Raw genomic sequence first — 115,343 nt, forward strand, 5'->3', positions numbered from 1 at the left:
CCAAGGGCCCCCTTACCACGACGGACATGATCGTCTTTCATTCCGGGGGATACGGATTCGTGCCCTACGGCCTGAAGACGGGCCGGCTCGCCTACCAGAATCGCCGACGAATCGCGCCGTTCTACATCGACAACGCATACGGCGTACCCGACGTCGCTCAGCGAGTGCACTGGGATTCTGAATGGGCCAAAGCGATCGGAAATCCCCGCGCGTATGACTACGGGGTGCTACGTGAGTGCTGGATCCACCACTTCCTCACCGACTGGATGGGTGACCAAGGCTTTGTCGTGCGACAGCATGACGAGATTCGAAAGTTTAACTACCACGGGGATATCCAATATCTGACCGGTCGCGTGACAGGTAAGCGCGAAGATGACGGATCACAAGTGGCCGATGTGACAGTAGAAGTACACAACCAACGCGGCGAGCGGACGGCCGCAGCGGAAGCGACCATCTCATTGCCCAGTCGCAAGAGCGGTGCAGCGCTGATACCCCGCGTGCCACGCGATCTCGAGCGCGACGCGGTGAAGATGTTCGAGCACCACGCGTGCCTGCTGGACACGCCGCGTCCGAAATGAGTAGGCCAGACGACAAAAACGGTTGACGGTCCTCAGCGTCCCGACTGATAGGGCGAGCGTAAGGGCAGTAGGTGTTGGTGATGAGGTTCACCTGGTGAGCAGCAAGTGGACACAGCGCCCTGATGTGTTTGGAGGCTTCGGCCACGCTGCTACATAGTGTCTCACCGTCGATCTTGAGCCGAAGTAGTTCATCGCCAGAGAAGCCGACTCCCCGTGCACTTCGTCAGTATGCTCGGCGAAAGGGGGTGCGTGCGTGCACGTTAACGCGGTTTCGTCGAACTGCGCAGGGCTAGCAACGAGTTCGCTCGGCTTCCGTCGCTGTCGACCGCCGACGTGATCATTCCGTTGGCGCGCAACGCAGGATCTTGGCCGACGTCCCAGACGTCTTGAACCACTGGCGGTCACCCCGGGATAGCACGTCAGCCCAGTTGCACAGCGGCCGTTTGGCTATCAGTTCCGTAACGATCTCGGCTGCGGCGGAGGCATTCGAACTGAGCCATCTCGAGAACTCGCACCCCTTGAATGGGACGTGACATCAATCGGCTCCCCTTCTCTCGTTGCCGAACGTTCTCATCTCCCGGCGACGCCTGACGGTTAGCCTGTTTCCTAACGTTCGGTCTCACACTAGAGATTTGTCCATGAGCCGTCTATAGAGTTATCGGATTAGCTGAATACCCTGGACCGCCGAACCACTGCGGCGCAAGATGGGCGAGGAAGACCACGACTTCGAGAGTCCGCCGGCGCACTCCGCAGATAGTCAATTCAACCGCCATTTGTCTCGGTACGCTTATCGACGAATTCAACACGCCTAGGAGATCCATCCGATGCACGCCCTGGTTGACTCGAGTGGGATCAACTACGATCCCTACGACTTCGAAATCGACGCCGATCCGTATCCGGTCTTTCGTCAGTTGCGCGATGAGGCACCGCTATACCGAAACGACAAGTACGGCTTCTACGCCTTGAGTCGCTACGACGACGTCAAAACCGCCAGCGTCGATTGGCAGACCTACCACTCAGGCAGGGGTTCGGTGCTTGAGATCATCAAGAGCGGTGCGCCAATTCCTTCCGGCTTCATCCTCTTCGAGGATCCGCCCGCACACGATGTGCACCGCGCACTGCTGGCGAAGGTGTTCACACCTCGGCGGATCGCCGAAATTGAGCCCAAGGTGCGCAGCTTTTGCGCTACCACGCTGGACCGCCTCGGCGGCCAAATGGGGTTCGATTTCGTCGCCGACTACGGATCGAAGATCCCGATGCGCACCATCGGCATGATGCTGGGCATCCCCGACGCTGACCAGGAGCAGCATAGACACCTGGTCGATGAGAGCCTCAAACTGTATGAGGGCGACCACTTTTCCGCCCGAGGAAGCTCGGCGATGTCAGACTTGCTGGATCCCGAGCGGTTCGGAAGCTACATCGATTTTCGAGCGCAGAACCCGTCGGACGACCTGATGACGGACCTGCTGACCGCGAAATACGCCGACGCCGAAGGCAAGGAACAGCGACTCGACAAGTCCACGGTCATGACGTACGCCGGTCTACTCGCTGCGGCCGGGAACGAGACCACCGTACGACTGCTCGGATGGGCGGGAAAGGTGTTGGCCGAGAATCCGGATCAGCGTGCGGAACTCGTAGAAGATCCGGCCTTGATACCCGCAGCCATCGAGGAATTGCTGCGCTACGAGGCGCCTTCGCCGGTGCAGGCTCGCTACGTGGCCTCTGATGTCGAGGTCCACGGCCACTCCGTCCCCGCCGGCAGCGTCATGTTGTTACTCACTGCGTCGGCCAATCGCGACGAGCGGGTGTTCGTTGATCCTGAGCATTTCGACGTCCACCGCAAGTCTCGGTCACAGCTGGCATTCGGCCATGGCATCCATGTTTGCCTCGGTGCGCATCTAGCGCGGCTCGAGGCAAGGGTTGCGCTCGAAGAGGTTCTCAAGCGATTCCCGCATTGGGATATCGACTGGGACAACGCTGTTCAAGCGCATACCTCGACGGTGAGGGGCTGGGAGAAACTTCCCGTGGTCATCGGCTGAGCGCTGAATACGATGAAGATCATTGTCACGGGCGGCAGCAGCGGGCTGGGAAAGGTAATCGTGTCGGCACCTTGCCGTTGACACTCGAGTTGTTGGCTCACTACGAGTCCACTGTGCTGCAGCACGGTCATCGTTTGGGGCGCCTGGGCGGCCGACATCGAAGGTTTCACGAATCTGTACCACTGGCCTATCGACCTTGCCTCGTTGTTCGACGCATACGTCGTGGTTTTCTCGGACCTGCCGGGAATCGGGCTGAACCCGGGCCTATCCCTTTCGCGCGCACAGGCAGTGTCCGATCAGTACCTGGCGATCGTGGCCGCGAAGGTTCGCGCGGCCCACGCTATCGACATGGATCCGGTCGACGCCGCCAGCGCGATGGTGGGCATCGTGAACTGTATCGACTTCGTCGCATGTTCGGACTCGGAGACGCCAAGTCGGTCGAGCGATCACTTGCAATTGCCATGCAGCTGTTGTTGTTTCCGGAAACACCCGTAGCCGTGCTGCAAGCGCTGCCCGATGATCCGGCGCCTGATGCAATCCACGACTGCTGGGCACACTCCGAAAAGCGAACCAAGACGCCTCCCGACCCGACCGCGATGTCGCCACTCAGGCAGGACATGCTTTCGGCAGCCTCGATGCTCTTTGCAGATCGGGGCTATTACGCCGTTTCAATGGACGACATCGCGCTGGAAGCCGGGGCGAGTCGGGCCACGCTTTATCGCCATTTCAACACCAAGGTCAAGATCCTGGCCGAGTTGAGCGAATGGGCGGTGCTCGAAGGCGCTCAGGTGGCGGCCGACCTTCGTGAGGTGGCGGCGACCGGCGGCGGCTTGAAAGGCCTACACGTGTGGCTCAGCCGCTACGTGCGCATGCACCGGATCTACGGAAGCGTCATCCGTGCTTGGTTCGACGGAACCATCGCACACCAATTGCCAGAAGACATCATTGTCCAATGTATCGGCGTGTTCCACTCTGTGGCGATGGTCCTCCTCGACCGCGTCGAACTACCCACCGGCATGGACAAGGCCACAGCCGCGGCAGTGTTTCTTGCAGTGGGACGGCTAAGTGAGCATGTGGTTTCGCTGCATCCGACCGAAAGTGATTTCGACAGTGCAAGTTTGATGAGACGCGTCATCGAACGAGCACTTCTCAGTCATGACCCGCGATGGAAGGCGCCACCTCAGTATTGCTCCCACTCTCGGCAAGAAATTCCGACCGCAACCCCGGCAAGATCAAGCGCCGTCCTGTTGGAGACGACCATCAGGGTTGCCGAAACGCATGATCAGCAGCGCGACCCGAGCTAGCTGGGCCTGGGCCCGATGATCTTGTCGTCGGCCGTACCACTAGTCAGCCTTTGCCACCGGCTAAGCCGCCATCACGGTCGGGCATTGAGTACATCTTTGGAGGCCCAGGTGTAGCGGCCTGGCAACCTTCGAACCGGCACCGTCAATCCCTCAGTTGGAGCTGCAAGAACCAAGCAATGGTTGCGTCGAGCTTTGTAACCGGCAGATTCGGGCAGGCAACATCTCCCTCAACGGCGGCGCCGGGATGACTCCCCACATGGCGGTCGGCGGATACAAGCAGAGCGGCATCGACAGGGAAGGAAGGGCACGACCTCGGCGAATTCCTCCAAACGACGACGGTCACCTGGGGGATGGTCACCGGATAGGCAATGAGTGCTATGAATATCGGGAGCGATCTGATAAGCCGATTGCCCGCAGCGAGCGGGCAATCGCGACCGAGCTGGAGGACCGAATGGACCGACCCGTGGGCGAGCACAGCCACGCAGACCGATCCGACTGGACCGAGCAGGACCTACTTACGCGGCAGGAGGCATTGCCGCGCCTGCGTGAAGCCATCGCTGAAATCATCAGTGAAATGGAGTGGGTCAGCGATGAGACCGCGCGGGCCGCGCTGGCGGTCAGGTTGGCCGCGATGCGGTCCGCTGAGCGACGATTGGAAGACTCGACAGCGGCGAACGGGACGTAATTCGTCGGGACTAACCCGGCGCAGCGCTGCCGACAACTACGACAGCGCCAGCCCAGAAGCCGTAGGAGGGCGTTAGGGACACCGAGGGCGACGGCGGGGTTCCCGACGTCGCTCAACGGCTGCACTGCGACCCTGTGTCGGCCTGGCGCACTCCCCGGTCTAGGCCGGGCGCGTTAGTCGACCCTCGCAGCGACCACTTGCAAACGGTCTTGGCCACTCGATCATGGGGCATCGCCGACGCGGGCGTGTGGCTCAGTGAAGCCGCTCAGTCCGACTGAGCGGCTTGGGTGTGCGCGCCTTCATCCCGTTGGGAGGAGCAATTGCATCTTCTATTGTGAGTAAATCTAGATTATTTTAATGTTTCGCTGGTTATGAGATTTCCGGGTCTGAAAGCGCACGACCCGGTACTGGGAAGGCGCGGGGAGAGCGATGAAGACAAAGGGTGCGGTGCTCTGGGGCTCCAACGAGCCATGGTCGGTCGAGGAGATCGAGATCGGTGAGCCGCGGCGCAAGGAGGTGAAGATCCAGATCGAAGCCGCCGGCATGTGTCACTCTGACTATCACCTTGTCACCGGCAGCATCCCGATGGCGGGCTTTCCGGTTCTCGGTGGCCACGAAGGCGCCGGCGTCATCGTCGAACTCGGTCCGGATGTCGAGGGTTTGGCGATTGGCGATCACGTGGTGTTGTCGTTCATCCCGTCGTGCGGAAGGTGCCCGTCATGCCAATCGGGGCTGCGCAATCTCTGCGATTTGGGTGCCGGGCTGTTGTTCGGCGCGTCGGTGACCGACGGGTCGTTTCGGGTGCAGGTGCGCGGGCACGACGCGTTCCCGATGTCGCTTCTCGGTACATTCGCTCCCTACGCGGTGGTGCACGAAACCTCGGTAGTCAAGGTTGACCCGTCGGTGCCCTTTGAGGTGGCCTGCCTCGTGGGCTGTGGCGTCACCACCGGTTACGGATCGGCCACCCGTTCTGCGGATGTCCGCCCTGGCGATGACGTAGCCGTCATCGGTGTCGGCGGTGTCGGCATAGCAGCGCTGCAAGGGGCAGTGCAGGCCGGTGCCCGGCATGTATTCGTAGTTGACCCCGTCGAATGGAAACGTGAGCAGGCGCTGAAGTTCGGGGCCACCCACGTCTATCAGGACATCGAGTCGGCGACGGCGGGCGCCGCTGACGTCACCGCCGGCGGGATGGCGAAGAAAGTGATCGTCACTGTCGGTGAGGCCGACGGCCACGACGTCGACAAATGGATGGGAATCACAGCCAAAGGCGGTACGTGTGTGGTGACTTCGATGTCGAAGAACGTTTTGGACACGGATGTGACACTGAACTTGGCGGCGCTAACGTTGCTGCAGAAGAACCTGCAGGGCGCCATCTTTGGCGGTGCCAACCCTCAGCATGACATTCCGCTCCTTTTGTCCCTGTATCAGGCAGGCAAGCTAAACATCGACGACATGATCACGCGTCAGTACGCCCTCGAACAGATCAACGACGGTTACGCCGACATGCTGTCCGGGAAGAACATTCGCGGCGTCATCCGATTCACCGACGACGACCGCTAAGGCAGTCCTTTGTCGGTGGCGAGCTGGCGGCATAAGGCACTGGTGCGTCGCAGGTGGGTTCAGTATGAATAATCTAAATAATATCGGTTAGCTATTTGGAGGCATGCCAGCGCGCGCAAGCCGCGCCAACCCTTCGACGCGGAAGGTCTGATCGGATAGACGAACTCCATCGAGACGCTCACACGCTTGTCCGCTCTCGACGACCCCGTCGGCGGCAGTCGGAAGAGCTCGAACCGCTCTGGCTCGACGCCGTCAACCAGCGATTCGAGGAGTGCCGCGGGCGGGTTCGTATACTCGATCAGCTTGCCGAGAAGTGCGGCATCACCAAAATCTCCTACCTCGACGACGTTGTTCCGTTGTTGTTCGCCCACACCGCTTACAAGACTGACCCGGAATCCTTCATCGACCGGGGCCAGTGGGACCGGATGAGTCTGTGGCTCAATACTTTGTCGAAGGTTCCAGTCGAAGGCATCGACACCTCCGGCATCGCCGACACCGACGACTGGATCAAACGCCTGCACGATGTCGGTCATTACGTCTTCGCCACCAGCGGCACCAGCTGCAAGAACTCGTTCCTGAATCAGACGGCAATGGACGTGGAGTTCTCCAACCACGCCACCGTCCCCCCGAGGGGTCCGCAAGTCCGGTCGCGGCCGATCTTCATGCTGGGTCCCCGCAAAGCGCCCAACCGCGCATCAGCGACATTCAGCCACATCGTCGACTTGGTCGGACGCCCCGACGCAGTAAACTTCCTCACCGACGCCGTGATGACGATCTCGGATTTGTCGGCTATGGCCCGCATGGCGCCGAATCGGCGACGCCACGGCAACACCCGAGGAGATCGCCGAGTTCGAAGCCGGACAAACACTTCGCCGCGACGCTGCCGATTAGATGCTCGACGGGTTAATCGACAAGATTCTTGACCATCGCGACGAGCCGATGATGATCGCCGGTCGCCACCCAGACCGTCGGGGTGTATCCGCCACAACGCGCCGCCACGCTGCGCGACGGCCTGGCGTCGATGGGCGTGCAACGCGTTGCCGCTCTCGGTGAGGTGGCCGTGGGACGTGGAAGGAATGCCGCACGATGGTTTCTACCCCATCCGGCGGGTGACGCGCTGGGTGCTCGACGACTCGTCGGTCTGACCCTCGTTGGCAAGCTTGGTGCGAGACAACGAACCTCGAGCACCTTCACCACGCCGTATTCCGGCGCCCGGAGGCGACGGACGCAACGGCGTAACACGGCCGCCCACCCATACGCAGGGCTACGCCTTTGCCCACCACAGCCAGGCGTCGCTGGCACCGCCGTTTCGCCGAGAACTGATGACAGTGCACGCGCTGTATTTGGTGCGCGCGAGATGTAGACCGCTGGCCTTGCCGAGAGGTAGGAAGGCGGCTCGTTGCCGGCGGATCTCACGATGAAGATGACTAGCCCGTGAGACGTCGAGACCAAATTCGCAGAGGCCCCGGCGCTTCCGAATCACGCGGCGGGCGCGGCACTACTGCCGTTGTTCACGGCAGCTCGAAGTGTGCGGGAAACGAGTGCTGACACTGGTGTACTGCACCTAGCGCAAGTTCTTCGGCCAGGCTGTACGGCAATGGTTCCGCCACATGTATCGAGCGATGCCATCTGCAGTGATCGCCTGCGGCTCGATGGAGGCCGTTCCGGTCACACTGCGCGTTCGGTCTCGGACCACAGTTCGTCGCGAAGAAGTCGCTTGTACAACTTGCCAGTTTCGAGTCGGGGCAGCGGCCGAAACTCGTAGTTGCGTGGGCACTTGTGCCTGTCGAGGTGCTCGCGGCACAGCGAAGTCAATTGTTCTGTGAGTTCGTTGGTAGCCACGACACCCTCGAGGATCTCGATGAACGCGTGGATCCGTTCACCCCATTCGGGATCGGGACCGCCGACGACGGCAACGTCGGCGACAGCCGGATGCATCAGCAGAATGCCCTCGACCTCACTGGGGTAGACGTTGATGCCACCGGTGATGATCATGTCCTTCTTGCGGTCGACGATGAACAAGAAGCCATCGTCGTCCAGATATCCGACGTCGCCGATTGTGAAGCTCGCGCCACGATAGGCGGCCGCGGTCTGTTGTGCCGCACCGTAGTAGCGGAATTTGCCGAGCGATGTCTCTATGTAGACCGCGCCGGTCTGGTTGGCCGCAAGCACGTTGCCGTCGTCGTCCAGGATGCGTACGGTGACGCCGCGGATAGCGCGCCCCACGGTGCCCGGCTTGTCGAGCCACTCTTGGGGTTTTGCAATCGTGGCAGCGCCTTCGGTCCCGCCGTATGTCTCCCAGATGACCGGGCCCCACCACTCCAACATCTGGCGTTTGACCGCCGGAGAGCAGGGCGCGGCGGAGTGCACGACAACCTCGAGACTGCTGACGTCATACCGCTCCCGTACCTCGTTGGGCAGCCGTTGCAGTCGAACGAACTGTGTGGGGACCATGTAGGCAGTGGTCACTTTGTACATTTCGATAGCGCTGAGTGCCTCCACGGGATCGAACTTGCCCATGAGCACTAACCCCTGGCCTACGTTGAGTGCGCCCATGTAGAACGAGCGGCAGCCGCCGTGATGCATACCCGCCGAAACGAGGTGTGCGCCGGTGAGCGGCTCGAATCGAAACGCATGGCCGAAAGACTTGCTTGCGTCGGCTTGGTCTTCCGGTGTCATGTCGGGGGTGGGGTGTTCGATGGCCTTTTTCTTACCGGTGGTGCCTGACGTATAAACCAACACCGAACCGCACCTGCGGTCGTCGGGGGAAGTCATGGGGAGGCCGTGCAGAACCGCGTCTTGACTCTGGTATCCGGGTACGTGCCCACTGACGCAAATCCGAATGCCGCCGTCGCCGGCCGAGCCGAACGCGTCCGCGTAGTCACCGTGAGCGACTACCACCTTCGTACCTGAATGCCGCACGATCTCGTCGATTTCAGCGGCGGGCAGGGTCGGGCTGACCGTGAAATGGCGCCATCCAGCCTCGCTGGCGGCTAGTAACCAGACGAGGATGTCGACATCGTTTGGCAGCGCCAGGCAGACGGTGTCTCCGGCTGAGACACCTAATCGCCGCATACCGTGCACGATCTGATGTGCCAAGCCCGTCAGTTCGCCGTAACTCACGGCTCGCCCGGACGGGCTGGCTATGACGGCAGGGAGTGACGGGTACTTCTCCGCGATGCTCCAGACACCTAGACGTTGCTGCCATGGATTACTCACTGCACATTCCAATCTTGTGATCATCGGAAGCCACGCCTGTTTGTATGCGTGGCTGAGCTCCATTCCCCAGGATGAACCCGCAATAGAGTACGCGTTAGAATATCCGAACACTCACCAGACTGTAACCATGATGTGTGGCAGACTTGCGACGTATTCTCGCTGGTGGTACAGGAATCGGCAGAGCGTGGGTAGGAAGTCGAGGAGCAATTCAGAACACTCTAGCGCATCCCGTCGAAGGTAGCTGATGGATCAGGCCAGTGCGACCCCCAATTGCGCGGGGGTGGAAGTGCCGCAGGGTGCTCCGGTCCTCCGGCTGATGCTGCGGCTCACGAACCGCGGCAACGCCATCAATCAGGATGTGGTGACGAATGCTCGGTGAACAGCGGCCTGCGTCGATTTCGAACACACGGGGCGTCGTCGTGCAGCGATCCCGTTTTTGTCCGCTTCGCTGCGGCGGGCGTGGATCGTTTGACGTTCGGGGGCAACATCATTGAGACCGGCACCGAGTCGTACCGCTTGGCCCACGCCCGCGCAACCCGGGCCAACACCTGATCCAGCAAACCCGAAGGAGGAGATCCGTGTGCACGACGAGTTCCATCCCGCCAACACCGGATCGTGACGATCTCGATGTCCACCTCGGCGTTGCACCTGAACAGATCGCCACAGACCTGCTCTAACTCTGCGAAGAGTTCTTCCGCCACGCCAGTCCTATCGTGCGCACCGAGCTGGGCCAATTCCTCACCCAGCATGGTCACTCGAGCGGTCTCGGGTGGTTCCTCGACAGCCTCGGCTTGACCACCCTCAATCGTGAACCGGTGGCGTGACTTCGGCTCCCTCGGTGCTCGTCGACGGGGACCGCGCAGGTGTCCTGAGGTTCGGGTCGGTCGGCGGATGGCCCCTGGTGTGGTGCCACGGTGGACTGAGTTCAGCACAGGACGCCAAGTTCTTCGATGCGGCTGGCCAGCACTGCGGCGCCGACCTCATCGCGACTGATCGGCCAGGAATCGGACGCAGCGACCGCTGGGACCTGCCCACCATTGTCCACTGGCCACAGCTGGTCGAAGAGGTCGTCAATTCGTCTTGGCCTGGAGGACTTTGCGGTCGCCGGGTGGTCAGCTGGGGGCCCGTACGCGCTGGCCTGCGCGGCGGCGATGCCGCGCCGAGTGCGCGCCGTGGCCACGTTGGCGGGCATGGCTCCCCTCAAGTGCGCTCGGCACGTTCGCGAGGTGGGTTTTGGGCCGGGGGTGCTCATCCGCGCGGCACGCTGGTCGCCCCGGGCTGCCGCGACGCTGGTGTGGCTGGGCCGTTGGGCACCCGACCGCTACCTCGCGTGAGAGATTCGCCGAACGGTCCGTCAGTGTTGCAACGTTGACTAGAACCCACCCCGTCGCTTCTGGCCTAGTTTTCGACCGTCGTCAACAAACGGCCGGCAGCAGGGATCGGGTGGCACTCGACGGCCAGGCCCTTAGCTTAGTTGGGTCATCGCCGCCCTCCGGGAAGCCGCTGTTGACGACGGAGCTGACAATGTGGCAAGGAGAGCAAGACGTTCTCCTGCCTATTAGACACGCTCGTCGGCCGGCAAACGAGCTATCCAACTGCACGCTCAGAGCGGTTGCGTCGTCGGGACACCACTTACCCTCGATCATCGCCGACGTCGTGCTCGACGACCTCGCGCCGCGGTAGCCGATCGACTACAGTGCCCTGCCTGGGCAAGGTCGCAGGCCGGACTTCGCTGCACCCAACGCTGGGCCAAATACCTCCGTCATGGTGGGGCGGATTTGCCTTGACACAGCCATTGAAGAAGCATCACCAGAGTGATGTACGGGCTGGTGCTGACCTCTTCACCACGCGGACGGGCATCTCATTGGCAGCTGCTCGTGCTGGCGTTTCGTTGAGAGTTGAATCGCCACAACGTGCGATCTGCTGTGACGGTACCTATCCTGTGGCGCGCGCCGGCGTGACCACACGGTGGATGTGGCGCGGCGGCTTCAGTCGAGCCAGTCCTGAAGCGCGCCGAAATGTGAGATCAACCGCCGACGGGCCAGTGGACGATCGCCGCAGAGTATTGATTCGGCAATTTTGCGGTGCGCGTTGGCGGCGGCTTGGTGCGCGTCTGCGGATATCCGAGACGGGTCGACTGTCGCGCGCTGCCGCTGCCCCCACACCGAAACGATGATTCGGAGGAAGAGTGTGAGAACCGGATTGCCGGCCAGTTCGGCAAGTTGGATGTGAAATGCCTGCGACAACGCTCCGCCGTCGAATTCCAGGTCAGAATCCGCGTCAAGACGTCCGTGTTGCAGCGCGGCGACAACATCGGGATCGCGGCGGCGGCGCACCAACTCATCGACAGCGCTGAGTTCGATCAACTGGCGTGCCTCCCGGAGCTGGTCGATGCCGACGCGTTCGTATTCCAGATACACAGCCAGTGCGTCCACGCTCGCTGAGGGATCTGGACGGCCAACAACCAACCCGCCGTACGGGCCGCGGCGCATCCGGGCGATCGCGTGGTGCTCCATCAGCCGGACGGCTTCCCGGAAGACCGCACGGCTGACTTGGAGGCGGTTCACGAGTTCGTTTTCGGATCCATAGATCTGGCCTGGTTCCACTCCGCTGGCCGCGATCTCGGCCATGAGTTGGCGCGCGACGAGTTCGGCGAGTTTTTCCTTGGGGCCACCGTCGCTGACTGCGTGCGGTTGGGCAACATGGAGTCGGTATGCGATGGGCGTTTGTTCTGTCGACAGGAGCCAATCGCGCATCGACCGCAAGTGGCGCTGTGAATTTGATTCCGCCGCCGTCGGGTCGCCGGCAATCACCGCATCCACGATGCGCTGATGGGCTAGGTGGGCCTTATCGCCGATTTCGTCGCGGTCGACGCCCTGTGGCTGTGGGGGCACAGTCGCGTAGCGGGCGGTGAGCTGGACAACGACGTCGATGAAGAGTGCGATGACCTTGTTGTCACAGGCGGCGGCGAGTTCGCGGTGGACCGCGTCCCGCGCGGGTAGCGGCCCCTCGAAGTGGTTTTCGGCTTCAAGCGCTTGACGCAGGCCGACTGCGTCTGTCTCGCTGATCCGATCAGCGGCCATTTTGGCGGCGTAGGGCTCAAAAACGCTACGGGCCGCCAGCAGATCTTCGACGGTGGTTCCCACGTATTCGAGGTACACCACGACAGCTCGGGTCAGGGCGCGTGCATCTGGTGCCTGGATGACGAGTCCGCCGTACGGGCCCCGCCGCATACGGGCAACGCCATGATGTTCGAGCAGCCGAACTGCCTCTCGGACGACGGCACGCCCGACTCCAAACTGACTGCGCAGATCGTCTTCGGAGGCATAGATGTCTCCGACAAGAGCATTTGAGGCCAGGATGTCGGCCTCAAGACTCTTGGCGACCTTGCGAGCCAGTTTGACTTCGGGCGGAAGCCCACGGGTGTTCGTCTCCGACGCACTGACGGTTGATGACCCGGTGAGGTCGGTGTCTGTCATTGCGCTCCATCGTCCAGCCTGCACCGAACTCTAGTTGGCCATGGCAGTCCCCAAACTATAGGGAGTATCCGCCAACTCAGTGTGGGTGCTCATTGCACGCATCGGGCAGGCAGGTGCGGGCCGGGCCGATTCAGAGTTTGGCCACGCCTTGATCGGCGGCAGTGCCATGCCGGTGACGACGGCGCCTGTGCCAGCGAGTCGGTTGGTGATACGCGCTGACTGCCGTGTGATTCACGAGTGCAACGTCTTGCCCAGCAACGCATCGGTCGAGACGCTCGTACCGTTCGGATTCCGATGACTGCATGCTGACGGCCACCCGCTACACGCCGGCGAAATCCGCGGGCGGGCTGACCCGGCCACTGTGGGCCATGTACCCGGACAACGCGCACACGCTGGTGACCGTCGTAGCCTTCCAAAGGCTCCTTTATGATGAGATACTGTCGATCAGAAGCGCTTCTGATGACGTACTATGTCTCTTAAGTATTCTCAAAGTTGATGATCTCGGTTGGGTTCAGGGGCTCGAAGGTCGTTCCCCGACCGCGGAAAGGGATGAACGTATGCCGTTGCAGCCTTGGATGAAACTCCTGTCCACCGACGACCACCTGATCGAGCATCCGACGGTGTGGTCGGACCGTCTGCCTTCCCGTTACCGCGAGGTGGGGCCGCAGATCATCGAGCAGCCCAGATCTGCCGGCGGTCCGCCGTCGGAAGTGTGGCGCTACGAAGGGCGGATTTATCCCTACATCGGTCTGAATGCTGTCGCAGGAAAGAAGCCCGAGGAGTTTGGACTCGAGCCCACTCGCTACGACGAGATGATTCCGGGGTGCTACGACCCCACGGCGCGTATCGAGGACATGGACATCGACGGCGTCTGGGGAGCGATCAACTTTCCGTCGTTCCCGCGATTCGCGGGCACTGTCTTCCTCGACGGTAAGGACAAGGAGTTGGCCCTGTTGTGCGTTCAGGCATGGAACGACTTCAACGTCGACGAATGGTGCGCTGAAGCGCCCGACCGGTTCATCCCGATGACTGTGCTGCCACTGTGGGATGTGGAGCTTTGTGTCCAGGAGATTTACCGCATGGCGGCTAAGGGGTCCAAGTGCATCGCCTTTCCGGAGAATCCAGTGCCGCTGGGTCTTCCGTCTCTCCACACCGACCATTGGAATCCCGTGTTCGCTGCTGCGACGGACTGCGACATGCCGTTGACGATGCACTTCGGGACGTCGGGATCGGCTCCCATCACCGCTCCGGAGGCACCGATGGCGGTCATGATCACCCTGTTCGCCTGCAACTCCATGTACGCGTTGGCAGACCTGGTGTTCTCGCCGGTATTCCACAACTTTCCGCAATTGAAAGTCGGGCTGAGCGAGGGTGGGATTGGCTGGCTGCCTTATATGCTGGAACGGATGGACGCTACCTGGGAGCGTCACCGCTTCTACCAGAACATCAACCAGAGCGTCAGACCATCAGATCTGTTCCGGCGCAACGTACACGGTTGTTTCATCGACGACTTCAGCGGCATGAGAAACCGCGATCTCATTGGGGTAGACAACATCACATGGGAATCTGACTACCCGCATTCGGACTCCTACTGGCCGCATAGCCGCAAGCGGGCGTCGGAAAATTTCGTCGACGTGCCTGATCACGAAGTACACAAGATGGTCGAACTCAACGTCCGCCGTCTTTACAACTTCCCGGCGTGACGGTCCACAGACGCCGGCCGCTAGGCCCGACGGTCCTCGGACTACTAGGTGACACGGAATGGCCGATGGCGGCGCCCGACCCGACCGACTAATCGTGCGAACAAGAGCGCCGCTCACAGAAACATGTCTCGAACCCTGGTTGTTTCGTAGCCCCTGAGGAGGACTTGCGCCGAGTTCTCCATGTGCCTACGCCAATGAGCTTCAGTAAGGTCGCCGTCGCGTGCCGCAACGAGATCCATCAGACGGCGGTATGACTTGATCAATTCCTCGTAATGCGCTTTCGGAACGCTCTGCTCGCGAATCGCCGTATTGCTGTGACGCTCTGCGATCTCGTGCAACATGCCGGCGATCACGCTCAACGTGGCATTACCGGACAACTCGACGATTCGCCGATGCAGGTTTGCCGAAGCAGTTCCGAGTTGGCCCGCCTGCCAGGCCGCGGGGATCTCGCCGACGAGGCGTTGCAACTCCTGATGCGCGTCTTCGGTACCGTGCTCAGCGAGAAGTCTTGCAGCCATCGGTTCGGTTGCGATCCGCGCCGTCATGACATCTGCCAGGGTTGCGCCCGAGATTTCGAGGAGCAGACCGGCGGAGCGTGCCACGATTTCCGCACCGGGCACCCGCACGCGTGCGCCGGTTCGCGACCCGCGACGTACCTCCACCAACCGGTCGGCCTCCAGCACGCGCACGGCTTCGCGCATTACCGGCCGGCTTACCCGGAAATGTTCCATCAACTGTGTCTCATTCGGTAAGAAGTCGCCGTCGGCAAGTTGGCCGTCAATGATCATTCGGCGCAAGGTCCCCGCAATCAACTCAGCCGTCTTCGGAGATCGAATCGCACCGATTGCGTCCAGGGGAGCCATGAGCGGCGCCAAAAACTTTTGCCCAGGCACGTTAGACCTCCGATTGATGGAGCACTTAGACAACTCAGTAAATCATCTAGGTTTTGCGCTGGTGGACTGCGGCGTGATGTGAGCGGCGTGGCGGCTGCACCACTCAAGACGAAGGATGCTCACCCGAGAAGCATCCGTCCACGTGCTAGGTCGTAAACCTGCAGGGCCGCCGACGCGTCGATAACGACGTAGGCATGGCGGTCGCCGAATCATGTATCAGAAGGCGCCCGCGCCAGCGTCGTCGACGTGTTGGGCAAGCGCGACTCCGGACCAGGGCTCTACAGCACCAGTGCGCCACCGCCTGCATTGCCATCTAGTTACCTAACGTAGTTATCTATGTAGTACGCTATACTCGGCCGGGTGCAGCTGCTGCTAAAAGTATATTCGCAGGTAACCGCGGCGTTGCAAGGCCGCGGGCAAGATAGCCCGATCTCGCAACATCTCTAACTACGTCGACTATGAAGAAGGAAGCTCTGATGTCAATCGACGATTGGCGTCGACGTCTACAACAACTGATGAATGATTTCGGTCCACTTCACGCGGTGGGCGGTCGGGGGGGCGATCGGATTGCGCTCGCGCGACGCTGGCAGGCTCAACTGGTCGACAATCACCTCGCCGGTCCGGGTTGGCCGAAGTCTGCCGGCGGCCTCGAACTGTCGCTGGAGGATCAACTCGACTACCACCGAATGACCGCCGCCGCGGGCGTGCCAGCGCACCCATGCCAAATGTCGTTCATCGTGGCCCCCGTGCTCATCCAGCACGGCACCCCCAAGCAAAGGGAACGGTTCCTGCAGCCGCTGCTGCGAGCAGACGAGTTCTGGTGCCAAGGCTTCTCAGAACCCGGAGCAGGCAGCGACCTGGCGTCGCTATCCACTCGTGCGGTGCGCGACGGGGACGTCTACCGGGTGTTTGGGCAAAAGGTCTGGACGACGATGGCTGACCAAGCGGACTGGATGTTCGCACTGGTGCGTACAGGTTCGCCCGGGCGTGGCTCCGGGGGCATCAGCTATCTGCTCATCTCGATGCGCAGTCCCGGAATTACGGTCCGGCCGCTGCGTGATATCAGCGGTGGCGCCGAATTCGCCGAGGTCTTCTTCGATGACGTCGAAGTGCCCGTCGAGCACAGGGTTGGCGAGGAGGGCAAGGGTTGGTCGATCATGCGAACCTCGCTTGGGCACGAGCGGGCCACAGCTTTTCTCGCTGGCGAGTTCAGGTACCGGCGCACGGTCGATCAAGTGCTGAACGTGCTCGTTCAACAGGGCCTGGACTCAGACCCGTTGGTACGACAGGAGATTGCACGGATGGAGTCCGGCGTGCGCGCAATTGCTGCTAACAGTGCGCGTGCGCTCGATGCGGCGGTTCGCGGCGACGATCCAGGCGGTGTCGCCTCAGTCAACAGATTGGTGCGGTCGGAATTTGAGCAGCATATGCACACGCTTGCGTTGCGGGCGGCCGGCCCGTGCGGCGCTTTCGGAAGCCGGGCGCCCCATGCCATAGACGGTGGTCGCTGGACTTACGGCTATTTGAAAACGCGCGCCAGCACTATCGGAGCCGGTACGGCGGAGATTCAGCGCAACACGATCGCCGAGTCTGTCTTGGGGCTGCCGTCGCATCGCGAAGAGGGCATCCGATCGGCAAGCGTCAAACCGGGGGAACCCCTTGCGGTCACCGACGAGAGTGAGGCGCAGCTACGGGAGGTTTTGGTTAAGGCACTCGATGCTCGCGTCGACGTGACGGCATCACTTGATCTGAAAGGTTCTACCCGCCGTTGTGATTCGGCGGTGTGGTCCGCATTGGTCGAGTTCGGTCTTCCTGGCCTGGCTGTTGGTGAATCGTTTGGCGGTGCCGCGGCACTGCCGCGGCTGCTCTATGCCGCGATCGAGGAAGCGGCCAAAGCGCTCGCGCCGGTTCCCTTGGTGCCCAGCGTTATTGCGCTCAATGTCGCTGTCGCTGCGGGTGCCACTGCGATCGCCCGGCGCATCGCTGCCGGTGCACCTGCAGCGTTTGCGATTCCGCTTGACGACGCCGGTTGGATCACAACGGGGGTAGGGTTACCTCATTGGGACGGCTCGTCGCTGACTGGCGATGTACCCGTTGTGATCGGAGCGCCACATGCCGAAGTGCTGTTGGTGCTCGCTTCAACCCCATCGTCGCCGGTCGACGGCGAGGTGTTGGTGGCGGTTGACCCGGCTAGCCACGGTGTCAGCGTCGAGGTGGAGCAGCCACTTGACCTGACGGCCACCGTGGCTCGGTTGACGTTGACACGGGCGGCCGGTGAAGTTCTAACGGGTGGTCACGAGCTGCGTCGCGCACTCGATAAAGCTCGTTGCCAGGCCCTGCTGGCTGTGGCCGCCGATTCGGTCGGGATCGCAGCTCGCGCGTTGGCGATGGCGGTGGCATGGGCCGGCGATCGCGAGCAGTTTGGCCGGAAGATAGGGAGTTTTCAGGCGATCTCGCACCGCTGCGCCGACATGCTCGTTGCCTTGGAGGTGGCGCGCAGTCAAGTGTTCACTGCTGCCGAAGGCGATGAGCCCAATGAAGTGGACTGCATGCTGGCGGCGGCCGAGGCTTTCGATGCAGCGGTGTTCGCTGCCGAGCAATCGATTCAGATCCATGGCGGAATCGGTTTCACATGGGAACACCCGGCGCATCTGCTCTTGCGTCGTGCCCGTGCCAACGCAGTGGCCGTGGGACGACCCGAGACGCTGCGAGATCGTGCTGTCGTCAAGTTGCTGACGCAGCGCTCGCGCCCTGCAGATCGTTTGTGAGCCGCAATCAGGGAAATCGAGAAGGGGTGTTCAGATGGAACTGCGGGGTGGATCGGCAATCGTCGTCGGCGGGGCGGGTGGTTTCGGGGCCGCCACGGTGCGACGTCTCACTGCTGCTGGCATGAGTGTGGTGATCGCCGATCTAGCGGAGGAGGCTGGTGCTGCACTATCCGATGAACTGGGTACCGCGGCCGAGTACATTCGCACGGACGTTACGAGCGAGGATTCCGTCCGCTCAGCGATCGGCGCAGCGGCCGGCAAAGGACCGTTGCGCGTTGCGGTCATCGTTCATGGCGGCCCAGTATCGCAGGCACGTATCGTCAACAAGTCTGGTAGCACCTATCCCGTCGAGGATTTCCGCCGCACCGTCGAGATCTACCTGACAGGAACCTTCACGGTGCTCAGTCGAGCGGCAGAACAGATGGCTACGAACGACCCGCTGGAGTCGGGTCAGCGCGGAGTCATCATAGGCACAGCCAGCATCGCCGGCTACGAGGGCCAAGTGGGCCAGTCGGGCTACTCGGCGGCCAAGGGCGGCGTTATCGGCATGACCCTCACGGCGGCGCGCGACCTCGCCCCGATCGGCATCAGAGTGATGACAATTGCCCCCGGTACCTTCTTTACTCCCGCATACAAGATGGATGAAACGGAAGCACAAGCGAAGTGGGGACCGTTGGTGCCCAACCCGAAACGCATGGGAAGCGCGGACGAATATGGACGGCTCGCACTGTCCATCGCAGACAACGATTACCTCAATGGAACCGTCATCCGCATCGACGGAGCTCAGCGGTTCTAGACGCCGGTCGCAACAGCAAGCGAATCTGAGCGGCTGGCCGCAGTCCGGCCAACGGGAGCTTACTGCGGAAACTGTTCGTCGATCGGAACGAACTCAGGCATCGTAAGTCCGCGGCGCAACCAGTTCGCGCCGTCAATCACCAAAGTGTGACCAGTGAGGTAAGCCGCGAACGGCGAGCAGAGATAGGTTGCAGCCCAGCCGAGTTCGTGGGGCTCTCCAACCCGGCCAGCGGGAATCCGGGCACCGTCTGCTTCGGGATTCTGGCATTCAAGCAAGACGGGAGGCAGGTCCTCATGCGGAAAGAGGCCGGGAGCAAGACAGTTCACACGGATGCCCTTTGGCGCCCACTCGACCGCCAAGGATTGGGTGAGGTTGGTCACGCCCGCCTTCGCGGCGGCGGAGTGGGCTGTACCGGGACCACCGGTCCACGAATAGGTTGCCCCGATGTTGAGGATAGCTCCAGGTGCACCACTTGCGATCGCGCGGCGTGCGAACTCGGTGCTGCAGAGGAACGTTCCATTTAGCACGATATCAACCACGCTGCGCCAGGCGTTGGCCGATAGCTTCACGGCCTGGGATGGGAAGTTTCCGGCGGCGTTGTTGACGAGGACATCGACGTGACCCAACTGCTGCTCGATCTGATCGAACGTCGCTGCGACCGTAACCTCGTCGCGCACATCGAGTGCGATGCCGATGGCTTTGGCGCCCAAGGCCTCTATTGCCCGGATACCGCTATCACGATGTTCGGATCCGCGGCTGGCGATGGCGACTGTCGCCCCTAACCGGGCAAACTCAACGGCCATAGCCCTGCCTAGTCCCGTGCCACCGCCGGTGACGACGACAACCTGGCCGGCGTAGGTGTCCGGCGGCAGCATTGTGGTGCCTAGCCGAGGCGGCGCTGGTAGCGGCATGTCAGAGCCCTGGATTCTCAGATCGGTTGTTACCAGTCGAATTTCTGCCCCGCCGTCGCGGAGCTTCCTTCGCGGCCAGATACTCCTGCGAGCTGAACAACGCGGTCTGTGCGAGCAACTCCTGGCCAATGCCGTTGCGGATATCGCCTGCGGTCGACTGGTTGACCAGCAGCTTTGCCATTGAGATTGCCAGCCTCGGCTGTGCTGCCAGGTGACGGCACAGCGCCATCGCACGGTCGTAGAGTGCTTCGGTTGGCACGATCTCTTCGGCCAGACCCCATGCGTATGCAGTGCGGGCATCGATGCGGGCGCCGCTGAGTACCAAGTATTTTGCGCGCGCCGGCCCCACGAGGGCCGGCAACATCTGTGTTCCTCCCGTATCAGGGACTAGTCCCAGGCCGACCTCGGGCAGGCCGAATAATGCATCCTCTGCGATGATGCGGATGTCGGCTGACAACGCGATCTCGAAGCCGCCGCCGAGAGCTGCGCCCTGGACGGCCGCAACGACAGGCTTCGTTGAGTCGAGTATTTCCAGTCGGATTCGTTGGTGCTTCATGACGAAGGCGAAGTCGTCCTCGCCTACTGTCCGCTGACCCAGCTCGGCTGTGTCCCGCCCTGAACAAAACGATCGGCCCTCGCCGCGTATGAGCACGCACGCCACGGACGGATCGCCGAGGCAGTTGCGCAACGCGGTACAAAACTTCTCGAAGAGGGCATCAGTTATGGCGTTGTGACGGTGTGGTCGGTTGAACGACACGACGCCGACACCGTTCACTGTCTCGGTGTTCAGGTCGGGGGAGATCACACATACTCCTTTGTCCGCGGGTCGCACAATCCGCCGGTAGTTCTGGTGCTCGATCGAAACCCTCTGTGTAACAGCCGGTTTGTGTTCGCTTGGCAAAGCGGCGGGCACTGTCTTCGACCGTGAATCCCATGGCACGGTGGATCTGGATGGCTATGGTCTGCAACGCCGGATTCGGTGTCCGTTGTCGAGACTGACATTGGCACCGCTGACCGGAATCGCGCACCATATCGGTGATCTGGCGACCAAGCCTTCGGAGATTCGAATGCAGTCTGGCAAGTCGTTTGGCGCCCAGCTCCGGACGTCACGTTGGAAGAACCTGTCCTCGTCTGCGAAGGACAGGGTTCACATTGTCTCCTCGATGTCGCGTTGCTTAAATATCCAGTTTATCTAGAGAAACAATGTCGATGCAAGCGGGTTTGCATGTGACCCGCGAGTCTGCGCTTGAGCCTAGAGTCCATGGTTCACGCATCGCCTCCGTGGCCATCGCATTGCGGGATTCACCCAGACGCTCTGTGCGAATCAATGTGTGATCGGCTGACTGATCTTCGGCATAGAGGCCCGAGAGTTGGGGCGACGCCCAGTATCCGCATACGGTTTGGTGCTACGCAATCTGTGGCTGCACGGTAGGAAGTCGACTTGTCGCGCTGAGACTTCGGCGAGGTGGCCGGCGCCTCGCCTTATCTCTTTGCCTTGAGTTCGACGAGCCGCGGCCAGCAGCTATTCTCGCGCCCCTGTCGTTCCCGTACGGTGGCGTGGCATCAACCGTCGTCCACGTTCAGCGCACGCGAGGAGGCCGCTTGTTGGTGCGGGGGTCGCTTTTGGCGCCGGCATTGCCCAAGTGTGTATAAGACATGCCATGGCGTTGAGCAATGCTCGGCGGCAGGTCGCGTGCTTCCCACAACGCACGTACCGTGCCCTGGATTGCCTCAGGTCGACGGGTTGCGATGTCTGCTGCCAATTCGGCTACGCGAGAGCGTAATTGGTCATCAGGCACGATTTCGGTGACGAGCCCGAGACGCAGGGCGGTTTGGGAGCCGATTCGTTCCTCGCTTCCGAGCAATGCCCATCGCATCACGTCGCCGAAGGGGACCCCGCGGGCAAGCATACCCATCGGCTCGAGCGCGGATACGATCCCCGCGTTCGCATGTGGGTCGAAGAAAACGGTCGATTCTGAGCAGATCGCAAAGTCTGACTCGTTGACGAAATACATTCCCCCACCGGCCACCATGCCGTGCAACGCGGCGATCACCGGCTTCCACACCTGATGCGCCTTGGGGCCCAGCAGCACGCCAGGATCCTCTTGATTGAAGATCGGCTCATGCCCCCACCATTTGCCCTCCGCGACGTCGATGCCGGTACAGAACGCCCGCTCGCCGTTGGCTTGGATGACTGCTACATGAATTCTCTCGTCCTCGCGAATCCGGCGCCACGCAACGGCCACTTCGTCGGCCATACGCTTGTTGAACGAATTCAGCTTCTCGGGCCGATTGAGCGTGAGCGTCGCGACATGGTCTGCAACCTGGAAATCGATGGTGTCGAACTCTGTCATGGCGGTTATGTACTCCTTAGGCCCTTGGACCGCGTCAGCGAGCGACCACCGGCACTGTGCCGGTAAGACCGTACACGGCGTTGGTCACGTTCCTAAGGAGCAGGAAGTCTGGGCCCTTGTACCCACGATGATCTTCTGGCCCAAAGGTAATGGTCGTGCCAGGCCCACCTGACGCGGCCGGAAGCCTGCGCACAGTCTCCAGGGAATCGCGTAGCCCGGCAGGGCTTATTACCCGCATCCTCCCAAGCGCGATGCCGAATGAATGGCCGACGTCCCACGCACAGGTCGCAGCGGAGTTGACCGGCCGATAACCAAAACGCTGATCAAAGCGATCTAGTAGTTGCTGGAAGACGGAATTGCCCTCATGAACTTGGTCGACGCCTGTCCACCCTTCCCAGTAGCCGCGAAAGGTTTCCGTGTATGAGGCTTGGACGAATGCGGTGCACGCTATTCGGGGGGGTGACCACTCAAGTCGACTGAAGGCTCGGGGCAGTTTGGATGTTGCCTCGGCCGCGCCGAGCGTGAAATAGACGACCCCATCTGCGCCGGACTCTTTGGCCAGCTGTACTGCTGCGTCGGTCTCTGCCTGCGTTGGCATCGGGGAAAGCGGTATCTGTGCAGTAATCTGCAGGTGCTCGAAAGCCGCGCTGCGCAGGAAGTACGCGAGATACTCTGCCCCGATCTGGGATGGCGAGTCGTAGAGGACCGCGACCCGGGAATGGCCTTCGTTGGCCAACCACGCTGCCATGACGGCAGGTTCGTCCGCCATTCCTCCGTTGGACAAGTTGAACGCGGCATGTCCGACATAGATCTGGCTGCCACACAACGTCATCGTTGGGACGCCACGGCGCAGCACTTCGGAGAGCACAGCTAGCGAGTTGTCGGTGGTCATAGGACCGGCCACGCCTAGCACGTCCTGGTCGACCAGATCGTTCCACGCCCTCACCATGTACTGCCCAGATCGCCATGGCTGACCGAGCTCTTCGCTGATCACCAGATCGACTGGCCGGTCGATGATCCCTACAGCAGTGCAGTGTTCGAACGCGAGTCGCAACCCGTCGACCCACACATCGGCCAACCCGGCATAGCCGGGCAGATCGCTCAGGACTCCAATTCGAAATGGTTCCTTGGTGTAGTCGATGTCGCTAGCTAGCGGGTGGCGACCAATCGGCCTGTCCATAGCGGCTCCCTTCGACCATGACCATGCGACATCTGACCCTACGGCCCGCCGCCACCAAGGCGGCAAGCTCAGGCATTTCTACGTCTAGATATTCTTAATCCACCGACCGCGCCCCTTGTCAAGGGCCGTCACTCGCTGGCTCGACCTAATGTTGCTGGCACAGTAGGTTTCCGTTTCAGCCGATGCGCTCTGGGGCGGACGAGACCTCCCGACGCCGACCGCCCGCCCTTGCGGCGAACCAAGAGATCGCGATCGCGCTTCCCGCCGGCGTGCTGTCGGGCGTGGCCGCGGACTCGATCACCGAAAATACCTCCCGCGACCGACGCACCGGCACTGTGATTACGATATATTATCTAGATAGTAACCCTCGATCGTCGGAGAACTCAACCGTGCAACCGGTAGGTGTCGCGCTGTTTCGGTTTTGGGTCATTGGCACCCTCCCCAAATATCAAGTCCAGGCGCTCTCAACGGCATATCGGTGAACCGGCACAACGAGAAAGGGACCGTCGCGTGGACATCGGCAATATCTCGGGATCGAGTAGCGCGCTGAACTACGCCGAGGAGGTCGCGCTGGCGTGGGCATTGGCCGCCGCTGCCGCGGTGTACTTGCGCCCGGACGCGCGTGCCTGGCTATGCGCGAAAATCGGTGCTGGCGAACATGTAGACGCGATCAAAGATGTGATCGGCCTCCTTGCGGATAGCGAAGCAGAACTACCGTCCGAACTAGCAAGCCCGCTACAGGCGTGGATTCGCGGCTATGTGGGAAGTGACATCGAGCCGGAGCTACGGAGTCTCACCAGCCGGATCCGGTTTGCGATCACGACCCAGGGGACAGGTTGTCCCGTGGCCGATCGTCATCGGCTCATTGCGAAGCGCTCTGAACATGCAGCACGGCGAAGATGAGCTGGCTTGCCGGCCGAAACCTCGGATCTGTCTTCCTCTCCTGTGGCTGATAGCCGCTACCAGACCTCAGGCGTTCGCCGCGCGGTCACCGGCGCCCGCGACGAAGCTGCCACGATGATCACATCGGACGGAATTCGGTGTACCACAGCGGTATCGACGATGCCCAGGGGCCGCAGTTTGTGCGGCTTGACCCCATGGAGTCCGCCAATGACGATGTCGCTCGTACCGCTCGGCGATCCCATCGGCGACCTGTGTCGCACGAACCGACTCGTCGGCTGTCCTGGTGTAGGATTTAGATTCACTAGAAGTAGCGATAATGTATCGAGCTGGAAGGGCCGCGCGTGAGCGACAGAGAGCCGTTCGTTCTTGGCGATTCGCGCGATCGTGTACGTCCGCTAAAGATGTCGGACCAGGTTGCTGCCCAGATCCGGCGCATGATTGCGCGGGGAGAGCTGGTCGACGGTGACTGGTTGCCGACCGAAGCGGAACTCATTGGCCGTTACGGAGTGTCCCGGCCCACTCTTCGAGAGGCATTTCGGCTGCTGGAGGGTGATTCACTGGTCACCATCCGGCGAGGCCCCCCTGGAGGGGCCCGTGTCACGGTTCCAGGGCCTGATGCAGTCGCGGATCTTTTCGGGATGATCCTGATGCTGTCCGGCACCACCATCGCCGATGTGTGGGACGCCCGTCTCACCATCGAGCCGCCCGCTGTTCGCCGGCTTGCTGAATCGGCGACAAAGGATGCACTCAAGCGGCTCGATGCCGAATTGGAGGCGGTGCGAGCGGCAATCGATGAGCCGGGCGAATTCGGTCGGGCGGGCGTGCGGTTCCACGTCAAACTCGTCGAACTATCGGGAAACCATACCCTCACGGCGACTATCGGCATGTTGTCGGAAATCATCGAGCGTGAGCTTGCCAAGTCGCTCGACAAAATCGGACCAGACAGTGATGAGATTCGGCGCGCGGACCGCCGGGCACTGCGCGGCTATGAGAAGACCACCGAGTTGATCCATACGGGCGACGGTGAGGCCGCCGAGCGAGTGTGGCGCGATCACATGAAGAGCGCGCGCCGGTATCTCGCCAAAACACAGAACCAAGATCGTCTCATCGATCTGCTGTACTGAACCTACGGGCGTCGATGGACCGGCCCCCGGACAGTGATTTGGCTGTTGACGTCCCGTCCGCCATTTTGACATCCGGCCGGTGTGATCCTCACAGGCTGACTGGCCCCTTGCCTGCACCTCTGAACGTTGACACCGATGTGCGAGGCCGCGCCACCTTTGCGCGATGATTGTCTGGCCCAAGATTGGACCGAACGAGACTTGATCGCGTTGTCAGATCAGGACCGCGCGATGGACGGTAGCGAGCTGACGCAAAAAGGCTAGATAATGTAGATAATCTATTCTCTTGGTTGACACCCGCGTGCCGCACGGCCTACATTCGTATCAGGAAATTCAGACGGCGAAGACGGATACACCGCGATGTGCAGGACTGTCACTGAGCCTGGCCGTCATTCTCGCTTGGAATGCATGACCGGCCTGTTCGAAACCACTGTCAACGCGCCACTTCAACGACGCGCACTGCGCGGCAACAGGTCGCCCACGATGCGTCGGACTGAGGCGCTTGGGTCATTGATGTCGCAGGACGGGGCATCGACCAACGCTTCCGGAAACATTCGGATGGTGCAAAACCACTGCGCAGCTTGCCATTTACACCGAAGCGAGCCTGCAGCGACGCCGGCCGGGCGGACTACGCCAAGGGCCGAGTGGCCCCTGCTGCTCACTCGGCATCGGTGACGGATGCTCGAGGCCAAAAAGGGAAGGACGATGTAGTGAAGGTCAGCGTGGATTCGGGGCGCTGCGAGGCACACGGAATGTGTGAAGCAACGGCTCCGCAGATCTTCACCCTCGACGAGGGGGGCTATAGCTCGATCGGTAGCGAAAAGCCGGTGCCATCGGGGCAAGAGGACGTTGTCCGCATGGGAGCCGACTCCTGTCCAGCAGCCGCCCTGGTCATCAGCGATGACTAGACGTTTCGGCATGCACCGAAGATTGACCAGTGTTGCTAGATCCATTGGCCGCGTGGATCCCTGAGCCGCGACCAATCGTCGAAACCTCCACAAATCACTGGTGTCCTCTGATTTAGCGGGACTCCCAAGGGAAAGGGCGGCAATGAAGCCTGTCGACGCACTTCCACTCAACGGCGTACGCGTCGTCGATTTCTGCGATGGGCCTGCAGCCTTCGCCGGCCGCTTCCTGGCGGACCTCGGAGCCGACGTCATCCTGGTTGAGCCTCCCGATGGTGCGGCGTCTCGACGGGAGCTGCCACAGCATCACGGGCATAGCATTCGCTTTGCAACTGCACATGCCAACAAGCGCGGCGTCGTGATCGACCCGTGCAGCGCAGAGGGGCCCGAAGCCCTGCTCGAAATGACCGACAGCGCAGACATTTGCTTGGAATCGCATCCTGCAGGGCGGCTCGCCCAACTGGGTCTCGGGCACCAGGTGATGCGCGAACGCAATCCCAGGCTGGTCGTGGTATCAATCACCGACTTCGGGCAGACAGGGCCCTACCGCGACTACAAGTCCAGCGAGGCGGTGTTGATCGCGATGTCCTCGCTTCTGACGCGATCCGGGGCCCCCGGACGCGAGCCGCTGGTTCCGCCGGGCGAATTGGCCACCCAAACCGCCGCCGTTGACGCTGCCTACGCCGCGATGCTGGCGTACTTCAGAGCGCTGCGAGGTGGACGGGGCGATTTTCTCGATGTCTCGCTGTTCGACCTCGTGGTCCAAGCCCTCGACCCCGGATTCGGGATGGCGGGCACGGCGACGATGGGTCAACCGCTGTACAACATGGCACCCGGTCGACCCGACGTGCGCATGATGTATCCGATCGTGCCGTGCGCCGACGGCCACGTCAGGATGTTCATCGGCTCAGCGAAACAATGGCGCGCCTTCTTCGCTTGGGCGGGGGAGCCTGAGGAACTGTCCAATCCTGCCTTCGAGCAGATTGTTTCACGTTTCATGAACTGGGCCACAATTCGACCCGTCATTGTGGAGTTCTTCGCCGACAAGACACGTGACGAAATCGTCTCCAGGGCCTCGGCACTGGGCATCGCAGTCGCACCGCTCAACTCTGCAGAAGAGATCCTTCGCAGCGATCACGTGGCCGAACGCGGATCGTTCCTCCAGGATGAAGTGGCGCCCGGGTTGCGCGCCGCGATCCCAAGCGGCTACCTGGAATTCGACGCTGCGCGAGCGGGCTTTCGACACCGCGCACCAGAACTCGGCGAACATGTCGGTGAGCTATTCGAGGCGCGCACGCCGTTCTCCGAATCAGCGCCCTCAGACGTTGCCCCGCGACCGTTGACGGGTGTGCGAGTGCTGGACCTCGGTGTAATAGTGGTTGGCGCCGAAACCGGACGCCAGCTCGCCGACCAGGGCGCCGATGTGATCAAAGTCGAGAACCCCGCCTTTCTCGACGGCGCGCGCCAGGCAGACGCTCCGGACAAAGTGAGTTATGGGTTCGCCCTGGGAAATCGGGGGAAGCGCAGCCTCGGGCTCAATCTACGCAGTCACCAGGGTAAACAGCTGTTTCGCAGGTTCGTGGCCGCCTCCGACATCGTGTTGACGAACTTCAAACCCGGCACACTAGAGTCACTCGGCCTGGGCTACGAAGAACTGCGCGCCATCAACCCCCGCATCATCCTCGTCGAAAGCAGCGCGTTGGGCGACACTGGACCGTGGGCTAAACGCATGGGCTACGGACCGCTGGTCCGCGCGACGGTGGGACTGACAACGCTATGGCGTCATCCGGATGCGCCCGAAGGATTCGGTGACGACCAAACCGTCTACCCGGACCATGCCGGAAGCAAAGTGGGCGCTGCCGGCGTGGTGGCTGCGCTGATCGAACGCGAACATACAGGTACGGGGCGGCGAATCCGCATCGCCCAGATGGAAACGGTGTTCTGCCAGCTGGCCACCGAATACGTCCGTGAATCACTTTCGCCCGGAACGCTGGTCGCCAGGGGCAACAGCGGCGAGTTCGACGCTCCAGCAGGTCTTTACCAGTGCGCTGGCGAGGACGCCTACTGCGCAGTGACCGTCGGCGGCGACGAGGACTTCGCCAACTTAGCCACAGCCATTGGCCGACCGGATCTGGTTGCCAAGCCGGAGTATGCGACCGCGGAGAATCGCGTCGCGCGCCGGGAAGAGCTCGACGCGCTTCTGCAGCAATGGATTGCGCCGCTCGATCCGCGCGAAGCACAGCGGCACTTGCAGGCAGCAGGAGTGGCGGCTGGTGCAGCGGCGCATGTCAAAGATCTCTTGGACGATCCCCACCTCGAGGCCCGTCGGCAGTTGGGCGCTCAGCCGCAGCCTGGCTACTCCGCTCCGCTGGAGGCCCTAATGGGGCCAGCTCTCTTCGAAGTCATACCGGAACCACAACTGCGGCCGGCACCGGCGATGGCGGCAGACACCCGCGACATCTGTCGGGACATACTCGGCATGTCTGAAGCCGAGATCGATGAGATGGCAGCCGCCGGCGAGATCGAGATTCGCAACCGCGACGAACGGTAGCCACCAAGGGTGCTGCGACCGCCAGGGTGCGGAATCGTTCTCGACGTCGCTGCGGCGACCTCGCCGGTGGCTGCTCTTGATGACCACCCGTGCGATCAGCTGCCGCGTCGGTGTCCGTGGACGCCGCGGAGAATCGGCGGCGGCGCGAACCGGCGGGGCAGTCAGACCAGCGTCATCCCGGCACCCGCGAGCCCGACGTGCTCGTCGGAGGTGGCTGGCGCCGATGTGGCCACGTCAGGGAGCCTTCAGCGTGGCTCGAAGCATATCGACGCGTTCGGGTCAATCGACCTGCCGCTATTTAATACATATAATATAGAGCAATAACCGGCTTGGCTCTTGCCAAGGTTTCAGATCGGCACCTAGCATTCAGTTCGATGCAGCGGACGACACTTGTTTGCACATCGGCAAAAACCAAAGGAGCAACGCGATTTCGATGAAGAACCTGCTATGCGAGATGTTCGACGTGGAATTTCCGCTCTTTGCGTTCAGTCATTGCCGTGATGTGGTGGTCGCCGTGTCGCGAGCCGGCGGCTTCGGTGTTCTCGGCGCATCGTCGCACACCCCTGAAGAGCTCGAGCAAGAGCTGACGTGGATCGACGACCACATCGGTGGAAAGCCATACGGTGTGGACATCCTCTGCCCAGAAACGTTCGTCGGTAAGGGGTTGAATCTGTCGGCCGCCGACATCGAGGCGATGGTCCCCGAGGATCATCGACGCTACGTCGAGGAGGTGCTTTCCCAGCACGGCATCGCGCTGAGCGACATCGGATCTCACCCGTTCACCATGCCCGCGGAGTCGATCGATTCCGTGGGTGAAGAACTGCTTGATGTCTCATTCCGGCATCCCGTGAAGCTGATAGCGAATGCACTGGGTGTACCCCCGCCAAACATGATCGACCGGGCCAAGGCTGAAGGCGTCCCCGTCGCCGCACTCGTTGGCGCCCGTGAACACGCGATCAAGCAAGTCCACGCCGGAGTCGATCTGCTCGTGGTGCAAGGCACCGAGGCGGGCGGACACTGCGGCGACGTAACAACCATGGTGTTGGTGCCCGAGGTCGTGGAAGCCATCAAGCCCATCCGGTCGGTTCCGGTGTTGGCGGCCGGCGGCATCGTGACCGGTGGGCAGATCGCTGCGGCGATCGCCCTGGGCGCGGCCGGGGTGTGGACAGGCTCCGTTTGGCTGACTACCGAAGAGGCAGAAACCGCGCCGTACACGGTGAAAAAGATGCTAAAGGCGACATCTCGCGACACGGTGCGCTCAAAAGGCCGGACGGGCAAGTTTTCTCGCCAGCTCCGCTCTGCGTGGACCGACGCGTGGACACCCGAGGCCAACGGGCCCGCTCCGTTGCCACTGCCCCTGCAGTTTGTCATCGCAGAGACCGTTCTTCGTCGTGTCGATGTATTGGCGGAGAACGGCCAGCCCGGGGCTCAACAGCTTGCCACCTACTTCGTCGGTCAGGGTGTGGGTCTGATGAACAAGGTGCGCCCGGCGCGCGAGGTAGTAGCTGAAATGATGCAGGACTACGTGGAGGCGGTGGCACGGTTGACCGCGTCGGTGGCGGATTAACGTGTCGCACCTCTCGGAACTGGACCCTCACACACCGGTTATTGTCGGCGTCGGCCAGTTCGCTGAACGCATCGATAGCCCTGGCTACCGCGGCTACTCGCCGATCGAGCTCGCGGTTTTGGCGGCCCGCGCAGCGATCGAGGACACCGGTGCCCTTGCCAATGAGGTAGCAGCCTTAGTCGACACAATCGCTGCGACTCGGCAGTTCGAAGACTCCGGGCCCGGTGTCGGCGCCCCCCTAGGAAAATCGACGCGGTATCCGCTATCGGTCGCGCGCAGACTGGGATTGACGCCACGACGGGCGGTGCTCGAGGTGGCGGGCGGCCAGTCACCTCAGCACTTGGTGACGGAGTTCAGCCGCGAAATCGCCTCAGGGAGCGCCGAGGCGGTGTTGCTGGTCGGCGCGGAGGCGATCTCCACCATCCGTGATCTCGCCAAGGCAGACGTAAAGCCCGACTTCTCCGACGATCCGACCGATCCCGAAGGAACATTCGCGGACCGAGGCTTCGGACTCAAGGGCCTGGTGTCACACGAGCAGATGTCGCACGGGCTCACGAATACGCCGGCGCAGTACGCGCTGCTCGAGAACGCACGCCGTGCCGCGCTCGGCGTGAATAGAAACGCCTATGCTGTGTCGATGGGTGAGCTCTTCGCACCCTTCACTCGCGTGGCGGCAGCCAATCCCTTCTCGGCCAGCAAAGAACACCGATCCGCACGCGAACTCATCGAGGCGTCCGACCGCAACCGGATGATCGCCGACCCCTACACACGATTCCTCGTCGCCCGTGATCACGTCAATCAGGCTGCCGCCGTATTGATCACCTCGCTGTCGACCGCGCACCGGCTCGGCATTGACCCCGCCAAGTACGTCTTCCTCCACGGTCAGGCCGATCTTCAAGAACGCACCATCATGGAGCGTGCCGATCTGGGTGTCGCACCCTCGGCAGCAATGGCAGTCGCACACGCCCTCGAGGTAGCGCAGGTCAAGCTCGACGACATCACGTTCTTCGACCTCTACTCGTGCTTCCCGATCGCAGTGTCCAACATCGCCGACCAGATCGGCCTTTCGCCAACTGATCCGCGCGGCCTGACCCTTACCGGCGGCCTGCCATTCTTCGGCGGCGCAGGCAACAACTACTCGATGCATGCGATCGCCGAAGCTGCCGGTCGCGTTCGCAGCGCGCCGGGAACCTTCGCCTTGGTTTCGGCCAACGGGGGAATGCTGTCGAAAACGTCGGCCGGGGTGTACGGCACCGCGCCCTGCGCGTTGCGTGAGGATGACTCGGCAAGGCTTCAACGCCAGATCGACGAGTGGGCGAAGCCTGCGCATGACCCACGCCCCCACGGATGGGCCACGATCGAGACGTTCACCATCCACCGAGGCCGCGACGGGGACACCGGCATAGTCATCGGTCGACTGGAAGCAAGCGACGCAAGGTTTCTCGCGTTGGCCGCCGAGAAGGACACCGAGCTGATGGCGCTACTTGAGACGGCCGATCAACCCGTAGGCGCGCGCGTCTTCGTCACACCAACCGGTCCGGGCAACCGAGTCACTCTCACCGACGTCTCGGCGAAACAGTTGTACGCCAGACCCGTTCACCTTCGCGACGACTACCAGCATGCGCGCGTCGAGAGAGATGGGCGCGTTCTCATCGTCACCATCAACCGCCCCGAGGTACGAAACGCCTTGCACCCTCCGGCCAACGATGAACTCGGCCATATCTTCGACTATTACTTCGCCGATCCTGAACTCTGGGTAGCGATCATCACCGGCGCCGGCGACAAGGCCTTCTCGGCGGGCAACGACCTGGCTTACTCGGTGAGCGGAAAGCCACTGTATGTTCCGCTGAATGGATTCGGAGGACTGACCCACCGCCGCGGGATGAACAAGCCGGTTATTGCCGCGGTCAATGGATCCGCCATGGGCGGCGGATTCGAGATCGTGCTGGCATGCCATCTGGTCGTCGCAGACACGACCGCCACGTTCGCGCTCAGCGAGGTGAAAGTCGGCCTGATCGCCGCCGCAGGCGGCTTGGTGCGGCTCCCGCGCAGGGTGCCCCCAGTGGTTGCCAACGAGATGATCCTCACCGGCTGGCGCATCGGCGCACTCGAGGCGCATCGGCTCGGCGTGGTCAACCGCGTGGTGCCACCGGGTACGGCACTCGAGGCCGCCCGTGAACTCGCCGCAGAAATCGCGGACGTCTCGCCCACCTCCGTACGCCTGTCGCTGCAGGCAATGTCGGCGACACAGCGTGTCGCCGATCCGGTCGATGCCATCGATGCACAGACACCCATCGTCGACGAATTGATAACGAGCGCCGACTCGATCGAAGGAATGACCGCCTTCGCGATGAAACGCAAGCCGGAATGGAGGAATCGGTGAGTTCGGCCGAAATCCGCGAGTTTGCAGCCGCGGTCGACCAGGCGATCGCCAAGAATTGGGGCGGCCCCGTCGATGCGCCCAGGGCGTCAGTGGCGGAGTTGTGGACGGCAGGCGCCACACTGGGGTGGTTCGAACTGGCCCGCGCCGCTGCATTCCCGTTCGCCGTGGCCGCGGCCTCGCGACTCGGCCGCGCGGCATGTCCCCTATCGATTGTCGATGCGTACGCCGCCGACGAGTTGCTGACCATCGACGACATCGCGGCGGGGGTCATGAGGGTCGCCGTGGTCGCCGATGAAAGGACGGCAGGGACCGATCGGCCCATCATCGACGCCGGGCAGGCTGCCACCCACATACTTGTGGTGCCACCATCAGGCGGTACCGCACGGCTGGTCGAAGTCAACGACGCAGAACCCTTACCTGGCTTGGCGATCCCGAGTTGGACGGCAATCGAACTCGGTCAGACAGTCGCAGAAGTGCGCATTACCCTTGCGCAGGCAACGAGGGCGCTCACCCAAGTCCGCCTCGGCAAGGCCGCCAGCGCGATAGGCGCAGCCCAGTTCGCCCACGAACTGGCGATCGACCACGCGAAGTCACGCAAGCAATTCGGCAAATTGATAGGCAGCTTCGGCGCAGTCCAGCAGCGTACGGCCCAATGTCAGATCGAATTGCGTTCCGCCCAGCTTCTGCTCGACGATGCAGTGTCTGCCCAGCTCGACTCATCAGAAGCCGCGGCGTTGGCTGCAGAATTCGCGATCGCTCACATCACCGCCGTGGCACCACGCGTGCAGCTCGGCGCGCACCACACACTGGCCGCGATCGGCTACTTCGAAGAGCATCCCGCTCCTTGGCTGTTTCGCCGCGTCCATGCCGACGTCACGATGCTAATGACGGTGACGGCCGCGCACGGATCGGTCGGCGACGTACTGGCCGAATCCGAGGCCAGCCTACCCACTACTGACTTGGGCCCAACGGCCGACGCGTTTCGTACAGAGTATCGGCAATTCATCGCCGACCGCGGTGCCGCGGATAAGGCGCTCAGGCCGGCCGCGCTCGATGAACCCACGGTCACCGCCATGGCGCAACGTGGATGGTTCGGCTTCGGGTGGCCTCCCGAATATGGCGGCCGCTCAGCCACACTCGCCGAACAAGTGGTCCTCAACGAGGAGACCATCTATCTGCGTGTCGCTGCAGGCAAGCCCCTCGGCGCCGTATCTCTCATCGGCGCACCGATCCTGCGGCACGGGACGGAGGACCAAAAGCGGCGATTCCTTCCGATCATCGCCGCCGGCCAAATGAACTTCTGCCTCGGCTACTCCGAACCTGAGGCCGGATCCGATCTTGCTTCGCTGCGCACCTCGGCCGTCCGTGACGGAGACAGCTGGACCATCAACGGACAGAAGCTCTGGACTACCGGTGCCCACCAATCCGAATGGGTGTGGCTGGCTGCACGCACGAACCCTGGTGCGGAGCCCCGTCATGCAGGCATCACCGTGTTTCTGTTCCCACTGGACACCCCCGGTGTAACCATCCAAGAGCACACCGCTCTCTCCGGCGACGTTTCGTGCTCGGTTTTCTATGACGATGTACGGGTACCGGATTCAGCTCGCGTGGGCGAGGTCGACGGCGGCTGGAAGGTCGTCGTCGAAGCTCTCGCTGGTGAGAGGATGAGCATGGGCAACATCGCCGCCGCAATGCACCGTCAACTCGACGACATCTTGAACATCGTTCGTACCGATGTGATGACCTACGTTGGTGGCCGCGGGTCAGCCAAGCGAAAGTTGTTAGGCGACCTGGCGGTGGCCGTGCAAGCAAACCGCGCCCTGGTCGCTGCCGCGGTAAAGGCGAGCGGCGGCGACCTCGGCGCCATGTTCGACGCAGCTATGGCAGGGGTGATGGCCGGCGACCTGGCCGAGGAGTTCGGCGAAGCCACGCTGGAACTGTTCGGACCGTCTGCTGCGCTCGGCTTCGGAAGTCCCGAGGCGGCTCCTGGGGGCGGAGCGTTCGAATATGGCCTGCGACAATCAATCATGTTCGTTGTGGGCGGCGGAACAAACGACGTTCAGCGGGGGCTCATCTCGCGGGGTCTCGGACTGCCCAGATAGCCGGCGAGCCGGGCGTCACAGGCCGCGGCCCCCGATGTCTGCGACGGCCCATCGGCGAAAGCACTCGTTCTGCACCTCTTCTCGGGAGGATGTCCTCCCAGAGGTAGGCCCGAGTCTGGCACCGCCGGGGTGCACCAACGTAAGTTGCGCCACCCAAGGTGCGCCACTGGCGAGTCCCCGATATGGAGTCCATCCAATCTGTACCCGTGTTATTGGTCCACGGTCACGCGAGTTGAGGGCAGAGTGATCATCGACACCGGCGTTGTTGAGGGCACCGCAAGCGTGGAGGCCGACGAGCTGGCGGCGGCTCACAAGCGCATCGCGCAGCTCGAGGCCGGGCTGGTCCTGACCCGCGATGCGCGCGAGCTGTTCGACGAGCAGGCGGTGGTGCCCCCAAAACGCCGACGCGCGATCACTGAAGGGCTTATCGCGCGAGGACATTCGGCCCGGTCCGCCTGTCGCATAACGGGATTAGCACGTTCATTGTTGCAGTACCACCGGCACCGTGGGCGACTGCTTCGATAACGCCGCCATGGAGTCGTTCTGGGCGCGGATGCAAGTCGAACAGCTCAACACACGCAAGTGGGCTACGACCATCGAATTGGCCGCCGCCATGGCCGATTACATCGACAACTTCTACAACATCGAACGCCGCCACAGCTACCTCGGTAACATCAGCCCCACAGAGTTCGAAACGCTCTGGACGTCCACCGATCAGATCCCTTAACTCGCATAACCACGGCTCGAAACGGCGGGCCAGGTCAGATGGACTCATTCAGCAGGAACTCGCCACCACCTCTTGCGTCGCGGGCGCGTCGGTTCACCGCCGATATGGCGGATTGGCACGGCGTGCCTTTTAAACCAGACGGGTTCGTGGGGCGGACCTGCACCCGCGAATGGGTAGCTGTACGGTGTTGTCCGGCCAGCGAAACAGGCGCGCCCAACGCAGGCCGCGCCCGCCCCTCCGATGACCATTTCGACACGGGTGGACTCGGCGCATCGACGACATCAACGATGCGACCAACGACATGCGCAACGATCAAATGTGCACGGCGGCATGGACTTCAGGCGCGCAGGGGCCAGCATATGAACGAGGGCACGGCGGTCGTGACCGGCGAGGTATCGCCGAGAGAGTTCGGTGGGGGTGCCCCTGCACAAGCTCGAGGCACAGGGCCCTACGATCGATGCCCCCGGACCCTACGCCTCATACGCCTCGCTGAATCGTCGCTCCTGCATCGACCTTGAGCTGTAGCCCGGTGACATAACGCGACTCGTCCGAAGCGAGATAGACCACCGCATACGAAATGTCATAAGGCTCAACCCATGCGATCGGCATCGCCTGCATCGATCGGAAGCCGGCTTCAGCCTCCTCGACCGTGGGATTGGTCAGATCGGGGCGAAAAGTCTTGTACATCAGTTCGCTCTGCAACATGTCGGTGTTGCAGTTGGTCGGGTGAACGGCGTTTACCCGTATTGACTTCGGAGCCAGCTTCGCTGCCAGCGTCGTGCTGTACTCGACGATGACGCGCTTAGCCAGGTTGTAACCTGCTCCGCCCAGGCCCTGGGGTCCCGACCCCGACGATGAACTTGACAGCAGACCGGCGACCGAGCCCGTGATGATCACCGAGGCGCCCTCGGACAGGTACGGCAGCGCTGCGTGCACGGTATTGAGGACGCCAATGAGGTCGACGTCGACGGCATCGACGAAGGCTTGTGGCGAGGTGTGCTCGCCAAGCGGGCAAATGCCCGCATTCGCGACGACGATGTCGAGTCCCCCCAGTTCGGCGACGCCTTGCTCGAGTGCATCGGCCAATGCGTTGCGATCGCGGACATCTGCCTGGATAGCCACGATGCGCTTGCCCGTCTTCTCGACCAGGCGCGTCGTCTCGTCGAGATCCTCTGGGCGCGCGAGGGGGTATTCGTTGGTGGCGATGTCCTCGCAGATGTCGACCGCGATGATATCTGCGCCTTGTTCTGCCAAGTGGACCGCGTGACTACGGCCCTGACCGCGGGCCGCACCTGTGATGAACGCGACCTTGCCTTCGACTCGTCCCATATTGTGTCTCCTTCTGTGGTTTAGCTCGTGGTGTCTGTGTCGCGCAAGCACAGCGCGGTCAGCATGGTGATCAGCGGGTGCGGCGAGACAACATCGGTGAGTCGGGCCGTCAGCGCCGCCCGCACCCCGTCCGCGGAACCGTCGGGGAGCATCGGGTACTCCCCGACGCTGTATGCCCGCAGAGGACTGTGTTCGCGAGCCAACTCGGTCAGCCGAAGCAGATCCGGGGAATCGCGCTCGGACCACGCGGTAAGCTCAAGGAGTCCTTCACGGATCTCTCCCTCGGTGCCGTCGACGGTAATTTCTCTGCCGGCCAGCACGTCGGCCGTCCCCATCCCGCAGCCCACGACAGTGGGTCGGTGTAACTCGCGAGATACCACCGCGGCATGGCTTGTCGCCCCGCCGATCTCGGTCACGATGCCTCGGGCGGCCATCATCCCGTGAATGTCGTCCGGGCTCGTTGAGCTGCGCACCAGGATGACGTCTTGGCCCGACTCGGCGGCGTCGATCGCCTCATCGACATCGGTGTAGGCGATTCCCGACACCACCCCGGGGCAGGCAGGCAGCCCGGTAGCCAACAGCGTTGCAGCCAGTCGTGTTTCGGGCTGTAGCGATGGTTGCAGCAGCGTCTCGACATGGTCCGAGCTGACCCTGCGAAGCACTTCGGCGTCATCGATGATGCCTTGGTCACGCATTTCCAGTGCCAAGCGCACCGCAGCCTGGGCGGACCTCTTGGCTACTCGGGTCTGCAGCAGCCACAGTTTTCCCTGCTCCACGGTGAACTCGATGTCCTGAACATCTGTTGCCAGACGCTCGAGAATCGCGGCTGCGGACATCAGCTCGTCGTAGGTCATCGGTTGCTCGGCGCGCAATGCGGCCACCGGTTCCACGTCGAACGTCCCGGAGACGACGTCTTCTCCTTGCCCGCAGGCGAGCCACTCACCGAACGGCTCGCTGGCCCCCGTCATGGGATTCCGGGAAAACAACACACCGGTCCCGGATCTCGTGTCCATGTTGCCAAAGACCATCGCCTGCACCACGACCGCGGTGCCACCGATCTCTTTGAATCCGTGATGCTTGCGATAGGCCGCTGCGCGTGGGGAGTGCCATGACGAGAACACCGCACCGACTGCGCCCCCGAGCTGTGCGAAAGGGTCGTCGGGAACAGCGCCGGCCGAACTGCCCAGTACGATACGTCGATACATCTTGCAGAAGCGCTGCCGGGTGTCCTGCGCGAACTCGGGGCTGTGCAGCTCCGACAGCGCTGATTCGACGGCGTCGTCGATGCCGAGGTCGAGCACCGTGTCGAGCATGCCGGGCATGGATTGCGCGGCACCGCTGCGCACGCTGACCAACAGCGGTCGCGGGCCGGCTCCGAATGTCCGTGCTGTCTCGGCCTCTAGCCAACGCATCTTCTCGCGTACTTCGCCACGGATCGCCGCCGTGGTGGCGGCAGGATCTTGAAAATACTGTGCGCACACCTCGGTCGTAATGCAGAAGGCGGGCGGCACCGGCAGGCCTTCACGGCGCATGGCATTGATGCCGTAGCCCTTGTTGCCCAATAGATCGCGCGGCAGAACCGCCGAGCCGTCGAGTAATACAACAGGCGGATGCCTGAATGCGATTGAACCAGTCAATTCAGTCGACTCCTTCCCGTCGATCACGAGGGGTTCGGTCATCGCTTCACCACCTCGATATCAGAGTCGTTGATATCCCAGGTGTCGGCAGTAACCCCATCGGAGCGAAGGTGATTCTTCAATACTTTGCCGGTGGCGTTGCGCGGCAATTCGGTGCGGAATTCGATGTAGCGGGGAACGGCGAAGTAGGGCAGCTTGTCCAGGCTCCATTGGCACAGCTCTGCCTCGGTCAAGGTGACATCGTCGCGGCGCACCGCGGTGACTTTGACGTCGTCTTCGGCCAGCTCCGACGGCACGGCGTGCACGGCGACGTCGGCGATCGCGGGATGGGCGCGAAACGTCCGTTCGAGCTCGAAACTCGAGATGTTCTCCCCGCCCCGGCGCAAGTAGTCCTTCTTTCGGTCCACGAACCAGAACCAGCCGTCAGCGTCGAACCGGCCGATGTCGCCGGTATGAAACCAGAGGTTGCGCAGCACGGCTGTGGTTGCCTCCGGTCGGCGCCAATAGCCTTCGAACATGACATGCGGCTTGCGTGGGCGCACGATGATCTCGCCGGGCTCCCCGTCAGGCAACTCGACGTCATTGTCGTCGACGATGCGGACGTCGAAGTCATCGTTGCGTTCTCCAGAGGCACCGAGCGGCGCCGTCTTGCCCTGTGTATTACTGGTAATGAAGCTCGCCTCGGTAAGGCCGAACACCGAATTACCCGCGCTGCGGACCCCGAATCGGCGCTGCCAGGTGGTTATCAGTTCCGCGGTCCAGGGTGCACCACCGACGTGGTCGATCTGGCCGAAGCACTCCGCCATCTCAGGTGTGTCGGGCATATTTGCGATCAACGTGATCATGATGCCCAGGATCGACACCTGCTGAGCGCGGGATCGCTTGATCTGCGGCCAGAACTGTGACAGTGAAAACCGGGCCGCGATTGACACGGTGGTTTGGTTGACCGCGCTCGCCAGTACCGATGTGCCCGCGGCGTTGAGGTGAAACAGGGGGAGGGGGGTCCACAACGTGAAGTGCGGATTGCGCATCGCCGCAGTGTTTTTCGCAAGATTGCAGACGTAGTTGTGGCTGACCATGCACCCCTTCGATGGGCCTGTGGTGCCCGACGTGTAGATGAGCATGGCCAGATCGCCTGGAGCCACATCAACCGGGACGTCCTGTTCGACATCACCAGTGAGCGTGTCCAACGCCCGCACTGAGATTTCGTCCGAATGCGGTGCGTCTCCGCGTACGACCAGAGTCCTGACATCGGGCAGCTCGCCGAGGATGTCCAAAACGCGCTGGGCGTAATCGGATTCAGCCAGGACCACCGACGCCGCAGCGTCGCCAATCTGGTGGCGCAGATATTCGCCCTTCAGCGCGGTGTTGACCGGCACCCAGATCGCTCCGAGAAAGTTCGCCGCGAACCATGTCACGATGGAGTCGATGTTGTTGTCGAATATGCATACCACGGTGTCGCCATATCCGACGCCGAGTCCCCGCAGCCCAGCAGCACGGCGCAGCGACGACTCCCACACCTGTGCGTAGGTGTGGACTTCGCCGGCGAAGTCCACGAAGACAGTGTCCGGTGACTGCTCGACGGCACGCGCCAGCACAGCGGTGACCGAGTCGGTGGGCGCTGCTGACCAGACCGGCGGCAATCCGGAACTCTCCTCCACACCAATCGGGGTGTCCGACGATGACGAACCGATCGTCACGAATACGTCCTTTCATCAATGTGCAAGCGATGCATCTCGGTCATGGGATTTGTTCTTCGATGGGTACGAACTGGGGCATCGTCAATCCACGCCGCAGCCAGTTTGCGCCGTCGAGAACCAAGGTGTGTCCCGTCAGATACGCCGCGTAGTTCGAACACAGATAGGTTGCAGCCCAGCCTAATTCGTGCGGGCTTCCCACTCTGCCCGCCGGGATGCGCTTGCCGTCTGCGTCCGGGTCCTGCCTGGCGCGCAGTACTGGCGGGAGGTCGTCGTGCGGGAACAGGCCCGGTGCCAGGCAGTTGACGCGTATGCCGTGCGGGGCCCACTCGACGGCAAGTGACTGCGTCAGATTGGTCACGCCCGCTTTCGCCGCAGCCGAATGCGCTGTCCCTGGCCCGCCGGTCCAGGAGTACGTAGCGCCGATGTTGAGAACAGCACCTGTTGCACGGCGCGCGATGGCCCGACGCGCGAATTCGGTACTACATAGGAACGTGCCGTTCAGGACGATGTCCACCACGCTGCGCCACGCGTTGGCCGACATTTTCGCGGCCTGCGCAGGGAAGTTACCCGCCGCATTGTTGATCAGCACGTCGACCGGACCCAGCGTTTGGTCGATATGATCGAACACCGCATCGATGGCATCCTGGTCGCGCACGTCGAGCTCAACGCCAATGGCCTTGGCGCCCAACGTTTCGAGTGCTTGGAGCCCACGCTGCCGGTGTTCGGGTTGACGGCTGGCGACAACGACCGCCGCACCAAGGCGAGCGAACTCTACGGCCATGGCCTTGCCCAGACCAGTACCCCCACCAGTGACGAGGACGACTTTGCCGCTGTAGGTGCCGGCAGGAAGCATCGGCGTACCCTCCGGAGGCGCTGACAATAGCGGCATGTCAGGCTCGGTACCGGGTAGATTCGCCCTGCGAATTCGGCTGCTCGAACAACACGACGCCGACACCCTCGACGATCTCCGACCTCAAACCGGCCGCGGTCATGCTTCCTCGTCATCGTCGGCGGGTGGCAACCCGCCGAGGAGTGCCGCTGCGCAGCTGAACTCCTCGGTGAGACAAAGAGCGTGTGTGCGTTTGACGAAGCGATGAGCGCTGTCCTCGACGGTGAATCCCATCGCGCCGTGAATCTGGATGTTGCTGCGGCTGTTGGTCAACGCGGCTCGGCGACAAAGCGCGGCGGCCGCCAACGTGTGGTAATTCGATCCCACCTCATTGGCACCTTCGGCCAACGCAGCGAAGTAGGTGATGTTGTCAGCGGCAAGCGCATTGGTGGCCATATCGGCACACTTGTGCTTGACAGCCTGGAATGCGCCGATCGGCTTGCCGAATTGAACCCGATTCTTGGCATAATTCGTCGCGAGCTCACTTGTCATCCCGGCGATCCCGGCCAGCTGAGCTGATGCCAGGATTGACAGGACGCGCCGGATCCGACTCACCGTCGCCGGGTCGTCGGCCTTTAGGCACGGGTCGCCGAGTTCGCTGTATGTGGTGTGACTGACAAATGTTTCATCCTCGAGACCCGGCGTCGATGCGAGATGCTGGGGGGTGCGGTAGAGCGCGACGAAATTCTCTTCGGTGAACAAAGTGAGTGTCGAGCCATCCGTGTCCAGCAGCAATATCCCACCGTTATCGGATCCCGGCAGTCCAACACCTCTGGCGACGCGGGTGTGACCATTGATCAACTCCCTAGCCAACGCGCTGTCGCCCGTCCACGCCGCCAATCGGGCCGCGGCCAGGGTCGTCAGGATCGGCCCACCTACAACACCGCGCCCAATCTCCCGGAAGACGAACACCTCGTCGAGGAGACTCGCGCCGGCCCCGCCCGCCTCCTCGCCGACTGCCAGACCCAACCAGCCGAGCTCACTGATCTCTTTCCAGAGAACGTCATCAAAGTATGCGGGCGAGTCGCTCAGGGGAAAGCGCGACTCGACGTATTGGCGCGTCGCCGCTACTAGCGCGGCCTGATCGCTGTCCGGAAAGAAATCCACGCCGGCTCCTAGCGGTTCTTCGGCAGACCGAGGACGCGCTCCCCGATGATGTCGCGCTGAACTTCCGATGTGCCGCCACCCACAGTGGCTGCATAGGAGTACAGGTACTCGCCGATATCGACGGCGAAACGTCCCTTGCGGTCGAGGCCATGCGCTCCAATGACATCCATCCGTGCCTGGTGGATGCGCTGGGCGAGGTCTGCATAAAACACCTTGATCATTGACCCCTCCGGTCCGGGGACGTCCGTGCGGGCGGCGGAGGAGACAGTGGCATAGGTCATCGCGCGCATCGCCACAACGTCGGCCCTCAGATCGCCGAGTCTGCCTCGAAGCTCGGTGTCGGTGAGCAGGCCGAGCTGCGCCGCGTCTTCGATGACACTCTCAAGGGCGACGGAAAGTTCCGTCTGCAACTTCATGAAACCAGTCCCCCGTTCAAAGCCCAGGGTCGACATTGCCACGGCCCATCCGTCGCCGATGTCACCGACAACGTTGGTAAGGGGAATCCGAACGTCGTCGTAGAACACTTCGCAAAACTCTGCGAGGCCATCCATCGAGACGATCGGCCGCGCGACGATCCCTGGACTGCGCATGTCACAGATGACCCAAGTTAGACCATGATGACGCTCGGAGTGGGGATCGGTACGTACCAGCAACTCCTGGAAGTCGGCCATGTGCGCAAAGCTGGTCCAGATCTTCTGTCCATTGACGACCAGATCGTCGCCGTCGATGCGTGCGCGCGTGGAAATCGCTGCCAGATCGGATCCCGCGTCCGGTTCGGAGAATCCTTGGCACCACACCTCCTCACCGGCGAGGATCTTAGGCAGGTACCGCTTCTTTTGAGCTTCGCTTCCGCGTGCGATCAGGGTCGGTCCGCCGTGATTGACCCCAACAAAGGCGCATCCGATCGCGGGCCCGCCGGTCTTGGCATACTCCTCGAACCAGATCAGCTGTTGGGTCAGGGGCAGGCCCCGGCCGCCATACTCCACTGGCCAGGCGATGCCGCCGTATCCACTATCGAATTGGCAACGCTGCCAGGCCATGTCCCACGCCCGTGCACCGCCGGCGTCGTGCGGCCGTTCGGTTATCGGGATGTTGGCGCGCAACCAGCCTCGAACGTCACGTCGGAAGGCACGGTCTTCCTTGGTGAAGGACAGATCCACTGTTCCCTCCTGGTGATTGAGCTGGGCGTTGCAGTAGTTTATATAGATAAACTACTGCAACACAAGTGACGGCCGAGCCCTCGGGGCAACCGCCTGTGGCCCTCGCACCAAAACGGTGCGGGGGGTGCTGTTTATCTAGATAATCTACTTCGATGAGCGCTACCATCTGCTCGACAGCTTTCGGCGAGGCGATGTTCCGGAGGAACGGTGACCAGAAGCAATTTCACCCCGCCCGGATCGCAACGACGGGTGCGGCCGCTCAAGATGTCAGATCAGGTGGCGGCCCACATCCGCCGCATGATCGCGCACGGCGAACTCGTCGAGGGCGACTATCTGCCGACCGAGGCCGAATTGATACAGCGCTTCGGCGTCTCGCGGCCGACGTTACGAGAGGCGTTCAGGCTACTTGAAGGCGCTTCGCTGGTCAATATCAGGAGAGGGCCGCCCGGAGGTGCCCGTGTGACCGTGCCGGGCCCAGATGCCGCAGCCAATCTCTTCGGCATGGTGCTGATGCTGGCAGGTACAACCATCGGAGACGTCTGGGAAGCCCGGCTCACCGTCGAGCCAGCCGCGGTACGCCGACTTGCCGAATCGGCTACGGAGGTCGAAATAGCAGCGCTCGATGCCGAACTCGCAACTGTGCACGCCGCCGCAGCGCTAGATCCGCTGTCGTTCTACCGGGCCGGTGTCAAGTTTCATGTGAAGCTGGTCGAGCTGTCGGGTAACCGGACGTTGAGCGCGGTGATCGCGATGCTCTCCGAGATCATCGAACGCGAACTTGGCGCGGCCCGCGACAAAATTGCACTGGACAGGAAAGAACTGGCCCGTGCCAATCGTCAGGCGGTGCGTGGGTACGAGAGGGTGGCGGACATCATCCGTGCGGGAGACGGCCCTGGCGCAGAACAAGGTTGGTACGAGTTGATGCACGACGTCCGACGATACGTAGGCAAGACGCAGTACTCTGATCAGGTGCTCGATGTACTTTAGAACCCCGGCCGGGGGCTCAGCCGTAGACTGCAGGTGTGGCGGCGAAATGGTGGTTCTGATTGCGGCGCAACAGCGTTGCATGATCAGATCGCGCGCCAACAACAGGCTGATCTGGTGCGGCACTACTGACCCAAAAGGGCGATGTGTTCAGGTCAACCTCGCAGCAGTGCCCAACACCGACCTCGGCCCCAATGTCACTGTGCGTGCCCTGCGCGCGCTTCCTCCTGCCGGGTAAGACCGGCGGCGAGGATGAGCTCTTCGTGCAGCTCAAACCACACCGTGTGGTAGGAATCGATGATGGGACGCGTGAGCCACGCTGTGTCACCAGAGTTCACCTTGTTCAGCGCGGCACGCAATTTTGCTGAGTACGGCTCGAGGCGACGAAGTTCGCCCGCAACGGTCGCGATGATCGGCTCGACTCGCGCGTGCACATCGCCAAGCCGATCCAACACGGCGCGGTCGTATTGGTCGTCGTCATGCGTGTTGGGCGCCCCGTCCCTGACCTGCCAATCGGATACCAGTGCCTTGAAGTCGGCGTTGACAGTGCGGAACTCGTCATAGGCTGCATAGATCGCCGGCTTATTCACGTAAGCGCGCTCTTCGTCCAGTAACTGGTCGAGTCGCGCCCGGCCCTCCGGCGACAGTCGGATGGTCTTGGCTTCGATGACAAAGCCTGACGCGGCCGCCGCGGCGAGGGCGTCGGCGACGGCGGCGGCGTCCTCCTGTGCAGACTCGGCGACGTCATCGGACTTGATGCGGCCCTTGAGACGGACTGTCTGCAGCACCTTCAGTTCGATCATTACCAGTCCTTTCAATCCGCAACGAGAAGGCATTGAAGACCATCGCTGCTGATGCCGATCCCCGACCCATGGAGTCTCAAACAGAGGCTAGTTTAGCTAAAGAATTAGCGCACCGCCCAGTGATCCGGCGCCTGCACAGTTTTCCGTCGAGGGTGGTGTCTGCGGTCAACCGGCATGAAATTGAATCGCTTTGGTTTCGGTGAAATCGTCGAGAACGTCTGCGCCGAGTTCGCGCCCCACTCCTGAGCGTTTGTACCCGCCGAACGGCGCCCAGGGGTTCATGCCGCCCGTGCCGCCGTTGATACTGACGTTGCCGGTGTTGCAGCGCTGGGCCATCGCGAATGCGGTTCCGGGATCTCGTGACCAAATTGATCCGGACAGTCCGTATACGGAATCGTTGGCAATACGGACGGCCTGGTCGTCATCGTCGAATGAGATCACGACACCGACAGGACCGAAAACTTCCTCCTGCGCCACTGTCATGTCGCTGCGCACGTCGGCAAGTAGAGTCGGTTCGTAGTAGTAACCGCGGTCCAGCTCTTGCGGACGGCGACCGCCATGAACCAACCGAGCCCCTTGGTCGAGTGCGCCCGCGACGTACGTCTCAACGCGGGTGCGCGCGCTGTCGCGTATCAGTGGTCCTACCATCGTGGTGTCGAGCGTGGGGTCGCCAATGTTGAGCTGGCGCAAGATTGCAGTCACACGGTCGATGTAGTCCTCGCACAGCGAGCGGTGAACAAGGTGACGCGTCCACAGGGCGCAACCCTGGCCGCTGAACAGGGTGAGTTCGGCTGCACCCCTTGGTGCCACGAGATCGAGGTCGGCATCCGCACGCACGATCATCGCCGACTTGCCACCGAGTTCCAGCGTCACATGTTTGAGCGTCGTCGATGCCTGCGCCATCACGCTGGCTCCGACCGCGTCCGAACCGGTGAAGGTCACCATGTCGACCCTGGGATCGCTGGTGAGAACATGCCCGACCGCTGCTCCGCCGGTGACGACATTGAGCACACCCGGCGGGAGGTCGGCCTCCTGCGCCGCTGCGCCGAGCAGGAGCGCCTCAAGGGGGGTGTATTCGGAAGGCTTGAGGACCACCGTGCAGCCCGCAGCCAAAGCCGGCCCCACCTTGAGGAGATTCACAAAGAACGGCGCGTTGTAGGGCGTGACAGCGCTGACGACGCCTCGCGGTGAGCGTTGCACGACGCTAGCGCCGAGAACAGTCCCGCCATGACGACTCGGAAAGTGTGTCACCGGCAACGGGCGAAGATGTTCGAATCTTGCGCAGCGCTCGATGAAGAAGTCCAAAAGTCGCATGGGGATGTCAAACTGGCTCACCCTCGCCACCGACACCGGTATCCCTACCTCGGCCACCACGAGTCCGACAACGTCGTCAGCCCACTTGCTCAGCACATCGCGCAGGCGGGTCAAGGCGTCAGCACGCTGACGCGAGGTCAGCCGGGGCCATGGCCCGTCGTCGAAAGCGGCCCGAGCAGCCGCAATTGCGGCTTCGGCGTCCATCACGGCGCCGTAGGGCGCCGCAACGAAGTGCGCTTCGGTGGCCGGATTGACCACCGGCGCTTCGGTGTCCGTAGGTCGCCAATCCCCGTCGATGAACAATCCGGCGTAACTGCTTCTCGCCGGCAGACTGTCAGACATGCGGCTCATTCCACTCTGGTCATGCTGCCGGTAGCTCCGTCAGCGTCAACAGCGCGCTCGATGCGCGCAACGGACTACTTCCGCTCGAAGTCGTAACGACGCGGGCTGTCTCTTTCGCGCGCACGATCGCCGCTGACAGATCCGGCAGTATCCGTCGTCACTGCCAAATTTAGGTCACCGCACGGCGCAAAGTCAATGGGATGCGAATGTAGTTCATCTATATTCAGATTTCCGAGTTGCTAGGAGTGCCTGATCGAAGCGCACGACCCGACTAGTGGTGCACGCGGTGATTGTCGGTCGACTGAGAATCTAGATAGTATGAAGGTATGTCAGCGCATCAAGGCCGCAGGGCCCCGTACAGTTCTGCTCATCGGTGACCGCGCGGGAACAACGATGCCCAGGCCGCGTGTGCCGCGAGAGCGCAGCAGGGACATGGGCGTGCACGCAAGCGCGCCAATGTGTTGGCTGCCGTGGCGGCTGCGGCGTGTCGTTCGGGCGGCGATGACCGTGAACACCGAAAGGAGGTGGCATCGATGCATCTTCTCCTAATCCGCCATGCACTTCCGTTGGCAAGCGCGGATCCCCACGGTGCAGATCCGTCACTTTCTGAGGCCGGCGTGCAGATGGCGTGCCGACTGCCAGCAGCGCTGCGACGACATCGGATCACGCGTTTGGTCAGCAGCCCTCAGGCCCGTGCGCGACAAACGGCGCACCCCATAGGTGCAGAGCTGAATCTGACGGTCGAAGTCGACGAGCGGCTTGCCGAGTACGACTACGGCCTCACCGGATATGTCCCCATGGAGAAGATCCGCGCTCAAGACCCTGCGCAATGGGCTCGGCTAGTGGCTGGCGAGTTGCCCGACAGTGTGGACGTCGAGGCCTTCGAGGCGCGAGTTCTTGCCGCCGCAGACGAGCTGACATCACAGGCAAGCAGCCGCGAAACAACGGCGGTCGTCTGCCACGGGGGTGTCATCAACGTTGTGTTGCGCCGTGCGGTCCGAAGCGAGAAGCTGTTTCCCTTCGTGATCGATTACGCATCGGTTAGCCACCTCGGGTTCTCATCGCGACCGGAACCTGTAGTGCTGGGCATCAACAACACCGAGCACGTGTGGGACCTGCTTCCCCGCATAGCCGATCGATGATCGAACTCAGAGCGGCTTGGCAGGCCTTGCGGATCATCCGACGAATCTGCGCGTCGGCGTTGACCGATTCAGTCTGATCGTCGGCTGGGCGAGGTGTGTGTTCGAGCTTGATATCGCACCGGGATCTGGTGGTGCCGTGGCACAACCAGCGCTATCCGCACGAGTCAGACGCCTGATTCGCGCGGCAGACTGCCCAGCTTCTAGGGGTCGGTCTGACCGACCGGTCGCACGACGATCCGGCCGAGACAAACGTTGGCGGGCAAAGAGACTGTGAAGGCGACCACCTCAGCGATGTCATCAGGCGCCAACGGCATGTAAGCCCTGCCCATCGAGCCGCGCACTGTTCCGGGTTCGGTAATGACGTGCTCGCTGACTTCGGTATCGACGCGGCCTGGTTCTACCAAGGTGACCCGGATCCCAGTCGGGGCTAACTCTTGACGCAGACCCTCTGCCGCACGCTGCACTCCAGCTTTGGTGGCTGCATAAACGGCGGTGAAGCCAGAAGGCCGGTCGGCGATGGTCGAGCCGATGATCACGACGTCCCCCGACCCCGAGAAATGAGTTAGACCGGCGTGTACACAGGACAACACGCCGGTGAGGTTGACGTCGACGAATTGCTTCCAGTTGTGAGGATCGCCGCCAGTGAGGCTACCCACGAGCGCGCCGCCGGCGTTGGTGACGATTAGATCGAGGCCACCGAATCGGTCGGCAGCGTGTGCGGCCGCGTTCTGCACTGCATCGATATCGGCGACGTCGCACGAAAGGCCCAGATGTTGGTCGCCGAGCTGATCGACGAGTGCGTCAAGCCGCTCTCGACGCCTGCCGACCAAGGCGACACGCGCTCCTTCGGCGGCCAACCGTATCGCGATGGACCGCCCCATTCCGCTTGTAGCACCTGTCACCAGAGCGCGACGCCCCGCTAGTCGCTGGGCACACGCGCTTGAGGTTTGCGACATCAGCCGAACCGCACGGGTACGCAGTTCGGCGACCGCAATCCGATTCCCTGAATTACTGGTTCTCGGCCAGCGGTTGAATCAAGACGCAGGCCGGGAAGCCGGTCGAGCAGCGCGGAGATCGCCGTTGTCATCTCGAGCCGTGCCAGGTGGGTACCCAGGCAGGTGTGCGGACCCCACGCGAATGCCATATGCGGCAAACGTTTCCGATGAATATCGAACTCATGCGGATTCGTCCAGCGCCTCGGGTCGCGATTGGCGATCCCGATACCCATCTCGACGATCGTGCCCTCGGCGACCGCGAGGTCGCCGACCATGGTGTCTCGGACTGCGAGCCTGCTAATGGAGGACAGCGGTGGTTCGATACGCAGCCCCTCCTCAATCGCTGCAGCAAGCAGTTCGCGATTGTTGCGTACTTCTTCAAGCTGCTCTGGGTGGCGTAACAAGTACACCAACAGATTTCCGGTGGACCGATATGTAGTCTCGCCTCCAGCGTTGAGCAACATACGGCTGAAGGAAATGATCTCTATGTCCTCGAGGCGTCGGCCTTCAAGTTCGGCGGTCACCAGGAGGCTGATCAGGTCGTCCCCGGGGTCAGCTCTGCGCTTGGCGACGATCGGTGTGAGGTAGTCCTCGAGGTGCTTGGAGGCGCGCATCGCCCGGGGCAGATCGTGGAACGCCATGATGGTCTCGGCCGACCAATGGTGGAACTGAGCAACGTCCTCCGCGGGCAGGCCCATCATCTCGGTGATGACGAACGCCGGAAAATAGAGCGTGAATTCGGCGGCGAGATCCGCGTGGCCGCGGTCAACGAAGCGATCGATCAAACCGTCGACGATGGGCGCCACAACGTTGTCGTTCCATCGCTGTATTGCCTTGCGGGTAAACGCTTGAGCAATCAGTCCGCGGTGCAGCCGATGCTCTTCCCCATCCATGCCGATCACGGTGTGTCCCCACACCGGCCCGATGGTGTCGTCCTGGATCTTCGAAGTAAGGTCGCGATTCGAAAAGCCCTCGGCCACCTCGTCATATCCCAAGAGGCAGGCCCAGGACGTATTTTGCGTGAAGCGGTCGACAGTCCGAAAGTCTTCGAGTCCGACGAGTGACTGCTGCGTGCAGGGATGTGCCGGTGCCCGACCTAGCGCTTCGGACAGTGGTCCGTACCAGTCCACCACGCGCGCTCGGGGCGACTCGGTCATGATCAGGTCGGCATAGCCACCGTTGTCGGTCGTACGCACGAACTTGCGCAGTTCATCAGCTCTCATTCGGTCACGCTTCCTGCGGCTTCGCTAAATTTTTCGACAGGGATGTCGATTTGATCACCAGGACACTTGCACTGTGGATGTAGCCGAGGGTGCGAGCTCGAGCCGCGCCCGCGCCAACGGCCACGCCGGATGCGATCACGCCTTCCTGCGCTCACCCTGGTAACGCGGATCGAGTCCGTTGAGGGGAAAGGTTTCGATCCAGGCAACTGACACCTCCGGTGTCCGCGTGTCGCCGACCCGACGCACTGAGCCAGCCTGCCCGTGGTAAGCGTCGCCGCGGGCCGCGGCGAGCGAGCGCATCTGGCCGCGATCCACAGCCGTGAACTCCCATTCGGTGCCTGCGACTCGATAGCGCGCCCTGGCCACATACTTGTCCTCGTCGAGCAGGACCTTGGCCGTCGAATCAGTCGATTCGACGATCGGACCGCTTTGATCGGCGATCACGCCGAATCCCCAGTGCTCCTTGCCGAGGCACAAGGCTCCGAATTCGTGTTCGCCGCCGCTGTAGAAGTTGGCGAAGGTGACCCACGCCAGCTCGACGGTGTTGAAGATAGGTCCGTTCTTATAAAACTGTCCTGTCGGCCCGTAGAAACTATCCATTGCCACAAGGCCGCGCACGGGTCGGCCATGCACATGGCCGGTTACCCGGAACGGGTGTGACACATAGAAGTTCCCCCCGCGTTCCTCGATGTTCGGTGTGTACCACTGGTATCCGAGGCCTAGAGGTACACCGCTGATATCTAGAAGGTCGCCCTCGTTCCAGCGGAAATGGTCGTCGCCAATCTCGAGTGTGAATGGCTGGCTGTACGGGGTGGCGTCGGCCTTGACGGTGAATGCAGTCTGGTCATCGTTGATCGTCCACCGCACACCCGCTCCACGGTGCGAGGCCGCAAACACCTCGGGTGCGATGACGAGGCTATCCGAATCGACGTTGGACGAAAGCTGCAGCCCACCGGACAATTCGGTATTCACCTTGCGCATCGGAGACAAGAAGTTGCCTTCGTCGTCGTTCAGACAACTCCACCAGTAGGTCGCCATTGGAGTAAGACCGAAGAACTCCGTTTCGCAGTAGGCGTCGCGTGCCACGAACTCGCACGTCGACACCAAGCTGCGGAAATCGAAATTCCCCCGGCGCTGCGACGGCCACTTCCAATTGGATGGAAGCCCACTCATGACACGGTCCTTGTGCCAACTGTAAACGGACGGGAATAGATCATTGCTGTGTTCCTCTCGTGTGCCGCTTCGACGAAGAAGCGCGGTTGCCAGGACTCATGGGTGTCGCTGTTTGCATGGAAGCGGTCGGGCCCGGGGCCTCGACGTCTGCGGACGGCTGCTCGAGTATCCTGATCTCACCGGTGGCGCCATCGACTTCGACGAGCGCTCCGTCGGCGAGACACCTGGTCGCATTGCGTGCGTCGACGACGCATGTGACGCCGAATTCGCGTGCCACGATTGCGGCGTGGGACATCTGTCCGCCCAGATTCGTCACGACTGCCGCGGCGTACTCGAACGCGGGGGTATAGCCGACATCGGTGACCTCGGCGACAAGTACTTCGCCAGGTTGGAGGTCATCGATGGAATCGGCGTCGACAATCCTTACGCGTCCTTGCACGCGTCCGCCTGACACACCGAGGCCGTGCAGCACGTCGCCTGGTCGTAAGGCGGGGCTGTCCTCGGCCGGCGTCCAGCGGCCACTGAATGAAGCGGGCAACCGTACGCCGGCGAACTTGCGTTGCTCGGCGCGACGGCGTGACACGAGTTCAGAGACGTCGGGCGGCAGCGCTTCTAGCTCATCGACAAGCAGATAGAAAACATCGTCGACGGTGTTGAGTACCCCGTTGTCGACTAGCCGTCGACCGGTCTCCCGTAGGAGCAAGCGCAGTAGCCACGTGGCCCGCACTACCTTGTCCCGGCGAATTTCTCGTTCGCGCAGCTGCCACGCCGCCAGCCGGGCCGCGGCAGGGACGCGCGCTGGGGTCGAGGAGGTTTCTAGCAGGGGAGGAGATGCGCTCGAGGGCGTCAGCCCGGTGAGCGACTTAGCCACCATGCGTGCGAATAGAGCGGGGTTGTCGGCATAGGTCTGCGAGCGCAATTCACACTCTCCAGGCCCGCGGTGACCAATATCGGCTAGCTCTTTGACAAATGCTTCGTACAGCGCTGGTGTGTGGAGCCGCAACGAATCTACGACCTGCTCCTCCCCGGCTGCGAGCGCCTGGATCGCTTCGGGGTCCTCGCCGGCGAGGGCGACCAGGCGACGGAGACCTTCGAGTGCACGCCCGCTGGCGATACCGTGTGCGGAGGCAGCATCCTGGGTGCCAGTCTTCCGTTGCGCCACTGTGGCGGTCGCGGTGCAGTACATCGCCGACCACGACGCCAGCACCCACCCGTGCACGACTAGGTCACGAGCCAACATGGTCAAGCTCTCCAGGCGAGGTGCATCCAACAAGCTCAGGTCCGCAGGGACAAGTCGCTCGAGGCGGTTCACGTCAGCGACGTAAGCCGCAGAGTCTTTCGATGAACCCATGAGCAAGCCAACGCCGGCTGCACACACTCCAATGACGTCGGCGATGTTGGCGAACAAACCCGGCCGGTCGACCGGCGGGCGTTGGGCACCGAAGATTGGTGTATCACCGAGCACCCGGCCGAAGAATTGCTCAGTCAGGCTGTCGGGGTTGGTGCCCGGCATCGCGTCGCCCATGTAGTACACGGAGGTGACGCCAGCATGCAGGCGGTGGGCAAACACACCGACTGAGCGCGTTCCCACCTCACGAGCCGCCGTGCCGCGCAAGCGCAGCCTCTCTGCGATTGAGACACCACCGGCGCGCAGGCCGCGCACAGTAGAGGAGGCGGACGCCGGTGAAAACGGTCCAGGCAACGCCTCAGAAAGGTTCGAGGCGACAAAGGTCGGATACCGGGGGTCGATGGGTGTGTCGAACTCACCATTCATTCCCTCGGGCCCGGCTGGCGCTGGTGTCACACCATCAGTTGCCGGCTCATCGACCGGCGGGATGTTGTTCACCAGGGCCGTGCGCCACGGAAGGTTGAACACCGTCTTGCCTAGAGCCATCCGCCCACGGACTGCGAGCGCGAAATCATCGAGACACTCGTGTGCGTCGAACGCCGGTCGGTATCCCCACTCGTTGACGAGTCGGTCAGTGTTCATTATCGGGAAGTTCAACAGCAAGTCGAACTCCGACGGGGACGACTCGACCAGGCCGCGTCGGAACGCCATTCCGAGGCCGGCCTTGAGTAGGCGCCTATTGACCGGCACGATGCGGCGACCGATCGCGGCAGTGATCTCCCGGAACGTCGGTTGGCCGGAAGCGGCGAGATTCACTGCTCCGGTATTCGATCCCAGGACGGCCTGCACGAAGATTCGATGAACATCGTCGGTATGAACAACCTGCACCGGCCGGTCCGCCGAACCCTCGACGTCGGGAAACACCGGCGACGCCAGCAATTTCAAGACAACGTTGTCGACGTTGCGTCCGACGACGATGCCGGGCCGAATCGCGACCCACTCATTGCCGGATTCGGCGAGCATCGCTTCGACTTGAGATTTGTGGAAGCCGTACCAGTGTGCTGGCAAGGGATTGAGGGGCGCATCTTCAGTGAGCGCCAGGGTCCCCGCGGCCTGCGGCCCGTAGGCGAGTACTGAGGACGCGAAGACAATCCTGCGACTGCCCGTCCGCTTCATCTCGGCAAGTACGTTCTCGGCGCCGCCCACATTGATTTCGCGTGTCAGCGCCTCGTCAGGGGTCGCATTCACGACCCACGCGCAGTGCGCCACGACCTCGGCCCCTTCGACTGCGCGTCGTACGCCTTCTGCATCACGGATATCGGCCTGTACGAAATCGCAGTCTGCGGGCCACCTCTCGGGCCGATGGCGCGCTAGGCCGACGATATCGTGACCCTCGGAGCGCAGCCGCGCGGCAATCCCGCGTCCGAAAACTCCACTGGCTCCGGTGACCGCGATCCTCATTGATGGATTCCCTTCTGACAGTGGGGGTGTTGCATGAGTACCGGCAACGGAACGCATTGGCCATGCTGACTCCGACACAGGCACTGCAGCTCCCGCGAAGAACCCGTGGCGCCGCACGGTGCGGTCACGGCTGCTGCCAAGGTGTCACCGGAGCAACAGATTCGAAGGTCGTCTTGCCGTCAGAGGCACGCCGGAGAATGAGAAAATCTGCTCCCTTGTATGCACGGCGGTCCGAGGGGCCCAATGTGATGATGGTTCCCGGACCGCCGGTACACGACGGGATGCGCCGCACGGTGTCCAATGCGTCCCGCAATCCCGTCGGCGTCGCCAACCGCATCCGACCGAGGCCGAGCGCGAAAGCGTGACCCAAGTCGTATCCGGTGGAAAGACCCGAGGTGGCGTAGGAGTAACCGAACCGGTCATGAAATCGTCGCAAGACGGCCGCGAAGACTTCGTTTCGTTCGTCGTACTGGTCGACTCCGACCCAGCCCTCAAGACGCCGGGCACGCTGCTCGCTGTAGGTTGCACTGACGAAAGCGGTCGTCTGCACACGCGGGGGATCCCAGCCGATCTGTTCAAGAGCAGGACGCACCCATTGGTTGACGCCGCCCAAGCCCAGGTAGACCAATGCATCGGGTTTGGAATCGCGACAGATGTTGAGCGCCTCGACCAGTTCGTCGACGCTGGTGGCGGGGTAGACCGGCGGTTCTGCGGTGACCACAAGGTCATGGGGCTGCAACTCGTTGCGGAAGAATTGCGCGTACTCCTCGCCTATTTGGGTGCGCTCACGAAGAACCGCGACTCGTCGGTGCCCGTTCGCCTGCAGCCATGCGGCAATCACGCCCGGTTCGTCTGCCAGACCGCCATTGGCGAACGCGTATGCGTACTCGCCAGCGAATCGCGTTGAGCCGCAGATTGTTGCAGTAGGGACCTGCAGCCGCTCAATCTCCGGTAGCAACGACAGGCAGTTGTCGGTGGTGTAGGGCCCAATGACGCCCAGCACTCCCGCGTCTTCGACGAGTTCACGGTAGGTCCTGATGAGTTCGTGCGCAGACGCCCATGGTTGCGCGTACACCTCTCGCACCACCAACTCGACCGGCCGTTCTAGAAGGCCGCGAGCTTGTACTTCTTCACACGCAAACCGGATGGCGTCCGGCCAGCAGTCGCTGAGACCTTCATGTTCGGGAAGGTCGATGAGCACGCCGAGGCGGTAGGGCTCGATTTGCCGGCCGTGATAAACAGTTGCCACTTGTTGGATCCGCCTTCTTTGCAGCTGCGTCGTTGTGGTTGCTCTTGGTTCGTTCGCGACGGCAGCTCGAAAGGTCGATGCCGGAGCCTTGCCGGGTTCGAGCCCAAGCGGGTGTGCTAACGCCCAGGCACGGCCTGCGGGCGCCACCTTCACGGCGCAGTCAAGAGTGCGCACATCCGGGCCCACCTGTCGTTCAGCGTTGTCGCGACTTCTCGAAATGTATGCGTCCGCACGCCGCGGTGTCAACGTCTCGGATACAAATTCTTTAGACTCTTGGATTGGAGGCGTGCTGTGCAGTTCGGCGCAGGCCCGCTTCCAGGCGTGGCTCGTTTGCGCAACCGAGTGGACACGCCGCGGTGCGGATGAGATGACCCAGAACGGGTCGCCGCCGCAATCGGGAGAGGCGACACCGTGTCGGCATCGTCGTCGATCTATCAGAAGTCATCACCACACGAAATCTGCTGTACACCAAAGTGATTGTCGCGAAGTCTCGACTCAAATCTGGACGGTGATGGGCGAGAGGAGCGATCGACGTTCGAGTCGCACGCATGGACTCCGAACAAGGTCGGTACGTGGTGGGTTTGATATCGCCAGCTGGTGACCCACCCGCCTCGGAAGGCGTCGTGTGCGAACGTAGATGGCGAATCAAGTCATGCGTGGTAGCCGGTCGTGCCAGCTCGCGTCATGATGATCGGTCCGATCACGGAGCGCTTGGACAAGCTGAGCAGGGTGTCGACGATGACGGCGATGTCGTTGGAGGGAATCATCGCCTCGGGCGAGACGGTGTCGTTGGTCCAGGCCGACATGTCGGTGTCCACGTAGGCGGGAGCGATAGCGGTGGCGGTGATACCGTTCGCCGATTCTTCGGCATTGAGTGTGTCGACGAGTGAGAGCAGTGCCGCCTTCGATGCTCCGTACGCGGCGAGTCCCGCCTCGGCGTAAATCCCCGTTATCGACGACAGCACTACTACTTTCGCGCCCTGATCGTCCCGCGCCAACGCGCCTCTCCGCAACAGCGGCAATGCCGCTTGGATCATGAGGAACGGGCTACGCAAGTTCACTGCGATGGTCTTGTCGAGCCGATTGGCCGGATAATCACCGATGGGTCCAGCTGTCCCGACGCCAGCATTGAGCACCAACGCGGTCATTGCACCGTAGGTCTGTCGGTGGATTGCAACTAGGGCTTCCGGGCTGGCCGAGTCGGCTAGGTCGCACGCGATGGCGCAAATCCGGGGTGCGCCGAGGTTGGTCAACGTCGGGATGAGTGCGTCGAGGGTCTGCTGGTTGCGGGCGGTAATCGTCAGTGCCATTCCGCGGGCAGCGAGATGTTTGGCAATCTCCAATCCAATCCCACGGCTAGCTCCGGTGATCAAAACCGACGGTGCGTCAGGCATCGGGAAATCCTTTCGGGCACTCGGATGTGTGCAGCATCGCGAGCGCGAGTAGCACGTAGGTGCGGGATATCTGTTCGGCGCTGTCTGGCCCGTCAGGCCGGAACCACTGCGGCAGCGACGTGCACATCGTGGCGATGGCCCGGCCCGTGGTCGGAACGTCTGGGAGATCGAAATACCCCTCGCTGCTTGCTCGCAGGATGGAGACGTCAAGGATGTGTTGTAGTCGTGTACGTTCGCCCGCGATGCGGCGGCGATTCTCGCCGGTAAGGCTGCGCATCTCGCTGGCTCCGATAAACGCAAGCTTGCGGTGGTGAGTGTGGAAGAGCGCCAGCGCCTCGACAATCAGAGCCACTTCCATAAGGCCGGTCTTTGCTTCGCGGCGCGCAGCATCCACACGCCAGTGCAGTTCAGCCATGGTGACATCCAAGATGCGCACCAGCAGTGCCTGCTTGTCGCGGTAATGGTGGTAAATGCCCGGGACGCTGAGGCCGGCGCGTTCGGCCAGCAGACGCATCGAGGTCCCGTGGTAGCCGATCTCGACAAATGCGTCGATTGCCGCGTCGAGTATGGGGTCTAGCGCCAATGCGGGGAAGCTGCGCCAGTCCGAAGCTGGGGCAGCGGGGCCGGTCTCGCGACCGCTAATTGAAGGCGTCCTGCGCGCGAGCAGCCAGCTGCTGCTGGTGCCTAGGACCCGTGCCAGCGCCTCTAGGCGGACTACTGAGACACCCGTCTTGCCATTCTCGATCGCGCTGACGGTGCCGACGCTGACGTGTAACCGTTCGGCCATATCGCGGACCGTCAGGCCTGCTTCCTGGCGTGCCGACCGGATCGCCGTACCGATATGACCGCGGGCGGCCGGACGCCCATCTCTGTTCAGGAAAGCTGAACCATTCATTACGAGCCCATCGGCGTTCGGTCGAGGATATGAACATACTAGCCGCATCATAATGTTGCTATTCGACCGACCTCATGCAATTGTTCAACTGAACCAGACCGAACAATCGCTCGGCACCGATTGATGTGAGGAATCGACATGCCCATCGACTTGAGTCATCCGGCGCGGGTTGTGGATCTCGCCGACCGCACGTCGGTTTTCATTCGGGAGACCGTCCTGCCGCTCGATGACCGATTCGGCGGTGATATTTGCGCTGCTGGCGGCGACGCTCTACGGACAGAGCTGCAGTCCGCAGCGCGCCAGGCTGGTCTGCTAGCTCCGCATGCAGCGGTCCAATTCGGAGGGATTGGGCTCGGAATGTGTGATCGCGCACCAGTGTTCGAGGCGGCTGGGTACTCGCTATTCGGGCCACTCGCGCTCAATATTGCCGCGCCGGACGAGGGCAATGTCCATCTACTCACACATGTCGCTACCGCTGAGCAACAGCTCCGGTACTTGCGGCCACTAGTGGTCGGTGAGGTTCGGTCCGCGTTTGCGATGACTGAGCCGGCTCCGGGTGCCGGTTCGGATCCCTCGATGCTGACGACCCGGGCGGAACGAAGCGGAAACGGGTGGCGCATCGACGGCCGCAAGCACTTCATCACCGGCGCCGACGGTGCGGACTTCTTCATCGTGATGGCCCGCACATCGGGTCAGCCTGGCGACCGTGGTGGTGCCACGATGTTCCTGGTGGACGCCGATACTGCAGGGCTACGAATTGGCCGCCACATCACCACGATGGATCGGTCGATGCTCGGCGGTCACTGCGAGGTCGAGTTCGACACCGTACGCGTATCAAACGCCAGTGTGCTCGGCGAAGTTGATCACGGGTTGCGGTATGCACAAGTACGTCTCGGACCGGCCAGAATGACTCACGTCATGCGTTGGCTCGGCGCCGCCCGGCGCGCGCACGATGTCGCTGCGGCCCATGTCGGGCGCCGTGATGGCTTTGGCGGACGACTCGCGGAGCTTGGGATGATCCAGAAAATGGTGGCCGACAACGAGATCGACCTTGCCGCTACGCGAGCGCTGCTACTACGAGCTTGCTGGGAACTGGATTGCGGGCACTCCGCGTCGACGTCGACATCGATCGCTAAAACGTTCGGCGCTGAAGCGATCAACCGAGTTGTCGACCGCAGCATGCAGATGTGTGGCGCACTGGGAGTGTCCGAGGATCTGCCGGTGACGCGGATATCACGCGAAGTCCGGCCATTTCGCATCTACGACGGCCCGTCGGAGGTGCACCGTTGGGCGCTTGCGAAGCGGGCCATCCGTAGTGCCACTTTGAGTGTGTCGTGACGACACCCGTTCTCGACACCCGCCGATTGCGCCGCTTACTCATCGGTAGTGGGGTCGAAGTGCAGGGCGAACTCGTCGCGACGGCGTTGTCTGGCGGGCGATCCAACTTGACGTTCAAGGTCAGCGACGAGCGGTCCGCTTGGGTGGCACGCCGGCCTCCGTTATCGGGGTTGACCTCGTCGGCGCACGATATGGTGCGCGAATACACCGTGATCTCGGCGCTCGGGTCGACGGGTGTGCCCGTAGCTGCCGCTGTGGCGTGTGACTCTGACGGCAGTATCACAGGATCCACATTGTGTGTGGTCGAATACATTCCGGGTCTGGCGGTCCGTGACCAGGATGATCTCGCCGGCTTGACCGACGATCAAGTACGCGCGACGGTGAAAAGGCTCGTTGGCACCTTGGCCATCCTGCATGATGTCGATTACCGCGCTGTCGGGCTCCAATCATTTGGTCGCCCTGAAGGATTCGCGGCTCGCCAAGTCCAGTTATGGGCCCGGCAGTGGCAGCAGGTCAAGACCCGCGACCTGGCAGATGTTGACCGGTTGGCGGTCGTCCTGAGCGAAAATGCACCTACTGTGGGTGCGGCCGCGATTGTGCATGGCGACTTCCGTATCGACAACACGCTGCTGGATCCGGCATCTCCTGACATTGTGCGGGCTGTTGTCGATTGGGAGATGTCGACGGTGGGGGATCCCCTCACTGACATCGCGCTGTCCTGCGTATACCGTTCGGCGGCGTTCAATGACCTATTGGGTGCCCGCGCCGCGTGGACATCCGACAGATTGCCCGCTGCAGACGAGATCGCCCAGCTGTATGCAACAGAGTCGGGCCGGGATCTGACGAATTGGAATTTCTATCTCGCTTTGGCCAACTTCAAGGTTGCGGTTATCGCGGAGGGCATCACCTACCGGGCACGCGCCGGATTCGACGCGGGGTCGGGCGCTGACCGCGCAGCACTGGCGGCGCCCGTTTTTGCGGCGGCAGGGCTGCGCGCACTGCAGGTCAAGGTGACGTGACTGGTCTGCCCGTGTCGGAGAAGAACAGGGTATCGATCCAATTAGTCACCGCGCGAGGACCGTTCGGCACTGTCGTCGAACCCGCGCTCCCGAGACGAGTTCAGCGCAAGGGGACACACCGCCAGCTACATCCGTTGGGAGCCAACTTCTCGAGGGGTGATTCTGACCAGCAGGCGTTGGTAGTTACTCGCGGTGGAGGATGAAGAAGTACGGCAACGGCGCGGCACGGTTGTCCATGACACCTAGCAACGTGTCATCAGCGACTCTGCGAAATATGTCGATGATCGGAAGGTCGTCGTAAATCATTGCGGCGCTAGTCTTACCTCGGTACTCGAGATTACGAAGCCGGGCTCGTGGCTTGCGCGTGGCCAGCGCTGGCAACAGGTAGCGGCCAAACTTCACTGCCTTGGCTGGCACTCGATCGGAGGCCTGCATCGGAGCCTTTCGCGGGTCCACTGCAAAGATTTTGCCAAGCGGTCCTTTGAACAACAACGGGTGAACAAATTCCGGGCCGTCGAATTGCTTGCCATACCAACCCCCGGCAGTAAGCAGATTGTCGAGCGGATGTCCGGTAAGCAGTTCTTCGCCCCGCCAGCGGCCGGTCGTTATTCCGTCCACCGAGACGGTCGGCAGACGATCGAAGAGATTCATAGCCTCCGGCGCGGTGCATCCCTCGATGAGTGCACGTAGCTGTGCCTCAGTGTCTTGCGATGCCGTCACGTCAACGCGCTCCTTATCGCCTAGTTGTGGACATATGTCCGGTGCCCGCAGTTTATTCCCTGTCACCCAGCCACCACCAGGACCAATGAGAATGTGTCGACCTGACCACTGTGGTCATGTTCGACTTGAACGAGTGACGATGCGTACGTGGAGATTTCATACGCGGTGGTTCGGTCGTCCCGTGGCAGCGGACTCTCGGTGGATAGCGCTGCGATCAATTTGGGTCTGGGTCGGCGACAAGTCCGTTTACGACGCAGACAAGGTCGGCGACAGTCGTGTTGGTTTGTGTCTGAGTTTCCCGCCAGACAGCAACGGTGCTGATGGTGGCGTCCAAGTCCTCGATGGCCAGTACCGTCACCGGCTCGCCGTGGAAGAACCGGCTTGTCCGTCCAGCGTCGAGGGTGACGATAGTGAAAGCTTGCCCCGCCGCGACGAGATGGGCGAGCCCGGCGAAGTTGTCGCCCGTTAGCGTGATGCGTTTGTAAACGCCGCGAGTGTTGAGCAGGTCATCGACGCGACGGTAGATCTCCGGCGCGGCCTCGGGGTTGATCGACGCGTACGGCATCGTCGCCAGTTCGCACAGGCGAATCGATGTCCGGCCACCCAGCGCGGTCCGCCTCCCAACCACTACACCGCCAGGGTGGGCCTCGAGTTCGGTGCTACACAAACCCCGTTCGGTCACCGCGCCATGTACCAGCGCCAGATCCAGTCTGCCAGCGCGCAGCTCGCGCAGCAGCGGTTCGGTGCTCGCCGGCACCAGTCGCGGCGAGATGTGGGGCTGCTTGGCGGCAAGCGCATTCAGAAGCCCATCGCGCAGGCTGGCCGACACATCGGGCGCGATCCCGATTACCGCGACGCGCGTCGGGGTACCGAGGGCTTCGGCAACGAGGCGCGGCACCGCGTCGAACCGATCGAGTATGTCGATCGCCGCCGGCAGGAGTACTTCGCCGGCAGCAGTAAGAATGACTCGGTGATGGGCCCGCGCGAACAGCGCATTCCCGAGTTCACGTTCGAGATACTTAATCCGCTGGCTCAACGGCGAGGCGGCCATGTGAAGTCGCGCGGCCGCCCTGGCGAAGTTACCTTCCTCAGCGACGGCCACGAAGTACCGCAGGTGCCGGATCTCCACCTCCACACCGTAACTCGCGGGACCGTGCAGATGGCCACAACGGTCGGGTTGGCCCTTCGTCAAGTGGTTGGTCCGCGCTCGAGCAGGTTGTAACGCATACGAGGCCGTCCCAACGAAAACTGTCGTGTGGGAATCTGTTTCGTCAGTGGACGTCACATTAATCCCTTTGTTGGCCAGTGCTTCTCACCTGACCCACACAACTGGATTTCGTCGGTAACGCACTGTCCTCGCCAGGGCCGGAGTGCCTCCACACGAACCAGGTCTTAGCTTAGACCTCGGCGCCACCGAGGCCTGAAACATCGGCATGCACATGGCTCTCGACGGCCTTGGATCGCAACAGATTCTTCTGGACTTTCCCGGTTGAGGTCTTCGGCAGCACACCGAAGATGATTTCTTTCGGTGCCTTGAACCGTGCGAGGCGCTGACGGACAAAGTCGATGAGTTCCAGCGCACCGACCTCTGCCATCGGGCGAAGTGTAACGAAAGCTATTGGGATTTCGCCCCATACTTCGTCGGGCCGACCAACGACCGCCGACTCCAATACTCCAGGATGCGTATCGAGGATGTGCTCGATCTCCACGGAGGCGATGTTCTCCCCACCGGAGATAATGATGTCCTTCGCGCGGTCCCGGACCTCAATGTACCCGTCCGGGTGCCGGACACCGAGATCACCGGAGTCTAGCCATCCGTCGGCGGAGACCTTCTGTGTGGCGGCGTCATCACGGTAATAGCCGAGCATCACATCGTTGCCACGGCACGTGATTCGGCCCAGGGTCTGCCCGTCGTCAGGTACATCGGCACCGGTGTCGTCGACGATGCGTAACCTCTCCGCGATCACGTTGCCCACACCCTGGCGCGCCTTGAGCTCGGCCTGCTCGTTGTCGGGGAGTTGGTCCCAGTCTGGTTGCCATTGGTTGATCGCCACCGGACCGAAGGTCTCGGTGAGCCCGTAGAGGTGAGTCACATCCATACGCAGGGCCGCCATCCTGGCCAGCAGAGTGGGTGAGGGTGGGGCGCCGCCCGTACCGACACTTATGGGATGTGTGGGCAGGGCGCCGGATGCTTCCGGTGCGTTGGCGATCATCGTCAATACTGTTGGGGCAGCACTGAAATGGGTGATGCCCTCGGTACGTATGAGTCGCCAGACTTCTGCTGGGTCCACTGACGGCACACACACGTGTGTCGCGCCAGCAGCAGTAACCGCCCAAGTGAAACACCAGCCATTGCAGTGGAATTGTGGAAGTGTCCACAAATATCGACTCCCAGTGGTCAACTGGGAGTGATAGGCCATCGCCAAGGATTGCAGGTACGCGCCGCGGTGGTGATACATGACCCCTTTGGGGCGTCCTGTTGTTCCGCTCGTGTAGGAAATGGCGAGTAAACCGCGTTCATCTTCGCACTCTCGATGATACGGCTGCGCGGCGGCAAGTAGTAGCTCGTATTCGCCGTCCTGGCCGGTGTCGAGCACCAGTTGCACGCCGGTGTGTTCGGCAACCTGTCGGGCGCGATCGGCAAGGCCACTGGTTGCGATCAGCACTGTGGCGCCGCTGTGGGTCACTACGTAGGCGAGTTCCTCCACTGAAAGCCGGGTGTTCATCGGCACCAATACGGCCCCTGCATACGGCACACCGTTGTGTAGTTCCAACATCACGTGGCTGTTGACACACAGGCTTGCAACCCGATCACCTGGACCTACACCGAGACCTCGTAGTGCGTCTGCCAGTCGGAGGGATCGATCAGAAAACTCTGCGTAGGAAAAGCTCTCGCCGCTGTCGACGATTGCGGTTCGGGTCGAAAAGACCACCGCCGCGCGGTCGAGGAAGGCGGTTGGGGCCAGCGGGGAGAAGGTGAAGTCAGCCATCGAGGGGCGCTACCTGGCCATTGGGCGCGGGCGTGTCGAGGTGTCCTTGGCCCAGGGCCGGACCGGCGCGCAGGAGTACTCGGCGCCAGTCAGCACGTCGGCTTGCCTTTGCTGACTAGCTGGTTGGCGCTGACATACATCGACTTGTATTCGAGGTAGTTGTTAAGGCCCTCAGGGCCGAATTCCCGCCCGATGCCGCTGTCCTTCATACCTCCGAAAGGGGACCCCAGGTCGAAGTCGTAGTAATTGACTCCGATTGTGCCGGTGCGGATCCGGCGCGCCACGTCAATTCCACGTTCTTCATCAGCGGTCCAGACGGAGCCGCCGAGCCCGTAGTTGCTGTCGTTAGCGATGGCCACAGCATCTTCGTCACCCTCGTATGGGATCACGGCCATCACGGGTCCAAAGATCTCTTCGCGCGCGATGACATCGGAGTTCTTCACGTCGGCGAAGACGGTCGGATCGACAAACCAGCCGCGATCCTGGCCGACGGTACGCCCTCCGCCTGCGACCAGTCGCGCGTCACTCGACTTTCCTCGGTCGATGAAGCCCAGGACCCTATCGAGATGTTGTTCGCTAACCATCGGGCCGACCGAGACCGCGGGATCAAGGGGGTTTCCGACGGTCAACGCCGAGGCGAAGGCCGCGACCGCGTCGACCACCTCGCTGTACCGGCTCTTGGGCGCAAGAATTCTTGCTTGGGCCGTGCACGTCTGGCCATTGTTCATCAACGTCGCGGTGTTCAGGCCCTCGAGGAAAGTCGCGAGGTCGGCATCATCAAGGATGATGGCGGCAGATTTTCCGCCGAGTTCCAGAGTGACGCGACGAATAAGTTGGCCGCACTCAGATGCGATTCGGCGACCGGCTGCCGTCGAGCCCGTGAAGCCGATCTTGTCGACGTCAGGGTGGGTGACTAGTCGCGATCCCGCCTCGCGATCGGCGAGGACAACGTTGAGAACTCCGGCCGGGAGGCCAGCTTCGAGCGCGGCGTCGGCAAAAACATAAGAGTCCAGCGCAGTTTCCGGTGATGGTTTGAGTACGACGGTGCACCCGGCGGCCAGCGCAGGTGCGATCTTCATCATCGCCAAGGACAGGGGATAGTTCCACGGAGTGATCGCGCCGACAACGCCGACTGGCTCGCGCCGAACGATTGTTGCGCCGGATGGACTGGCTCGGACTTCTTCTAACGGGAATCGTTCGATCATGTCCGCGTACATCTCGAGCAGCACGGAGGGCGCCTGACCGTTGAAGAGCTGAGACAGTCCGATGGGCATCCCATTCTCCCGGGTTACGAGAACGCTGGTTTCTTCGGCCCTGCTTCGCAGGGCAGCGGCGAAACGTCGTAACCCGGCCGCGCGTTCGAGGACCGAGGTCTTGCCCCAAGGCCCCGAGTCCAACGCCGCTCTGGCCGCAGCCACCGCGGCATCAATGTCGGTAGCAGAGCCCAGCGCTGCGCGGCCGATCGGCTCGCCGGTCGCGGCTTCCAGGGACTCCCTGATCTCGTTGCCCGCCGGGTCAACCCACTGTCCGTTCACGAAGAACTGGAGTCGATCTGCCGTCTCTGGGCGCGATGCGATAGTAGTCATTCATCCCTTGCGAATCGAGTTGGCAGATTGGTGTGCATTGATCATTGGCGTGTGAAGGAACTGCCCGAAATGCTGTCGTCGTGATGGGTGAACGGTGAGGCGTCGATGCCGTGCTTTGCACCCCAGCTGGTCACCGCCCGGCCGGACTTGATGGCGTTGGGGTCACCGATCCAGGCCTTGCGGCGACGCATCTCGCGGACCGGTGGCAGATGATCACCGACGCGGGCGATACCTGCACTGCCGCGAGCGATCAACTGGAATATCGGGACCCAACGACGGATCCGCACTCCCTCGAGGGTCGTTCCTGTAACAAGCTTCTGCATCTCATCCGCGCCGAGTAGGGTCGCGCCCCCGGCTAGGAATAGCCGGATCACGAGGGCACCGGTTTTTCCGCTTATGTCCTTGATCGCAAACAGCAGGGCTTCCGCGAGTTCTGCGCTCCACTTCGACGGTTCACCGGCGTTGGCGAGAACATGATTCGCTAGTTGGATGGACTCCAGGCCCGATTTCGGGATGATGCGCTCGTTCACCCCGAACAGATAGAGAACGTATCCCCAGTGGATGGAAACGTCATCGAGTTCGTGCATCGCGAATGGCCGGCCAAAGAACCGATCAGCGAGTATCGGCATGGTTGCGAACCAGGCTGATCCGGCCGCCATCTTCGTGTTGGAAATCGGCATGCCATGCTCGGCGAAGTTGTCAGCACCCCACTTCTTGCGTAGTCCCGCTCTGACCAGTGAGTGCATCAGGCGGACGCGGATGATGGTGTGGAAGATCGCAGATTCGCGTCGCAGAGCGCCGCGGTAGGTGATCTCTTCCATGAACTTTGACGATTCCACCTGACGCCGGGCGGGACTGCGAACGAGCCGTCCCGTAGACCCCGTAGCTGCTGACACGTCCTGTTCCCTCGCGGTGGCAAAGGCACCGAACGCGCCCGCCGCCATCTTCCCCGTGGAGGTAGCGGCGGCTAGACGGAGCCGACCTCGTGCGTCGGCGTCCGGGTCATACCAATCGGGCTCCCGATCCAGTTGCTCGAACAAGGCCACCAGCTCCGCCGGCGGGTCGACCAGGCTATCGATTCCGTTCTCGAGCGCTCGCTCGAACATTGCTCGGCCAGTCGGGGGCCCCACGCGCTTGAACATCCGGACGACGTCATCCATCAGTTCGTCGCCCTCCCACATGTGATCATCGAGCAACCGCGTCTGGGGCGTGTCGTCCCAACCATCGATCACATCGACCCATGGGCCGTAGAGGTTGCGACGCAGCTCTGGCCACGTTGAAACTGCACGTGTAGGGGCGGACCGGAGCGGCATTCCCTCCCGGTACTGATAGTCAAACGGGTGGGCTGCCTCGGTCGAAGCTGACGTTTCTGAGACACTCACGTTTGACTCCTAGATCACATTCGTGGGCCCCCTGACACGGCACTCCGCCGGGACTTCGTACAGTACGACGACTTCGGAGGACGTTTCTAGAGCACGAGTGGCCAAAGTGACGGCAGATCAGGCCATGATCGCCAGTGTCCGACTCAGCAAATTCTTGTCGCGCCGGATCCGCTCGTCGGAGCGGGCGTCCCGCGTGTACCACTACCGCGGGCGAGGTCACCTGCACATGGGGCGGGAATTCGGCACTCGACTGCACGACCCACGACCTGCTTTCCGGTACCGTCGATCGAACGCACCACAAGGTGCGTGGAGGTAGAGCGCTTACGAGTGAGTACGAGAAACCAATTGGGGTCGGCCTCCGACGATCCTGACCTACCCGAGACCTTCGCTGAATCGTTAGATCACTGGGACCATCCACGAAGCATCGCTGGAGTTGTCTTACTCGTCGATCACGCCGTCAGCGCGGGAACGACAGCTGAAGAGTGCCTCGTAGGGACCGGTTTGCCCGTCGAAGCCCTGCAAGACTGGAGCGGGATTGTTGAAGCCCAGCAAGAAATTGCAGTTATACGCAATGTCGTACAACAACTCGGTGACAAACCCGGCCTCGGAGTTGAGGTCGGTGCGCGCTACCACCTGACAACGTACGGAATTTTTGGCTACGCCCTTTTGAGCTGTGACACGATGGCCGACGCGGTCGAGACTGGACTGAACTACATCTCACTTTCGTTTGCGTTCACAAAGATGGTGGTCAAAATCGCGCCGAGCGGCAAGGTGATCGGCCGCTTTTCTGCCTCACAGATCCCGCAGGATGTGCGAAGGTTTTGTACGGAACGGGATATGGCTGCCTCGGTCACCATGCACCGCGAAATGCTGGCAGACCCCGCACTTCACAGTCTTCGCGAAGTCCGCTTCGCCTTCCCCGCAGTCGATGACCTAGAGTTCAGACGCCATTTCCACGTGACCCCGCAGTTCATGAGCGCGCACTCTGAGCTAGTTTTCGACCCCGATAGCCTTCGTCTCCCTCTCCCGCAACGAAATGCGCACACGGCACTTGAGTGCATCAGGCTCTGCGAACAGATGAAGGTCCGCCGGCTTAGTGGCTCGGGGGTCGCTTCAGCCCTGCGTGCCCGACTTCGCGAAAGGGACGGGATCGATCAAGGGCTTGAATCCGCGGCGAAGGCACTTTTTTTGACACCGAGAACGTTTCGTCGCAGGTTGGCTAGCGAAGGCACCAGCTATCGAGCAGTCATAAACGAAGTACGTCGCACTATGGCTCTCGATATGGTTCGTGTGCAACGGCTTTCGCCGAGCGTCGTTGCCGAGCGTTTGGGATATCGAGATATGTCAAGCTTCTTGCGAGCGTTACGGAGATGGGAAAGCGAAGGACCTTGATCTGATAGCGGGTATTTGCGGTAGCCCCACACGTCCCGCGGCTGCTTTCGTGCGGCCTTTTCGAGAGAGTGCCCGGAGTACGTAGTGGTCGTAGACATCCAGCACGTGCACGGTGTACGACGCCGCCAGATCGGTATTGCCCCGAATGATCAGCAGGTTGTCGTCAATGGCGTAGGACGCTTTGTACCCCAGAGTGTGGCTGCCGGTGATGACCGCGCAGTCGTCGGGATCGATGGGATCGAGGCCAAGTGGGGCGTCACGTCTGTAACCCAGATCTTTGCCGGAGTGCTATTCCTGCCGGGCATCATATTTCCACTGATGGTGTTGGCAATTGCGGCGTTCAGGCCAGGGCAACGCCCGGTGGAGATCACTCAGGCGCTCAATGACGTTTTCTGCTTGATGTTCGTCGGCCTTGTTGGTCCCGTGATTGTCCAGGCGGTCGTGCTGGCTATCGCCACATTCGTCGACCGCACAGAACCGGCCACCTTTCCGCGCTGGTTCGGCTACCTCAATATCTGGTACATCCTGGCCACACCGGGGGGAGCGGTGTTGATTTTCAACGACGGGCCGCTCGCGGGGAACGGAGTGTTCGCGTTCTGGATTCCGCTCACGGCCTTCTTTGTGTGGCTCAGCGACTTCACAGTGGTGCTGAATCGGTCGATCGGATCTGAACAGAGCGCCGAGACGCAGCGGACCACGGCAGGAACGTGATCGCGGTCAGCGCGGCGCCGCTCGTCGCCGTGCGTAAAGCGCCTGGCGAACAAGCAACCCGGATCTTCCTCTTCGGCAACATGATGGTCTTCGGCGCCTTCTTCGCCACGTTCATGGTCGAACGCGCCAAGGCGCCGGACATTTTCGATGTTGCGCGCAAACGCTGCACGTCGGAGTAGGCCTGGCCAAGACGGGGGTGCTGTTGTTCAGCTCCCTCTGTGTTGTAGCGGGGATCGGCGCTATCCGAGTGCGCGCCAAAACCATAGCCAAGCAGGCACTTTCAGCCGCTCTGGCGTGCGGATTGATGTTCGTCGGGCTGAAGGTGTTCGAGTACTTGTCGCTGATCGGCGATGGCCACGGGGCCCGCACCAATCACTTCTGCATTTACTGCTTCATTCTGACGGGGTTGCACCTATTCCATGTGGTCATCGGGATTGCAGTCTTGGCGCTGCTGATGACACAGTCCGGCCGCAGCGAGATCGGGCCTACCCGGATGGCTGTCATCGAAGGTGGCGGCTGCTTCTGGCACCTAGTCGACATGCTGTGGGTCGTCCTGTTCCCACTATTGTATCTGGTGAGCTGATGACGTATCCCTCTGTGTACCAGCTGATTCGCAATCGGGCGGAGGTGACCTGGCTGATCCTGATCGCTGCGCCGCCGACGTCCTTCGCCATCGGTGTAGAGCACGGCACCGGCGCAGCCGTCGTGATCGTCGTACTCGGCATCGCGGCCATCAAGGTGCGACTCATCGGCTTGGACTTCATGGAAGTAAGACAGGCTCCCATACCGCTGCGCGTGATGTTTGAGACCTATTGCGTTGTGCTGCGGGCTGTGCTGTCCGGCCTCTATCTGTTGCTGCAGTTCGCCTGTTGTGAAACGGTTTCGGTCACCGGAAGATTGCGGCCGCCGCCGGAGACGAATCACCTTGGGCGGCCCGCGAGGAGGGCTATCGCCGGTGGGAATCTCAAAGATCCTTCGTTATCGTTGCGCCAGAACGTACCAAGTGATGAGTGTCCACATCACCACAGTCGCAGATCGTGATTGGACGGGTTCCGAGGTACTGTGCGATCCCCGACCGTGTCGCCGGGGCTGAGCATTTGGAGTCGGTCGGCCATGCCGCGATTCCGATGACTCCGGACACTCAGTGATCTTAGTAGATATTATCTGATGTATCTATCTCTTTATTTTCTGATCTGCGGATGAGCAGTTGGAAGCGGCGTGCACCCAGTCCGCACTGCGTGCCGCGAGTGAGGGACGAGGGGTGCTCCGGCGCCAGTGAGCAGAGGCACGAGTCTGTCGCGTCGATCGCAGGTGACCCCCACGGCACCGTCGTGGTACGTTGCTGCACTCAATCACACGCCTGAGCATTCGAGTATCGAAGTCGACCGTTGCCGTATACACGTACGTGCATGGGGACGGCGTGACCAACCACCACTGGTGCTCGTTCACGGAGGGGCCGCGCACTCCGGATGGTGGGATCACATTGCGCCTTTCTTTGCCCAAACTCATAGAGTTATCGCGCCTGATCTGAGCGGACACGGCGATAGCGGCACCCGCACGACGTATCACCTGCACACGTGGGCGCGCGAAGTACTCGCGGCTTCGACAGCCGCTGGGCCATCGGGTCGACCAACCATTGTTGGCCACAGTATGGGTGGTTGGATCACCTCAACAGCGGCTGAAAACTACGGCGAGCAGATCGACAGCATCGTCGTAATCGATTCACCGCTGCGGATCACGCGCCAGAACAAGCGCGACTGCGCAACCGCACACAGCGCGCGACCGGATACCGGTCGAAGGATGAGATTCTTGCCCGATTTACGCCGGTGCCGACACAGGAGACGGCGCTTACCTACGTCGAGCACCATATCGCGGCCGAGTCGGTCCGAAGAACGCTAAAGGGCTGGTTCTGGAAGTTCGACCCTGCGATCTTCGGCTTACCACTGCTCGACCAAACACCTGCCGAGCAGGAGACGATGGAACGCACACTGGCCGAATTGCCCTGCCGAGTCGGATATATTCGCTGCGAAGCTGGCCTCGTGCCGCCCGCAATGGGCGAGCGCATCCGTTCCATCTTGCAACTCAGGGGGCCCTTCGTGGAGCTGGCCGAGGCTGGCCACCATCCCATGCTCGATCAACCACTACCGCTCGTCGCCACTCTAAGAACGCTGCTGGAGATGTGGTCGATCAGCTGACCAATCTGGCCTGTCGGCGAGCATCCCCAATCTCAAACACTCTGTCCGACTTCGATAGCCTATAGCTCATCCTTCGATGACAAGAGAGACTCTCCACGATCGGTGGTACCAGATGCACCGTGCTGCCGGGTCCTCAGTTCCCGCCGACGCTCGAGCTACCTCGTAGTGATGCCGATGTCCAACGGTAGGCCAGCGGTCGCGTGGCTTCCAGCGGTCATCGCAACACGGGGACCGTCTTCGACGTTGGCAACCGTGTGAAGATGTCGGCGGCTGGTGTTCGGTCCACCAGGATGGCTCGTGGTCGGCGGTTCAGCTCGAGTTCGACCCTTGCCAGATCCACCCTGGTGTGTCGCGACAGATCGGTGCCCTTGGGAAGTATTGCCGCAGTGACCCATTGATGCTTCTACTCCAACCGGCGGGTTGATATCGGGTGATCTGATCCTGCCTGGATGCCCCGTCGGCGGCCATCGTCCGACGTACAACGTCGACGAGGTGGCTTTGCAGGATGCGTCGTGCGCCGCGGATGCCTTTGGCGGGGCCGGCGAGTAATTCTTGCGCGGCGGGATGATGCTTACAGTTGTTGTTGTTTGTTGTCCTGCTTGCGTGTCAGCAAATGCGCGGCGCTTCGGCGACCCGTCCGGGCATCGGTACAACACCGATCATCACCGTCTGGGGAGGCATTGCTCACGACTCGGTCCGCAGCAGCATCGCCCCGCTCGGCGTCAGCCCACCGCTGCTGACCACGGCGATCCGGGCACCGGCGACCTGACGTCCGCCCGCCTCACCTCGCAACTGGGCGACGGCCTCGTGAATCAGGCCCATGCCGTGGGTCCGGCCGTGCGAGAGCTGACCGCCGTGGGTGTTGAGCGGCATCACGCCGTCGCGGGCGATGTTCTTGCCGCCGGCGAGGAAGTCCTTTGCCTCGCCGATGCCGCAGAAGCCGAGTGCCTCGAGCCACGACAGGCAGTTGAAGCTGAACCCGTCGTAGAGCTCGGCGACGTCGACGTCGCTGGGCCGCAACGATGTTCGGGTCCATAGGTGGGCTGCCTGGCCGAGCACCTGCGGTTCGTGCGTCAACGTGGTCTGGTCCCAGTCGAGGCGTTCGATGATCTGGGTGCCGACCGCTTCGAAGAACACCGGCGGCTTGGCCAGGTCGCGTGCTGCGTCCACGGCCGACACGATCACGGCCACCGCGCCATCGCAGGGCACGTCGCAGTCGTAGAGCCCGAACGGCGTGGTGATCATCCGCGCGTTGAGGTAGTCGTCCATGGTCATCGGATCGCGGTAGATGGCGGTCGGATTCAGTGCTGCGTTGGCGCGTTGGTTCAATGCGATCCAGCCCAGCGTCTCCCGTGTGGTGCCGTAACGGTCGAAGTGCCGTTGCGCATTGAGTGCCAGAGTGTGCGCAGCCGACGTCGCGCCGAACGGAATCTGCCAGCTCGTGGTGCGGGTACCACCTGGGGGGGCGAGCTTGCCGTCCTTCATCAGCTGGGCGAACGTCGACTCCCATAGCGTGCGGAAGCACAGCACGTGCCTAGCCATCCCGGTGGCGACGGCCATCATCGCCGCGATCACCGAACCGCCGGGACCGAAGGTGTCCATCCCACCGTTGATCCATGTCGGCTTCAGCCCGAGTGCGCCCTCGAGTGCGCTCACGCCGCCCTCGCCCATGCCTGCAACGTCGATGCCCGGATAGGTGGACAGCCCGTCGATGTCGTCAAGCGTCAGACCGGCATCGGCGACCGCGGCCTCGCAGGCCTCGATGGTCAGCGACAGCGGCGGAACCATCAGCCGGCGGCCGAGGCGGGACGCGCCGATGCCGGTGATCGCCGAGTGATCCTCGAACTTCTGCGTGGTGAGCATCGGCCGCACGTGCTTGCCGAAGTCCTCGGGCGCGATCTCGTCGTCGGGGAGTGCGGCGGCCTGCGCCGGGTCGGTCGCGGGCTTGAACAACGGCAACCAGACATCCGCGATGTGGTCGAAGACGACCTCGACCGGTTGGCCGAGCTCGAGCTCGTCCGGATCGCAGTCGACGATGTTGGTGGTCAAACGAACCCGCGGGTCCTCGGCGATGGCGACCTGGGCGATCACGTAGGGCGGCGGCAGGTCGGGGAAGCCGAACCGGTGATTGACGGTGAATGCCGAGAGCGCACCCTTACCGGAAACGATGCGCACGCCGATGTCGTGGCTGCGGCAGTACCGGCAGATGGGTGCGGGGGGATGGATCAGCGCCCGACAGCTCCGGCATTCCTGCAGTCGCAGTTGGCCGTCGGCCCCCGAGGTCCAGAAGTACTCGTTCTCGAGAGTGATCTGAGGCAGAGGGCGCCCCGGCACGTCGGACAAATCAGCTCCCTAGTTTGGCGGTCAGACCTCGATCACGACGGCGCCGCCCTGGCCGCCACCCGCGCACATCGCGGCGACGGCAATGCCGCCACCTCGACGCCGAAGTTCGTAGATCAGTGTGGTGACCATGCGCGCACCGGAGGCCGCAATCGGGTGTCCGAGACTGCATCCGCTGCCAGAGAAGTTCACCTTCTCCTCGTCGATCCCGTGCTCGCGGCACGCCGCGATGGGTACTGACGCGAACGCCTCGTTGATCTCCCACAGTGCAACGTCGGACGCCGACAGGCCGGCGCGGTCGAGCACCTTGCCGATCGCCTTGACTGCACCAAGACCGGTGTCTCGCGGCGCCACCCCGGCGGACGCCCAGGCCTTGACGGTGGCCAGGACGCCGAGGCCGTTCGCTTGCGCGTAGTCGCGGTCCACCAGGGCCACCGCCGCGGCGGCGTCATTGGTCCCGCTGCTGTTGCCGGCAGTGATGGAGAAGCCCTCGATCTCGGGGTGCAGCACCTTGAGCCCGGCCAGCTTCTCGACCGTGGTGTCGCGGCGGGGGTGCTCGTCGACGCTGAAGTCGATCACCGAGCCGTCCGGCAACGTGACCTTCAGCGGGACGATCTCGTCCACGAACTTGCCCGCGTCGATCGCCGCGACGGCACGCTGATGAGAGCGCGCCGCCCAGGCGTCCATCTCCTCGCGGCTGATGCCGACGGCCTGGGCGGTGTTCCATCCCACCGTGATCGACATGTCCTTGATCGGCGCATCCGGCGTCTCCACATGGGTCGGCGTCATCCACGCTTGCTCGAACTTCAGCTCCGGGCCGGGAATCCGCCGGTTGGTCACGGGCGTCATCGACAGCGACTGCACCCCACCGGCGATCAGGACGCGTTCCATCCCCGACCCGATCTGGGCGGACGCGTTGCCAATCGCGGTGAGACTGCCAGCACAGTGCCGGTTCACCGACTGACCCGGCACGTGCTCCAAACCAGTGGCCGTCGCCGCGTAGCGGGCCAGATCGCCTCCGCCATAATGTGACTCGGCAAATATGATGTCGTCGATGTCAACGGACGAGACGCCGGCGCGAAGGATCACTTCCGGAAGCACGGTGGTGATCAGCGTCTCTGGAGGGGTGTTGACGAGCGTGCCCTTGAACGACCGGCCGATCGCGGTCCGGGCAGCACCGACGATGACGGGTGTTGGCATGTCTCAACCTCGGTTCTCGGCAGTATCAGCATTACAAAATTAGCAGACTCTGTATCGCCGAGGAAGGCAGTTACTGAGGGGCCGATCCCATTCGTGCGCAGGACGATGACGTGTACGTCGTCCTCGCGGCGAGCCGCCACCGCGGCGTCGGTGGTGATGCGTCTCGCGCCGCGATGCAGAACGCGGCATCATCTCGCAGCACCCGGCCCAGTCGTCGCGAGATCAGCGCGTGGACACCGCCCAGCGTTAGCGGTGTCATGCGTAACCGAGTCACCGCATCCGGGCGGCCCAGCTGAAGCGCCGGCACGCCGAGTGACTCCGGTTCGCCGACGCGCGCGATGAGCAGCACCCCGATCGCACCGACAGACGCCGGGCTGCAAACCGCACCACGGCCGCGCTGGACGTGTCGAGCCACTGCACGTCGTCGATCGCGATCAGCACGGGGGTGTCGGCGGCGAGGTGTTGGATCACGCCTTGAAACGCTGCTGCTGTGGCCCGCTCGTTGGTGGCCGGTATGTTGCTGTCACGCAACAGTATGCGGTTCAGGGCTCCACGTTGGACCGGGGGTAGCTGGTCGATGATCTCAGGATCGACTTCGGCCAGCAGGTCGGCCACAGCCGCGAACACCAGGCTCAGGGCGCTTGGATCGCCGTGAGCGGTGAGGACTCGGAAGCCCTGCGCTGCGGCCTGTTCGCAGGTGTGTAGCCACAGAGTGGTCTTCCCGATGCCTGCTTCACCTTCGATGAACAGCCCGGTCGTTGTCGATGTGGCACTGGCAAGGAACTGCGCGATTGCCCGTGACTCAGGCACACGTGAGACCGGATCCGGTCGTGTGTTCGTCATCTCGTGGCCTGTCCGTCACTTTTCGCCCGGCGGGCGGACCTGCATCGCCATGCTTGCACCTACGGGCGAGAAGAGTTCACCTGATCACGCAAAAGAGCTGAACAGCCTTGGTCGGACGGACCAGTAGTCAACTCCGCGTCACGTGACTAAACGAAAGCCTGGGGTCTAGGTGGGCATGCAATGCGTGGCGTGCGGTTGATCGGCGCCACTAAAGCAGTGGACATGAAAGTGAGAATTCGCGGTGTGTGTGGACATCGCGTGAGAACGCCGCCCTCGCCGCAGCTCACGGGAACGGGATTGGACATAAAGCTTGAGAAGCCACAAGCAGCGAACGTCCTGCGCAAGAACGCAGGTGCGGTCGGACGGATGCTGGCAGAACACGGAATTGTCGGCTGATGATGATGATCGGCGCATGCGGCGGCATACCGCTTCACCTAGTTCGGTACAGAGAACGACCAACCGTTCGGGTGCGTGACTCGGGCGGCTCCGCGGGCGGACGCAACGACGTACACATTCGCGGCACCGACGGTGAGCGCACTCTCGGCTTAGTAGGTGGAATCACTGTGGAGGCCGGATCCGTCATCGACGTCTACGGGGCGGGCGTGGCGGGTTCGGATCGCCGTACGACCGAGACCCAACGGCCGTCCTCGACGACGTTCTCGACGGCCTCGTGTCAGTTGGCGCCGCACGCGAACTCTACGGGGTGGTGATCAGTGGCGACACTGTCAACGATGCGAAGACCTCGCTCTTGAGGGACGACAAATGAGGTTGCGCCTCGTCAAGACATCACGCATGTTCCGATCGACGCCATGGAGCATGCGCAACAGCGCGGCGCCGTTTCGACGACACACTCAGCGACCTATGACAGTTCGGTGTTCGATGCTTGGACGATCGTGTCAACAGCGCGGAGGGCTGAACGGCGCACCGACTACGAAAATGACCGGAGTCAGGCAAGATACGCTCGGTCAATGGACATCGAGGTGCGTCACTTGACCCCTCCTTGTGGAAGGAGGAGCCGGAATAGGCGATCCGACACGCCTCACGGCTGCCAGCTCGAAGTTGCCCTTAGAGAAGGGATTCCGGGGCGCTATCCGCCGCGAACTCCCGAAGAGTGGTAACCAGCGCGGAGAAGGAGTGCCGCAGCTTCCCCCAACACGATGGTGACCAAGAAGAGCATCGCGTCGCGGAACTCCGTTCCATGCCATCGGGTCCCGCTCGGCGTAGCAGGAAGTCCCTCGCTCACCGACACGTGGTGAGCCAACTCGTGCAACACGGTGCTCTCACGACCAAAGACTCTGTCCCCCATGGGAATCGCCACGATTGCGGTTGAAGGCTCGTAGTGCGCGCTATGTTGCCCACGGCGTTCTCTCACGCGGACCGGACCGGCGTTGGGGTACTTGTCGCGGACGGAGTCCATTGCTAGCACCGTGTCGACGTACCTCTGTATCGAAGGTATGTCGGCGAATCGCTTCTGTATTGGAACGTATATGTGCGAACCGTGGAAGTTAACAATTCCGCCCCTGTCGAGTACTGCGGACCATTGGTGTTCGGCTCCGTAGACCGCTGATGCGCTCACTTCCGGCGCCTGCCGCCGATGGGGGAGACGTTCGGGCCCGGCGCCGGCTCGAGGGTCTCGAGAGCAACATCGGCGATGACGGCGTCCAGGCGTGCGCTGGCTGTGGTGTAGAGCATCTGTAGGGCGGCAACCGTTCGTGCGAGGTCGCGGGCTGCACCCTCCCAATGAGTGGCACGCGTCTGAAGGTCGCGGTTCCGTGCCTTAAGCTCGTCGAGCTGCTTCTCGAGGGCTATCACGTTCGGGGGGCGAAGGTCTCGGGCCTCCTGCTGCCGTTCCGCGACGCAATCGAGGAACAAGTCCTTGAGATCAATATGCCTGTGCGTGAGAGCCGACCGGGTCACGCTCGCTTCCCTGCGAAGCGTGTCAATCACAAGGCGGTCTTCGGGGGCTACAACGCGGGGTTTCCCGGTGATGAGGAGCCGGCGCATAGCGGCGACGATCTTCTTCCGCTCGGCATCGTTTTCGGCCGCGACCAGGGGGATCGTGTCGCGATGGAGGGTCATCTCCGGCGACCGGCCTTCCTATTGTGTGCCAGTGGAATCCCCGAGTCGGCGATCTGTTCCTTGTATGCGTTGATGAGGTGGTCAGCCCGAATGACCTCTTCGGTGGTGGCGCCTTGCTTCGATGCTTCCAGTTCCTGCTGGCGTTGCTGTAGCCCTCGGACGGAATCCATGGTGAGTGCCTTGTTTGGGCAGGCGATCTTGCAGCCGGCAACGTCGGGCTCCTCGCCCTCCTTGGTGCAGGCCGACCACGGTAGGTGGAAGATGCAGTAGGCATGCGTGCCGCCGGCCAACGGGACCTCGTAGACGGATTGTCCGATCGACTTCGTAATCCGCCTCCACTCGTTGCTGAGTACCGGGGTCATCAGGTTGGCGGGATCGACCAACTCCAACTCCGCTGCAGCCAGGTTCGCCACGTCGACGGCGCGATCTGCTGCGGGTCCACCGATAACTCCTTGGCGCGATTCGACAACCAAGTGTGCAATGGCTTGTCCGGTGCGATCTGACCTACGGTGTCCCAGCTTTGATTGTGTGGCGAGTCCGCCGTAGCCCTCTGTGACCCGGGTGTCGTAGGGGTCGCGGAGGCGGTGTCCTGCTTGATGTGCGCCGGCAAGTACGCCGCCGATCTCTTGCTGGGTGAGGACCTCGGAGGTGCGGCGAAGCACCCTGAGAGTCATGAAGTCTTCGGCATCGTCAGGGAAGAAGTACTCATCGGGAAGCGCTAGTTCTTTTGCGAGGCAGCGCATTCGCGTTACGAACTTCCGCAGGTTGCCGACTGCCCATCCTGTGGTAGGTGATCGAGCGGCACGGTCTGTGGTGGATGTCCGGGCTGGCACGAAGAGCCGTCCGTGCCGTCCGTGCCGTCCGTTGAGCCGTTCAAGGACGCTGACGGCAGTCGCGCCAAGCTCTGTGATAGCCCATGTGCGTACGACTCCGTCTGCTCGTTGAGTTCCGTCCACGCCGTCCTGGCCCTTGAATGTCCTCCCGTGCAACAGATGTCGAACCTGACCGTCGGGGGCTTCGATGCGTTCAGTAACGGGCTTGCCTATCCCGTCATCTTGTCGTGTTTCCAGCTGGAGGTCGAGCAACTCATCCGATCTCATTGATGAGTTCAGGCCAAGCAGAAACATGCATGCGCTTTGTAGATCGATCTGGTGCGCGGTCACACGATAGAAGTCAAGGCCTTCGGGCTGCCAGCATTTGCCATGGACTTTCCCGATTACCGGAGTGGGAACAGGGCATGAAGACTCCTTGCTGACCGTTATCTCCGGGTGGCGGATCAGAAGCTTGGGTAGACCACTGCGTTGAAAGCGTATGGACCAATTCAGCATGAATGTCATGTAGGTCACGGCGATTCCGCCACCGATGTCGGTGCGGGGCAGAAGGTCGTGGTGCTTCGTCCACGCAACTACGAGGTCCTTGGCCTGTTGTCTACTCATAGGGGTGTCCTGCACCGTGGCAGGCACGTACGCATTGATCGCATCCTGTGCCGACAGGATGTCGTCGGCGAACTGCTCGACGAACGCCACACACCACAGAAGCATCGGTGTAAGAACGTTGTCCGGCATGGGTGGCGTTGCGTTGTCGGAGGGGCCGTTGCGGGTCACGAATACTTTGTCATCGACCCATGACGGGGCGGTAAGTCTCTCGCTTGCAGAGAGGTTTGCCGTGAGGTCGTGGAGAAGTCGAATACTCCCGTAATGCATGGTTGCGGAGCGTGGATCAAGCTTTCCTTCAAGGCTGCCGACATACGCGTCCATGGTTTGGCTGACAATCCCGCCCAGTGAACGGACCTCTGGCGTCTCCTCTGCGACGTAGGTGAGAATCGCTCGGATGTGAAATACGAATTGCGAGATGGCGCCGGCCGTGACCCAACTTTTGGTATTCGTGCCGCCCCGTCGAACTGCTTGCTCGGGCTTTCCGTCATTGATGAGGAACCACACGGCCTTCTTGAGAGGGTGCCTGAACTTGCGAGGGATCGAGTCGAAGTTGCAGACGAGAGCCTGGCGCTGCCGCGGTGGTGCCATTGCCGCCAGGTTCCATACGTTCTCGTTGAAGGTGGGGATTGGTGCTTCCTCGCGGAGGATGCGCTTGGCATTCGCGATAACAGGAGCGCCATCGTTCCAGGATGCAGGTGAGCCGACAGCCAAAGGTTGCGTCATGACTCGCCCCCGTTCCCGATGACCGTTGTCCAGACTTGTGACCTCAACTCAGGACTGGCTTTCGCGCGTGCCGCAGCGATGGTCTCCGGGTCTACGTCGGCCAGAATCGCCCTGAGTTGCTGCCATGGAATGAGGTACTGCCTGCGCCAGCGCTCTCGGTCGTCATCGTCTCGGCGCTTAATGTCCAGCAGATCAAACAACGCGATGAGTGGGGGAAGATTGCTCATGACTATGTAGGCGTTCTTGCAGCCCAAGCAAGAGAGCCACGATTTTGAGCAGTAGGTGCCTGTCTCAGGGTTGTGAAGGATGTCCTGACATCGCGTGCCCTTGGCGGTGGGTGTGGTGTCGAGACCCTCTCCTGCAGCTTCTTCTTCGGTCAAGAGTCGCACCGCGAGGCCTCGCACCGCATCGAGGGCTTTCTGCTGCGCGGCGCGGTGAATGTCCTCCAGTTCTTGAATCCTCTCGGGGTCCTTGAGGATGTAGGCATCAATCCACGTGAGATACCGATTGTCCACAGGGCGCTGCGCCACACGCGTTAGGTAAGTCCGGTGAAGTCGTCTCAGGTCTAGGTGCAGCCCGGTCGGCATCCAGTCGAGCGACTTGGGAACGTGAGAGACACTATTCACAAGCACGCCGTTCTGCCTCAGGAACAAGATTAGGCTTTCGCGGGATGACTCCTTCGCCGACTGGTGTGCGCTCGGGTAATTGTCCAGCAGCGCTTCCGGATTGATATGAGCAGATCGCCGCGCTGCGGCCGTGCAGTCCATGACCAGTTGCAGGAGCTTACCCAGGGGAGACGCGGCGCCGACATTTTCCGCCATCAACGACTTGCCGCCGCTGCGGCGCCGCTTGTCTCGCTCGGAGGTGAAGATCGTGAGGCTCTCTGAGCCGGCTGACGCAGCGGTGCTCGGCGTCCGTCGCCGTGATGTAGTCGATGAGTTCTCTCCCGTCGCAGCAACGATTGCGCCATAAGCCGCTAGCCCTTCGTTCGTCGTGAGGAAGAGCAATGACCGTGCCTCCTCCATCCGAACGTTTGCGTACCGATCGACGAGACCGAGCGCGTGACCGTTGTCTCTGTTCAAACGCTTGTGGGGTGCGCGAAGTAGCGCATGGAGTGCCTCCCAACGGGGGTGTTGTTCTGCAGGAACCAATTCCTTCCGCCTTTGTGCCAGCGCCCAATTGGGCTCGATCCGGCGCCATGCAATGCGTAAGGCCCGAGTTGCGTTGGATCGAATCTGCTGAAGCTCGCGAGCGGTGTAGTGATCGGCCAGGGTTGTCTCCGGGGTCTCCAGGTACCGCTGGGAGAGCGCCTGCCCGACGTCGTAGGACAGCCCGCCGTGTCGCACAAGTAAGGTGCGCACCGCGAGCAGTCGAGAATTCCGGGTCTTCGTGGCCTTGTCCCGGTAAGTGTCACGAATCCATGCGACGAACTCGAACCAATCATCGGCAGTCAGGGAGTCGAGGCTGTCAATTCCGCGCTCGGATGCCCACCTGAGGAACACACGACTGCGCGACGAACTGGCGCGTGCACTTTCAATCGAACGCCATGAGCCGGCGGGCCCGTTGAGGTTAGCTATGCAGGCAACCCATTGCTTGCGAATCTCCTTGGAGCCAGCCTCGGCCACGAAGTCCAGCGCCATGTGTTTGGTGCCGTTCTCGTCCCAGATCGTCACACTTAGGCCATCCGCGCTCACTCGGTCCTTGCGTTGTCCGTCAGGTAACGACGCGAAGCGCCCACTAGTCACGGAGGCCTGCCCGATGGTCCAAGCCTGGTAGGACGCTCTCATGACGGGCGTGCAGCGCCTCGTAGACGGACTTGAACGTTGCTTCGCGAAAGATGTTGATACCACGCAGTTCCTTCACTGCGAGCAGGTACGCATCCATCGTCGTTTGTAGGTCGCGATGCCCGAGTTGCCATTGGACAGCCGTGTAGGCGTCCTCGTACCTGCTTGGGCTGTAGGCGGCAGGCGGTGATCCCAGTTCCTCATCAATGACCTTGTGCCATGCGATGAGCCAGTTCAAGGCGAACGAGTATCGCAATGTCTTCGCCGTCGGGTACGGAACACTGCCGACGAAACCTGCTGTCTTGCAGGAACTGTCCCATCTCTGGGTTGCGCGTTGAACTACCTTGGTCATATTGCGCTGATCGGCGGGCAGTCCGCTCTCGGTGAGCCACAGCATGGCTGGTTCCCAGCCATCCTCTGTCTCCGCTAACAGCCACCGCCGGGCAGGTCCGGACAGTTGGTCGTGATTCACCCAGGTTTTGCGACCATCGATCTGGATCTCGAGTTGCCCGCGCCTGACTCGATGGTCCGTGATCCTGTGCCACCTGACGTCGCTGTAGCCGTGCCGTTTCCCCAGCGCTACTGCTCTACGTCGGTCCTGCTGGACGTATCGTCGCAGTAGCCCGTGGACCAACCAAGGCATGACAATCGTGCGCGAGCGTCCCGGCTTCGTGATGGAACTTGGTAAGGGCATCTCGGCGAATGCACTGGTGCCGTTCTGGGGTAACTCTAAGGTCAGCAGGAGGCTCGTTTCGCCTTCGCGTGTGCCGCAGAAGTAAAGCGTCTCAACGAATGTTGCGTTGCGTTGCGTGTTGCGGCCTCGGAAAGATGCGTCTTCCCCCGCGCCGATGAGCTTGTTGTCATGGCTGGTTGATACCGCGTATCCCCTGAACGCCACATTGGACCAGAGGCGAAAGGTCTCAGGCTCGATCCAATCGACACGGCGAATCCGAGCGTTCTTACTCCTCCATCCGCCTACCTTGGCTCGGGTCGTGTTTGAATCCTTGAATTTGAGACTCGGTCCGAACTCTTCAATGGGATTCTCGACCGTGTATCGCTTCCTCACCGCCCACTGAAAGAAGAGGGAGAGCGCCGCAACTTCCTTGTTCCATGTCGCCCCACTGATGGACCTCTCATTGCGGACGGGATCGGTGCGCCACTCCTTCCACTCGCCGAGGTCGTTTGCGTCCATCTCATGTAGTGCCTTTGGGAGGGAACGGTTTGCGAGCCAGCGGATGATTGGGGGGTACACGGTCGCGTAGGTGGTACGTGTGCCTTGCTTGAGACGTGACCAACGAGAGGTCCGTAGGAACTCGGTGAAGACGCGTTCTGTCCGGTATCTCTCGGGGTCGGCGCGTAATCGCGCTAGGTCGATGACTACCGGGGTGCCAGGCCTTATGCCCGCTTGTGCTTCTAGATCTTCGAGCGAGTCGAACCACGCCAACTCGGGGAGGAAGTGCGGCGGAGCTGACGATCCACCCCCGGAAAGCACGGTCAGCCAACTGACGCACACAGCGCCCCCCTCATCGGAGATAAACTGCTCGAACATAACACCTCGTATGTCCACAGAAACCCTGCTGCACGAGCTCGCTCACCACGTGGCGCAGGCCGCCCCGCCCCACGGCCCGGAGTTCGTCGCGACGTTTTGCGAACTGGCGTCCGCGGTGATGGGCGCCGAAGTCGGCTACGTGCTGCGGGTGGTGTACGCCAAGGAAGGCGTGCGTTGAGCTCGCGTTGACGTCGCCGTCAACGCGCGAAAGCCTTTCCGTGACCATCGATGTCGGAGCACACTCGACCAAATGACGTCGATGAGGACCGGCTCCGCCGTGGTCATAGCGTTGCTGACGCTGACGAGTGCGTGTGACTCCGACCGGAACGAGCCGTCGGCGACCTCCAGCGCGACGGCAGCACCCAGCACTACCGCCGTGGCGGCGCCGCCGGTGGTGCGGCCCTACTGCCAGACCCCGCCGCCCGCCGCCTGGCAGGACGCGATCGACGCCAGCGAGGTGAACACGGGCGGTGTGTCAACGGTCCCAGGCGACGTCGGGCCTGCGGGGGAGGTCGCCGCCGTCCGCGACAACGGCGATACGCGCGATCTGCTGCTGATCAACGTCGACGGGTCGATCGACGAGATCTATCCGGTCCCGGAGCCCAACCGCAACAACATCGGCTTCGTCGCGATGGACAAGCGCTGGATGGTCGTCGGGGTGGACCGCATCCCGCGCACCTCCAACGGCGTGCTGCCGACGTTGATCCGCGTCGACGTGCTCGACCGTCAGGGCGGGCCGGCGCGGACCGTGGTGCAGCGGTCCGACGAGGATTACGCCTCGGGTGGCCCGACGATCGACTCGGTGGCCCTGTTCGGCGACAAGGTCTACTGGATCACCCACGACGCCTACGCCAGTAGCAACGGCACGCTGACGTCCTTCGACCCGGCCACCGGCGCGGTGGTCGACCTCGAAAAGGGCAACATGGGTGCATTGCGTTCCAGCGCAGTCGGATTGACCTTCGTCGCCGATGGAGGACGGAGCTACTCGAACGACCAGATGTGGGAGCGCAGCGAGGTCAAGGTACCCGCCTCGCTACCGACCCCGGTCACGGACGCGCTCGGTGACGGCCCCGATCGGCTGAGCCTCGCCACCGATGGCACGGCGTATGCGTGGCTCACCGGACTTGGGCAGGGCACCACCGGCGTCGCGTGGTGGTCGCCGGAGTCCGGTCTGGTCCGCGTCACGGGTGACGTGGTCGGAAAGTCGGACTGGCTGCCACCGGTGCACGTGGTCGGACCGTACGTGATCATCGATCGGGGTCGCCAGGACACCGACACCCGGGCCACTGTCGTCGACACCCGCTCGGGCGCGGTCACCTACCTGAACGACAGGGTCACCGATGCGGACGGTGGCACCATTGCGTTCGACCTCGGACCGGGCAAGCTCATGAGGGTGCCCGGAGTGCTCCGCAGTGAGAAGCTGGAACCGCAGACGTGTCCCTGACGTACGTTGCGCCACTAACGTGGGGGACGTGAGCGAGCCCGAACCCCAGGCCTTGGACGCGATGTTCGGTCGGTTGTTGCACACCGAGGACGCGGCGCTATCCGCGGCGCGAGAAGCCGCCGACGCGGCGGGCATGCCGAAGATCGAGGTGTCCGCGCAGCACGCGAAGCTGCTGTCGCTGTTGGCGGGGATCGCCAGAGCCAGTCGCGTGCTCGAGATCGGTACGCTCGCCGGCTACAGCACCATCGCGCTGGCACGTGGGGTCGGTCCCGGCGGGCAGGTCGTCACGCTGGAGTACGAGCAGGCCCATGCCGACGTGGCGCGGGTGAATCTCGACCGCGCAGGCGTCGGCGAGCGCGTCGAGATCATCGTCGGTGCTGCGCTCGACACGCTGCCCCGACTGGCCAACCGCGGCGACCGGTTCGACTTCTTCTTCATCGACGCCGACAAGGAGAACAACCCGGCCTACGTCGAGTGGGCGGTGACGCTCGCCGAGCCGAGCGCCGTCATCGTCGTCGACAACATCGCCCGCATGGGCCGGGTGCTCGACCCTGCCTCCGACGATCATCAGGCTCGCGGGGTGCGCGACATGTTCGTGATGATGGGGGAGCACCCGCGGCTGGACACCGCAGCCATCCAGACCGTCGGCACCAAGGGCTGGGACGGTTTCGCGGTCGCGGTGGTTGGCCCCGAGTCCTAGCTCATTGCGCATCGTGGAGCACGAGTCCGAGGGTGTGTCTGCGCCCCGACCGGACTCGGCTCACCCCGTGCCGCACCGGCGATCGTGACCAACCTCGCTTCGTGGGAGTCGGCCTGTCGCGAGTGGTGAAGATCAGGCCATGCCCCTGTTCGAGCACCGTCACCGCCCCCTTCGACTGTGCTCGGGCGCGCTGTTCGACGAGTAGGAACTCGCCGCCGGTGTGGTCGACGCCTGGTCGGTCCAGCCCTACCACGACCTGCAGCGGAAAGACGAGGTCGCCGTAGAGGTCGCGGTGCAGCGCGTTCCAGTCGCCAGCGGTGTAGCGCAACAGAATTGGGGTTGGCTTGCGCTGCCCGGCCGCGTGGCAGGCGTCGATCCAGTCTTCGAACTCGTCAGGCCAGGGTGCCGGGTCGCCGAGCCGCTCGGCCCAGTCGCGCGCGATCGGCAGCAGCTGACGATAGAACGCGGAGCGCATCGTCGTGATCGACTGGGGCACGGGGTTGGCGAAGTAGCGGTAGGTGCCTTGCCCGAACCGGTACCGGGCCATGTCGATGGTCGAGCGGAACCGCCCCTCGTCATCCCACATCGCGGTGAACTCCGCACATTCTGCCGGCGTCAGGATCGGGCCGGTCTGCGCGCAGCCGAACGCGTCGAGTTCATCGGTCAGCGTGGACCAGTCCAGATCGAGAATACGCTCTGCCACAACTGTTTTCGAGATGGTCGAGGTCATGCTGCCTCCAACGTCAGTAGCGTCTGCTTGGCGTCGACGCCGCCGACGTACTGGCCGATCGAACCGTCGGTGCGGACCACCCGATGGCACGGAATGACAACCGGCAGCGGATTGCGGGCGCAGGCGCTGCCGACGGCACGCACGGCACGAGGGTGGCCGATCGCGGCCGCGACTGTGGCGTAGCTCTCTCGGCGTCCGTAGCCGATTTCCCGAAGGTGTTCGATCACCTCGCGGCGGAAACCCTCCGCGAGCCGCAGGTCCAGTGGCAGGTCGAAGTGGGTGCGGGTCCCGGCGAAGTACTCGTCGACTTCACGTGCGGCGCCATCCAGCCGGGTGGGTGCGCGCAGGATTCTCGGACTCACCTTGTCGGCGAGCGCAGTGAGCACGGCATCGTGGTCCTCGCTGGCGTATGCCACGCGCAGCAAGCCGACCGGCGTCGCCGCGAGCAGCAGTGATCCGAGTGCCGTGTCCAGCGTCCGGTACGCGATGTCCAGCAGGTCCGCCTGTTCGGCGGCTCGTTCGAGGCGACCATGCAGTCGGGCCATGGCGTTGGGGTCGTCCTTGCGCAATACGTCGAGGACGTCTCGGGGCTCGGTGAGGTTCATGATGGCTTGTCCTTCCGGTAGTTCTTTCTCAAGGTCTTGATGCCGTCCGCGGCGGCTCGTCGTGCGGCAGTCGGGGAATTACCAAGAAGCTCAGCGACTTCGGCGTACGGCAATCCGGCGAGATGGTGGTAGGCGACGGCCTTGCGCTGCTTTTCGGGGAGCGATTCAAGGGCCGCCCAAAGGTCGGGGTCGTTAGCCGCCGGGTTCCCGGCTTGCGGGAGTTCCTCGGGCAAGTGCTCGGCAGGCGTGGGGGCCCGCGAGATTCTGCGTCCAACGTCGATCGCGCGGCGATGAGCGATGGTCACCAGCCAGGCCTCGACGTTGGCCGTCGAATCCAGGTCCGGATAAGCGCGCAGCGCGGAAAGGAATGTCTCCGACCACGCGTCGTCGGCATCGACCGGCCCGAGCACGGCGCGGCAGACACGCAGCACCATCGGACCGTATTCGGCCACCACGTCCTCGAACGGTTGCACACTCACATCCTGTAGACGCCGCCGAGCGGTCGGATGTGAGATCGCTCGATCGCAGTCATCCACAGCCACCGACCCTCGCCGTGCGCGATATGTTCGTGATGACGGTCGCGAAATAGGAGACGCACACTTGCCCGACATCACCTATCCCGCTCCTGCCGGGCCGCTGCCCGCCTACCAGGCGGTTCCCGACGGTGCCGGGCCATGGCCGGGCGTCGTGGTCGTCCATGACGCGTTCGGCATGACCCGCGACATCAGAGGCATCGCCGACCGCTTCGCCAGCGCGGGCTATCTGGCGATCGTGCCTGCCTTGTACGGGCGCGGCTTCAAACCCAAGTGTGTCGTCGCCACCATGCGATCGCTGACGAACGGCAGCGGGCCTGCCGTCGACGATCTCATCGCCGCCCGCGATCACTTGGCCGCCGATCCGCGAAGCACTGGAAAGGTCGGAATCGTCGGGTTCTGTCTGGGCGGGGGTTTCTGCCTGTTACTGGCTCCGCGGGGTGTGTTCGACGCGGCCGCACCGAATTACGGCGTCTGGCCCGACGAAGACGATCCTTCCGCGCTGACCAGGTCGTGTCCGATGGTCGCCAGCTACGGCGCCAAGGACCGCACGCTGCCCGATGCAGCGGCCAAGCTCGAGGGCCTGCTGACCGAGGGACGCGTTCCGCACGACGTCAAGGAGTATCCGGATGTCGGGCACTCCTTCATGAACGACTGGGGCGGGCCGACACCGCTGCAAGTCGTCGTACGCAGGGCCGGGTTCGCCTATTCGCAGCCGGAATCAGAAGACGCCTGGCGCCGTATCCTCGCGTTCTTCGGCGAGCACCTGGTCTAGCGCCAGACCGCTGACGTCGACGCTTCTCGTAGCGCGGCGACGATGCGGTCGCGTCCGGTGTTGAACCGATCGGTCGGCGCGGGTACCGAGATGGCCACCACCTGACCGCCCGCGATGCGGCCGGCGATCCCGTTGGCGGTGTCGTGCAACGGGAATCGCACACCGACGGCCGAGACGGCGCGGAGCCGGTGCGATGACTCGATCTGGTCGACGAACCACATCTCCTGGCCGCAGGAGATGAACCACCTGGCCGGCTTCCTGCCCGCGCTCTACGAATCCGTCGGCGCGAGCTGATTGTGGCCGGAACATGATTGCTGGCCGGTGTGACCCGGCGTACTTTGGACAGTGATGAATGGGGTTGCAGCAAGCCTCAAAAAGCTTGCTGCATAACGGAAAGGAAACAAAATGACAACGGCCCATACATCAATCGATCAGCATCCTGACATATTGGCTCTGCGCGCGAGCTACGACCGCGCCGCCGAGTCGATGACCGCGCAAGGCACCTTCGGTCTGACGTTGCTGACGGCGGTATACGTTGCCCTGGCACCGTATATCCTCGGCTTCGACGCCTACACGCGGCTGCCCTTCAACGATCTGATCGTAGGAATCACCGTCGCCGTTCTGGCAATGTGTTTCGGTTCGGCACTGGACCGTACCCACGGCATGACGTGGACGCTGCCCGTCTTCGGTTTATGGCTCATCGCCTCGCCGTGGATATTCGTCGCGTCGCCTACCGCGGGAATGGTCTGGTCACATGTGATCTGCGGTGTGCTGATCACGGTGCTTGGCCTAAACGCCGTGTACTTCGGAATGCGCGTCCGCGATTCCGAAGCCCGCCACGGCTAGTCCCGTAACTCACTAGCCAGGTGCGAGTGGCCGGCCGGAACGCATTCCCGGCCGGACAGGCCCGATTGTGCCCAACGCTCGGCGCTACCGCGCCGTCGCCGCCATCCGGGCCGCAAGCGCCACGTACGTCGCGGCAAAGGTGCGGCGCATCCATGTCACCACACGCGGTCGACGGATGACGTGATTGCGCACGCCGGCCGCGAACGCTCCGTACAGCGCAAAGACGAGGAACGTCATCGCCATGAAAACCGAACTGAGGTAAAGCATCTGACCGACCGGAGGTCTCCCGGGGTCGATGAACTGCGGCAGGAACGCGAAGAAGAATATCGTCAGCTTCGGGTTCAGCACGTTGACCGCGACCGCCGTCCAAGTGATGCGCCACGGCCCTGGTCGTTCGGAATCGGTTGCGCCGGCGACCAGTTCGGACTTGTCGCGCCAGGTCATCCACGCCAGATACAGCAGGTAGGCCACGCCCGCCCACTTGATGGTCTGGAACGCGATCGCGCTGCTGTGCATGATCGCCGCCAGGCCCGTGACCGCCGCCAGCATGGCGGGCACGATGCCCAGCGTGCACCCTGCGGAGGCGAGCACACTCGCCTTCGTCCCGTGCGCCAGACCCGTGGCCACGGTGTAGAGCGCGCCGGAGCCCGGCGTCGCGACCACCACCAGCGAGGTGAGCAGGAAGGCGAGCGTCACGAGCAGACGGCGCCGGTGGCCGCGGAGTGCACCAACTTGGTGTACTTGGCCAGCACGCCGGTGGTGTAGACCGGCGGCAGTGGCTCGAAACCCGCCTTGCGCGACTCGAATTCGTCGGGGTCGACCAGCACGTCGAGCGTGCCCTTGCCGACGTCGAGCCGGATCCGGTCGCCGTCGCGCAGGAACGCGATGGGCCCGCCGTCGACGGCCTCGGGGGCAACGTGGCCGACGCACAGGCCCGTCGTGCCGCCGGAGAACCGGCCGTCGGTCATCAGCAGCACGTCCTTGCCGAGTCCCGCACCCTTGATGGCGCCGGTGATGGCCAGCATCTCGCGCATGCCGGGACCACCCTTGGGGCCTTCGTAGCGGATGACGACGACGTCGCCGTGGGTGATGGTGCCGTCCTCCAGCGCATCGAGTGCGGCCCGTTCGCGCTCGAAAACCCTTGCGGTGCCCTCGAACACGTCGGAGTCGAAGCCGGCCGACTTGACCACCGCGCCCTCCGGCGCGAGCGACCCGTGCAGGATCGTGATGCCGCCGGTCGGGTGGATCGGGTTGGACAGCGCCCGCAGCACCTTGCCGTCCGGATCGGGCGGGGCGATGTGCGCGAGGTTCTCGGCCATGGTCTTGCCCGTCACCGTGAGGCAATCGCCGTGCAGCAGACCGGCATCCAGCAGCGCCTTCATGATGACGGGCACGCCACCGATGCGGTCGACGTCGAACATGACGTGCTTGCCGAACGGCTTGACGTCGGCCAGGTGCGGCACCTTGCGCCCGATCCGGGTGAAGTCGTCCAGCGTCAGCTTCACGTTGGCCTCCCAGGCGATCGCCAGAAGGTGCAGCACCGCGTTGGTGGATCCGCCGAACGCCATCACCACCGCGATGGCGTTCTCGAACGCCTCCTTGGTCATGATGTCGCGGGCGGTGATCCCGCGGCGCAACAGCTCGACGACGGCGACGCCGGACCGGCGGGCGAATCCGTCGCGACGCCTGTCGGTGGCCGGTGGGGCAGCGCTGCCGGGCAGAGACATGCCGATGGCCTCGGCGGCGCTGGCCATCGTGTTGGCGGTGTACATGCCGCCGCAGGCACCCTCGCCCGGGCAGATGGCGCGCTCGATGATGTCGACGTCCGCGCGGGACATCAGGCCGCGCGCGCAGGCGCCGACGGCCTCGAACGCGTCGATGATCGTCACGTCCATCTCGGTGCCGTCGGTCAGCGTGGCCTTGCCGGGCAGGATCGACCCGGCGTAGAGGAACACGCTGGCGAGGTCGAGCCGGGCAGCGGCCATCAGCATGCCGGGCAGCGACTTGTCACAGCCGGCCAGCAGCACCGAGCCGTCGAGGCGCTCGGCCATCATCACGGTCTCGACGCTGTCGGCGATGACCTCGCGAGACACCAGGGAGAAGTGCATGCCCTCGTGCCCCATCGAGATGCCGTCGGACACCGAGATGGTGCCGAACTCCATCGGGAACCCGCCGGCCTCGAACACGCCCTCTTTGCTTGACTTGGCAAGCCGGTCCAGGGACAGGTTGCATGGTGTGATCTCGTTCCATGACGAACCGACGCCAATCTGCGGCTTCGCGAAGTCGGCGTCCTCCATCCCTACGGCCCGGAGCATCCCGCGGGCGGCAGCCTTCTCGAGGCCATCGGTGACGTCGCGACTACGCGGTTTGATGTCGGGGGTGGAGTCTGAGGGCATGGGCTAAGTATGCCTTTGGCCTGCTGGCCGACCAAACGGATTTCGATACCCCGGTGGGGTATCCGGTACGGTGGACGTCATGAAGTCACTACTCGCCGTCCTGGCCGCGCTGGCCACCGTCCTGTTCCTGTCCGCCTGTAGCAGCGCAGCCCCCGACCAGCACGGCACGAACAGCGCATCGGCGGACACCTCGACAGTGGTCACCAAGCCCGCCGACTTCAACGATGCCGACGTGGCCTTTGCGACCGACATGATTCCCCACCATCAGCAGGCCGTGGAGATGTCGGCGATGGTGCCCTCGCGCTCCACCAACCCCGAACTGGTCAAGTTGGCCGCCGACATCTCGGCGGCGCAGGGGCCGGAGATCGAGACCATGAAGGTCTTCCTGGTGCAGTGGACGGGCGGAGAGGCACCGGCCGGCCACGACGGCCACGACACGGGCGGCATGCAGATGCCGGGCATGACGGACGACGGCACCATGACGAAGTTGGAGTCGCTGAAGGGCGCCGAGTTCGACACACTGTGGTTGCAGTCGATGATCGGCCACCACGAAGGAGCCATCGCGATGGCCAAGACCGAACTCGCCGACGGCACGAACGTCGACGCGAAGGGACTCGCGCAGGGGATCGTGACGGGCCAGGAGGCAGAGATCACCCAGATGAAGCAGATGTTGGGAGGCTAATGGTGACCGAAGAACCGGAAGGCGCTGCGCCGCACGGATATTCATCCAACAAGGACAACTATGCGAAACGCCTGCGCCGTATCGAGGGTCAGGTGCGCGGCGTCGCGAAGATGATCGAGGACGACAAGTACTGCATCGACGTGCTCACCCAGATCAGCGCGGTCAACAGTGCGTTGCAGTCGGTGGCGCTCGGCCTGCTCGACGAGCACCTGGGGCACTGCGTCTCCCACGCCGTCGCCGAGGGCGGCGAGGAAGCCGAAAAGAAGCTCGCGGAGGCGTCGGCCGCCATCGCCCGGTTGGTGCGCTCCTGAGCGAGATCCGGCTCGTGGCAGCGACGCTCGAGCTGCTCGAGGCGTACCAACGGGATCCGGGCGAGTTCGGCGAACTGGTCGGCAGTCCGGTGCCGCAGGGGTGGCCGGAGTTCCCCGAGGGCATCGAGTTCACCATCGACAAGCTGCGCGAGCGGCCCGATCAGGCCGCCTGGTGGCTGCACCTGTTCCTCGATGCTGACGACCGCCTCGTCGGCTCGGGCGGTTTCGTGGGCCCGCCCGAGGACGGCGTCGTCGAGCTCGGCTACGAGATCGCGCCGGAGTTCCGTCGCAACGGGTACGCCACCGCTGCCGCGCGGGCCATGGTCGAGAAGGCCACCGCGACGGGATCGGTGCACACGGTCATCGCGCACACCCTGGCCGACGTGAACCCGTCGACCCGGGTGCTGCGACGCGTCGGATTCGACTTCGTCGGCGACGTGCCCGACGAGGAGCAGGGCACCGTGTGGCGCTGGGAGCTCAGCGTCGACTGACGCTCACTGCTTGGCGTAGCCCGTCGGGCGTACGACGATCACGACCCGGTCCGGATGGTCCGGCGGCGGCTGGGTGAACGGACCGCTGTAGCGGTCGTTGAGGTGCATGTAGAAGTCGCCTTCGGGATCGGGCACCAGCTCGACGACGTCGCCGCGCACCTCGAGGTACTTGTAGGGGTTATCCGGGTCGACGATCGACATTGCCACCTGTGGGTGTGCTGTGACGTTGCGGTACTTCTGACGCTTGTTCGTGTGGGTGAACCGCAGGAGTTCGCCGTCCCAGTCGAACCACATCGGGTTGACCTGAGCGGTGCCGTCCGGGCGGGTAGTGGCCAGGTGCCCGTAGAGCGGGCGTTCCAGCAGATCTTCGTAGCCTTCGGGTATCGCAACCATCGCATTCCCTTCTGAAGCGAATTCGTACCCGCGGTGCAACGCAGTGACGCGGAATTCCGTTACCAACCGCTGACGGAGAGTGGGTTGCAGGTAACAATCCGTCGCGACCGAGCGAACAACACCGCAGTTCAGCACGGTGCCGATCGAGTGATCGGGTGGTCGGGGCGAGCTTGGCTGGCAAAGGGCGGTCGTCGCGTTGTGCCACACTGGAACGAGTTGTGAAAATGGAGGTGACGCATGCCGCAGCGCATTTTGCGGAGAATGGCCACCGCGATCGTCGCGGCCGGACTGGTCGGTGGAATGGCCATCGGTGGGCCGACTGCCTGGGCCGATCCCGAGGTAAATCCCGACCCTGGCGCCATCGACGCACCCCCCGCGGAGCAGCCCGCTCCGCCACCGGAGCTGGCCCCGCCGCCGCCACCCGTCGACCCGCTGGCTCTGCCGCCCGTCGACCCGCTGGCGCCGCTGCCGCCCGCGGATCCGTTCGCCGCCCAACCCACGGTCATCCCCGAAGGCACGCCGGCTGGACAGAACCCGACGCCCTACACCGGCCAGCCGGTGTTCGCGCCGCCGACCTTCAACCCGAGCAACGGGTCGATGGTCGGGGTGGCCAAGCCGATCTACATCAACTTTGCCCGGCCGATTGCCAACCGTCAGCTGGCCCAGGACGCCGTGCACATCTCGTCGGTGCCACCGGTCCCCGGCAAGTTCTACTGGGCGAGCGATACCCAGCTGAGGTGGCGCCCGATCGACTTCTGGCCGGCGAACACCAACGTGCTCATCGACGCCGGGGGCACGAAGTCGACCTTCCGCACCGGTGAATCCCTAGTGGCCACCATCGACGACAAGACGCACCAGATGACGATCGTCCGCAACGGCACGGTCGAGAAGACCTTCCCGGTGTCGATGGGAAAGCCAAGCCACGCCACCCCCAACGGCACGTACTACGTGCTGGAGAAGTTCGCCGACATCGTGATGGATTCCGCGACGTACGGCGTGCCGAGCACGGCGGCGGAGGGCTACAAGATCAAGGTTCAGGACGCGGTCCGCATCGACAACAGCGGCAACTTCGTGCACAGCGCGCCGTGGTCGGTCGGCGACCAGGGCAAGCGAAACGTCAGCCACGGCTGCATCAATCTCGCTCCTGCCAACGCGCAGTGGTTCTACGACAACTTCGGCAGCGGCGACCCCATCGTCGTGAAGAATTCCGTCGGCACCTACAACCAGCCCGACGGCGCCCAGGACTGGCAGGTCTGACGACGCCATAGCGCTAGCCCGAAGGGCCTAGTTCCAGATGTGCACCCGCGCAGCGGGATCCAGGTACAGCGCGTCGTCATCGCTCACGTCGAACGCGTCGTAGTATGCGTCGATGTTGCGGATCACGCCGTTGCACCGGAACTCCGGCGGCGAGTGGGGGTCGGTGGCGAGCCGGCGCAGCGCCTCCGCGTCGCGAGACTTGGTGCGCCACACCTGTGCCCAGCCGAAGAACACCCGCTGAACGCCCGTCAGGCCGTCGATCGCCGGCGCCTCGCGGCCCTCGAGCGACAACTCGTAGGCCAGCAGCGCGATCGACAACCCACCGAGGTCGCCGATGTTCTCGCCGACCGTGAACGCGCCGTTGACGTGCTGCCCGTCGGTGAGCTGACGCGGCACGAAGTGCTCGTACTGCTCGATCAACGCCGTTGTACGCGTGCTGAATTCGGCTCGGTCGCGGTCGGTCCACCAGTCGACGAGGTTGCCGTCACCGTCGTACTTGGCGCCCTGATCGTCGAACCCGTGCCCGATCTCGTGGCCGATCACCGCGCCGATGCCGCCGTAGTTGGCGGCGTCGTCGGCGTCGGCGTCGAAGAACGGCGGCTGCAGAATGGCCGCCGGGAAGACGATCTCGTTCATGCCGGGGTTGTAGTACGCGTTGACGGTCTGCGGGGTCATGAACCATTCGTCGCGGTCGACGGGGGCGCCCAGCTTGGCCAGCTCGCGGTCGGAGCTGACGACGCCCCCACGCTGGACGTTGCCGTAGAGGTCGGCTCGCTCGACGACGAACGCCGAATAGTCGCGCCAGCGTGCGGGATAGCCGATCTTCGGGGTGAACTTGTCGAGCTTCTCCAGCGCCCGCCCGCGGGTCTCCGGCGTCATCCAAGCCAGGTCGGTGATGCTGACGCGGTAGGCCTCGCGCAGGTTCGCCACCAGCTCGTCCATCCGGGCCTTGGCGTCGGGCGGGAAGTGCCGCGCCACGTACAGCTTGCCCACCGCGTCGCCCATCAGGTTCTCGACGAGTCCGACGCCGCGCTTCCAACGGTCGCGCAGCGCCTCGGTGCCGGACAGGGTGCGGCCGTAGAAGTCGAAGTTCTCGTCGACCAGGTCGTCGGTCAGCAGCGGGGCGCGCCCGCTGATCAAACGCCAACGCAGCCAACGCTTCCAGTCTTCGAAGTCCTCACCCGACCACAGCGCGGCGAATGCCGTCAGCGCGTCGGGTTGCCGCACGACGACCTCGGCGACCCGCTCTGGCGACGTCCCGAGCGCGGTGACCCAGCCGGCCCAGTCGAAGCCCGGCGCCTCGGTGGGTAGCTCGGCGAACGTGCGCAGGTTGTAGGTCAGGTCGGCGTCGCGGCGCTTGACGACGTCCCAGTGCGCGGCCGCGATCTTGGTCTCAAGGGCGACGATCTGCGCGGCCGTGTCGGCATGGGCGTCCGACGGTCCGTAGACGAGTGCGAACATCCGCGCGATGTGCCCGGGGTAGGCCGCCAGGATCGCGGCGTGCTGCGGGTCGCGGTAGTACGACTCGTCGGGCAGCCCGATGCCCGACTGCGACAGGTGCAGCAGATAGCGCGTCGAGTTCTTCGAGTCGGTATCGACGTACGCTCCGGTGCCGCCACCCACGCCGGTGCGCTGCAGCCCGCCGAGCACCACGGCCAGTCCGTCGGGACCGGTGGCGGCGTCGACGTCGGCCAGCTCGTCCAGTAGCGGTCGGACCCCGATGCGCGCCACGGCGTCGGTGTCCATGAAGCTGGCGTACAGGTCGCCGATGCGCTGCTCGTCGGTGCCGGCCGGAGCGTCCGTCGCGGCGGCCTCGGTGATCAGGTCGCGGACCTGCTCCTCCGCGCGGTCGGCGAGCAACCGGAACGCCCCGTCGGTGGCCCGGTCGGCAGGCATCTCGTGGTCGGCCAACCAGCGGCCGTTGACGTGGCCGAACAGGTCGTCTTGCGGGCGGGCGTCCGAGTCGACGTGGGTCAGGTCGATTCCGGAACTCAAGGCTTCTACCGTCACTCCACCATCCTTCCAGACGCGCGCGAAACCGCGCCTGCGCGCCAGGTAGCCTCACGCCCATGCCAGACGAGCCAGCCGACGAAGCCCGGCGACCTGCAGAAGGAGTGTTCACCGGCTTCGGGATCGCGGCGGCGGTGCTCGGGGTGGTGGCCGTGGTCGCGGTGGTGCTCGCGGTGCTGATCTGGAACGGGCACCGCGAGGACGTCGACGAACGCGCCCACCAGACCACCGTGCTTGCGTCCGCTGCGGAGTGGACCAGCGTGCTGATCAACATGAACTCCGACACCGTCGCCTCGAGCATGCAGAAGCTGCACGAGGGCACCGTCGGGCAACTCAACGCGAACTTCGAGTCGGCCGTCGAGCCGTTCAGCCAGGTGGTGCAGAAGCTCCAGTCGCAGACGGTCGGTCAGGTCGAGTCGGTCGCGATCGAGTCGTTGCATCACGCGACGCCCGGCGACGCGGGCATCTCGCCACCGCAACAGCCCGAGTTGTCGACGGTCGCGGCGCGCACCGACACGGTGATCGTCGTGGCCACGTCGGTGAGCCAGAACGCCGGAGCGCAGCCGCTGACGGTGCACTGGACGCTTCGGCTGGGCATCTCCGACGTCGCGGGCAAGCCGCTGGTGTCCAGCCTGGAGACCATCCGATGAGGCTTGGGTTGTTTTCAAGAAATGGTTTGCGGGTGCTCGCGTTCGACGTGCTCGCCCCGCTCGCGGCGATCGCGGGACTGCTGTACGTCGGCGTCGCCCTGGCCTGGCCGCTGTGGTGGGTGTCGCTGTGCTCGGTGCTGTGCCTGCTGATCGTCGAGGGCATCGTGGTCAACACCGTGCTGTTCCGCCGCGACGGCGTCACGGTGGGCACCGATGACGACGGGCCGGGGCTGCGATTGGGCATCGCCGCCGTGGCCGCCGTCGCGTTGGTGACGGCGGTCGTCGTCGGCTATCTGCAGTGGACCGTGCCGCAGCGGACCATGCACCGCGACGCCGACGACGTCGTTGGCGTCGCCAGCAGCGCCGCCGAGGCCTCCGCCACGTTCAGCCCCCAGACCCCGGACGTCGCGCGCGACCGCCTCATCGACATGATGACGAAGCGGGGCGCTGACGCCTACCGCGGCGAATTCGACGCCATGGCAAAGGATTTGGCGAGCAAGAACCTGTCCGTATCGGCGACCACCGTGTCGGCCGGCGTGGAGGCCATCGGACCAGGAGACGCGGTCGTCGCGGTGATCATGCGTGGCACCCAGAACGCGCCGGGCAAGCAGCCGGTGAACGTCGCGCTCCCGTTGCGGGTCACGCTGACCAAGGACGGCGAGCGATGGCTCGTCGATGACCTGACGCCGATCAACTCACGCTGAGCGCAACTAGGCGTCGCGCGAGTTCTGTGGGCTGGCTCAACGAATTCAGGTGCCCGCCCGCCATGACGTCGACGTCGAGCCCCAGCCGCTCGCGCACGACGCGACGCTGAAAGTCCAGCGGGAAGAGCCTGTCGTCGCGGCCGGCCACCACCGAGGTCGGCACGTCGGGCCAGGCGTCCAGCGGCCACGGCTGCTCGAACGGGGTATCCGACTGTTCCGGCTCGGGCTGACGTAGCGCCTCCGCGCGGACGTCGGCCGGGACGTCGTGGAAGAAGTCCTCGACATCGTCGAAGCCCCTGTCGCCCAACCCAATTCGATCGAAGTTGGCGAGCATGGCCTGCTGCTGCCCCGTCGCCGCCCACCACTGGCCGGCCGACTCGCCCGGTCGGGGCACCATCGGATTGACGAGCACGATGCGGGCGGTCGGCACCCGCCCGGCGACGAGTGGTGCGGTGAACGCGCCCATCGACTGAGCCACCAGCACTACCGGTTCGGTCGCCTCGCCCACCGCGGCGCTCACGATGTCGGCGTAGGTGAACAGGTCGGCCGAGTCGTCGTCGGCCGGCAACTCGACGGCGACGGCGTCGGCGCCCGCGGCCTTCAACAGGGGTACGACGAGGCTCCAGTACCACGCGCTTCCGCCTGCTCCTGGAATCAGGACGAAGCGCCCCGCCATGGTGGGAGGGGCGTCAGTCCGTGCGTTCGCCGCGCATCTTGGCGAAGCGGTCGGAGAGCCGTCGCATGCGGATCATCAGCGACGCCGACGGACTCACCGCGCCGCTCACGAACTCGGCGAACTGGTCGCTGGGTATGCCGATCCGCGAGGCGAACTCCTGCTGCGCAAGTCCGGACCGTTCGAGCAGCATGCGCACGTGACGCGCCACTTCGGCGCACTCGGTCTCCTCGAGGTGCGCTCGGGTGCGCGACAGCACCTCGGCCATGGCCTTCGAGACGCCGAACGGGCGCGCGGTCTCGAGGACTTCCTCGACCTGGCGCGCGGTGCGGCCGTAGGGGTCGCGCTTGATCGCGGTGACGATGCGCTGCCAGGTGGTCAGGTCGTCGGTCTCCAGCGCCGCCCGAATGGACGACGTGGGCCAGAACTCGACTGGCCGCCGATCGACCTGGGGACGCCGGGCCGCCGTCTGGGCCGTGGCATGCGGACGGTTGGGAGCGCCGTTGGGAACGCCACCGTGTGCGTCCGTCGTCAACGTCACCTCGCCTCCTCCAGCATCGCTACTGCAACCGACAGGCAACGCTGCCTGACTCTTGCCCAATCTTCGTCCGCGTCGGGGCCCGACGCATCGTGTTCGTCCGATGGGTGCGGGTCGGCCAGCCGGCGAACCAGTTGGGTGGCGACCCACTGCCTTCTCGAGCGCTGCCCACAGTAGTACCGGTCCATTCCGGCAAGCACCACTGCCGCAGTTTGAGTGTCCATCGACTCGGCCAATTCGGCAAACTCTGCGTAGTCGCGGGCGCTGTTGCGGCACATGATGAGGTAGCTCTTGAGCCGCAACGTTTCTGCGCCGGTGGGGATTTGCAGCCGGTCACCGGTGGGCAGCTGAACGTTGGTGGTCTCCATCGGACTTAGCCGTCGCACGACGGGCGGGTCGAGCTCGGCGGCGGTGGACAGCGCGTCGAGCGCGACGGAGAGCCTGCCGCGCCACACGGTGACGGGGTGGATCGGCTGGCGCAGCTTGCGGGTGCGGTTCGTGCCGTTGGTCGCGAGCGCCCCGTTCGACCCGTTGGTGCCGTGCGCGCCGTTGGATCCATTGGTGCCGTTCGTGCTGTGCGCGCCGTTGGTCCCGTTGCGTGGACTTCCGTTGACTTTGGTGCCGTTCTTCATCTGCTCGCCGAACGCGGCCGCAGGCCCACAGCCCTTGAACGCCAGCGGGTCGGCCATCGTGATGGTCTGGGGGGCGAGGCTCTTCAGCTTCGCGGCCGAGCGCACCACGGTGCGGATGTCGGCACCTGACGGGCCCAGCGTCGAGATGTCCTCGGGAATGATGACGAGGTCGCCGATGTCGGCCTTGGGCAGCGGCTTCTCGAAGTCGACCGACGGAAGGGTGCGGTCCAGCCAGCGCGGCAGCCACCAGTTCCACTGGGCGAACATCGCCATGAGCGCGGGCACCAGCACTAGCCGGACCACGGTGGCGTCGACGGCGATCGCGACGGCGCAGGCCACGCCGAGCTGCGCGACGAGCGGCATGCCGGCGAACGCGAAGCCGATGAACACCGCGATCATGATCAGGGCCGCGCTGGTGATGGTGCGGGCGCTGGTGCTCACCCCGTAGGCGACGGCGTCGCGCGTGTTGTTGGTCTGCAGGAACCGTTCCCGGATGCGGGTCAGCAGGAAGATCTCGTAGTCCATCGACAGGCCGAACGTCATCGCCAGCACCAGCGGGGGGATCGTGCTGTCGATCGATTCGAGTTGCTTGAAGCCCAACGCCTCGAACCAGCCCCACTCGAAGACCACCACCAGGCTTCCGTAGGCGGCGGCCACCGAGAGCACCGTCATCAGGACGCCCTTCAGCGCCAGGAACACCGAACGGATCGAGATCAACAACATCACGAACGCGATGAGCGCCACGAAGACGAACACCAGCGGCTGTGTCGCCGCGACCCGATCGTCGAAGTCCTTGATCAGGGCGGTCGGCCCCCCGACGTCGATGTCGGCGCGCGGCCCCGCCGCGGCAGGCAGGTTGGCGCGCATCCAGTCGACCGTCTCGCGGGCACCCTTGTCCTCGGAGTCCACGGACAGCACCGACGACAGCAGCGCGCTGCGGTTGTCGTTGCCGAACACCGGCGGCGACACGTTGACGACGTTCGGACCCTGACTCATCTCCCGTTGCACCGCGTCGAGCGCCGCGGTGTGTTCCGGCCCGTTCGCGTTGCGGTCCCCGAACGTGACGAGCACGCGTATCGGACCCAACGCACCTGGGCCCAGCGCCTCGGCCGCAGCGTTGACGCCCCCGCGGATCTCGTGGGTGGGCTCGAACTGCCGCAACAGGCTGTTGCCCATCGTCATCGCGAACGCAGGCGCGGCAAGGGTCAACAACAGGGTGGTCGCGGCGATCGCCGACAACCAGGGTCGCCGCATCACCCAGCCGACCCAGCGCGTCCAGAACCGCGACTGGGTGGTCTCGGGCCGACGGGAGACGTGCAGCCACGACGAGCGCTTGGCCGCCGCCTTGCCGAACGTGGCGAGCACCGCGGGCGTCAACGTCGTCGACGTCAGCACGGCCACCGCGACGGCGAGGATGGCGCCCGTGGCCATCGACGACAGCACCGGTGTGTCGATCAGATAGATGCCCGTCATCGACGCGATCACCGTCAGGCCCGACAGCAGCACCGCGAGCCCGGACGTCGCCATGGCCGCATCGGCGGCTTGCGCGGGGTCGCGCCCGGAGCGCAGTTCCTCCCGGAAGCGCATCAAGATGAAGAGCGAGTAGTCGACCGCGAGCGCGATGCCGAACATGGACACCGTCGACGTCACGAACACCGACATCTGCGTGTACATCGACAACAGGTAGACCACACCCATCGTCACGACGACGGTGCAGACGCCGAGCACCAGCGGCATGGCCGCCGCCGCCAACGATCCGAAGACCGCAAGCAGCACGATCATGACGATCGGAAGGTTCCACTTCTCGGCCTGCGCGATGTCGTGCTTGGTGGCCTCACTTGCCGCGGCGCCCAGCGCGCCCTGTCCGATGACGTAGAGCTTGACCCTGCCGTCGTCGGTCTGGCCGGGTTGCTCGCCGTCGATGCCGATCTTCTTGCGCAACTCCTTGGCCATGTCGACGCTGCCGCTGGCGAAGTCGGTTTGCAGGGTGACGACGTAGGGCCGGTCAGGCGCTGGGGCCGGTTGCGCCGCGTTGGCGACGACGTGGACGCCGGGCACCTCGGCCGCGATGCGTTCGAGCTGGGTGACCGCGGCGTTCATGTCCTCGAACGAGGCGTCGGCCCGCGGTGCCGCGACGAGCGCGAGCGGCGAGGCGCCCTGATCGGGGAAGTGGTCCTCGACCTGCTGCTCAACGTGCAGCGACTGGGAGCCCGCGACCTCGAACCCGCCGCCGGTGAGATTCCCCGCGTGGTTCAGCGCGAGGTAGATGGAGGGCGCCAAGAGCAGCAGCCATGCCGTGAAGACGACCCAGCGATATCTCCGCAGGTTGCTGCTCAACCGCATCATGAACTGCTGGATGGCGGACCTCTGTCTGTGTGATGCCTTCGGCCTGGCGTTTCGTAGCGTGAGCGTACCGCAGCATGAGGTAGGGTGACCCGCTCCGCGACGGCCCGACGGCCTGGTACCGGCCCGTGTGAGCCAGCGATTCTCCTGATCGCCACCTGCGTATTTGCTGGGTGGATTGGGCGCGGGCCCGTCGGCGATGGCACTATTGCCTTCGGGTCAGTTCGGGTCGGGCAATGGGATTCACACCGATCGCGAGTGCGTGCGAGCCGACGAGTGCGTTCGCACGCCATAAGGAGTCAGCCATGAAGACGACCGCCAGACGCGCGCGCCGCCGCCTCGGCGCCATGTTCGCTATATCCGCCGCAGGCGGCGTTGTGGTGTTCGCGATGACGGCGCCCAACTCGCCGTCGGCCACCGCCGCGTCCGACCCATGTGCGGCCAGCGAGGTGGCCAGGACGGTCGGATCGGTCGCCACCGCGACGGGCAACTACCTCGACTCGCACCCGGAGACCAACCAGGCGCTCACCACGATCTCGCAGCAGCAGCCCGGACCGCAGTCGCTGGGGTCGCTGAAGACGTACTTCGACGCCAACCCGCAAGCGGGCAAGGACATCCAGCAGCTGCAGTCGCCGCTCGTGGTGTTGTCCACGCGCTGCAAGCTGCCGCTGACCCTGCCGCAGGTGCTCGGCTTGATGCAGGGTGCTCAGGCCCAGGCGCCCGCCGCTTTGCCGGGAGCGCAGCAGACGGTACAAACCGTCACCGTTCCCGGAACCGTCGGGCCGGCCCAGTCCAGCCCGGCGACGGCGGCGACCAGGGGTTCGGGGCCGCTGCCGGGGCCGTCGCTCACCGCTACGGGGTAGCCGGCGCACCCCGCACGACCCGCGCGAACGTCGCACGCCATGCCCGTGACCAGCGCGTTCCGGCTTTCTTGGAACTCGTTGTGCGCAAGCCAAGAAAGTAGTCCCGGATTCTGATTAGCTCTTCGTAGTCGGCAACCGCGCTCGGTTACGGCCTTCAACCAAGACTGCAGAATTCGTGAAGGAGCTTGATCATGTTGCTCTCGGCCCGTGCTGGACGGCGCGTAGTTGCTGGCGCAATGGGCGCCGGTGCGATCGCCAGCGCCATGCTGTTCGGTGCGATCCCGTCGGCGATGGCCGACGATCCGGCCCTCAACCCCCCGAATTGCACGGCTGCCGACCTGGCGGGCGTGGCGTCGGGTGTGTCGGCTTCGACGTCGGCGTACCTGTTCACGCACCCCGACGTGAACTGGTTCTTCACCAGCCTCGAGGGCAAGCCGCGTGACGAGGTCCGCACCGAGGTCGCCGACTACCTCGATGACAACCCATCGGTGAAGGCCGACCTGACGGGCATCCGCCAGCCGTTGGTCGATCTGAAGAACCGCTGCGGCACAGCGCCTGCGCCTGCCATTCCGTAGTCTTCGTTCGGGGCGGGTGAGTCACTGGCGGGTTGGGGGCACCTCCCGCCTGTGAGGAAGAGCGGAACTACCCCGACAATGGCAACCGCAACGGCGCATGAAGGCGCAGGCCGCATGGTCCTGATGGTCGACGACGATCCGGACGTGAGGACCTCTGTGGCGCGCGGATTGCGGCACTCGGGGTTCGACGTGCGGGTCGCCGCCACCGGCAAGGAAGCGTTGCGGCTGCTGTCCAACGAGTCGCACGACGCGCTGGTGCTCGACGTCCAGATGCCCGAGCTCGACGGTGTCGCGGTGGTAACCGCCTTGCGCGCGTTGGGCAACGACATCCCGATCTGCGTGCTGTCGGCTCGCGACACCGTCAACGACCGCATCGCCGGGCTCGAGGCAGGCGCGGACGACTACCTAACGAAGCCGTTCGATCTCGGCGAGCTCGTCGCGCGGCTGCACGCGTTGCTGCGCAGGTCGAGTCACTCGGATCGACCGTCCGACACGATGACCGTCGGCCCGCTGACCATCGACACCGCCCGGCGGCTGGTGTTCGTCGACGGCGAGCGCGCCGACCTGACCAAGCGGGAGTTCGACCTGCTGGCTGTGTTGGCGGAGAACGCCGGTGTCGTGTTGTCTCGGCAGCGGCTGCTCGAGTTGGTGTGGGGCTACGACTTCGACGTCGACACCAACGTGGCCGACGTGTTCATCAGCTATTTGCGCCGCAAGCTCGAACGTGACGATCGCCCAAGGGTGATCCACACCGTGCGTGGGATCGGCTACGTCCTGCGCGACGAACCGTAGCCTTGTCGCGTGCGGCTTCCCCGATTCGGACGATCGGCCTCGCTGCGCACCCGGGTGGCCATCGCCTCTGCGGTCGCGGCGTCGGCGGTGGTGGCTGTGTTCACCGTGCTTACGTCGGTGGTGCTGCTGAACAACGATGCGGAACAACTCGACCGACGGCTCGACTCGATCGTCGAAGCGAGCGTCGACCCCGACCAGTCCGCTGACCCCACCCACGCGGTGCTCACCACCGGACGGACGCGGACCACCGGTCAGGTGGTGTTCCAGCGCGGCTTTCAGCTGCCCCGGTTGGAGCCCGGCACCGCCAACGTGATGGTCAACGGTGTCGACTATCGGGTGCGCACGATCCTCATGGAACAGCAAGACAACCTGCTCGTCTCGGTCGGCATCCGCGCGGAGGGCGCGCTGCTGAACCGGACCAGGATTCCGTTCTACACCGGGGTTGGCGTGGTCACCGTGCTGATCGCGGCCGGCCTGGGCTGGATGCTGGCCGGTCCCGCCATCCGGCCGCTGCGGCGGCTCACCGAGCAGACCATGCGACTGGGCAAGGGCAGCTCGGAGATGGACGCGGTGAAGGGAGCAAGGGAAGCCGAGGAGTTGTCCGATGCGATGGTCGGCATGCTGAGCCGGCTCGCCGCGGCGCAGCAGGTCACCACCAACTCGCTGCAGGCTGCGCAGGACTTCGCGGCCAACGCCGCGCACGAGCTTCGGACGCCGCTGACGGCGATGCGCGCCGACATCGACACCTTGCGCATTCACGACCTGCCAGCCGATGAACGCGACGAAGTGGTGGCTGATCTGGCGCGCGCTCAGCGCCGCGTGGAGGCCATCATCACCGCCCTCGGGCAGCTCGCGTCCGGCCAACTCGCCCAGGCCGAGGACCGCGAGCCGATCGACGTGACCGACATGCTCGATCGGGTCGCGCGGGAGAATATGCGGGCCAGTACCGCGGAGCTCCTGGTGGAGGCCGACGAGAACATTGGCAGCATCGAGGGCTGGCCCGGCGGCTTGCGTTTGGCCGTCGACAATCTGGTCCGCAACGCGATCACGCACGGCGGGGCCAGTCGGATCGTGCTGGCGGCGCACAGGACACCCGGCCCGTTGAATCCCGAGTCGGAGCGCCGGGGCCCCGACGTGCTCACGATCGTCGTCGACGACAACGGGCGCGGGCTGCCCGCCGACGAGCACCAGGCGGTGATGGGCAGGTTCGCCCGAGGGAGTACCGCGGTGCCGGGCGGCTCTGGGCTTGGACTAGCGCTGGTCGCTCAACAGGCCGAGTTGCACGGCGGTGGAATCGAACTGTCGGACAGTCCGCTCGGTGGGTTGCGCGCAACCTTGATCGTAGCGACTTCTCCTGAGCCGGAACCAGATTCAGCCTTGGAGTCGGCCGTCAGCGGCGATTCAGGATCGCTGCGGCGCCGCGCCAGCCGAGTAGCAGGATGGCGGTCACCAATGAAGCGACCACCACGAAGCTGAGCGCGGTGCCCTCTGACGTCGCCTTGCGAATCAGCATGCCGACGACGACGGTGCACAACCACACGACGAGCCCGGTGGGTGTCACCGACGTTGGGCTTCGCCAAGCGCGGGCGGCAAGCCATCCGGCCGCCGTGCCCGTCAGGAACGGCCACGCGGTCTCGGCCACTCCGGCGAGCGTCACGCCCTCGGCGTGGCTGCGCCGACCGATCGCACAGAACACCAGCACGCACAACACGTCGGCGGCCAAGGCGACGGCCACCGGCCGCACGCGCGTGCCGCTAGCCATTGGCATAGCTCATGACGTCGAGCACCAGTGGGCTGGTGTCGGTTTCGTCGCGGGGGGTGAATCCAGGCTTCATCGGTGCGGGCTTGCCCAGCAGGACCGGGTCGAGCGCGTCCATCGACGGCATCATGCCATCCAACTTGAAGGACGTGAACACGAAGGGTAACCCGTTGGACCGCAACGGGTCCGGTGTGCTCATCACGTGGAAGTGCAGATGTGGAGCATCGGTGTTGCCCGTGTTGCCCAGGTTGGCGATGACCTGCCCCGACGTCAGCTGGTCACCCGGTTTCACCTTGACGCTGCCCGTCTTCAGGTGCGCGTAGAAGGCGTAGTTGCCGCCGCCGATGTCTTGCACGACGTGGTTGCCGCCGTACTGGTCCAGCGGTAGCCCGGTCGGACTCTGGCCCGCGACCTGTTCGGGCAGCCCCTCCATCACGCCGACGACGGGCCCATCGGCCACCGCGTGAATGTCCGCACCGAAGTACGGGTAGCTCTCGGGCTTGGACCGGTCGCCCTTGTAGACGGTGCCGTCGGCGCTGAGCTGGACGTAGTCGATGGCGAAGCGTTCGGCGGCCCACAGCGCTCCGTTGAGCGGGTTCATCGCCATCCGGTGCGCGGTCATATCGCAACAGCTGTTGGCGTCCAACCACATTGGCCCGTCCAGTGGCGGGGAGATGACGGCAGGCTGATGGTCCGACACCGTCACGTGCGCGACGTCCTCGGTCATCGTGGCGGGCAGCAGCGGCGGCATCGGCTTGGCGAGCGTGACGTCGAGCGTGTGCGTCAACTCCGTCGGCACCGGCGTCCCGCCATCTACTTCCACGTCGAGCCAGACGATTCCGCCTTGGCCCGGACCGAGTTTCGTGGTCGGCGTCTGACCGGCGCCCAGGGCACGCGTCCAGTAGGCCAGCTTGTCACCGGTGAGCGTCAGCAACGGCTGATCCCCTGACTTGACCGTTAGCGACGTCAGCGTCACGTCGAAGCCCATCGCGTTGACGAGCTGCAACTCGTATGCCAGATGGACCCTTCCGTCGGTCGCGGGCACGGGCACCGGCGCCGCGATGACGCTCGCGAGCACTGGAGTGGCCGCGCCTACCTCGGCCGTGGTCGTGGTTGGCGCCGACGAGGTCGACGAGGTGGCCGTATCCGTGGCGGAGCTCGTGCAGCCGGCACTGAGTACGGCGACGCCGACGACCGCAATCGCCCTTCGCACAACGGTTTTCATGTCGCTCCTAGGGCTTGGGCTCGGGCTCGGGTTCGTCTGGCGCTTCGGCGGGCGTCGCGTCGGGATCGATGTCCTTCTCGGTGCGGAACACGAAGAAGAACACCACCCACCCGATCGAGGAGATGAAGATCCAGCTCACCATCCGGTAGATGAGCATCGTGGAGATCGCCGACGCCAACGTCATTCCGCTGGACACCAGACCGGGTACCAGAACCGCCTCTACGACCAACAGGCCGCCGGGCATCAGCGGGATCGACCCGACGGCCCGAGCCGCCGCGTAGGCGACCGTCAGCGCGGCGAGCGACGGGCGGCCGCCGGCTGCGTATGCGGCGAACGCGAGGCAGGCCACGTCGGCGATCCAGTTGAACAACGACCAGCTGAACGCGGTCGACAGCGTGCGTCGGCTCAGGCTGACCGACTCCAGCTGCCGGAGCATTTCGCGCCACTTCTCCAGCCCGGTGTCGGCGGGTTTCCCGCGCACCGAGTTGACCCACGACAGGATGCGCACGCCGATGCCGTCGATCTGTTGCGGGTTCTTGGCCACGGTCTGGGCCAGCAGGAGCAGGGCGACGAATCCGCCGAGCGTGAAGATCAGCGAAAGGGGGTTTCTGCTCGCGCCCAGCATGAAGGCGCCCGCCAGACCCAACAACGCCAGGCCGACGACTTGCAGCACCCCGGACATGACCAGCTGCCAGGACGCCACCACCGGGGAGGCGCCCCAAAGGCGTTGCTGCCGATAGACGAACGTCGCGGACAGCACCGGCCCGCCCGGCATCGTCGTCGACAACGCGTTGCCCGCGTAGAACGCCGCCTCCGAGCGCCACTGCTTGACGTGCACGCCCGCGGACTTCAGCAGGGTGCGCTGAATCTGGGCGAAGCTGTGCATCGACGCGAGCGCCGCGACCGCTGCGGCGAGCACCCACCACCAGTTGGCCGACAGCAGGGTTTTCCAGGCCTTCGACAGCTGGTCCCACACCAGCACGACTTCGACCGCCAACACGGTGACGGCGACGCCGATGACCACCCAGCGCAGCCACCAATATTTGCCACGCGGGCGGCTGGGCGACGACGCTTCCCGCGTCGCTTCGCCGCCGCCCTCGAGGGCGCCCTCAGACACGCCCTACAGAGTAACGGCGCAGGACACTGCGGGAACGTGCGTCGTTGGGGCGCGTCGAGGCCGTTACAGTACCGACATGCCATGGGGTTCGTCCGTTGACTCAGTTGCCGACGCGTCGGTGCAACCGCTAGTGCGGAAGGCGGCGGCCTGGTCGTGGCGGCTGCTCGTCATCCTTGCGGGGCTACTGGCTTTGCTGTGGGTCGTCGTGCATCTTGAGTTCATCGTGGTGCCGTTCGCGCTGGCCACCATGGTGACCGCGATGCTGGTCCCGGTCGTCGACTGGCTCGACCGGCGCGGCTTGCCGCGCGGTGCGGCCGTGGCGATCGTGATCCTGTCCGGCTTCACCGTCGTCGGCGGCATCCTGACGTTCGTCATCAGTCAATTCATCGAGGGCGCACCGGCTTTGGTCGAACAGGTGACCAAGAGCATCAACGGCGCCAAGGAGTGGCTGACCACCGGCGTGTTCTCGCACTTCAGCGCCGAGCAGATCGACAAGTTCACCACCGGCGCGATCGACGCACTGCAGAGCAACCAGGCCAAGCTCACCACCGGCGTCTTCACGACGGCGGGCACCATCACCGAGATCGTCGCCGGCGCGTTGCTCATGTTGTTCACGCTGATCTTCCTGCTGCACGGCGGTCGCAACATCTACGCGTTCACCACGAAGATCTTCCCGGTCACCGTGCGGGAACGCGTCCGCGACGCGGGGCGTGCCGGGTTTGCGTCCCTGATCGGCTATGTCAGGGCGACGTTCCTCGTCGCACTGGTCGATGCCATCGGCATCGGCACCGGCCTGGCGATCATGGGCATCCCCCTCGCGCTGCCGCTGGCCTCACTGGTGTTCCTCGGCGCCTTCATCCCGCTCATCGGTGCGGTGATCGCCGGCGGGCTGGCCGTGATCGTTGCGCTCATCGCCAAGGGTTGGGTGTTCGCGTTGATCACGTTGGGGTTGATCATCGCGGTGCAACAACTCGAGTCGCACATTCTGCAGCCGCTGGTCATGGGTCGCGCGGTGTCGGTGCACCCGCTGGCCGTGGTGCTGGCGATCGCCGGGGGCAGCGTGCTCGCCGGAATCATCGGAGCCCTGCTGGCGGTACCGATCGTCGCGTTCCTCAACAGCTCGGTACGAGTGCTACTGGCGCAGGACCCGGCCGCGGAGGAGCAGGTGTTGGAGGCCGAAGTGGGTCCGCCGATCAAGGCCGAACCCGACGACGTCGAGCCTAAAGCCGGCCCTCTCGACGCAGCAGATCCGCAGCACTGACGCCGCCACCGCCCCGTCGCTTCGGCTGGTCGTCCTGGGCTTCGAGCTTCTCGGTGGCGTCCGCGTCGGGGCGCTGAGCCGGGATGGCGGTCGTCGGCTCGTTTCCGCTGGGGGCCGGCTTCGGCGTCCGGGGCCGTTGCTCGGGCATCGCCCGCGTCGGCGGCTCGTTCGACGGAGGTGGCGTCGCACTCGGACCGCCGGCGCGTAGGTCACCGAGCCACGATTCGATCTCGCGGTTGCCCGCCGCGCTGGAGCCCCGCGCGGGAGCGGCGGGCGGGCGCTTCGCGGAACTTCGCGGCGCGGCCGGACTCTTCGGGGCCGCGAACCGCGTCGTCGGAGGCTCCGCGGCTGGCGAAGGGGGCGCTTGCGTCGGGATGCGTGTGGTGCTGGCCGCCGACGGCGGATTCGCCCGCGGCGGCACGGACACGGGCCCTGGTCGCCCCGGGACGCCTGGGCGCAGGCCACCTTCGGGATGTCCCGGATCGTGAGGCGGTCGCGGTCGGCCTGGCGGCAGAGCCAGGGCTCCGGCACCGACCAGGGCTTCCTCCGGCTCGCGGACGGTAGGCCGCTTGCGTTCGTCGGGTAGCTCGGTCTCGCCGAGGCCGAGCCGCTCCTGAATTCGTTTCATCCAGCGCGGTGCCCACCAGCAGTCGTCGCCGAGCATCTTCATGATCGCGGGCACCAGGAACATCCGGATGATCGTGGCGTCCAGCAGCAGCGCGAGCAGCAAACCGAAGGCCAGGTACTTCATCATCACCAGGTCCGAGAACACGAACGCGCCGGCGACCACGGCCAGGATCAGGGCGGCGCCCGTGATCAGTCGGCCCGTGGTGGCGGTGCCGATTCGGATGGCCTCCGCGGTGGACATTCCGCGCTCCCTGGCCTCGACCATGCGGGACACCAGGAACACCTCGTAGTCGGTCGACAGGCCCCAGATGACCGCGATGATCAGGCCGATCATCGGCGCCATCAGTGGCTGCGGCGTGTAATTCATCAAGCCCGAGCCGTGGCCGTCGACGAACATCCACGTGAGGATGCCCATCGTCGAGCCAAGCGTGAGCGCACTCATCAGCGCGGCCTTGATGGGCAACACCAGCGATCCGAAGGCCAGGAACATCAGGATCGTCGTGGTGATGATCAGCAGCGCGACCATCAGCGGCAGTTTGGCGAACAGGCTGTGGATGCTGTCCTGTTCCAGCGCGGGCGTGCCGCCCACCATGATCTCCAGACCACGCGGCGCCGAGATCCCGCGGAGCTCCGCGACCTTCTTCGCGGCGTCGCCGCGGTTCTCGAGACCGTTCTGAATCACCCGGACCGAGGGGTCCTGCGAGTTGCCGCCGCGTGGCTGCCACATCTTCGAGGCGTCACCGTCGGGCTCGATGAAGCCGGAGATGGCCATGGCCTTGTTGCGGATCTCGGCGACCTGCTGGTCGCTGACCGGCTCGCCGTCGGTGTTCTTTATGACCAGCGTCAGGGGCTCGGTGCGGAAAGTCGGGAAGGTCCTGTCGAAGTCCTCCTGCGCGACGCGCACCGGGTTATCCGGCGGCAGGTACTTCTCGCTGATGCCGCCCAGAGCGATCTGTCCCAGCGGAATGATGAGGATGACCATGAAGATCACGATGGGTGCGGCGAACGCGATGGGCCGCTTCATCACGACGTTGACGAGCTTGCCCCAGAAGCCCTTCTCGACCTCGGCGCGCGTCTTGGTCTTCTGCGTCTTCTCGGCCAGCCAGTTCACCCACCAGACGATCGGGGTGCGGGCGAGCGGGACGTAGCGCGCGAGTGCAAGACCGACGACGATGACGGCGACGAAGATGACGACGCCCAGCATGACCCAGTACAGCGCCGTGCCGACGGTGTCCTTCAGCGCGATTGCGGCGTAGGCGAGCCCGCCGAGCAGCGTGATGTAGGCCAGCGTCAGGCCGATGAACGCGAACTGGGCGCCCTGTTCGCCGGTCGCCCGGATCTGCTTGCGCGCCCGGTGGCCCAGCCAAAGACCCACCGGCGGAAGCAGCAGGCCGGCGGGGATCGAGGCGATCGCGAAGGTGTTGCTGCGCGGGTTGTTCGGATCCGAGACAACCGGGGGCGACTCGATGAACTTCAGCAGCCAACGCACGCCGAGTGCGTCGACCCTGGTCCCGAGGATGCCGAGCGCGGCGGGCAGCACGGTGATCGACAGGATCGCCGCGAGCATGACGGAGCCGATGATCGCGTAGGTGATCGACTTCAGGAAGCCCTGCGGGAACAGCAGCAGCGGTACCGAGGAGGCCACCAGGATCACCGCGGAGAACATGATCGTGCGGCCCGACGTCATGACGGCGCGCCGGACGGCGGCCTCGGTGTCGTAGCCCTCGGCGATCTCCTCACGGAAGCGGCTGACCATGAACAGCCCGTAGTCGATCGCGATACCCAAGCCCATCAGCGTGACGACGGGCTGAGCAAAGAAGTGCACGGGCATGAACTCGGCGGCCAGTCGCATGAGGCCGAGCGCCCCCGCGATGGTGAGGCCGCCGATGATGCCCGGCAGGGCCGCCGCGATCACGCCGCCGAACACGAAGAACAGCACGACGCAGACGAGGGGGATGGCGGCCACCTCGGCGCGTTTCTGGTCCTCGCCGATGGTGCCGGTGAGCGAGCTGGCCAGCGGGTTGAGGCCTGCGAGCTGGATGTTGCCGCCGTTGACCTGCAGCAGATCCGGTTCGATCGTCTGGTAGTTCTTGAGGATTGAGTCGTCGTCGTCGCCCTTGAGCGGGATGCTGACGAATGTCTTCGACAGGTCCGCCGTCTTCATCTGCTGCACCGTGGCGAGCGTGGTGGTTGGCGCTTTCAGCCATCCCACCCACGCCTCGATCTGGTCAGGATGGTCTGCCACCAGCTGGTCGAATTCGGCGACGGTCGACTTCATCCATTCGGGGTCGTCGACCTTCTTACCGTCGGGCGGCGTGAGGATCGCCACGACGTGGCTCGTTCGGTCGCGTCCGTAGGCCTCATCGGCGGCCAGCGATGCGGCGACCGATTGGCTGCCCTCGTCGTAGAAGCCACTCTGGGTGACGTGCTCGCCGAGGCTCATCCCGTACACGCCGCCACCAAGGCACAGTGCGACCATGATCCCGATCACTGCGTATCGGAATCGGTACACCGTTCGACCCCACCAGGCGAACACGTTCAGCTCCTCACGATCTTCTTCAAGTCTCTTTTCGGTTCCGTGCCCATCGCCTCAGCCATTCACACGCGCGAGACCAGTAGCGCCGACAACGGCCGGAACGGCTGCAGCCAGGCCCCCTGCTCGGGAAGCGAATCCAGGCCGATTCGCGGTAGCGGCTCCCGGAAGACGCCAGGGATGTCCTCCAGGTCGACGAACTCCAAGGTATCCGACGCTAGCGCCCAACTCGCATGTTCGCGAAATCCGAGAACCTGTACTTCGACGCCATCGCGAGCGATGTCCTCGAGCGGCAACCTGAACGCCTGACCGTCGGCCGACGCGACGATGACGCTGGCCAGACCCTCGGAACGGCGCAGCGCGATGTGGCCGAGCATGTCGCTATCTACGTCGCTGTCGTCGTCGATCTTGGGTTTGGCGAAGACCGCGAATCCGACGTTGCGCAGCGCCTCGACCCAGGGCCGCACGACGTCGGCGCTACCTGGGGCGATGTTGGTGAAGACGGTGGCCTCGGGCTCGAGCGCGACCTGCGACTCGTCGTCGGTGCGCTGTTCCGCCAGTTCGGCGGTGCGGGCCAGCAGCCAGCGGCCAAGCGCGTCGAAGCGGGGGCGGTGTGCCGCAGTGGGGCGGCCGCCGAGGATCGAGCCAAGGCCCATGTCGAGATTGGGTGCATCCCACACCAACAACACCCGCTGCGGCGTGGCGGTCGCCGGCGCGGAGTCGGGATCGTCGTGCAGGTGCGCGATCTCCTCGGTGACGCTCATGGGCGAATCCCTCTCGCAGCTGGTGCGGACTTCGTCCACATGAACTCGGTGACGGCGCTGCCCGCACGGTGCGCCTTCGCCTCGAAGTTGGTGGTGGGCCGGTGCACGGAGATGGGCAGCTCGGCGTCGGGCGCGACCCGGGAGAGCCGCGGTTCGGCGTCTCCGACCTCGGCGATCTGTTCGGCGTACCCGGCGTGATCGGTGGCGGCGTGCAGGACGCCACCAGGGCGCAGCCGATCGGCGATCAATGCGACGGTCGGCGGCTGCAACAGCCTGCGCTTGTGGTGGCGCGCCTTGGGCCACGGATCGGGGAAGTACACGCGCACACCGGTCAGCACGTCGGAGGCCAGCAGGTGCTCGAGTACGTCGACGCCGTCGCCCCTGATCATCCGGACGTTGGTCAGGCCCTCACGGTCGACGCCGCTGAGCAGTTGGCCCAGCCCACGGCGATACACCTCGACGGCGATGACGTCGACGTGCGGCTCTTCGATGGCCATCGCGAGGGTCGATACTCCGGCGCCGCACCCGATCTCCAGCACCAGCGGTGCGGACCGGCCGAACCAGGCGTCGGGGTCCAGCTCACCCGCAGGTTGGCCGTCGCCGTCCCTCGCTTGCATGCCCAGTTCGGGCCACAGCCGATCCCAGGTCTGCTGCTGCGCGGTGGACAGCGTGGAGTGCCTGGTCCGGAAGCTGGTGACACGTGGGTAGGGATGCGCGGGCACGGGTGTCTCCTCGCGCTGCGCATGCATCCGTCCATCGTCGCGCATACAGCTCTATGTGCCCGCATCGTGGCGCAGATTGATACCCAATGGTTGCTTTCTCCTCCTGCGCGTTCGCGGGCCGAAAACCGCCGCTCTGAGGGGGTGCCGAGCGGTGCGACGATGGCTGCAGGGTGCTTGGGGGGTGCCGAGTGTGATGCCGAGCGGATGGGGCGAGGGCCCACGGTCGTTCACCGCGGAACTGACGCGGTTCGCTGAGACGGTGCCCTGCGCACACTTGGCACCGCTGGTTGCGCGGATGAGCCGTCCACTCGGCGTTGCCGTCGTCGGTCGCCGTGGAGTAGGTCGGCGCACCGTCGAAGCGGCGCTGCTCCTGAACGGCGTCCGGGTGGTGGCTGCGGAGCCCGACGTCCGGGTGCTCGTGATTGCCGAAGCGTTCAAGCCGGAGGACGAGGCGCTGCTGGGGGCCGATCCTGGTGTGACGCTGATCGTGCTCACCAAGGCCGACGTGTTCGGAGCTGCGCGCGACGGCCCGTTGGCTGCGGCGTCTCGGTGCGCTGCGGAGGTCAGCGCGGCGACGGGCGTCGCCGTCGTGGTGATGATCGGCCTGCTGGCGACGGTCGCCGACCTCGACGACGAACTGCTTGGCGCGCTGCGCACCCTGGTGACCGTGCCCGCGGAGCTCGGCTCGGTCGACGCGTTCGTGGCCGCCGACCACCCGCTCGACGGAGCGGTGCGGGCGCGGCTGCTCGACCGGCTCGACCGGTTCGGCGTCGCCCACGCGCTGCTGGCGCTCGCAGACGGGGCAGCCCCGGCCGCGGTGGTCACGCGGCTGCACGAGCTGAGCAACGTCGACGGTGTGCTCGCCGGACTGCGTCGGGTCGCCGCGCCGGTCGGGTACCGACGCGTTGCGCAGGCGTTGGCCGAATCACGTTGTCTGCATGTGCGATTCGGCGACGACCGGCTCGGGGAGTTCGTGGGCTCCGATGCGGTGGCGATGGCGATGATGACGGCCGCCGTCGACGTCGTGGAGGCGGCCGGGTTGACGGTCGACCGCGGTGACGACGCGGGTGCGCACGCTCGTCGGGCCGTGCAGTGGAGCCGGTACGCCCGCGGTCCCGTCAACGCCCTGCACCGGGCCTGCGCCGTCGACATCACCAGGGGCTCGTTGCGGCTGCTGGATCGGGCGGAGTCCGGCCGATGACATCGCCGCAGGTCGTGTTGGTAGCGGGCGC

Annotated in this window: 100 protein-coding genes and 2 pseudogenes (2 of these 102 only partly in view); 47 read left to right on the forward strand and 55 right to left on the reverse strand. The window is 63.7% G+C overall.

Annotated features, from left to right (window positions below; translation table 11 throughout):
- The 5 genes from SLQ33_RS07160 to SLQ33_RS07180 all read left to right on the forward strand — a co-directional run.
- On the forward strand, nt 1-578 hold the 3' end of the coding sequence (locus tag SLQ33_RS07160) for a MaoC family dehydratase N-terminal domain-containing protein (RefSeq protein WP_319453102.1). 712 nt of this gene lie to the left of the window's left edge; 578 of the gene's 1,290 nt are visible here — the last part of the coding sequence; the start codon falls outside the window, past its left edge; it ends in the stop codon at nt 576-578.
- An 824-nt stretch (nt 579-1,402) separates the two neighbouring features.
- Nucleotides 1,403-2,617, forward strand: a complete 1,215-nt coding sequence (locus SLQ33_RS07165) for a cytochrome P450 (protein WP_319453103.1) — start codon at nt 1,403-1,405, stop codon at nt 2,615-2,617.
- Between the two features lie 410 nt (nt 2,618-3,027).
- Nucleotides 3,028-3,921: a helix-turn-helix domain-containing protein gene (locus tag SLQ33_RS07170; RefSeq protein ID WP_319453104.1), complete on the forward strand. Its 894-nt coding sequence runs from the start codon at nt 3,028-3,030 to the stop codon at nt 3,919-3,921.
- Between the two features lie 154 nt (nt 3,922-4,075).
- Nucleotides 4,076-4,606: a hypothetical protein gene (locus SLQ33_RS07175; protein ID WP_319453105.1), complete on the forward strand. Its 531-nt coding sequence runs from the start codon at nt 4,076-4,078 to the stop codon at nt 4,604-4,606.
- A 429-nt stretch (nt 4,607-5,035) separates the two neighbouring features.
- The gene (locus tag SLQ33_RS07180) at nt 5,036-6,166 is read left to right on the forward strand and encodes an NDMA-dependent alcohol dehydrogenase (RefSeq protein ID WP_319453106.1); all 1,131 of its coding nucleotides are present in this window, start codon (nt 5,036-5,038) and stop codon (nt 6,164-6,166) included.
- Nucleotides 6,167-6,225: 59 nt separating this feature from the next.
- Here SLQ33_RS07180 and SLQ33_RS07185 read toward each other — a convergent pair whose 3' ends face one another.
- The 3 genes from SLQ33_RS07185 to SLQ33_RS07195 all read right to left on the reverse strand — a co-directional run bounded on the left by SLQ33_RS07185 (nt 6,226) and on the right by SLQ33_RS07195 (nt 10,577).
- On the reverse strand, nt 6,226-6,699 hold the full coding sequence (locus tag SLQ33_RS07185; protein WP_319453107.1) for a hypothetical protein: 474 nt from the start codon (nt 6,697-6,699) through the stop codon (nt 6,226-6,228).
- 1,135 nt (nt 6,700-7,834) lie between these two features.
- Nucleotides 7,835-9,448, reverse strand: coding sequence for an AMP-binding protein (locus SLQ33_RS07190; protein ID WP_319453108.1), 1,614 nt, complete (start codon nt 9,446-9,448; stop codon nt 7,835-7,837).
- 862 nt (nt 9,449-10,310) lie between these two features.
- Nucleotides 10,311-10,577, reverse strand: coding sequence for a hypothetical protein (locus tag SLQ33_RS07195; RefSeq protein WP_319453109.1), 267 nt, complete (start codon nt 10,575-10,577; stop codon nt 10,311-10,313).
- On the opposite strand from SLQ33_RS07195, the gene SLQ33_RS07200 reads away from it, so the two are divergent.
- Nucleotides 10,576-10,719 (forward strand): hypothetical protein, encoded by a 144-nt coding sequence (locus SLQ33_RS07200; protein ID WP_319453110.1) that lies wholly within the window; start codon nt 10,576-10,578, stop codon nt 10,717-10,719. The two genes, SLQ33_RS07195 and SLQ33_RS07200, sit on opposite strands and share 2 nt — an antisense overlap.
- A gap of 654 nt (nt 10,720-11,373) precedes the next feature.
- On the opposite strand, the gene SLQ33_RS07205 is transcribed toward SLQ33_RS07200, so the two are convergent.
- Complete coding sequence (locus SLQ33_RS07205; RefSeq protein ID WP_319453111.1) at nt 11,374-12,864, reverse strand: FadR/GntR family transcriptional regulator; 1,491 nt, start codon at nt 12,862-12,864, stop codon at nt 11,374-11,376.
- Nucleotides 12,865-13,421: 557 nt separating this feature from the next.
- Here SLQ33_RS07205 and SLQ33_RS07210 point away from each other — a divergent pair.
- Nucleotides 13,422-14,567, forward strand: a complete 1,146-nt coding sequence (locus SLQ33_RS07210; RefSeq protein ID WP_319453278.1) for an amidohydrolase family protein — start codon at nt 13,422-13,424, stop codon at nt 14,565-14,567.
- Nucleotides 14,568-14,680: 113 nt separating this feature from the next.
- On the opposite strand, the gene SLQ33_RS07215 is transcribed toward SLQ33_RS07210, so the two are convergent.
- Complete coding sequence (locus SLQ33_RS07215; protein ID WP_319453112.1) at nt 14,681-15,430, reverse strand: FadR/GntR family transcriptional regulator; 750 nt, start codon at nt 15,428-15,430, stop codon at nt 14,681-14,683.
- Between the two features lie 506 nt (nt 15,431-15,936).
- Between SLQ33_RS07215 and SLQ33_RS07220 the strand changes: the two genes are divergently transcribed.
- Nucleotides 15,937-18,228 carry an acyl-CoA dehydrogenase family protein gene (locus SLQ33_RS07220; protein WP_319453113.1) on the forward strand — a complete coding sequence of 764 codons (2,292 nt, stop codon included), beginning with the start codon at nt 15,937-15,939 and terminating at the stop codon, nt 18,226-18,228.
- Between the two features lie 34 nt (nt 18,229-18,262).
- Nucleotides 18,263-19,024: an SDR family NAD(P)-dependent oxidoreductase gene (locus SLQ33_RS07225; RefSeq protein ID WP_319453114.1), complete on the forward strand. Its 762-nt coding sequence runs from the start codon at nt 18,263-18,265 to the stop codon at nt 19,022-19,024.
- Between the two features lie 59 nt (nt 19,025-19,083).
- On the opposite strand, the gene SLQ33_RS07230 is transcribed toward SLQ33_RS07225, so the two are convergent.
- The 5 genes from SLQ33_RS07230 to SLQ33_RS07250 all read right to left on the reverse strand — a co-directional run bounded on the left by SLQ33_RS07230 (nt 19,084) and on the right by SLQ33_RS07250 (nt 23,770).
- Nucleotides 19,084-19,899, reverse strand: coding sequence for an SDR family oxidoreductase (locus SLQ33_RS07230; protein WP_319453115.1), 816 nt, complete (start codon nt 19,897-19,899; stop codon nt 19,084-19,086).
- A 37-nt stretch (nt 19,900-19,936) separates the two neighbouring features.
- Nucleotides 19,937-20,740: an enoyl-CoA hydratase/isomerase family protein gene (locus SLQ33_RS07235; RefSeq protein ID WP_319453116.1), complete on the reverse strand. Its 804-nt coding sequence runs from the start codon at nt 20,738-20,740 to the stop codon at nt 19,937-19,939.
- A 775-nt stretch (nt 20,741-21,515) separates the two neighbouring features.
- Complete coding sequence (locus SLQ33_RS07240; RefSeq protein WP_319453117.1) at nt 21,516-22,289, reverse strand: enoyl-CoA hydratase/isomerase family protein; 774 nt, start codon at nt 22,287-22,289, stop codon at nt 21,516-21,518.
- Between the two features lie 34 nt (nt 22,290-22,323).
- The gene (locus SLQ33_RS07245) at nt 22,324-23,469 is read right to left on the reverse strand and encodes an ABC transporter substrate-binding protein (RefSeq protein WP_319453118.1); all 1,146 of its coding nucleotides are present in this window, start codon (nt 23,467-23,469) and stop codon (nt 22,324-22,326) included.
- Nucleotides 23,470-23,644: 175 nt separating this feature from the next.
- On the reverse strand, nt 23,645-23,770 hold the full coding sequence (locus SLQ33_RS07250) for a hypothetical protein (protein WP_319453119.1): 126 nt from the start codon (nt 23,768-23,770) through the stop codon (nt 23,645-23,647).
- Nucleotides 23,771-23,979: 209 nt separating this feature from the next.
- Between SLQ33_RS07250 and SLQ33_RS07255 the strand changes: the two genes are divergently transcribed.
- The 9 genes from SLQ33_RS07255 (at nt 23,980) to SLQ33_RS07295 (ending at nt 35,728) form a co-directional block, all read left to right on the forward strand.
- Nucleotides 23,980-24,372 (forward strand): hypothetical protein, encoded by a 393-nt coding sequence (locus SLQ33_RS07255; RefSeq protein WP_319453120.1) that lies wholly within the window; start codon nt 23,980-23,982, stop codon nt 24,370-24,372.
- Nucleotides 24,373-24,713: 341 nt separating this feature from the next.
- A complete protein-coding gene (locus SLQ33_RS07260) occupies nt 24,714-25,496 on the forward strand; it encodes a FadR/GntR family transcriptional regulator (RefSeq protein WP_319453121.1) in 783 nt (260 codons plus the stop codon).
- A 707-nt stretch (nt 25,497-26,203) separates the two neighbouring features.
- Nucleotides 26,204-26,401, forward strand: coding sequence for a ferredoxin (locus tag SLQ33_RS07265; protein WP_319453122.1), 198 nt, complete (start codon nt 26,204-26,206; stop codon nt 26,399-26,401).
- Nucleotides 26,402-26,543: 142 nt separating this feature from the next.
- Nucleotides 26,544-28,949 (forward strand): CoA transferase, encoded by a 2,406-nt coding sequence (locus tag SLQ33_RS07270; RefSeq protein ID WP_319453123.1) that lies wholly within the window; start codon nt 26,544-26,546, stop codon nt 28,947-28,949.
- Between the two features lie 433 nt (nt 28,950-29,382).
- Nucleotides 29,383-30,516 carry a nitronate monooxygenase family protein gene (locus SLQ33_RS07275; RefSeq protein WP_319453124.1) on the forward strand — a complete coding sequence of 378 codons (1,134 nt, stop codon included), beginning with the start codon at nt 29,383-29,385 and terminating at the stop codon, nt 30,514-30,516.
- Between the two features lies 1 nt (nt 30,517).
- Complete coding sequence (locus SLQ33_RS07280; RefSeq protein ID WP_413467592.1) at nt 30,518-32,899, forward strand: acetyl-CoA acetyltransferase; 2,382 nt, start codon at nt 30,518-30,520, stop codon at nt 32,897-32,899.
- Complete coding sequence (locus SLQ33_RS07285; protein ID WP_319453125.1) at nt 32,884-35,001, forward strand: acyl-CoA dehydrogenase family protein; 2,118 nt, start codon at nt 32,884-32,886, stop codon at nt 34,999-35,001. Before SLQ33_RS07280 ends, SLQ33_RS07285 begins: the two co-directional genes overlap by 16 nt.
- Before the next feature lie 243 nt (nt 35,002-35,244).
- On the forward strand, nt 35,245-35,526 hold the full coding sequence (locus SLQ33_RS07290; protein WP_319453126.1) for a hypothetical protein: 282 nt from the start codon (nt 35,245-35,247) through the stop codon (nt 35,524-35,526).
- Nucleotides 35,507-35,728: an IS3 family transposase gene (locus tag SLQ33_RS07295; protein ID WP_319453127.1), complete on the forward strand. Its 222-nt coding sequence runs from the start codon at nt 35,507-35,509 to the stop codon at nt 35,726-35,728. The genes SLQ33_RS07290 and SLQ33_RS07295 overlap by 20 nt, the downstream gene beginning before the upstream one ends.
- A 477-nt stretch (nt 35,729-36,205) precedes the next feature.
- On the opposite strand, the gene SLQ33_RS07300 is transcribed toward SLQ33_RS07295, so the two are convergent.
- From SLQ33_RS07300 to SLQ33_RS07325, 6 genes are all read right to left on the reverse strand, one after another.
- Nucleotides 36,206-37,057: a mycofactocin-coupled SDR family oxidoreductase gene (locus tag SLQ33_RS07300; RefSeq protein WP_319453128.1), complete on the reverse strand. Its 852-nt coding sequence runs from the start codon at nt 37,055-37,057 to the stop codon at nt 36,206-36,208.
- A gap of 20 nt (nt 37,058-37,077) precedes the next feature.
- Nucleotides 37,078-38,736 carry a pyruvate, phosphate dikinase gene (locus SLQ33_RS07305; protein WP_319453129.1) on the reverse strand — a complete coding sequence of 553 codons (1,659 nt, stop codon included), beginning with the start codon at nt 38,734-38,736 and terminating at the stop codon, nt 37,078-37,080.
- Nucleotides 38,733-40,394: an AMP-binding protein gene (locus tag SLQ33_RS07310; RefSeq protein ID WP_319453130.1), complete on the reverse strand. Its 1,662-nt coding sequence runs from the start codon at nt 40,392-40,394 to the stop codon at nt 38,733-38,735. The genes SLQ33_RS07305 and SLQ33_RS07310 overlap by 4 nt, the downstream gene beginning before the upstream one ends.
- Nucleotides 40,395-40,434: 40 nt before the next feature.
- Nucleotides 40,435-41,247, reverse strand: a complete 813-nt coding sequence (locus tag SLQ33_RS07315; protein WP_319453131.1) for an SDR family oxidoreductase — start codon at nt 41,245-41,247, stop codon at nt 40,435-40,437.
- Between the two features lie 135 nt (nt 41,248-41,382).
- The gene (locus tag SLQ33_RS07320) at nt 41,383-42,390 is read right to left on the reverse strand and encodes an acyl-CoA dehydrogenase family protein (RefSeq protein WP_319453132.1); all 1,008 of its coding nucleotides are present in this window, start codon (nt 42,388-42,390) and stop codon (nt 41,383-41,385) included.
- Nucleotides 42,391-42,398: 8 nt separating this feature from the next.
- Complete coding sequence (locus tag SLQ33_RS07325) at nt 42,399-43,550, reverse strand: acyl-CoA dehydrogenase family protein (RefSeq protein WP_319453133.1); 1,152 nt, start codon at nt 43,548-43,550, stop codon at nt 42,399-42,401.
- Between the two features lie 207 nt (nt 43,551-43,757).
- Here SLQ33_RS07325 and SLQ33_RS07330 point away from each other — a divergent pair, with 207 nt between their 5' ends.
- Nucleotides 43,758-44,537, forward strand: coding sequence for a FadR/GntR family transcriptional regulator (locus SLQ33_RS07330; RefSeq protein ID WP_319453134.1), 780 nt, complete (start codon nt 43,758-43,760; stop codon nt 44,535-44,537).
- A 194-nt stretch (nt 44,538-44,731) separates the two neighbouring features.
- Here the strand turns inward: SLQ33_RS07330 and SLQ33_RS07335 are convergent, their stop codons facing one another.
- Together SLQ33_RS07335 and SLQ33_RS07340 are read right to left on the reverse strand one after the other, a co-directional pair.
- Complete coding sequence (locus SLQ33_RS07335) at nt 44,732-45,337, reverse strand: MarR family transcriptional regulator (protein WP_319453135.1); 606 nt, start codon at nt 45,335-45,337, stop codon at nt 44,732-44,734.
- A 165-nt stretch (nt 45,338-45,502) separates the two neighbouring features.
- Entirely contained in the window at nt 45,503-46,993 is a 1,491-nt protein-coding gene (locus SLQ33_RS07340; protein ID WP_319453136.1) for an aldehyde dehydrogenase family protein, read from the reverse strand.
- A gap of 533 nt (nt 46,994-47,526) precedes the next feature.
- On the opposite strand from SLQ33_RS07340, the gene SLQ33_RS07345 reads away from it, so the two are divergent.
- Nucleotides 47,527-48,135 carry a histidine phosphatase family protein gene (locus tag SLQ33_RS07345; protein ID WP_319453280.1) on the forward strand — a complete coding sequence of 203 codons (609 nt, stop codon included), beginning with the start codon at nt 47,527-47,529 and terminating at the stop codon, nt 48,133-48,135.
- Nucleotides 48,136-48,335: 200 nt separating this feature from the next.
- Here SLQ33_RS07345 and SLQ33_RS07350 read toward each other — a convergent pair whose 3' ends face one another.
- From SLQ33_RS07350 to SLQ33_RS07380, 7 genes are all read right to left on the reverse strand, one after another.
- Complete coding sequence (locus tag SLQ33_RS07350; protein WP_319453137.1) at nt 48,336-49,091, reverse strand: SDR family oxidoreductase; 756 nt, start codon at nt 49,089-49,091, stop codon at nt 48,336-48,338.
- Nucleotides 49,091-50,353 carry a cytochrome P450 gene (locus SLQ33_RS07355; RefSeq protein WP_319453138.1) on the reverse strand — a complete coding sequence of 421 codons (1,263 nt, stop codon included), beginning with the start codon at nt 50,351-50,353 and terminating at the stop codon, nt 49,091-49,093. Before SLQ33_RS07355 ends, SLQ33_RS07350 begins: the two co-directional genes overlap by 1 nt.
- 135 nt (nt 50,354-50,488) lie before the next feature.
- Nucleotides 50,489-51,526: a hypothetical protein gene (locus SLQ33_RS07360; RefSeq protein WP_319453139.1), complete on the reverse strand. Its 1,038-nt coding sequence runs from the start codon at nt 51,524-51,526 to the stop codon at nt 50,489-50,491.
- Between the two features lie 40 nt (nt 51,527-51,566).
- Nucleotides 51,567-54,335 (reverse strand): NAD-dependent epimerase/dehydratase family protein, encoded by a 2,769-nt coding sequence (locus SLQ33_RS07365; protein ID WP_319453140.1) that lies wholly within the window; start codon nt 54,333-54,335, stop codon nt 51,567-51,569.
- 124 nt (nt 54,336-54,459) lie between these two features.
- A complete protein-coding gene (locus SLQ33_RS07370) occupies nt 54,460-55,737 on the reverse strand; it encodes an ABC transporter substrate-binding protein (RefSeq protein ID WP_319453141.1) in 1,278 nt (425 codons plus the stop codon).
- Nucleotides 55,738-56,234: 497 nt separating this feature from the next.
- Nucleotides 56,235-56,978, reverse strand: coding sequence for an SDR family oxidoreductase (locus SLQ33_RS07375; RefSeq protein WP_319453142.1), 744 nt, complete (start codon nt 56,976-56,978; stop codon nt 56,235-56,237).
- The gene (locus SLQ33_RS07380) at nt 56,971-57,873 is read right to left on the reverse strand and encodes a TetR family transcriptional regulator (protein ID WP_319453143.1); all 903 of its coding nucleotides are present in this window, start codon (nt 57,871-57,873) and stop codon (nt 56,971-56,973) included. The genes SLQ33_RS07375 and SLQ33_RS07380 overlap by 8 nt, the downstream gene beginning before the upstream one ends.
- 138 nt (nt 57,874-58,011) lie before the next feature.
- Between SLQ33_RS07380 and SLQ33_RS07385 the strand changes: the two genes are divergently transcribed.
- The gene (locus tag SLQ33_RS07385; protein WP_319453144.1) at nt 58,012-59,211 is read left to right on the forward strand and encodes an acyl-CoA dehydrogenase family protein; all 1,200 of its coding nucleotides are present in this window, start codon (nt 58,012-58,014) and stop codon (nt 59,209-59,211) included.
- Nucleotides 59,208-60,230, forward strand: coding sequence for a phosphotransferase family protein (locus SLQ33_RS07390; RefSeq protein WP_319453145.1), 1,023 nt, complete (start codon nt 59,208-59,210; stop codon nt 60,228-60,230). Before SLQ33_RS07385 ends, SLQ33_RS07390 begins: the two co-directional genes overlap by 4 nt.
- 183 nt (nt 60,231-60,413) lie before the next feature.
- Here the strand turns inward: SLQ33_RS07390 and SLQ33_RS07395 are convergent, their stop codons facing one another.
- The 5 genes from SLQ33_RS07395 to SLQ33_RS07415 form a co-directional block, all read right to left on the reverse strand.
- The gene (locus SLQ33_RS07395) at nt 60,414-60,881 is read right to left on the reverse strand and encodes a DUF4334 domain-containing protein (RefSeq protein ID WP_413467606.1); all 468 of its coding nucleotides are present in this window, start codon (nt 60,879-60,881) and stop codon (nt 60,414-60,416) included.
- A 283-nt stretch (nt 60,882-61,164) separates the two neighbouring features.
- Complete coding sequence (locus tag SLQ33_RS07400; RefSeq protein WP_319453147.1) at nt 61,165-62,079, reverse strand: LysR family transcriptional regulator; 915 nt, start codon at nt 62,077-62,079, stop codon at nt 61,165-61,167.
- 268 nt (nt 62,080-62,347) lie between these two features.
- A complete protein-coding gene (locus SLQ33_RS07405) occupies nt 62,348-63,940 on the reverse strand; it encodes an AMP-binding protein (RefSeq protein ID WP_319453148.1) in 1,593 nt (530 codons plus the stop codon).
- 89 nt (nt 63,941-64,029) lie between these two features.
- Entirely contained in the window at nt 64,030-65,526 is a 1,497-nt protein-coding gene (locus SLQ33_RS07410) for an aldehyde dehydrogenase (RefSeq protein WP_319453149.1), read from the reverse strand.
- Nucleotides 65,527-65,567: 41 nt separating this feature from the next.
- Entirely contained in the window at nt 65,568-66,908 is a 1,341-nt protein-coding gene (locus tag SLQ33_RS07415; RefSeq protein ID WP_319453150.1) for an oxygenase MpaB family protein, read from the reverse strand.
- A gap of 327 nt (nt 66,909-67,235) precedes the next feature.
- Between SLQ33_RS07415 and SLQ33_RS07420 the strand changes: the two genes are divergently transcribed.
- From SLQ33_RS07420 to SLQ33_RS33585, 7 genes are all read left to right on the forward strand, one after another.
- Nucleotides 67,236-68,300, forward strand: coding sequence for an AraC family transcriptional regulator (locus SLQ33_RS07420; protein ID WP_319453151.1), 1,065 nt, complete (start codon nt 67,236-67,238; stop codon nt 68,298-68,300).
- Nucleotides 68,301-68,384: 84 nt separating this feature from the next.
- A complete protein-coding gene (locus tag SLQ33_RS07425; protein ID WP_319453152.1) occupies nt 68,385-69,011 on the forward strand; it encodes a hypothetical protein in 627 nt (208 codons plus the stop codon).
- Nucleotides 69,008-69,190: a hypothetical protein gene (locus SLQ33_RS07430; protein WP_319453153.1), complete on the forward strand. Its 183-nt coding sequence runs from the start codon at nt 69,008-69,010 to the stop codon at nt 69,188-69,190. The genes SLQ33_RS07425 and SLQ33_RS07430 overlap by 4 nt, the downstream gene beginning before the upstream one ends.
- Before the next feature lie 17 nt (nt 69,191-69,207).
- Nucleotides 69,208-69,594 (forward strand): cytochrome c oxidase subunit 3, encoded by a 387-nt coding sequence (locus tag SLQ33_RS07435; RefSeq protein WP_319453154.1) that lies wholly within the window; start codon nt 69,208-69,210, stop codon nt 69,592-69,594.
- The gene (locus SLQ33_RS33575) at nt 69,594-70,052 is read left to right on the forward strand and encodes a cytochrome C oxidase subunit IV family protein (protein WP_413467593.1); all 459 of its coding nucleotides are present in this window, start codon (nt 69,594-69,596) and stop codon (nt 70,050-70,052) included. Before SLQ33_RS07435 ends, SLQ33_RS33575 begins: the two co-directional genes overlap by 1 nt.
- A 396-nt stretch (nt 70,053-70,448) precedes the next feature.
- A complete protein-coding gene (locus SLQ33_RS33580; RefSeq protein ID WP_413467594.1) occupies nt 70,449-70,910 on the forward strand; it encodes an alpha/beta fold hydrolase in 462 nt (153 codons plus the stop codon).
- A complete protein-coding gene (locus tag SLQ33_RS33585) occupies nt 70,838-71,206 on the forward strand; it encodes an alpha/beta fold hydrolase (RefSeq protein ID WP_413467610.1) in 369 nt (122 codons plus the stop codon). Before SLQ33_RS33580 ends, SLQ33_RS33585 begins: the two co-directional genes overlap by 73 nt.
- Before the next feature lie 684 nt (nt 71,207-71,890).
- Here SLQ33_RS33585 and SLQ33_RS07455 read toward each other — a convergent pair.
- The 8 genes from SLQ33_RS07455 to SLQ33_RS07490 form a co-directional block, all read right to left on the reverse strand.
- Nucleotides 71,891-73,549 (reverse strand): thiolase C-terminal domain-containing protein, encoded by a 1,659-nt coding sequence (locus SLQ33_RS07455; RefSeq protein ID WP_319453155.1) that lies wholly within the window; start codon nt 73,547-73,549, stop codon nt 71,891-71,893.
- A gap of 21 nt (nt 73,550-73,570) precedes the next feature.
- Nucleotides 73,571-74,746, reverse strand: a complete 1,176-nt coding sequence (locus SLQ33_RS07460; protein ID WP_319453156.1) for a thiolase family protein — start codon at nt 74,744-74,746, stop codon at nt 73,571-73,573.
- Nucleotides 74,747-75,016: 270 nt separating this feature from the next.
- Nucleotides 75,017-75,556 carry an ATP-binding protein gene (locus SLQ33_RS07465; RefSeq protein WP_319453157.1) on the reverse strand — a complete coding sequence of 180 codons (540 nt, stop codon included), beginning with the start codon at nt 75,554-75,556 and terminating at the stop codon, nt 75,017-75,019.
- A gap of 1,120 nt (nt 75,557-76,676) precedes the next feature.
- Nucleotides 76,677-77,165, reverse strand: coding sequence for a TIGR04338 family metallohydrolase (locus tag SLQ33_RS07470; protein WP_319453158.1), 489 nt, complete (start codon nt 77,163-77,165; stop codon nt 76,677-76,679).
- Nucleotides 77,162-77,668 carry a hypothetical protein gene (locus tag SLQ33_RS07475; protein WP_319453159.1) on the reverse strand — a complete coding sequence of 169 codons (507 nt, stop codon included), beginning with the start codon at nt 77,666-77,668 and terminating at the stop codon, nt 77,162-77,164. Before SLQ33_RS07475 ends, SLQ33_RS07470 begins: the two co-directional genes overlap by 4 nt.
- Nucleotides 77,665-79,827 (reverse strand): hypothetical protein, encoded by a 2,163-nt coding sequence (locus SLQ33_RS07480; RefSeq protein WP_319453160.1) that lies wholly within the window; start codon nt 79,825-79,827, stop codon nt 77,665-77,667. Before SLQ33_RS07480 ends, SLQ33_RS07475 begins: the two co-directional genes overlap by 4 nt.
- On the reverse strand, nt 79,824-81,500 hold the full coding sequence (locus tag SLQ33_RS07485; protein ID WP_319453161.1) for a hypothetical protein: 1,677 nt from the start codon (nt 81,498-81,500) through the stop codon (nt 79,824-79,826). Before SLQ33_RS07485 ends, SLQ33_RS07480 begins: the two co-directional genes overlap by 4 nt.
- Nucleotides 81,501-81,564: 64 nt before the next feature.
- Nucleotides 81,565-82,803 (reverse strand): hypothetical protein, encoded by a 1,239-nt coding sequence (locus SLQ33_RS07490; RefSeq protein WP_319453162.1) that lies wholly within the window; start codon nt 82,801-82,803, stop codon nt 81,565-81,567.
- Between the two features lie 382 nt (nt 82,804-83,185).
- Between SLQ33_RS07490 and SLQ33_RS07495 the strand changes: the two are divergent.
- The 3 genes and pseudogenes from SLQ33_RS07495 to SLQ33_RS07505 all read left to right on the forward strand — a co-directional run.
- Nucleotides 83,186-83,338 (forward strand): annotated as a pseudogene (locus tag SLQ33_RS07495) (TIGR04338 family metallohydrolase); the annotation flags it as partial.
- Between the two features lie 72 nt (nt 83,339-83,410).
- Nucleotides 83,411-84,604 (forward strand): hypothetical protein, encoded by a 1,194-nt coding sequence (locus SLQ33_RS07500; RefSeq protein WP_319453163.1) that lies wholly within the window; start codon nt 83,411-83,413, stop codon nt 84,602-84,604.
- Between the two features lie 28 nt (nt 84,605-84,632).
- Entirely contained in the window at nt 84,633-85,304 is a 672-nt protein-coding gene (locus SLQ33_RS07505; RefSeq protein WP_319453164.1) for an O-methyltransferase, read from the forward strand.
- Nucleotide 85,305: 1 nt separating this feature from the next.
- Here SLQ33_RS07505 and SLQ33_RS07510 read toward each other — a convergent pair whose 3' ends face one another.
- Genes SLQ33_RS07510 through SLQ33_RS07520 form a run of 3 tightly spaced genes read right to left on the reverse strand, consistent with a single transcriptional unit; the run spans nt 85,306 to nt 87,112 of the window.
- Complete coding sequence (locus tag SLQ33_RS07510) at nt 85,306-86,034, reverse strand: 2OG-Fe(II) oxygenase (RefSeq protein WP_319453165.1); 729 nt, start codon at nt 86,032-86,034, stop codon at nt 85,306-85,308.
- Nucleotides 86,031-86,579: a methylated-DNA--[protein]-cysteine S-methyltransferase gene (locus SLQ33_RS07515; RefSeq protein ID WP_413467607.1), complete on the reverse strand. Its 549-nt coding sequence runs from the start codon at nt 86,577-86,579 to the stop codon at nt 86,031-86,033. Before SLQ33_RS07515 ends, SLQ33_RS07510 begins: the two co-directional genes overlap by 4 nt.
- Nucleotides 86,580-86,635: 56 nt before the next feature.
- Nucleotides 86,636-87,112 carry a sigma-70 family RNA polymerase sigma factor gene (locus tag SLQ33_RS07520; RefSeq protein WP_319453167.1) on the reverse strand — a complete coding sequence of 159 codons (477 nt, stop codon included), beginning with the start codon at nt 87,110-87,112 and terminating at the stop codon, nt 86,636-86,638.
- Nucleotides 87,113-87,239: 127 nt separating this feature from the next.
- Here SLQ33_RS07520 and SLQ33_RS07525 point away from each other — a divergent pair, with 127 nt between their 5' ends.
- Nucleotides 87,240-87,947 carry a dienelactone hydrolase family protein gene (locus tag SLQ33_RS07525; RefSeq protein ID WP_319453168.1) on the forward strand — a complete coding sequence of 236 codons (708 nt, stop codon included), beginning with the start codon at nt 87,240-87,242 and terminating at the stop codon, nt 87,945-87,947.
- Here SLQ33_RS07525 and SLQ33_RS07530 read toward each other — a convergent pair.
- Nucleotides 87,944-88,177: pseudogene (locus SLQ33_RS07530) on the reverse strand (IclR family transcriptional regulator); the annotation flags it as partial. The gene SLQ33_RS07525 and the pseudogene SLQ33_RS07530 sit on opposite strands and share 4 nt — an antisense overlap.
- A 175-nt stretch (nt 88,178-88,352) precedes the next feature.
- Here SLQ33_RS07530 and SLQ33_RS07535 point away from each other — a divergent pair.
- Complete coding sequence (locus SLQ33_RS07535) at nt 88,353-88,793, forward strand: SPW repeat protein (protein ID WP_319453169.1); 441 nt, start codon at nt 88,353-88,355, stop codon at nt 88,791-88,793.
- Nucleotides 88,794-88,877: 84 nt separating this feature from the next.
- On the opposite strand, the gene SLQ33_RS07540 is transcribed toward SLQ33_RS07535, so the two are convergent.
- Both SLQ33_RS07540 and ilvD read right to left on the reverse strand, forming a co-directional pair.
- Nucleotides 88,878-89,489: a LysE family translocator gene (locus SLQ33_RS07540; protein ID WP_319453170.1), complete on the reverse strand. Its 612-nt coding sequence runs from the start codon at nt 89,487-89,489 to the stop codon at nt 88,878-88,880.
- The gene (gene ilvD, locus SLQ33_RS07545) at nt 89,486-91,189 is read right to left on the reverse strand and encodes a dihydroxy-acid dehydratase (RefSeq protein ID WP_319453171.1); all 1,704 of its coding nucleotides are present in this window, start codon (nt 91,187-91,189) and stop codon (nt 89,486-89,488) included. Before ilvD ends, SLQ33_RS07540 begins: the two co-directional genes overlap by 4 nt.
- 79 nt (nt 91,190-91,268) lie before the next feature.
- On the opposite strand from ilvD, the gene SLQ33_RS07550 reads away from it, so the two are divergent.
- Genes SLQ33_RS07550 through SLQ33_RS07560 form a run of 3 tightly spaced genes read left to right on the forward strand, consistent with a single transcriptional unit; the run spans nt 91,269 to nt 92,673 of the window.
- A complete protein-coding gene (locus tag SLQ33_RS07550) occupies nt 91,269-91,871 on the forward strand; it encodes a DUF305 domain-containing protein (RefSeq protein WP_319453172.1) in 603 nt (200 codons plus the stop codon).
- Nucleotides 91,871-92,182, forward strand: coding sequence for a metal-sensitive transcriptional regulator (locus SLQ33_RS07555; RefSeq protein WP_413467595.1), 312 nt, complete (start codon nt 91,871-91,873; stop codon nt 92,180-92,182). The genes SLQ33_RS07550 and SLQ33_RS07555 overlap by 1 nt, the downstream gene beginning before the upstream one ends.
- 14 nt (nt 92,183-92,196) lie before the next feature.
- A complete protein-coding gene (locus tag SLQ33_RS07560; protein WP_319453174.1) occupies nt 92,197-92,673 on the forward strand; it encodes a GNAT family protein in 477 nt (158 codons plus the stop codon).
- A gap of 3 nt (nt 92,674-92,676) precedes the next feature.
- Here SLQ33_RS07560 and SLQ33_RS07565 read toward each other — a convergent pair whose 3' ends face one another.
- Nucleotides 92,677-93,066 carry a PPOX class F420-dependent oxidoreductase gene (locus SLQ33_RS07565; protein WP_319453175.1) on the reverse strand — a complete coding sequence of 130 codons (390 nt, stop codon included), beginning with the start codon at nt 93,064-93,066 and terminating at the stop codon, nt 92,677-92,679.
- Between the two features lie 237 nt (nt 93,067-93,303).
- On the opposite strand from SLQ33_RS07565, the gene SLQ33_RS07570 reads away from it, so the two are divergent.
- Complete coding sequence (locus SLQ33_RS07570; protein WP_319453176.1) at nt 93,304-94,323, forward strand: L,D-transpeptidase; 1,020 nt, start codon at nt 93,304-93,306, stop codon at nt 94,321-94,323.
- A gap of 27 nt (nt 94,324-94,350) precedes the next feature.
- Here the strand turns inward: SLQ33_RS07570 and SLQ33_RS07575 are convergent, their stop codons facing one another.
- The gene (locus SLQ33_RS07575; protein WP_319453177.1) at nt 94,351-96,333 is read right to left on the reverse strand and encodes a M13 family metallopeptidase; all 1,983 of its coding nucleotides are present in this window, start codon (nt 96,331-96,333) and stop codon (nt 94,351-94,353) included.
- Nucleotides 96,334-96,392: 59 nt separating this feature from the next.
- Here SLQ33_RS07575 and SLQ33_RS07580 point away from each other — a divergent pair, with 59 nt between their 5' ends.
- Entirely contained in the window at nt 96,393-96,983 is a 591-nt protein-coding gene (locus tag SLQ33_RS07580) for a hypothetical protein (protein ID WP_319453178.1), read from the forward strand.
- Entirely contained in the window at nt 96,980-97,687 is a 708-nt protein-coding gene (locus tag SLQ33_RS07585; RefSeq protein WP_319453179.1) for a hypothetical protein, read from the forward strand. Before SLQ33_RS07580 ends, SLQ33_RS07585 begins: the two co-directional genes overlap by 4 nt.
- Here the strand turns inward: SLQ33_RS07585 and SLQ33_RS07590 are convergent.
- From SLQ33_RS07590 to SLQ33_RS07600, 3 genes are read right to left on the reverse strand one after another with little or no spacing between them, the layout of a single operon-like run.
- On the reverse strand, nt 97,674-98,363 hold the full coding sequence (locus tag SLQ33_RS07590) for an alpha/beta hydrolase (protein WP_319453180.1): 690 nt from the start codon (nt 98,361-98,363) through the stop codon (nt 97,674-97,676). The genes SLQ33_RS07585 and SLQ33_RS07590 overlap by 14 nt on opposite strands.
- A gap of 13 nt (nt 98,364-98,376) precedes the next feature.
- Nucleotides 98,377-98,901, reverse strand: a complete 525-nt coding sequence (locus SLQ33_RS07595; RefSeq protein ID WP_413467596.1) for a helix-turn-helix domain-containing protein — start codon at nt 98,899-98,901, stop codon at nt 98,377-98,379.
- Nucleotides 98,898-101,876 carry an MMPL family transporter gene (locus SLQ33_RS07600; protein WP_319453181.1) on the reverse strand — a complete coding sequence of 993 codons (2,979 nt, stop codon included), beginning with the start codon at nt 101,874-101,876 and terminating at the stop codon, nt 98,898-98,900. Before SLQ33_RS07600 ends, SLQ33_RS07595 begins: the two co-directional genes overlap by 4 nt.
- Nucleotides 101,877-102,178: 302 nt before the next feature.
- Here SLQ33_RS07600 and SLQ33_RS07605 point away from each other — a divergent pair, with 302 nt between their 5' ends.
- The 4 genes from SLQ33_RS07605 to SLQ33_RS07620 all read left to right on the forward strand — a co-directional run bounded on the left by SLQ33_RS07605 (nt 102,179) and on the right by SLQ33_RS07620 (nt 105,579).
- Nucleotides 102,179-102,736: a hemophore gene (locus SLQ33_RS07605; protein ID WP_319453182.1), complete on the forward strand. Its 558-nt coding sequence runs from the start codon at nt 102,179-102,181 to the stop codon at nt 102,734-102,736.
- Nucleotides 102,737-102,927: 191 nt separating this feature from the next.
- Nucleotides 102,928-103,311, forward strand: a complete 384-nt coding sequence (locus SLQ33_RS07610; protein ID WP_319453183.1) for a heme-binding protein — start codon at nt 102,928-102,930, stop codon at nt 103,309-103,311.
- Nucleotides 103,312-103,389: 78 nt separating this feature from the next.
- Nucleotides 103,390-104,103 (forward strand): response regulator transcription factor, encoded by a 714-nt coding sequence (locus SLQ33_RS07615; protein WP_319458263.1) that lies wholly within the window; start codon nt 103,390-103,392, stop codon nt 104,101-104,103.
- Nucleotides 104,104-104,112: 9 nt separating this feature from the next.
- Nucleotides 104,113-105,579 (forward strand): HAMP domain-containing sensor histidine kinase, encoded by a 1,467-nt coding sequence (locus SLQ33_RS07620; RefSeq protein WP_319453185.1) that lies wholly within the window; start codon nt 104,113-104,115, stop codon nt 105,577-105,579.
- On the opposite strand, the gene SLQ33_RS07625 is transcribed toward SLQ33_RS07620, so the two are convergent.
- Genes SLQ33_RS07625 through SLQ33_RS07635 form a run of 3 tightly spaced genes read right to left on the reverse strand, consistent with a single transcriptional unit; the run spans nt 105,494 to nt 108,204 of the window.
- Nucleotides 105,494-105,865, reverse strand: coding sequence for a DUF3054 domain-containing protein (locus tag SLQ33_RS07625; protein WP_413467597.1), 372 nt, complete (start codon nt 105,863-105,865; stop codon nt 105,494-105,496). The genes SLQ33_RS07620 and SLQ33_RS07625 overlap by 86 nt on opposite strands.
- Nucleotides 105,858-107,087: a M23 family metallopeptidase gene (locus tag SLQ33_RS07630; protein WP_319453187.1), complete on the reverse strand. Its 1,230-nt coding sequence runs from the start codon at nt 107,085-107,087 to the stop codon at nt 105,858-105,860. The genes SLQ33_RS07625 and SLQ33_RS07630 overlap by 8 nt, the downstream gene beginning before the upstream one ends.
- A 7-nt stretch (nt 107,088-107,094) precedes the next feature.
- Nucleotides 107,095-108,204: a YbhN family protein gene (locus tag SLQ33_RS07635; protein WP_319453188.1), complete on the reverse strand. Its 1,110-nt coding sequence runs from the start codon at nt 108,202-108,204 to the stop codon at nt 107,095-107,097.
- A 76-nt stretch (nt 108,205-108,280) separates the two neighbouring features.
- Between SLQ33_RS07635 and SLQ33_RS07640 the strand changes: the two genes are divergently transcribed.
- The gene (locus SLQ33_RS07640; RefSeq protein ID WP_319453189.1) at nt 108,281-109,465 is read left to right on the forward strand and encodes an AI-2E family transporter; all 1,185 of its coding nucleotides are present in this window, start codon (nt 108,281-108,283) and stop codon (nt 109,463-109,465) included.
- Here SLQ33_RS07640 and SLQ33_RS07645 read toward each other — a convergent pair.
- The 3 genes from SLQ33_RS07645 to trmB form a co-directional block, all read right to left on the reverse strand.
- Nucleotides 109,425-112,628: an MMPL family transporter gene (locus tag SLQ33_RS07645; RefSeq protein ID WP_319453190.1), complete on the reverse strand. Its 3,204-nt coding sequence runs from the start codon at nt 112,626-112,628 to the stop codon at nt 109,425-109,427. The two genes, SLQ33_RS07640 and SLQ33_RS07645, sit on opposite strands and share 41 nt — an antisense overlap.
- A 62-nt stretch (nt 112,629-112,690) precedes the next feature.
- On the reverse strand, nt 112,691-113,389 hold the full coding sequence (locus tag SLQ33_RS07650; protein ID WP_319453191.1) for an NYN domain-containing protein: 699 nt from the start codon (nt 113,387-113,389) through the stop codon (nt 112,691-112,693).
- A complete protein-coding gene (gene trmB / locus SLQ33_RS07655) occupies nt 113,386-114,156 on the reverse strand; it encodes a tRNA (guanosine(46)-N7)-methyltransferase TrmB (protein WP_413467598.1) in 771 nt (256 codons plus the stop codon). Before trmB ends, SLQ33_RS07650 begins: the two co-directional genes overlap by 4 nt.
- Before the next feature lie 250 nt (nt 114,157-114,406).
- On the opposite strand from trmB, the gene SLQ33_RS07660 reads away from it, so the two are divergent.
- Together SLQ33_RS07660 and SLQ33_RS07665 are read left to right on the forward strand one after the other, a co-directional pair.
- Entirely contained in the window at nt 114,407-115,312 is a 906-nt protein-coding gene (locus SLQ33_RS07660) for a hypothetical protein (protein ID WP_319453193.1), read from the forward strand.
- A protein-coding gene (locus tag SLQ33_RS07665; protein ID WP_319453194.1) for a hypothetical protein crosses the window boundary here: on the forward strand, nt 115,309-115,343 show its start. It continues 1,162 nt past the right edge of the window; only the first 35 of its 1,197 coding nucleotides appear in the window; the start codon lies at nt 115,309-115,311; its stop codon lies beyond the right edge, outside the window. The genes SLQ33_RS07660 and SLQ33_RS07665 overlap by 4 nt, the downstream gene beginning before the upstream one ends.

The sequence above is a fragment of the Mycobacterium sp. RTGN6 genome (genome assembly GCF_033804605.1).
Taxonomy (GTDB): Bacteria; Actinomycetota; Actinomycetes; order Mycobacteriales; family Mycobacteriaceae; genus Mycobacterium.

Coding starts and splice junctions, on each gene's coding strand:
- SLQ33_RS07165 (WP_319453103.1), top strand. CDS start 1,403: ATGCACGCCCTGGTTGACTCGAGTGGGATCAACTACGATCCCTACGAC.
- SLQ33_RS07170 (WP_319453104.1), top strand. CDS start 3,028: ATGTTCGGACTCGGAGACGCCAAGTCGGTCGAGCGATCACTTGCAATT.
- SLQ33_RS07180 (WP_319453106.1), top strand. CDS start 5,036: ATGAAGACAAAGGGTGCGGTGCTCTGGGGCTCCAACGAGCCATGGTCG.
- SLQ33_RS07185 (WP_319453107.1), bottom strand. CDS start 6,699: ATGACCGACATCGTGCAGGCGTTTGATCCAGTCGTCGGTGTCGGCGAT.
- SLQ33_RS07190 (WP_319453108.1), bottom strand. CDS start 9,448: ATGGAGCTCAGCCACGCATACAAACAGGCGTGGCTTCCGATGATCACA.
- SLQ33_RS07200 (WP_319453110.1), top strand. CDS start 10,576: ATGGCTCCCCTCAAGTGCGCTCGGCACGTTCGCGAGGTGGGTTTTGGG.
- SLQ33_RS07195 (WP_319453109.1), bottom strand. CDS start 10,577: ATGCCCGCCAACGTGGCCACGGCGCGCACTCGGCGCGGCATCGCCGCC.
- SLQ33_RS07205 (WP_319453111.1), bottom strand. CDS start 12,864: ATGACAGACACCGACCTCACCGGGTCATCAACCGTCAGTGCGTCGGAG.
- SLQ33_RS07210 (WP_319453278.1), top strand. CDS start 13,422: ATGCCGTTGCAGCCTTGGATGAAACTCCTGTCCACCGACGACCACCTG.
- SLQ33_RS07215 (WP_319453112.1), bottom strand. CDS start 15,430: ATGGCTCCCCTGGACGCAATCGGTGCGATTCGATCTCCGAAGACGGCT.
- SLQ33_RS07220 (WP_319453113.1), top strand. CDS start 15,937: ATGTCAATCGACGATTGGCGTCGACGTCTACAACAACTGATGAATGAT.
- SLQ33_RS07225 (WP_319453114.1), top strand. CDS start 18,263: ATGGAACTGCGGGGTGGATCGGCAATCGTCGTCGGCGGGGCGGGTGGT.
- SLQ33_RS07230 (WP_319453115.1), bottom strand. CDS start 19,899: ATGCTGCCGCCGGACACCTACGCCGGCCAGGTTGTCGTCGTCACCGGC.
- SLQ33_RS07240 (WP_319453117.1), bottom strand. CDS start 22,289: ATGACAGAGTTCGACACCATCGATTTCCAGGTTGCAGACCATGTCGCG.
- SLQ33_RS07245 (WP_319453118.1), bottom strand. CDS start 23,469: ATGGACAGGCCGATTGGTCGCCACCCGCTAGCTAGCGACATCGACTAC.
- SLQ33_RS07270 (WP_319453123.1), top strand. CDS start 26,544: ATGAAGCCTGTCGACGCACTTCCACTCAACGGCGTACGCGTCGTCGAT.
- SLQ33_RS07275 (WP_319453124.1), top strand. CDS start 29,383: ATGAAGAACCTGCTATGCGAGATGTTCGACGTGGAATTTCCGCTCTTT.
- SLQ33_RS07285 (WP_319453125.1), top strand. CDS start 32,884: ATGGAGGAATCGGTGAGTTCGGCCGAAATCCGCGAGTTTGCAGCCGCG.
- SLQ33_RS07300 (WP_319453128.1), bottom strand. CDS start 37,057: ATGGGACGAGTCGAAGGCAAGGTCGCGTTCATCACAGGTGCGGCCCGC.
- SLQ33_RS07305 (WP_319453129.1), bottom strand. CDS start 38,736: ATGACCGAACCCCTCGTGATCGACGGGAAGGAGTCGACTGAATTGACT.
- SLQ33_RS07315 (WP_319453131.1), bottom strand. CDS start 41,247: ATGCTTCCTGCCGGCACCTACAGCGGCAAAGTCGTCCTCGTCACTGGT.
- SLQ33_RS07335 (WP_319453135.1), bottom strand. CDS start 45,337: ATGATCGAACTGAAGGTGCTGCAGACAGTCCGTCTCAAGGGCCGCATC.
- SLQ33_RS07340 (WP_319453136.1), bottom strand. CDS start 46,993: ATGTCTGACAGTCTGCCGGCGAGAAGCAGTTACGCCGGATTGTTCATC.
- SLQ33_RS07345 (WP_319453280.1), top strand. CDS start 47,527: ATGCATCTTCTCCTAATCCGCCATGCACTTCCGTTGGCAAGCGCGGAT.
- SLQ33_RS07350 (WP_319453137.1), bottom strand. CDS start 49,091: ATGTCGCAAACCTCAAGCGCGTGTGCCCAGCGACTAGCGGGGCGTCGC.
- SLQ33_RS07355 (WP_319453138.1), bottom strand. CDS start 50,353: ATGAGAGCTGATGAACTGCGCAAGTTCGTGCGTACGACCGACAACGGT.
- SLQ33_RS07360 (WP_319453139.1), bottom strand. CDS start 51,526: ATGAGTGGGCTTCCATCCAATTGGAAGTGGCCGTCGCAGCGCCGGGGG.
- SLQ33_RS07365 (WP_319453140.1), bottom strand. CDS start 54,335: ATGAGGATCGCGGTCACCGGAGCCAGTGGAGTTTTCGGACGCGGGATT.
- SLQ33_RS07375 (WP_319453142.1), bottom strand. CDS start 56,978: ATGCCTGACGCACCGTCGGTTTTGATCACCGGAGCTAGCCGTGGGATT.
- SLQ33_RS07380 (WP_319453143.1), bottom strand. CDS start 57,873: ATGAATGGTTCAGCTTTCCTGAACAGAGATGGGCGTCCGGCCGCCCGC.
- SLQ33_RS07385 (WP_319453144.1), top strand. CDS start 58,012: ATGCCCATCGACTTGAGTCATCCGGCGCGGGTTGTGGATCTCGCCGAC.
- SLQ33_RS07395 (WP_413467606.1), bottom strand. CDS start 60,881: ATGAATCTCTTCGATCGTCTGCCGACCGTCTCGGTGGACGGAATAACG.
- SLQ33_RS07405 (WP_319453148.1), bottom strand. CDS start 63,940: ATGGCTGACTTCACCTTCTCCCCGCTGGCCCCAACCGCCTTCCTCGAC.
- SLQ33_RS07410 (WP_319453149.1), bottom strand. CDS start 65,526: ATGACTACTATCGCATCGCGCCCAGAGACGGCAGATCGACTCCAGTTC.
- SLQ33_RS33575 (WP_413467593.1), top strand. CDS start 69,594: ATGACGTATCCCTCTGTGTACCAGCTGATTCGCAATCGGGCGGAGGTG.
- SLQ33_RS07460 (WP_319453156.1), bottom strand. CDS start 74,746: ATGCCAACACCCGTCATCGTCGGTGCTGCCCGGACCGCGATCGGCCGG.
- SLQ33_RS07475 (WP_319453159.1), bottom strand. CDS start 77,668: ATGACCCTCCATCGCGACACGATCCCCCTGGTCGCGGCCGAAAACGAT.
- SLQ33_RS07480 (WP_319453160.1), bottom strand. CDS start 79,827: ATGACGCAACCTTTGGCTGTCGGCTCACCTGCATCCTGGAACGATGGC.
- SLQ33_RS07490 (WP_319453162.1), bottom strand. CDS start 82,803: ATGGACGCAAACGACCTCGGCGAGTGGAAGGAGTGGCGCACCGATCCC.
- SLQ33_RS07500 (WP_319453163.1), top strand. CDS start 83,411: ATGACGTCGATGAGGACCGGCTCCGCCGTGGTCATAGCGTTGCTGACG.
- SLQ33_RS07510 (WP_319453165.1), bottom strand. CDS start 86,034: ATGACCTCGACCATCTCGAAAACAGTTGTGGCAGAGCGTATTCTCGAT.
- SLQ33_RS07515 (WP_413467607.1), bottom strand. CDS start 86,579: ATGGCCCGACTGCATGGTCGCCTCGAACGAGCCGCCGAACAGGCGGAC.
- SLQ33_RS07535 (WP_319453169.1), top strand. CDS start 88,353: ATGACAACGGCCCATACATCAATCGATCAGCATCCTGACATATTGGCT.
- ilvD (WP_319453171.1), bottom strand. CDS start 91,189: ATGCCCTCAGACTCCACCCCCGACATCAAACCGCGTAGTCGCGACGTC.
- SLQ33_RS07550 (WP_319453172.1), top strand. CDS start 91,269: ATGAAGTCACTACTCGCCGTCCTGGCCGCGCTGGCCACCGTCCTGTTC.
- SLQ33_RS07555 (WP_413467595.1), top strand. CDS start 91,871: ATGGTGACCGAAGAACCGGAAGGCGCTGCGCCGCACGGATATTCATCC.
- SLQ33_RS07565 (WP_319453175.1), bottom strand. CDS start 93,066: ATGGTTGCGATACCCGAAGGCTACGAAGATCTGCTGGAACGCCCGCTC.
- SLQ33_RS07570 (WP_319453176.1), top strand. CDS start 93,304: ATGCCGCAGCGCATTTTGCGGAGAATGGCCACCGCGATCGTCGCGGCC.
- SLQ33_RS07580 (WP_319453178.1), top strand. CDS start 96,393: ATGCCAGACGAGCCAGCCGACGAAGCCCGGCGACCTGCAGAAGGAGTG.
- SLQ33_RS07585 (WP_319453179.1), top strand. CDS start 96,980: ATGAGGCTTGGGTTGTTTTCAAGAAATGGTTTGCGGGTGCTCGCGTTC.
- SLQ33_RS07590 (WP_319453180.1), bottom strand. CDS start 98,363: ATGGCGGGGCGCTTCGTCCTGATTCCAGGAGCAGGCGGAAGCGCGTGG.
- SLQ33_RS07600 (WP_319453181.1), bottom strand. CDS start 101,876: ATGATGCGGTTGAGCAGCAACCTGCGGAGATATCGCTGGGTCGTCTTC.
- SLQ33_RS07605 (WP_319453182.1), top strand. CDS start 102,179: ATGAAGACGACCGCCAGACGCGCGCGCCGCCGCCTCGGCGCCATGTTC.
- SLQ33_RS07610 (WP_319453183.1), top strand. CDS start 102,928: ATGTTGCTCTCGGCCCGTGCTGGACGGCGCGTAGTTGCTGGCGCAATG.
- SLQ33_RS07615 (WP_319458263.1), top strand. CDS start 103,390: ATGGCAACCGCAACGGCGCATGAAGGCGCAGGCCGCATGGTCCTGATG.
- SLQ33_RS07625 (WP_413467597.1), bottom strand. CDS start 105,865: ATGGCTAGCGGCACGCGCGTGCGGCCGGTGGCCGTCGCCTTGGCCGCC.
- SLQ33_RS07630 (WP_319453187.1), bottom strand. CDS start 107,087: ATGAAAACCGTTGTGCGAAGGGCGATTGCGGTCGTCGGCGTCGCCGTA.
- SLQ33_RS07640 (WP_319453189.1), top strand. CDS start 108,281: ATGCCATGGGGTTCGTCCGTTGACTCAGTTGCCGACGCGTCGGTGCAA.
- SLQ33_RS07650 (WP_319453191.1), bottom strand. CDS start 113,389: ATGAGCGTCACCGAGGAGATCGCGCACCTGCACGACGATCCCGACTCC.
- trmB (WP_413467598.1), bottom strand. CDS start 114,156: ATGCGCGACGATGGACGGATGCATGCGCAGCGCGAGGAGACACCCGTG.
- SLQ33_RS07660 (WP_319453193.1), top strand. CDS start 114,407: ATGAGCCGTCCACTCGGCGTTGCCGTCGTCGGTCGCCGTGGAGTAGGT.